General features: G+C 55.6%; 101 protein-coding genes, 1 tRNA gene and 1 riboswitch (2 of these 103 running past the window's edge). Of the genes, 40 read left to right on the top strand and 62 right to left on the bottom strand.

What is annotated here, in order from left to right; translation table 11 throughout:
- From TH4_RS06420 to TH4_RS06385, 8 genes are all read right to left on the bottom strand, one after another.
- Positions 1–1,002 carry the 5' end (the start) of a hypothetical protein gene (locus TH4_RS06420; RefSeq protein ID WP_064780356.1) on the bottom strand. 1,194 nt of this gene lie to the left of the window's left edge, so the window shows 1,002 of its 2,196 coding nt (coding positions 1–1,002); its start codon is at positions 1,000–1,002; its stop codon lies off the left edge, out of view.
- Between the two features lie 61 nt (positions 1,003–1,063).
- Positions 1,064–1,858 (bottom strand): hypothetical protein, encoded by a 795-nt coding sequence (locus tag TH4_RS06415; RefSeq protein ID WP_064780355.1) that lies wholly within the window; start codon positions 1,856–1,858, stop codon positions 1,064–1,066.
- Positions 1,859–1,878: 20 nt separating this feature from the next.
- Entirely contained in the window at positions 1,879–3,144 is a 1,266-nt protein-coding gene (locus TH4_RS06410; protein ID WP_064780354.1) for a glycosyltransferase family 4 protein, read from the bottom strand.
- Positions 3,141–3,986, bottom strand: a complete 846-nt coding sequence (locus TH4_RS06405; protein WP_064780353.1) for a class I SAM-dependent methyltransferase — start codon at positions 3,984–3,986, stop codon at positions 3,141–3,143. The genes TH4_RS06410 and TH4_RS06405 overlap by 4 nt, the downstream gene beginning before the upstream one ends.
- Entirely contained in the window at positions 3,983–6,220 is a 2,238-nt protein-coding gene (locus TH4_RS06400) for a glycosyltransferase family 2 protein (RefSeq protein WP_064780352.1), read from the bottom strand. Before TH4_RS06400 ends, TH4_RS06405 begins: the two co-directional genes overlap by 4 nt.
- 70 nt (positions 6,221–6,290) lie before the next feature.
- The gene (locus TH4_RS06395) at positions 6,291–7,085 is read right to left on the bottom strand and encodes a calcium-binding protein (protein WP_063085941.1); all 795 of its coding nucleotides are present in this window, start codon (positions 7,083–7,085) and stop codon (positions 6,291–6,293) included.
- Between the two features lie 331 nt (positions 7,086–7,416).
- Positions 7,417–8,799 carry an HlyD family type I secretion periplasmic adaptor subunit gene (locus tag TH4_RS06390; protein WP_064780351.1) on the bottom strand — a complete coding sequence of 461 codons (1,383 nt, stop codon included), beginning with the start codon at positions 8,797–8,799 and terminating at the stop codon, positions 7,417–7,419.
- Positions 8,796–10,610, bottom strand: a complete 1,815-nt coding sequence (locus tag TH4_RS06385) for a type I secretion system permease/ATPase (RefSeq protein ID WP_064780350.1) — start codon at positions 10,608–10,610, stop codon at positions 8,796–8,798. Before TH4_RS06385 ends, TH4_RS06390 begins: the two co-directional genes overlap by 4 nt.
- A gap of 328 nt (positions 10,611–10,938) precedes the next feature.
- On the opposite strand from TH4_RS06385, the gene TH4_RS06380 reads away from it, so the two are divergent.
- Positions 10,939–11,439, top strand: a complete 501-nt coding sequence (locus TH4_RS06380) for a MarR family winged helix-turn-helix transcriptional regulator (protein WP_008888987.1) — start codon at positions 10,939–10,941, stop codon at positions 11,437–11,439.
- Positions 11,436–12,641: a glycosyltransferase gene (locus TH4_RS06375; RefSeq protein ID WP_064780349.1), complete on the top strand. Its 1,206-nt coding sequence runs from the start codon at positions 11,436–11,438 to the stop codon at positions 12,639–12,641. The genes TH4_RS06380 and TH4_RS06375 overlap by 4 nt, the downstream gene beginning before the upstream one ends.
- Before the next feature lie 117 nt (positions 12,642–12,758).
- Here the strand turns inward: TH4_RS06375 and TH4_RS06370 are convergent, their stop codons facing one another.
- The 7 genes from TH4_RS06370 to TH4_RS06340 all read right to left on the bottom strand — a co-directional run bounded on the left by TH4_RS06370 (position 12,759) and on the right by TH4_RS06340 (position 21,019).
- The gene (locus TH4_RS06370; RefSeq protein ID WP_064780348.1) at positions 12,759–14,150 is read right to left on the bottom strand and encodes an amidase family protein; all 1,392 of its coding nucleotides are present in this window, start codon (positions 14,148–14,150) and stop codon (positions 12,759–12,761) included.
- A gap of 26 nt (positions 14,151–14,176) precedes the next feature.
- A complete protein-coding gene (locus TH4_RS06365; protein ID WP_064780347.1) occupies positions 14,177–15,082 on the bottom strand; it encodes a 2-hydroxyacid dehydrogenase in 906 nt (301 codons plus the stop codon).
- Complete coding sequence (locus TH4_RS06360; protein WP_064780346.1) at positions 15,079–16,698, bottom strand: ABC transporter ATP-binding protein; 1,620 nt, start codon at positions 16,696–16,698, stop codon at positions 15,079–15,081. Before TH4_RS06360 ends, TH4_RS06365 begins: the two co-directional genes overlap by 4 nt.
- Positions 16,695–17,528 (bottom strand): ABC transporter permease, encoded by an 834-nt coding sequence (locus TH4_RS06355; RefSeq protein ID WP_083996993.1) that lies wholly within the window; start codon positions 17,526–17,528, stop codon positions 16,695–16,697. The genes TH4_RS06360 and TH4_RS06355 overlap by 4 nt, the downstream gene beginning before the upstream one ends.
- Position 17,529: 1 nt before the next feature.
- Entirely contained in the window at positions 17,530–18,507 is a 978-nt protein-coding gene (locus TH4_RS06350; RefSeq protein ID WP_008888981.1) for an ABC transporter permease, read from the bottom strand.
- A 93-nt stretch (positions 18,508–18,600) separates the two neighbouring features.
- Positions 18,601–20,133, bottom strand: a complete 1,533-nt coding sequence (locus TH4_RS06345; RefSeq protein ID WP_245227765.1) for an ABC transporter substrate-binding protein — start codon at positions 20,131–20,133, stop codon at positions 18,601–18,603.
- A 115-nt stretch (positions 20,134–20,248) separates the two neighbouring features.
- Complete coding sequence (locus tag TH4_RS06340; RefSeq protein ID WP_063085955.1) at positions 20,249–21,019, bottom strand: class II aldolase/adducin family protein; 771 nt, start codon at positions 21,017–21,019, stop codon at positions 20,249–20,251.
- Between the two features lie 188 nt (positions 21,020–21,207).
- On the opposite strand from TH4_RS06340, the gene TH4_RS06335 reads away from it, so the two are divergent.
- The 3 genes from TH4_RS06335 to TH4_RS06325 all read left to right on the top strand — a co-directional run bounded on the left by TH4_RS06335 (position 21,208) and on the right by TH4_RS06325 (position 24,437).
- The gene (locus TH4_RS06335; protein ID WP_063085958.1) at positions 21,208–21,912 is read left to right on the top strand and encodes a GntR family transcriptional regulator; all 705 of its coding nucleotides are present in this window, start codon (positions 21,208–21,210) and stop codon (positions 21,910–21,912) included.
- A complete protein-coding gene (locus TH4_RS06330) occupies positions 21,909–22,955 on the top strand; it encodes a histone deacetylase family protein (protein ID WP_064780344.1) in 1,047 nt (348 codons plus the stop codon). Before TH4_RS06335 ends, TH4_RS06330 begins: the two co-directional genes overlap by 4 nt.
- A gap of 102 nt (positions 22,956–23,057) precedes the next feature.
- Complete coding sequence (locus tag TH4_RS06325; protein WP_064780343.1) at positions 23,058–24,437, top strand: aspartate aminotransferase family protein; 1,380 nt, start codon at positions 23,058–23,060, stop codon at positions 24,435–24,437.
- 278 nt (positions 24,438–24,715) lie between these two features.
- Here TH4_RS06325 and TH4_RS06320 read toward each other — a convergent pair whose 3' ends face one another.
- The 8 genes from TH4_RS06320 to mutM form a co-directional block, all read right to left on the bottom strand.
- Positions 24,716–25,312, bottom strand: coding sequence for a hypothetical protein (locus TH4_RS06320; protein ID WP_157097707.1), 597 nt, complete (start codon positions 25,310–25,312; stop codon positions 24,716–24,718).
- A gap of 179 nt (positions 25,313–25,491) precedes the next feature.
- A complete protein-coding gene (gene gyrB, locus TH4_RS06315; protein WP_064780341.1) occupies positions 25,492–27,948 on the bottom strand; it encodes a DNA topoisomerase (ATP-hydrolyzing) subunit B in 2,457 nt (818 codons plus the stop codon).
- Between the two features lie 22 nt (positions 27,949–27,970).
- A complete protein-coding gene (gene recF, locus TH4_RS06310; RefSeq protein WP_064780492.1) occupies positions 27,971–29,128 on the bottom strand; it encodes a DNA replication/repair protein RecF in 1,158 nt (385 codons plus the stop codon).
- A 64-nt stretch (positions 29,129–29,192) separates the two neighbouring features.
- A complete protein-coding gene (gene dnaN / locus TH4_RS06305) occupies positions 29,193–30,311 on the bottom strand; it encodes a DNA polymerase III subunit beta (RefSeq protein WP_008888966.1) in 1,119 nt (372 codons plus the stop codon).
- Between the two features lie 329 nt (positions 30,312–30,640).
- A complete protein-coding gene (gene dnaA / locus TH4_RS06300) occupies positions 30,641–32,206 on the bottom strand; it encodes a chromosomal replication initiator protein DnaA (protein ID WP_083997005.1) in 1,566 nt (521 codons plus the stop codon).
- Positions 32,207–32,595: 389 nt separating this feature from the next.
- A complete protein-coding gene (gene rpsT, locus TH4_RS06295; RefSeq protein ID WP_008888964.1) occupies positions 32,596–32,856 on the bottom strand; it encodes a 30S ribosomal protein S20 in 261 nt (86 codons plus the stop codon).
- Positions 32,857–33,032: 176 nt separating this feature from the next.
- Positions 33,033–33,809, bottom strand: a complete 777-nt coding sequence (locus TH4_RS06290) for an enoyl-CoA hydratase (protein ID WP_063085970.1) — start codon at positions 33,807–33,809, stop codon at positions 33,033–33,035.
- A 186-nt stretch (positions 33,810–33,995) separates the two neighbouring features.
- The gene (gene mutM / locus TH4_RS06285) at positions 33,996–34,835 is read right to left on the bottom strand and encodes a bifunctional DNA-formamidopyrimidine glycosylase/DNA-(apurinic or apyrimidinic site) lyase (protein ID WP_008888962.1); all 840 of its coding nucleotides are present in this window, start codon (positions 34,833–34,835) and stop codon (positions 33,996–33,998) included.
- 175 nt (positions 34,836–35,010) lie between these two features.
- Between mutM and TH4_RS06280 the strand changes: the two genes are divergently transcribed.
- Positions 35,011–35,814, top strand: coding sequence for a TSUP family transporter (locus TH4_RS06280; protein ID WP_064780340.1), 804 nt, complete (start codon positions 35,011–35,013; stop codon positions 35,812–35,814).
- A 67-nt stretch (positions 35,815–35,881) separates the two neighbouring features.
- Here the strand turns inward: TH4_RS06280 and TH4_RS06275 are convergent, their stop codons facing one another.
- The 8 genes from TH4_RS06275 to aroA form a co-directional block, all read right to left on the bottom strand.
- Positions 35,882–37,090: an MFS transporter gene (locus TH4_RS06275; protein WP_064780339.1), complete on the bottom strand. Its 1,209-nt coding sequence runs from the start codon at positions 37,088–37,090 to the stop codon at positions 35,882–35,884.
- Positions 37,091–37,321: 231 nt separating this feature from the next.
- The gene (pyrF, locus tag TH4_RS06270) at positions 37,322–38,044 is read right to left on the bottom strand and encodes an orotidine-5'-phosphate decarboxylase (protein ID WP_064780338.1); all 723 of its coding nucleotides are present in this window, start codon (positions 38,042–38,044) and stop codon (positions 37,322–37,324) included.
- Positions 38,045–38,225: 181 nt separating this feature from the next.
- On the bottom strand, positions 38,226–38,534 hold the full coding sequence (locus TH4_RS06265; protein WP_008888958.1) for a LapA family protein: 309 nt from the start codon (positions 38,532–38,534) through the stop codon (positions 38,226–38,228).
- Between the two features lie 221 nt (positions 38,535–38,755).
- Positions 38,756–39,031, bottom strand: a complete 276-nt coding sequence (gene ihfB, locus TH4_RS06260; RefSeq protein WP_008888957.1) for an integration host factor subunit beta — start codon at positions 39,029–39,031, stop codon at positions 38,756–38,758.
- Positions 39,032–39,102: 71 nt separating this feature from the next.
- A complete protein-coding gene (sppA, locus tag TH4_RS06255) occupies positions 39,103–40,026 on the bottom strand; it encodes a signal peptide peptidase SppA (protein WP_008888956.1) in 924 nt (307 codons plus the stop codon).
- A 356-nt stretch (positions 40,027–40,382) separates the two neighbouring features.
- Positions 40,383–42,086, bottom strand: a complete 1,704-nt coding sequence (gene rpsA, locus TH4_RS06250) for a 30S ribosomal protein S1 (protein ID WP_008888955.1) — start codon at positions 42,084–42,086, stop codon at positions 40,383–40,385.
- A 232-nt stretch (positions 42,087–42,318) separates the two neighbouring features.
- Positions 42,319–42,963, bottom strand: coding sequence for a (d)CMP kinase (cmk, locus tag TH4_RS06245; protein WP_063085978.1), 645 nt, complete (start codon positions 42,961–42,963; stop codon positions 42,319–42,321).
- A gap of 61 nt (positions 42,964–43,024) precedes the next feature.
- Entirely contained in the window at positions 43,025–44,368 is a 1,344-nt protein-coding gene (aroA, locus tag TH4_RS06240; protein WP_064780490.1) for a 3-phosphoshikimate 1-carboxyvinyltransferase, read from the bottom strand.
- Positions 44,369–44,728: 360 nt separating this feature from the next.
- Here aroA and TH4_RS06235 point away from each other — a divergent pair, with 360 nt between their 5' ends.
- The 3 genes from TH4_RS06235 (at position 44,729) to TH4_RS06225 (ending at position 45,756) form a co-directional block, all read left to right on the top strand.
- The gene (locus TH4_RS06235) at positions 44,729–45,034 is read left to right on the top strand and encodes an FYDLN acid domain-containing protein (protein WP_008888952.1); all 306 of its coding nucleotides are present in this window, start codon (positions 44,729–44,731) and stop codon (positions 45,032–45,034) included.
- Between the two features lie 96 nt (positions 45,035–45,130).
- Positions 45,131–45,206: transfer RNA gene (locus TH4_RS06230), tRNA-Ala, on the top strand.
- An 85-nt stretch (positions 45,207–45,291) separates the two neighbouring features.
- Entirely contained in the window at positions 45,292–45,756 is a 465-nt protein-coding gene (locus tag TH4_RS06225; RefSeq protein ID WP_064780337.1) for a YtoQ family protein, read from the top strand.
- Positions 45,757–45,779: 23 nt separating this feature from the next.
- Here the strand turns inward: TH4_RS06225 and TH4_RS06220 are convergent, their stop codons facing one another.
- From TH4_RS06220 to TH4_RS06210, 3 genes are all read right to left on the bottom strand, one after another.
- Positions 45,780–46,949 (bottom strand): pyridoxal phosphate-dependent aminotransferase, encoded by a 1,170-nt coding sequence (locus tag TH4_RS06220; protein WP_064780336.1) that lies wholly within the window; start codon positions 46,947–46,949, stop codon positions 45,780–45,782.
- Positions 46,946–47,644, bottom strand: a complete 699-nt coding sequence (locus TH4_RS06215) for a TetR family transcriptional regulator C-terminal domain-containing protein (protein WP_064780335.1) — start codon at positions 47,642–47,644, stop codon at positions 46,946–46,948. Before TH4_RS06215 ends, TH4_RS06220 begins: the two co-directional genes overlap by 4 nt.
- A 71-nt stretch (positions 47,645–47,715) precedes the next feature.
- Entirely contained in the window at positions 47,716–48,672 is a 957-nt protein-coding gene (locus TH4_RS06210) for an NAD(P)-dependent oxidoreductase (RefSeq protein ID WP_064780334.1), read from the bottom strand.
- A 163-nt stretch (positions 48,673–48,835) separates the two neighbouring features.
- Here TH4_RS06210 and TH4_RS06205 point away from each other — a divergent pair, with 163 nt between their 5' ends.
- The 3 genes from TH4_RS06205 to TH4_RS06195 all read left to right on the top strand — a co-directional run bounded on the left by TH4_RS06205 (position 48,836) and on the right by TH4_RS06195 (position 51,629).
- The gene (locus tag TH4_RS06205; RefSeq protein WP_245227763.1) at positions 48,836–49,624 is read left to right on the top strand and encodes a class II aldolase/adducin family protein; all 789 of its coding nucleotides are present in this window, start codon (positions 48,836–48,838) and stop codon (positions 49,622–49,624) included.
- Positions 49,625–50,236: 612 nt separating this feature from the next.
- On the top strand, positions 50,237–50,455 hold the full coding sequence (locus TH4_RS20620) for a hypothetical protein (protein ID WP_008888946.1): 219 nt from the start codon (positions 50,237–50,239) through the stop codon (positions 50,453–50,455).
- Between the two features lie 268 nt (positions 50,456–50,723).
- Entirely contained in the window at positions 50,724–51,629 is a 906-nt protein-coding gene (locus tag TH4_RS06195) for a 50S ribosomal protein L11 methyltransferase (RefSeq protein ID WP_064780488.1), read from the top strand.
- A gap of 72 nt (positions 51,630–51,701) precedes the next feature.
- Here TH4_RS06195 and TH4_RS06190 read toward each other — a convergent pair whose 3' ends face one another.
- The gene (locus TH4_RS06190; protein ID WP_064780332.1) at positions 51,702–52,676 is read right to left on the bottom strand and encodes a class I SAM-dependent DNA methyltransferase; all 975 of its coding nucleotides are present in this window, start codon (positions 52,674–52,676) and stop codon (positions 51,702–51,704) included.
- 312 nt (positions 52,677–52,988) lie between these two features.
- On the opposite strand from TH4_RS06190, the gene TH4_RS06185 reads away from it, so the two are divergent.
- From TH4_RS06185 to TH4_RS06155, 7 genes are all read left to right on the top strand, one after another.
- Positions 52,989–53,423, top strand: a complete 435-nt coding sequence (locus tag TH4_RS06185; protein WP_063085997.1) for a YeeE/YedE family protein — start codon at positions 52,989–52,991, stop codon at positions 53,421–53,423.
- Positions 53,423–53,848 carry a DUF6691 family protein gene (locus TH4_RS06180; RefSeq protein WP_064780331.1) on the top strand — a complete coding sequence of 142 codons (426 nt, stop codon included), beginning with the start codon at positions 53,423–53,425 and terminating at the stop codon, positions 53,846–53,848. The genes TH4_RS06185 and TH4_RS06180 overlap by 1 nt, the downstream gene beginning before the upstream one ends.
- A gap of 473 nt (positions 53,849–54,321) precedes the next feature.
- Positions 54,322–55,047 carry a type 1 glutamine amidotransferase gene (locus TH4_RS06175; protein ID WP_064780330.1) on the top strand — a complete coding sequence of 242 codons (726 nt, stop codon included), beginning with the start codon at positions 54,322–54,324 and terminating at the stop codon, positions 55,045–55,047.
- Between the two features lie 224 nt (positions 55,048–55,271).
- The gene (locus tag TH4_RS06170; protein WP_064780329.1) at positions 55,272–56,942 is read left to right on the top strand and encodes an adenylate/guanylate cyclase domain-containing protein; all 1,671 of its coding nucleotides are present in this window, start codon (positions 55,272–55,274) and stop codon (positions 56,940–56,942) included.
- A gap of 179 nt (positions 56,943–57,121) precedes the next feature.
- Positions 57,122–57,619 carry an Hsp20 family protein gene (locus TH4_RS06165; protein ID WP_040822570.1) on the top strand — a complete coding sequence of 166 codons (498 nt, stop codon included), beginning with the start codon at positions 57,122–57,124 and terminating at the stop codon, positions 57,617–57,619.
- 16 nt (positions 57,620–57,635) lie between these two features.
- On the top strand, positions 57,636–57,902 hold the full coding sequence (locus TH4_RS06160; RefSeq protein WP_008888938.1) for a DUF1150 family protein: 267 nt from the start codon (positions 57,636–57,638) through the stop codon (positions 57,900–57,902).
- Between the two features lie 18 nt (positions 57,903–57,920).
- Complete coding sequence (locus tag TH4_RS06155) at positions 57,921–58,820, top strand: alpha/beta fold hydrolase (protein ID WP_083996992.1); 900 nt, start codon at positions 57,921–57,923, stop codon at positions 58,818–58,820.
- Positions 58,821–58,842: 22 nt separating this feature from the next.
- Here TH4_RS06155 and TH4_RS06150 read toward each other — a convergent pair whose 3' ends face one another.
- The 8 genes from TH4_RS06150 to cobA all read right to left on the bottom strand — a co-directional run bounded on the left by TH4_RS06150 (position 58,843) and on the right by cobA (position 68,006).
- On the bottom strand, positions 58,843–59,595 hold the full coding sequence (locus tag TH4_RS06150) for an MBL fold metallo-hydrolase (RefSeq protein ID WP_064780328.1): 753 nt from the start codon (positions 59,593–59,595) through the stop codon (positions 58,843–58,845).
- Positions 59,596–59,808: 213 nt separating this feature from the next.
- A complete protein-coding gene (locus TH4_RS06145; RefSeq protein WP_064780327.1) occupies positions 59,809–61,299 on the bottom strand; it encodes a methyl-accepting chemotaxis protein in 1,491 nt (496 codons plus the stop codon).
- Between the two features lie 662 nt (positions 61,300–61,961).
- Entirely contained in the window at positions 61,962–63,437 is a 1,476-nt protein-coding gene (locus TH4_RS06140) for a methyl-accepting chemotaxis protein (RefSeq protein ID WP_064780326.1), read from the bottom strand.
- A 109-nt stretch (positions 63,438–63,546) separates the two neighbouring features.
- Complete coding sequence (locus TH4_RS06135) at positions 63,547–64,011, bottom strand: YcgN family cysteine cluster protein (RefSeq protein ID WP_064780325.1); 465 nt, start codon at positions 64,009–64,011, stop codon at positions 63,547–63,549.
- Between the two features lie 88 nt (positions 64,012–64,099).
- Positions 64,100–65,443: a cobyrinic acid a,c-diamide synthase CobB gene (locus TH4_RS06130; protein WP_064780324.1), complete on the bottom strand. Its 1,344-nt coding sequence runs from the start codon at positions 65,441–65,443 to the stop codon at positions 64,100–64,102.
- A gap of 61 nt (positions 65,444–65,504) precedes the next feature.
- The gene (locus TH4_RS06125) at positions 65,505–66,119 is read right to left on the bottom strand and encodes an SCO family protein (RefSeq protein ID WP_064780323.1); all 615 of its coding nucleotides are present in this window, start codon (positions 66,117–66,119) and stop codon (positions 65,505–65,507) included.
- 143 nt (positions 66,120–66,262) lie between these two features.
- Positions 66,263–67,039 carry a sulfite exporter TauE/SafE family protein gene (locus TH4_RS06120; protein ID WP_064780322.1) on the bottom strand — a complete coding sequence of 259 codons (777 nt, stop codon included), beginning with the start codon at positions 67,037–67,039 and terminating at the stop codon, positions 66,263–66,265.
- 103 nt (positions 67,040–67,142) lie between these two features.
- Positions 67,143–68,006, bottom strand: coding sequence for a uroporphyrinogen-III C-methyltransferase (cobA, locus tag TH4_RS06115; protein WP_064780321.1), 864 nt, complete (start codon positions 68,004–68,006; stop codon positions 67,143–67,145).
- A gap of 226 nt (positions 68,007–68,232) precedes the next feature.
- On the opposite strand from cobA, the gene TH4_RS06110 reads away from it, so the two are divergent.
- On the top strand, positions 68,233–69,351 hold the full coding sequence (locus tag TH4_RS06110; RefSeq protein ID WP_064780320.1) for a cobalt-precorrin-5B (C(1))-methyltransferase: 1,119 nt from the start codon (positions 68,233–68,235) through the stop codon (positions 69,349–69,351).
- 83 nt (positions 69,352–69,434) lie between these two features.
- Positions 69,435–70,220: a cobalt-precorrin-6A reductase gene (locus tag TH4_RS06105; RefSeq protein WP_064780319.1), complete on the top strand. Its 786-nt coding sequence runs from the start codon at positions 69,435–69,437 to the stop codon at positions 70,218–70,220.
- 107 nt (positions 70,221–70,327) lie between these two features.
- Here the strand turns inward: TH4_RS06105 and TH4_RS06100 are convergent, their stop codons facing one another.
- Positions 70,328–71,335, bottom strand: a complete 1,008-nt coding sequence (locus TH4_RS06100) for a complex I NDUFA9 subunit family protein (protein WP_064780318.1) — start codon at positions 71,333–71,335, stop codon at positions 70,328–70,330.
- A gap of 223 nt (positions 71,336–71,558) precedes the next feature.
- Complete coding sequence (locus TH4_RS06095; RefSeq protein WP_064780317.1) at positions 71,559–72,464, bottom strand: SDR family oxidoreductase; 906 nt, start codon at positions 72,462–72,464, stop codon at positions 71,559–71,561.
- 268 nt (positions 72,465–72,732) lie between these two features.
- Between TH4_RS06095 and TH4_RS06085 the strand changes: the two genes are divergently transcribed.
- A complete protein-coding gene (locus tag TH4_RS06085; RefSeq protein ID WP_064780486.1) occupies positions 72,733–73,551 on the top strand; it encodes a tetratricopeptide repeat protein in 819 nt (272 codons plus the stop codon).
- 105 nt (positions 73,552–73,656) lie between these two features.
- Complete coding sequence (locus TH4_RS06080; RefSeq protein WP_064780315.1) at positions 73,657–74,685, top strand: substrate-binding domain-containing protein; 1,029 nt, start codon at positions 73,657–73,659, stop codon at positions 74,683–74,685.
- A 46-nt stretch (positions 74,686–74,731) separates the two neighbouring features.
- On the opposite strand, the gene TH4_RS06075 is transcribed toward TH4_RS06080, so the two are convergent.
- From TH4_RS06075 to cobU, 9 genes are all read right to left on the bottom strand, one after another.
- Positions 74,732–75,544: a class I SAM-dependent methyltransferase gene (locus TH4_RS06075; RefSeq protein WP_064780314.1), complete on the bottom strand. Its 813-nt coding sequence runs from the start codon at positions 75,542–75,544 to the stop codon at positions 74,732–74,734.
- Positions 75,541–76,215 carry a glutathione S-transferase family protein gene (locus tag TH4_RS06070; RefSeq protein WP_064780313.1) on the bottom strand — a complete coding sequence of 225 codons (675 nt, stop codon included), beginning with the start codon at positions 76,213–76,215 and terminating at the stop codon, positions 75,541–75,543. Before TH4_RS06070 ends, TH4_RS06075 begins: the two co-directional genes overlap by 4 nt.
- Positions 76,216–76,433: 218 nt before the next feature.
- Entirely contained in the window at positions 76,434–77,954 is a 1,521-nt protein-coding gene (locus TH4_RS06065) for a cobyric acid synthase (RefSeq protein ID WP_064780312.1), read from the bottom strand.
- Positions 77,955–78,005: 51 nt separating this feature from the next.
- Complete coding sequence (gene cobO, locus TH4_RS06060; protein WP_008888919.1) at positions 78,006–78,632, bottom strand: cob(I)yrinic acid a,c-diamide adenosyltransferase; 627 nt, start codon at positions 78,630–78,632, stop codon at positions 78,006–78,008.
- A gap of 53 nt (positions 78,633–78,685) precedes the next feature.
- Entirely contained in the window at positions 78,686–79,447 is a 762-nt protein-coding gene (locus tag TH4_RS06055) for an endo alpha-1,4 polygalactosaminidase (RefSeq protein WP_064780311.1), read from the bottom strand.
- Between the two features lie 184 nt (positions 79,448–79,631).
- Entirely contained in the window at positions 79,632–80,333 is a 702-nt protein-coding gene (locus tag TH4_RS06050; protein ID WP_064780310.1) for a hypothetical protein, read from the bottom strand.
- 186 nt (positions 80,334–80,519) lie between these two features.
- A complete protein-coding gene (gene cobN / locus TH4_RS06045; protein WP_064780309.1) occupies positions 80,520–84,284 on the bottom strand; it encodes a cobaltochelatase subunit CobN in 3,765 nt (1,254 codons plus the stop codon).
- Positions 84,285–84,382: 98 nt separating this feature from the next.
- Complete coding sequence (gene cobW / locus TH4_RS06040; RefSeq protein ID WP_064780308.1) at positions 84,383–85,423, bottom strand: cobalamin biosynthesis protein CobW; 1,041 nt, start codon at positions 85,421–85,423, stop codon at positions 84,383–84,385.
- Between the two features lie 34 nt (positions 85,424–85,457).
- On the bottom strand, positions 85,458–85,985 hold the full coding sequence (cobU, locus tag TH4_RS06035) for a bifunctional adenosylcobinamide kinase/adenosylcobinamide-phosphate guanylyltransferase (RefSeq protein ID WP_064780307.1): 528 nt from the start codon (positions 85,983–85,985) through the stop codon (positions 85,458–85,460).
- A gap of 58 nt (positions 85,986–86,043) precedes the next feature.
- A riboswitch (cobalamin riboswitch) is annotated at positions 86,044–86,234 on the bottom strand.
- 551 nt (positions 86,235–86,785) lie between these two features.
- Between cobU and TH4_RS06030 the strand changes: the two genes are divergently transcribed.
- On the top strand, positions 86,786–87,424 hold the full coding sequence (locus TH4_RS06030) for a hypothetical protein (protein WP_064780306.1): 639 nt from the start codon (positions 86,786–86,788) through the stop codon (positions 87,422–87,424).
- A 20-nt stretch (positions 87,425–87,444) separates the two neighbouring features.
- Here the strand turns inward: TH4_RS06030 and TH4_RS06025 are convergent, their stop codons facing one another.
- Both TH4_RS06025 and cobS read right to left on the bottom strand, forming a co-directional pair.
- Positions 87,445–88,056: a histidine phosphatase family protein gene (locus TH4_RS06025; protein ID WP_064780305.1), complete on the bottom strand. Its 612-nt coding sequence runs from the start codon at positions 88,054–88,056 to the stop codon at positions 87,445–87,447.
- 31 nt (positions 88,057–88,087) lie between these two features.
- Positions 88,088–88,900: an adenosylcobinamide-GDP ribazoletransferase gene (gene cobS, locus TH4_RS06020; protein WP_245227761.1), complete on the bottom strand. Its 813-nt coding sequence runs from the start codon at positions 88,898–88,900 to the stop codon at positions 88,088–88,090.
- Between the two features lie 209 nt (positions 88,901–89,109).
- Between cobS and cobT the strand changes: the two genes are divergently transcribed.
- A complete protein-coding gene (cobT, locus tag TH4_RS06015; RefSeq protein ID WP_064780304.1) occupies positions 89,110–90,144 on the top strand; it encodes a nicotinate-nucleotide--dimethylbenzimidazole phosphoribosyltransferase in 1,035 nt (344 codons plus the stop codon).
- 48 nt (positions 90,145–90,192) lie between these two features.
- On the opposite strand, the gene TH4_RS06010 is transcribed toward cobT, so the two are convergent.
- Positions 90,193–91,422: an EAL domain-containing protein gene (locus TH4_RS06010; RefSeq protein WP_008888909.1), complete on the bottom strand. Its 1,230-nt coding sequence runs from the start codon at positions 91,420–91,422 to the stop codon at positions 90,193–90,195.
- A 233-nt stretch (positions 91,423–91,655) separates the two neighbouring features.
- On the opposite strand from TH4_RS06010, the gene TH4_RS06005 reads away from it, so the two are divergent.
- Genes TH4_RS06005 through rfaE1 form a run of 3 tightly spaced genes read left to right on the top strand, consistent with a single transcriptional unit; the run spans position 91,656 to position 94,754 of the window.
- Positions 91,656–92,612 carry a UDP-glucuronic acid decarboxylase family protein gene (locus TH4_RS06005; protein WP_064780303.1) on the top strand — a complete coding sequence of 319 codons (957 nt, stop codon included), beginning with the start codon at positions 91,656–91,658 and terminating at the stop codon, positions 92,610–92,612.
- 31 nt (positions 92,613–92,643) lie between these two features.
- The gene (locus tag TH4_RS06000) at positions 92,644–93,228 is read left to right on the top strand and encodes a D-sedoheptulose 7-phosphate isomerase (RefSeq protein ID WP_064780302.1); all 585 of its coding nucleotides are present in this window, start codon (positions 92,644–92,646) and stop codon (positions 93,226–93,228) included.
- Positions 93,229–93,281: 53 nt separating this feature from the next.
- Complete coding sequence (rfaE1, locus tag TH4_RS05995) at positions 93,282–94,754, top strand: D-glycero-beta-D-manno-heptose-7-phosphate kinase (RefSeq protein ID WP_064780301.1); 1,473 nt, start codon at positions 93,282–93,284, stop codon at positions 94,752–94,754.
- On the opposite strand, the gene TH4_RS05990 is transcribed toward rfaE1, so the two are convergent.
- A complete protein-coding gene (locus TH4_RS05990; protein ID WP_064780300.1) occupies positions 94,751–95,386 on the bottom strand; it encodes a nucleotidyltransferase family protein in 636 nt (211 codons plus the stop codon). The genes rfaE1 and TH4_RS05990 overlap by 4 nt on opposite strands.
- Positions 95,383–96,477 (bottom strand): adenosylcobinamide-phosphate synthase CbiB, encoded by a 1,095-nt coding sequence (gene cbiB, locus TH4_RS05985; RefSeq protein ID WP_245227759.1) that lies wholly within the window; start codon positions 96,475–96,477, stop codon positions 95,383–95,385. Before cbiB ends, TH4_RS05990 begins: the two co-directional genes overlap by 4 nt.
- 353 nt (positions 96,478–96,830) lie before the next feature.
- Between cbiB and TH4_RS05980 the strand changes: the two genes are divergently transcribed.
- From TH4_RS05980 to TH4_RS05935, 10 genes are all read left to right on the top strand, one after another.
- The gene (locus TH4_RS05980) at positions 96,831–97,865 is read left to right on the top strand and encodes a sirohydrochlorin chelatase (protein WP_064780299.1); all 1,035 of its coding nucleotides are present in this window, start codon (positions 96,831–96,833) and stop codon (positions 97,863–97,865) included.
- A 33-nt stretch (positions 97,866–97,898) separates the two neighbouring features.
- Positions 97,899–98,582: a precorrin-8X methylmutase gene (locus tag TH4_RS05975; protein WP_064780298.1), complete on the top strand. Its 684-nt coding sequence runs from the start codon at positions 97,899–97,901 to the stop codon at positions 98,580–98,582.
- The gene (locus tag TH4_RS05970) at positions 98,579–99,832 is read left to right on the top strand and encodes a bifunctional cobalt-precorrin-7 (C(5))-methyltransferase/cobalt-precorrin-6B (C(15))-methyltransferase (RefSeq protein ID WP_064780297.1); all 1,254 of its coding nucleotides are present in this window, start codon (positions 98,579–98,581) and stop codon (positions 99,830–99,832) included. Before TH4_RS05975 ends, TH4_RS05970 begins: the two co-directional genes overlap by 4 nt.
- On the top strand, positions 99,829–100,566 hold the full coding sequence (cobI, locus tag TH4_RS05965) for a precorrin-2 C(20)-methyltransferase (RefSeq protein ID WP_064780296.1): 738 nt from the start codon (positions 99,829–99,831) through the stop codon (positions 100,564–100,566). Before TH4_RS05970 ends, cobI begins: the two co-directional genes overlap by 4 nt.
- Positions 100,563–102,527 (top strand): precorrin-3B C(17)-methyltransferase, encoded by a 1,965-nt coding sequence (cobJ, locus tag TH4_RS05960; protein ID WP_342418096.1) that lies wholly within the window; start codon positions 100,563–100,565, stop codon positions 102,525–102,527. Before cobI ends, cobJ begins: the two co-directional genes overlap by 4 nt.
- Complete coding sequence (cobM, locus tag TH4_RS05955) at positions 102,527–103,288, top strand: precorrin-4 C(11)-methyltransferase (RefSeq protein ID WP_064780294.1); 762 nt, start codon at positions 102,527–102,529, stop codon at positions 103,286–103,288. Before cobJ ends, cobM begins: the two co-directional genes overlap by 1 nt.
- 174 nt (positions 103,289–103,462) lie before the next feature.
- On the top strand, positions 103,463–104,866 hold the full coding sequence (locus tag TH4_RS05950) for a circularly permuted type 2 ATP-grasp protein (protein ID WP_008888897.1): 1,404 nt from the start codon (positions 103,463–103,465) through the stop codon (positions 104,864–104,866).
- A gap of 17 nt (positions 104,867–104,883) precedes the next feature.
- Complete coding sequence (locus TH4_RS05945) at positions 104,884–105,831, top strand: alpha-E domain-containing protein (protein ID WP_008888896.1); 948 nt, start codon at positions 104,884–104,886, stop codon at positions 105,829–105,831.
- Position 105,832: 1 nt separating this feature from the next.
- Entirely contained in the window at positions 105,833–106,651 is an 819-nt protein-coding gene (locus TH4_RS05940) for a transglutaminase family protein (RefSeq protein ID WP_064780293.1), read from the top strand.
- A gap of 15 nt (positions 106,652–106,666) precedes the next feature.
- A complete protein-coding gene (locus TH4_RS05935) occupies positions 106,667–107,416 on the top strand; it encodes a proteasome-type protease (protein WP_008888894.1) in 750 nt (249 codons plus the stop codon).
- A gap of 72 nt (positions 107,417–107,488) precedes the next feature.
- Here the strand turns inward: TH4_RS05935 and TH4_RS05930 are convergent, their stop codons facing one another.
- On the bottom strand, positions 107,489–109,975 hold the full coding sequence (locus TH4_RS05930; protein WP_245227757.1) for a plasma-membrane proton-efflux P-type ATPase: 2,487 nt from the start codon (positions 109,973–109,975) through the stop codon (positions 107,489–107,491).
- Between the two features lie 128 nt (positions 109,976–110,103).
- On the opposite strand from TH4_RS05930, the gene TH4_RS05925 reads away from it, so the two are divergent.
- Positions 110,104–110,757 carry a GntR family transcriptional regulator gene (locus TH4_RS05925; RefSeq protein WP_064780291.1) on the top strand — a complete coding sequence of 218 codons (654 nt, stop codon included), beginning with the start codon at positions 110,104–110,106 and terminating at the stop codon, positions 110,755–110,757.
- 563 nt (positions 110,758–111,320) lie between these two features.
- Here TH4_RS05925 and TH4_RS05920 read toward each other — a convergent pair.
- Complete coding sequence (locus TH4_RS05920) at positions 111,321–111,890, bottom strand: CHAP domain-containing protein (protein ID WP_063086066.1); 570 nt, start codon at positions 111,888–111,890, stop codon at positions 111,321–111,323.
- A gap of 60 nt (positions 111,891–111,950) precedes the next feature.
- Entirely contained in the window at positions 111,951–113,201 is a 1,251-nt protein-coding gene (locus TH4_RS05915) for an MFS transporter (RefSeq protein ID WP_245227755.1), read from the bottom strand.
- Positions 113,202–113,568: 367 nt separating this feature from the next.
- Between TH4_RS05915 and TH4_RS05910 the strand changes: the two genes are divergently transcribed.
- Positions 113,569–115,343 carry the 5' portion of an alpha/beta fold hydrolase gene (locus TH4_RS05910; RefSeq protein WP_064780288.1) on the top strand. The gene runs 577 nt beyond the window's last position, so 1,775 of the gene's 2,352 nt are visible here — the first part of the coding sequence; it begins with the start codon at positions 113,569–113,571; the stop codon falls past the right edge of the window.

Raw genomic sequence — 115,343 nt, 5'->3', positions numbered from 1 at the left:
AACCCGCAGTGACACATCCTTGACCGCACGGTCGGGATCAAGCATCCAGCCGGAAATCAACACCCCGCTTCCTTCGATCAGAAGAGAGAAATCGATGCCGATGCGGACCGGGCGATCCAGTTCGGATACCGTGTCGCGGCCATCAAAACGATGTGCGGCCATTTTAAGGGTATGCAGGATTTTTTCCGGTGCGCGCACACGATCAAGGACCGAGCGAATATGGGCCGGGACATAGGGCGGTGCGACCAGAACGCGGTGCTGATACACCTCGATCGAGTACCAGGTGTCGCGGCCGCGGAAGTAAACCCGTTTGAGTTTTTTCGGATTGATCGGCTTATCACCCAGCATCAGGCCGGTTACACCGGATGCCTCGTCGCCCAGGTCATCGCGCTGGAAATCGGCACTGGTCAATTCCGCCAGTATCGGAGAATCCGCCATGGCAATGACGCGGGTGCGTCCGGTGGGGAAGCCGCTTGACCAGCCCTGAATATAAACATCACCTTCTTCGAGCCCGCCGAGTACTTCGATAAAGCCGTTGCTGCGTGCTGCACTTTGCACAAGTGCAGCCACCTTGCTGAGGCGTTTTTTATCGGGGTCGCCTGCCAGCAGGGCTTCGATCAAACCATCAATCACCGTGGCAAAGGCCGGGCCGGATTGATCGGCAACAGAGGACAGAACCGCCTCAATGCGTTGTTGACGATTGTCGATGCGGTATTCACGCGGCTTGCCCGCGCCCCGGAACAGGGCGGTTTTCAAACGACGTGCGGAGACATCCTTCATCGGCAAGAGGGCCACAAAGCCATAGGCATTGTCGGGTTCCGCATCGTGGCGGCGCCATGAAATGATGGATGCCTGGACTTTGGCGTCAGACTGGCTGTTGAGGTAAATGTCAATCGTTGCCGGCAGGGCACTTCCCACCCCGACCATCAAAGCCAGACCTTCATCGACCAAGGCGGCGACGACGGTTCTGCCATCCAGTGGCATTCCATGCTGTTCGGTCATGCCCGGGCCTCCTTGTGTTTACGCGTGTGTTTCAAAGCGAATGGTTGCCGTGCCATGGCGATCACCAGACAAAGGCACCGATTGCCAATCCGGTGGTCACGCCAATCAGGCAGGACAGGATCAGCAACGGGGTTTTGAGATCATTGGTGTGGCGTGCGGTCAGGGCTGAAAGCCGTTCGTCAAAGCCACCGAGTGACTTGTCAAAGCGCACCAGAAAGACTTCGAGTTCATCGACCCGGCTTGAGAGTTCTTCCTGACCGTTTCGCACCAGTTTCACCCCGGCTTCGATGCCGTCATCGGCGGACGCCAGTTCGTCCATGCGTTTGGATGCGCTGACCAGACGTTTGGCGGCTTCGCGCTGACCGTTTTGCAAGATGTGCTGTGCGGCCAGCAGGCGATCCAGACGATCCAGAATTTTGCCAAGCGGCGCGTTCAGCGCCGTGTGGGCTTCCTGTTCGCTTTGGGACGGGATGCGCAGCGTGACTTCTTCCTTGGTGCCGGGCATGACGGCACAGACCGTCAGACTTTCGACACTGGCAACCGCGGCATCGGGCAATTCGACCTCGAATGCGTGTTTTCCATCGCCGATACCGTTGCGGCGCAAATCGACACGTTCGTTTTCAGCGGTTTCGCGCAGCAGGGCATGACCGTTCAGGCGCACAACCACCTCGATCCGGGCATCCGGGCTTTGCGGCGACCAGACCCAGCCATAGAGGCGGTTCTGATCAATGGCATCAACCCGCCCTTCGAGGGTCGGTGCGGTTTGTTCGGCATCTTGCGCACCTGTTGACGCCGGGGTCCGGGTCGAGGTCGGGGGCGGGGTTTCTTCCATCGTCTGTTTTTCGGCAACAGCCATAGTGGCCTCCTTGTTAAACGTCAGGCGGCAACAAAATCAGGGCGAACCATGCGGCGGATCATCGCCAGATATTGCTCGGCAACATCATCAATCCCGGCCGGGGGCCGGACATGGCCCGACAGTTTTTTCCAGAGCTTCGGATTGGTTGCGCAGTCCTTCATGACGCGCGCCAGTTCAGCCGGGTCATCGGGGCGGACATGAATGCCGTCATGGCCATGGCGGACCATTTCGGCCATGCCGCCAATTGAACTGGTGATTACCGGGCGGCCATGCTGGAAGGCTTCCTGAATGACCAGTGGCGCATTTTCCCACCAGATCGACGGCACAACGACCCAGTCGACCCGTGCCATCAGATCGGGAATATCTTCGCGTTGATAGGCGCCGATATGGCTTACCTGCGGGCCGCTTTGTTCGACCAGATCGGCAATGCGACTGGTGAACTGATCGGTCTGATACAGGGCCGCACCATGAATGCGAAGGTTGAAATCGACCGCGTCTGCCGAAAGAATTCGCCCGGCTTCAAGCAGGACATCCGCGCCCTTCCACGGGTTGAGATTGCCGAAATAGCCAAAGACATTGGGCGTGCCGGCAGCCCCGATATCGCGTTTGGGCGCGGCGGGGACAGTCGGGCGACCATTGTTGATCACCGAAATCCTGTCCGGATTGATGCCCCATTCGATATAGCGATTACGAAGGAACTCGCTGGGCGAGATGAAATGATCAACCGCGCGCAGATGGTTGCGCAGATTGACCGCCCGCATCGCATGTTGATCAGGCGTAAAGCCATCAAGCCCGGACAGACGCCCGGTGGCATCGGCCTTGGTATAGCGGGTTTTGGTCCCGCGATGGATCATCAGGCCGTCATTGGGGCAGATCTGATAATAGTCATGCAGGGTCATCACGATCTTGCAGTTCGGCAGAACACGGCGGATCAGCATCGGCAATTCGATGCCCCACAGGACCAGATGATGGATATGCACCACATCCGGTGCCCAACTTTTCAAAAGGCGCGCAAAATCCGGGGCGACCGCATAAAGATCGGTCTGGGACATGTTGAAACGGTCAAAATGCCCGGCCCAGAACAGCATTTCATCGCCGGCATCATTGATCGCCTGAAAACTTGTGCCCGGGCGGCGTTCGCGGTGAACATCGTTGGTCGCCCCGATGAAAAGCGCATCGCATTCCGCACGCTTGTAGGCATGAAACAGATCATGGGCGAAAATTTCAGTCCCGCCTGGATGCAGATCGGGGTGATTATGGGCAAGCACCATTATCCGGGGATTCATGCGGTCCTCCGTGGTTTCTGGGCAATCAGGAAATCCTGGTAATGGGCGGCCGTTTCGCCGCGCCAGGTGCCAAAGCTTTTGGTGTGGATATCGAACCCGGCACCGAGCAGGGCCCCCTCAAGAAACGCATCGTCAAAACCGACGGCCGCCATCGGGTTTTCACCGCGCAGGTGCCAGCACGGCTGACCTTCGGCCTTTTCAAACCCTTTGAGGCGGGCATCACGGCCGGGATTTGACGGGTCGTCATCTTCGCGGATGACAAATGCGGTCAAGAACAGCCGACCGCCCGGGCGCAGCACACGAAAGACCTCGGAACAATAGGTTTCGATTTCGTCTGGCGGCAGGTGGGTCGCCACCGAGATCATTGCGGTGAAATCGAATGTTCCGTCCTGAAAGGGCAGTCGCATGCCGCGCCCGCTGATTTCGCCTTCGGGGTTGTAGAGTTCGTTCTTGATGTCCGAACACTCGAACCGGAAATTAGGATAGGCTGGCGTGATGGCGCGCTTGCACCATTCGATGCCGCCGCGCACCGGATCCATGCCGCGATAGATCGCCTGTTTCGGATTGAGGAACTGTGTCAGGGGGACGGCAATCCGGCCGATGCCACAGCCGATATCAAGAATATCCTCGGTGGTTTTAAGCCCGGCCATGCGAACAAAATGACCAAGGAACTCCGCCCCGATGGCGCGGTAATCGCCATCGCCGACAAAGACGTCTTCTTCGGGCGGAACCGGAAGGAAACGGTTGGAAATGATCTGTTCGCACAACCAGGCAAGATGGGAATCGCTGAAATCGGATGTCAGCGGGGACTGGTGTTCGGACAGTGCAAGAACCTGGCTCATGCCGCTTCTCCGTTGGGGGTTTTTCGCGATCGGTTTTGCGGCACACCGTTGGTGTGAAGATCTTCGAGCGCGTCCGCCCAGCGCGACGCATGCAGCCAGGCGTTATATTCGGCAGCCACCCCGCGCATGTAATCGGCATGGGTCGAGATCGATTTGCGTTCAAAGTGATAGAGGCTGACATCGGGGACGTATTTGATGTCGAAATCGGCCTTGCGAATTTTCAGGCAAAGGTCGCTGTCTTCGTAATCGCCAATGACATAGTCCTCGGTAAAGCCATCGACCGCGTCAAAGGCATCGCGATGGATCATCATGCAGGCACCGGTGACACCGGGGACCGAGCGTTCAATATTGGCATCCCGGAACTGGTCGGGCATGCCTTTGTGATAGTGATAATTGAGCCACTTGCCGCTTTCATTGCGGGCAAAATACATCCCGGCATGCTGGATCGAGCCATCTTCAAACAGAAGTTTTGGCCCGACCACCGCGACCTCATCCGGACCGCCCATTTTTGACGCCATCCCCTGAGCCCAGCCGGGGGTATGGGGAATGACATCGGAATTGAGCATCGCCAGATAATGGCCGTGTGCGTTCTGCGCACCGGCATTACATGCGCGGGCATAGCCGCCATTGCGGGTCATCACGACAAGACGCATCGGAATGCCATAGAGAACATGCAGACCGCGCAACAGATGTTCGCATTCTTCGGCCTGTTCGGGGGAGTCGAGCACAAAGACCAGTTCGCAATATTTCGCGACCCAGTCATCACAGGCAAAGGCACCGATTTGCGCACGCAGGAAGCCAAGAACACGATAAAGCGGCACAATGATCGAGACATCCGGGTCATCGTACGGGGTGCCGATGTCAATCACCCGATCAACCTTGGCTGATGCCATCAGTTTTTGCTGCAGATCGCCAATCACCGGCGCCAGGCAGTTTTCAATAATCTCTGACGTCAGGTGTTGCGGCGGGACGGCGCGCAGGATGCGGGCACGGGCCTCGGCCGGGTCAATCGGCTGGGCGGGGGGGACCATCAGATGCCGGTTGCCCGATTTCAGGCGCATCAGGCTTCTGGGCTGAAGGATCGGTACCGGGCTTTGGATATCCTGATAAAAGCCGACAAAGCCGGTTGCCGGAACTGTCTGGCCATCGTCCTGTACATTGCCCTGATAACGATAAAATCCGTCACCGAATGGATGGGCGATACCGTTGCTATCGAGAAGATCGATGCTGGCAATCATATCGACTGGATCGCGATACCAGCCGCCAATCAAGGTGCCGCGCGCTGTTGTGACCGCAAGGTCGACTTCGCCACTGGGAAGCGATCCGCCACCTGAGACGCGCTGGCTTGAAAGCGGACAGCGGAGCTGGAATTCAATCGCGGCCTTGCTGGATTTCGTATCCGCACGGGCAAGCGACCCGATGATGTATTCGCGCAAATCAGCATCCGATTTGCCCTTGGTTTGCCACCAGCGCGCCAGAGACGGCAGGGTAGAGACATCGGGCAAATGGCGAATGGCGAGGGTGCGCACACCGGTCACGACCATATAGGCCCCGGATGCGGTACTTGGCTGGTCGGCAATCATATAAACCAGTTTCTGCCCGCGCGGCCCGGTCTTGCTGATATGGGGAAGCTGCGTCAAACGCTTGAACCCCGATGGTGCGACGATAAAGACGGCCTCAATATCGTGAAAGGCATCGGGCAAAGCGGTTGCCAGCAGGATCTTTTCACCGGAAAGCTTTGCGACCGCCTTGGCCGGTTTGGGCCGATCGACAATTTCGGCAACCAGTTGAAGAAGGAAACTGTTGTAGCTTTTGGACAGGCGCAGTCGAAACAGGCTGGCCCACATGCCCAGAAGGGTCGAGACCAGCGAAAGCCGCCCGGCAGGCGTCACCCCGTTCAGAAGCGTTGATGCACTGGCAAATTCAAAATCGCCATCGGGATCAATTGTGATCTCGTCCTTGCGGCCCAGCGTTCCGGCCTCGGCCAGAATCGTAATCGGTTCATCCTTGGGGCGGCGGATGACGCGCAACAACCGGGTCCCGCCCCCGTCAAGTGGCAACCGCAATGTGGCCTGCGGTGAAATCGCAGCACCATCAATCGTTTCAAGCCGGGGAACTTCCCACAAACGGGTGGGTGTATCCCAACTTAACAACAACGTATCAGGGTTCAGCAGGCAAACACCGGGCGCTTCGCCGGTCGTCCGCACTGCATCGGACGAGGCAAATTCAAGCATGACAATCTTTCACTCACTTGAAGTTCAGGACGGGTCGCCCGCAGCCGAAGCTGCGGACGCCGCCAACGGATTACTGGACGCTAAAGAAGCTGTCCGGATCGTCCTGTACGTCTTCGGCATCAACATTGTTGAGGGTAATCGAATCCCCATTGCCAAGATCGATGACGGTGTTGGCACCGACCTGCGTTGCACGCGCAGCGACATCATCGGCACTTGCGATGCCGGTGTCGTTGATGTTGCTGCTAATGGAAAGCATGTCTTCGCCAGCCTGGAAGTCGAGTACGACGTCGTTGCCGCCGCCGCCGGAGAAGACAAAGGTGTCTGCACCGGAACCACCAGACATGATGTCATCGCCTGCGCCGCCTTCGAGGACATCATCCCCGGAGCCGCCAAGCATCAGGTCATCACCCTCGCCGCCCTGAAGCACATCGTCTCCAGAACCGCCAAGCATGACATCGTCTCCGCCACCGCCGAGAACGATATCGTCGCCTGCACCGCCGATCAGAACATCATTGCCTGATCCGCCGTCGAGAACGTCATTGTCTGAACCGCCAAGCAGGATGTCGGAATCCGCACCCCCTGACAGAACATCCTCACCGGAGCCACCCATCATCAGGTCGCTGCCGTCGCCCCCGATCAGTGCATCGTCACCCGATCCACCGAACAGGACATCATCACCTTCGCCACCAACGGCAACATCGTCGCCCGATCCGCCGAACAAGACATCATCGCCTTCTTCGCCAAACAGCACGTCATCATTACCTTGTCCGAAGATTGTATCGTCTCCGCCACGTCCGAAAATGACGTCACTGAAACGAGATCCGAGAAGCGCATCATCAAAGGCGCCGCCTTCGAGAGTTGCCATGTAATCCTCCTTCGTGTCCCAACATTAATGACATCGTGGGGATATTTCCCTCACGAGAGGATGGCCGTTCCCTCTGGACGTTCTGAGCCCCGTGGAAACGACCACTCAGAAATCCTATATTTTTTTACTTTGTCAGTGGAGGGTATTGTCGTGGTTTTATTTTGTCAACATTATGACTTAGTTTGATATTCATTACATTTATTGTCTGAATACTAGTTCAATTTTACTTATTATTTGGTTCAAAATTCGATCTATACTTGAAAAGAAAAGGGCCAATCCGGCGAAAAACCGGGAAAGACCCTTAGTTCGACCCACACTTCGTGGGGGAGGATTACTCTTCGCGGAAGGCCTTTTCCATGCTTTGGGTGATAGGATCGATCAGGTAATCGATGGCCTTGCGCGGGGTTTTCAAAACCAGAATGTTGGCTGGCATGCCCGGACGCAGATTGATGTCATCATGTTTTGCCAGTTCGGCCGGATCAATCGCTGCGCGCACGATGTAGTAAGACGCATCGCGCTGTTCATCGACGGTTTGGTCAGCCGCAACATAGCTTACCTCGCCATTCAGGGGGGCCAGTCGACGCTGACTATAGGCGGTCAGGCGAATTTGCGCCTTTGATCCGACCTGGACCGAGTCGATATCCTGTCGGTTGATCCGTGCTTCGATCACCAGTGGTTCGTCTTCGGGGATGATATCCATGATCGGCTCGGCCGGACTGATCACACCGCCGGGGGTTCTGATCTGGATATTGGCAACCGTTCCGGCCTGGGGTGCACGCACTTCGAGACGATCAAGTACGTCCTGACTTGCGCGGATGCGTTGGGTGACATCATTGAGCGCAAGCTGGGCTTCCTGAATTTCAGTTGCGATATCGCTTTGCCATTCCATTTCGATCGAGGCGAGATTGATCTCGGCTTCGGCCTTTTGCTGTTGGGCGGCGGCACGCTGGGCTTTGAATTCGCCCATATCACCGACCAGATCCGACCAGTTATTTTCAATCTCGACCAGTTGGGTGCGGGTGGCAAAGCCCTTTTCGGCCAGTTGGCGAATCCCGGCAAGCTGTTCGGCGACGAGCTTTTCCTGACGTGTGCGGGCCTTGATCTGTGAGACCAGTGCCTCGGCTTCGGCCTCGAACTGTTCGATCTGTTTGGCCTGGGCATCACGTTTGGCGGCATAGACTTCCTTGCGCTTGGCAAACAGGCGCTTTTCATCGCTGAGGATATCGGCGACATAGGCCTCGTCACTGGCGAGAAGTTCCTGCGGGAAGGTGATGTTTTCCTGACCGCGCTGTTCGGCGCGCAATCGGGCAAGCTTGGCCATCAGGCCAAACCGTTCGCCGCGCAACTGACCGAGCTCCGACTCGCTGCGTGTGCCATCAAGAAGGGCAAGGGTCTGGCCCGCGGTGACTTTTTCGCCTTCCTCGACCAGAAGCTGTTTGAGGATGCCGCCCTCATAGTGATTAACGACTTTCTTTTTGGAATCGACAATCACCGAGCCGGTTGCAACAGCAGCACTATCGAGTTCGGCGGTAAAGCCCCAGGTCAGGAACCCGCCAAAGCCCAAAACAATGACGAACAATCCGGCCAGGATCGGCTTGCGCAGGCTTTGGCGCGATGCTTCGCGTTCTTCCGAGAGGATCTGGTGCCAGGCGACTTGCGGTTCCTCGGCCGTGAGTGCCGCGCCGCCGCCTTCGAGATTAATGACACGGGTCATGCCGCACCTCCGTTTTCATGTTTACGCTTTACCGGGGGCAGACTTTTGATGTCGTCGCTTTCATTGGACAGATTGCGAATCACGTCTGTTCGTTCGCCGAACTGTTTGACCCGCCCGTCCTGCATCACCAAAAGCTTGTTGGCATATTGCATGATGCTTTGACGGTGCGCGATCAGCACCACCATTGCACCGGAATCAGCGGCCTGGCGGACAGCACGGATCAGGGACGCTTCGCCCTCGGCATCAAGATTGGCATTGGGTTCATCAAGCACCAGCAGACGCGGCCAGCCATAAAGCGCGCGCGCCAATGCAATGCGCTGTTGCTGCCCACCAGACAGGGTATGTCGGCCGGCACCAATCGGCGTGTCATAGCCCAGCGGCAATCGACCGATCATTTCATGCACGCCGGCTGCACGGGCAGCCTCGATCACCTTGCGCGGGCTTGCGTCGCGCATGCGGCTGATATTTTCGCGGATGGTGCCGTTCAGAAGCGATACCGATTGCGGCAGATAGCCAACCATGTCGCCAAATGATCCGCGCTCCCACAGATAGGCATTGTGGCCGTCAAGATAGACACCGCCTGTCGCAGGCTTTGCCGTGCCAACCAGCAATCTTGAAAGGGTTGATTTACCGGCGGCAGAAGGCCCGACGACACCCAATATATCGCCCGGCGACAGTTCGAAACTGATCCCGCGCAACACCGGCACATTTGATCCCGGTACGGCATAGACCAGATTATCGACAACCAGCGGGCCTTCGGAACGCGGGGTTGGTTTGATTTCGCGTTCGGACTGGCTTTCTTCGAGCATCAATCGAATGCGTTTCCACGATGAAAACGCCCCGACCCATGCCCGCCAGTCGCGGGTGACATTATCAAACGGCAGCAACAGCCGCCCCATGATCACGGTCCCGCCGATCATGGCACCCGGCGTGGTTTCGCCCTGAATGACAAGGTAAGCGCCCATGGCCAGAACAATGATCTGCATGCCGAACCGGGCTGAACGGGTGATGGAATACATGCCCTTGCTGCGCACATTGCCGACATCAAGCAATTCGCTGGCGTGGATTTGTGCCTGGCGCCAGCGCAGGGCGAGGGCTGGCATCATGCCCATTGCCTCGATCACTTCGGCGTTTGAAACCGTCGATCCGATATCGCCGATATTGCGCAGATTGGCGTCGGTTCCTTCCTTGGTGACCTGACGGACCATCACATCACCGAGCAGGCTTAGCCCGATCAGCGTCAGAACCGCCACCAGCCCGGCAATTCCGTAATAGGGATGCAGGGCAAACATCACGAAAAGGAAAATCGGCGACCAGATCGCTTCCAGCGGGGCGGCGATGGTGGTGCCGGTGATGAAGTTGCGCAGATCAGAAAGGTCGCGCAGGACCTGGGTGCCGTGCAGCGATCCTTTTTCAAGCGCCACACGCATGGCCGCCGAAATTGCCGGCAGGTTCAACCGGCGCAAAAGCGACTTTGCCATTTCCTGAAAGACAAGCGCGCGCACGAAATCAAGGATGCCATACAAAATGATCGCACCGACCGCGATCACCAGAAGCAACAGCAGGGTATCGGTGCTTTGACTGTTGATCACGCGGTCATGCACCTGAAGCATGAACAGCGGCACGGTAAGTTGAAGGATATTGATGAAGCCGCTCATGACACCGGCCCATCCAAGCCCGCGCACGAACGTAAAGCGGGCCTCGCGAATGACCGATCTTGCATCAAGTTCGGGCCGGGCTTCCTTCGAATTCGCGGGCGAATTCACAGGCGAATCCACCGGTTTTGCCAGCTTTTTGCGGCGAAATTGCATCGAAAATCATCCAATTAAGCAAAAGTCATAGTTTTTCCGCAATCTAATCACATAGTTGCGATGACAGGATGATCTACAATAAAATTAAATATGTCGATCTCATGTTGATGATTAGACAATGTAAAAACATTAACAATGGAAGTAATTCAAAAATAAAAACACTTTCGAATTACTTCCGAACAACGAGCAAACCTGCGGGAAGAAAGAGGCGTTCGGAAAAATTGTTCAAGAACAACGTCTTGTTATCTTCCCCAATACGAAATTTGTGTCAGGGCAATCGCGCCTTGGCATCAACTCTCGCTTGGGACCAGATAACGGATCGAAACTCATGACCGTCACTCATCTTGAACTGGCAAATACCGTCGAGCGGATCTATCGGCGGTTTGCGGATTTGTTACGGGTAGATCTCATTCGACTCGGAAAGGATGACATCAGCCCGGCGCAAGTGGCGCTGCTTTTTACCATTGGCGAAGATGAACTCTCGGTGCGCGATCTTCTTGATCGCGGCCATTATATGGGTTCAAACGCGTCTTATAATCTTAAACAGCTCGCGGAATCGGGCTATGTCGAACGTCAGGTCATGGCACGGGACAGGCGTTCTGCCCGTTTGAAATTGACCAAAAAGGGCCATGAACTCTGTCAGGCATTGCATGAATTCCACGAAGAATATCACGACGCCCTGACCAACAATCTTGAAGACCAGCAGGAGATGGAAACAGCGCTGCGTACGTTGCGCAGACTGGAAGAATTCTGGACACAGACCCTCAGATACGGGGGTGTTCCCATTAATGGGTCCGTCGCCGTGCAGGAGGCACGAAACAGACGATGAAAATTGTCCTCGTTCATCGTCATGGACCGGGACAGTTTGTACATCTTGCCTGCCATCTGGCCGATGCCGGATGGCAGGTTTCCTTCCTGTGCGAAGCAATGAATGTGCGCCTGCCCGGTATCCGGACACTCCGCCAGCCTGTCACAGCCCCACCGCCGGCCATACCGTTTGCGCAATATCATCAGGATGTGGGACTTAAGGCCGCCAGAACCCTTGAAAGCCATGTGCGCGAAGAAGGCGCACCAGACGTTGTTTACGGCCATATCGGTTGGGGCAGCATGATGTTCGCCCGCGACGTTTTGCCCAAAACACCGCTGATCGGTTATTGCGAACATTATTATCACGCCACCGGGCGCGACGTTGGCTTTGATCCGGATGATGACATCACGCTGGCGAAACGTGCCCAGCTTCGCGTGCGCAATGCCGCCCAACTGACGACACTTGATCAGCTTGATGCCGCGATCAGCCCGACCAAATGGCAGAAATCGGCGTTTCCGGCGGCCTATCACCACAAGATCGGCGTCTGCCATGACGGGATTGATACCCACCGTTGCCAGCCAAATCCAAACGCCAGCCTGACCTTGCCCGATGGGCGGGTCCTTACCGCGCGTGATCAGGTGATTACCTATGTCGCGCGCGATCTTGAACCCTATCGCGGGTTTCCGACCTTTATGCGTGCGGCCGCAAAACTGGCCCAACAAAACCCGGATGCGCAGTTCGTGATCGCCGGGGGTGATGGCGTCAGTTACGGACAGGCGCGCAAGGACGGGCGGACTTGGCGTGACGTGATGATGGCAGAAACGCAGATTGATCCGTCACGCATCCACTTTCTGGGCCAGATCCGCCATGACCAACTGATCCGGATGTACCAGATCAGTTCGTTGCATATTTACCTGACATATCCGTTTGTTTTGTCGTGGTCAGTACTGGAAGCGATGGCGTGCGGGGCGCGTGTGATCGCCTCGGACACCGGGCCGTGCCATGACATGATCCGCGATCGGCAGAACGGATTTCTGACCGATTTCTGGGACAGTGATGCGCTGGCGATGAAGATGGCGTTCTGCCTTGCCCATCGTGACGACCTGACACCCCTTCGTGAACGGGCCCGCAAGACAATCCTTAATCACTTTGACCTTCGACGGTGTCTGGATCGGCAAACGACCCTGATCGAGAATCTGGCGTCTGGCGGAAAAAGCCGATGACGGCATCACATGCCAAAAGCAAAGCCAAAGATGAAACTTACGCCACCTTTGGCTTTTGCATATTCGCTTCAAGCTAAATTAGATAATTACTTAAACAGCACATCAAACGAACAGTAATCACATCGTCATCTGCGGCAGACCAAAGCCCTGTTCAAGCACCTCGCCACCTGTCAGGCAGATGTCTTCGCGCCAGGGAGCGGCGACAAGCTGAACACCCGACGGGACATTGTTTTCGACACCTGAGCAGATCGAGATCGCCGGAAGGCCCAGCAACGGAATGGCGATTTGCGGCAACTGCGCATTCCACAGGCGGGTCAGGGTCGCGGGACCTTCAAGGTCCTCGTCCTTGCGGAACGGCAGTTCGGCCGAAACCGGCATCAGGACAACCGGATAATCTTCAAGGAACGCGCGCCAGTCGCGGATCAGGGCCGAGCGGCGCAGGAAAAGCTTACTAAACGTGTCCTTATCAATCGCGGCGGCGCGATCAGCATAGTGTTCGAGCAGGGCAATTGCGCCCGGATCGTCTTCGGCCCGGGCGGCTTTCAGTTTGGCCTCGTGATCATCCGAAAGCCAAAGGTCAATCTGAAGATCGACGGCCTCGCGAATTTCGGGGATTTCCGGGGTTTCGACTGTCCAGCCTGCGGTGCGGAAAATCTCGGCGGCACGTTCGAGATCGGCCAGGATGCGCGGATCGGTATCAATCCCGCCGGGATGGGTGACAAGGGCGACACGCTTGGCAAAATCGGGGCCGCGAAGCGGCATCGGCACACTCCAGGGATCATCGGGGGAATAGCCCGCCATGCCTTCAAGCCCGAGCCTGAGATCATCAACCCTACGTGCCAGCGGTCCTGATACCGCCATCAATTGCGCGCCAATCGGACGATCACCGCCGGTCTGGTTGAACATCGGAATGCGTCCATGGGTCGGGCGCAATCCCTGAATGCCGCAGGCATAGGCCGGGTAGCGCACCGAGCCCGCGATATCCGTGCCATGGCCGATATGCCCCAATCCGGCCGATGTGGCCGCACCCGCACCGCCGGAGGATCCACCCGGTGTCAGGGCCGGGTTATGGGGATTAAGCGTCGTGCCATGCACCTTGTTGGAGGTAAACCAGCGATAGGAAAAGGCCGGTGTGTTGGTGCGGCCAATCACAATCGCGCCCTTGCGGCGCATGTTGCGTAAAAACGGGCTGTCTTGGGTTGCGATCAGATCGGCGGCCAAGGTCGTGCCATTGGTTGTGGCGTATCCCGCCTGATCGGAGATGACCTTGATCGTGACCGGGACGCCCGCCAATGGACCAACCGCGTCCCCAGCCTCGATGCGGGCATCAAGCAGCTCTGCCTCTTGCATGGCGTCATCTGCGCAATCCTGAACGATGGCGTTGATGGCCGGGTTGACCCGCGCCACACGATCAAGGGTCTCGCGAATGACCGTGGTGGCGCGCATTTCCCGGCTTTTGATGCGGCGGGCCAATTCGCGGGCAGACAGGGAATTCGGATCGCTGGTCATGTGGGGCGCTACCTTATGGGTTTGGGTTAAGCTGTCATCGGCTCGGACTGAAGCTGGTTCCGGCGGATGGACAGAACGGTCGCCTTTGGTTCGCAAATACTGGCGACATGCGGGGTGACGAAAACCTTGGGATGGTGCCAAAGCGGATGTCCGGCCGGCAGAGGTTCGGTTTCAAACACATCGAGCGACGCACCCGACAAATGCCCACGATCAAGGGCATCAACAAGGGCGGTTTCATCGACCTGCCCGCCCCGGCCCAGATGGATCAGGGCGGCACCCTTTGGCAGTTTTGCGAGATTTTCTGCGCCCAAAAGTCCCTTGGTCTGATCAGTGAGCGGCAGCACATTGATCAGAATGTCGCTTTGGGCCAGAAAGTCTTCAAACGCGCCATCGATATAATGCGTTACCCCGTCTTCGGGTGGCTTTGGCGCGGATCGGGAATAGCTTGCGACCGGGTAGCCCAAGGCCACCAATGCCCTTGCCACCGCGCGCCCCATCAGACCAAAGCCCAGAACACCAATGCGCCGTGCACGGGGTGATAACCCGGTCAGTTGGCGTTCCCAGTGCGCGATTTTCTGATTGGCAAGAAGATTGCCCATATTGCGATGGTGCCAAAGCACATGGAAGGTGGCGAAACCGGCCATTTGCAGGGCCTGATCCGGATCTTCTACCCGATGGATCGGCACACCCGGCGGCAAGGACGGGCATGCCATGATGGCATCAATGCCGGCCCCCACCGAATAGATCGCGCGCAAATTCGGGTAGCGCGTAAAGGCGTCCGGTGCCGGGACAAAGGTGACCATGAAACTGACGTCTTCGGGCCGGTCGATCTCGCCGGGCAGGCGCAGGTCCAGTTCGGGTGCCAGGGCATCGAAATGCGGGCCGTAAATGCCCCGTAAATCGACTTTGCTACAAGACAGAACGCCAATCATGCTGGCACTTCTTCGGTTTGGGCCCAGTCCGCACCGGGCACGGCGGCGAGAAGTTGACGGGTATATTCCTGTTTGGGTGACAGGAAGATTTCATCAACCCGACCAATTTCAACCAGTTTGCCCTTTTGCATCACCGCAATGCGATCGCACAGCTGTGCGGCAACCCGCAAATCATGGGTGATGAACAGGATCGACAAAGACAGGCGTTCGCGCAAATCGCGCAACAGATCCAGCACCTGTGCCTGGATCGACACATCAAGTGCAGACACAGCTTCATCGGCAATGATCAGTTCGGGTTCCATTGCAAGTGCGCGGGCAATCCCGATGCGTTGACGTTGCCCACCGGAAAATTCGTGCGGATAGCGCATGGCGGCATCAGGGCCCAGACCAACGATTTCGAGCAGTTCCTTTGCCTTGGCCTGGGCCTTTTCCTTGGGAACGCCGCGATTGATCGGGCCATCTGTCAGGGCGCTCATGATCCGTTGGCGCGGATTAAGCGACGCATAGGGATCCTGAAAAACCATCTGCACCTTGTTGCGCTGACGACGGAGTTCTTCCTCTGTCAGTGCGGCAAGATCAACACCACCAACCATGACGTGGCCGCCATCGGGTGTCACCAGCCGAACTGCTGTTCGGCCCAATGTCGACTTGCCCGAACCGGACTCGCCCACCAGACCAAGCACCTCGCCGCGCGAAACGGTCAGCGAGACATCATCGACCGCATGAACTTCACGTACGGGCTTGAACAATCCACCGCCCGTCCGGAAAGTTTTTCGTAGGTTTTTAATTTCAAGCGCAGGGGTGTCGCTTAACTCGCGCGCCTCCGGAAGTTTTCCGGTTGGAATGGCATCGAGCAGACGTTTGGTGTAGTCGTGCTGCGGATTATCAAGAACCGATGCTGCATCACCGCGTTCGACGACCTTGCCTTCGCGCATGACAATCACCTGATCGGCGATTTCGGCAACCACCCCAAAATCATGGGTGATGAACATCACCGCCATGCCACGCTTTTTGCGCAGATCGAGAATAAGTTTCAGGATCTGTGCCTGGGTGGTGACATCAAGGGCGGTTGTCGGCTCATCGGCGATCAGGAGTTTGGGCTCCAACGCCAATGCCATGGCAATCATCGCGCGCTGGCGTTGACCACCGGAAAGCTGGAACGGATAGGCGCGGATGATTTTTTCCGGATCGGGAAGCCCGACTTCGCGGACAAGGTCCAATGCGCGTTTGCGGCGTTCGGACTGGGTATAAAGGCCGTGTGCGGCGAACACCTCGGAAATCTGATCACCGATACGCATCAACGGGTTGAGTGCGGTCATCGGTTCCTGAAAGATCATGGCGATCTGGGCGCCGCGCAGGGCCTGCTTTTCAACTTCCGGCAGGCGCAAGACATCGCGGGCTTCGAACATGGCCCGGCCTGATTTGACCTCTACCCCCTGGGGCAGAAGCCCCATCAGGGCATTGGCCGTCATTGACTTGCCAGAGCCGGATTCACCCACCACGCAAAGGATCTGTCCCTTGTCGATGTCGAAGCTGACATTTTCGACCGCGAAGGGGCGGTCTGCACCCTCAGGCAGGCCGATTGTCAGCCGTTCAATTGTCAGTGTCGCACTCATGCTTTGCCCTTTCGCGACAGATGCGGATTGAAGGCATCATTGAGCCCCTCACCGATCAGGTTGAGCGCCAAAACGGTGATCACGATGGCAATGCCGGGGAAGAAGCTGAGCCACCAGCTGGTGCGGATGACGGTGCGGGCAGCGCCAATCATATAGCCCCATGACATCGAATTGGGATCACCAAGCCCCAGGAACGAGAGCGAGCTTTCAAGCAGGATCGCGGTGGCGACCATCAGCGACGCCATGACAATGATCGGGGATACCGTGTTTGGCAGCACCTGCTGGATCAGGATGCGCGGTTTTGAAAGACCGGCCAGACGGGCCGCATCAACGAATTCACGCGTGCGCACCGACATGACCTCGGCGCGGACAAGACGGGCGACGGGCGGCCAACTGACGATGGCAATCGCAATGGTGATGGAGGTCAAGGTCGGTTCAAAAATCGCCACCAGCACGATGGCCAGCGCGAAGTTCGGGATGGTCTGGAAAAACTCGGTGAAGCGCATCGCGCCTTCATCGACATAACCGCCATAGAACCCGGCCAACGCGCCCAACGGCACACCGATCAGCAAGGCAACCACGGTCGAAACCAGCCCGACCAGAAGGGAAACCCGCGCGCCATAGGCCAGCTGTGCGGCAACGTTGCGGCCCAGCGTATCCGTACCCAGGGGCAAACCATCAACGGCAAAAGGTGCGAGGAACGGACGTTGAACCATTTGCCAAGGCCCATCAGAGAAGATCAAGGGGGCGATCATGGCGATGACGATCACGGAGAGCAGCAAGACGACACCGATCATGGCGCCCATATTGCTTCTGAAACGTTTCCACATGTCAGCTACGGGCTCCGATACGGGGATCGACAATGCGATAAACAATGTCGGTCACGATGTTGAACAAAATGACCATGGCAGCCGAGACAAGGAACACGCCCAAAATCGTGTTGTAGTCACGTGCAGCCAAGCTTTCGAACATCAGGCGTCCAATACCCGGCCAGGCAAAGACCGTTTCGGTCAGAACCGCCCCGCCGACAAGTTGACCCGCCTGCAACCCGGCCAGGGTCACCACCGGCAAGATGGCGTTGCGCAGAATGTGACGGCGGCGGATGACCGCATCCGACAGGCCCTTGGCCTTGGCGGTTTTGACGAAATCAAGCTGCGAGACTTCAAGCATGGATGCACGCGCCATGCGCATATAGACCGCGGTAAAGAACAGCCCCAGTGTCAGCGCCGGCAGGATCAGGTGGCTGCCAATATCAAGGACGCGTTCCAGACCGGTATAGTTCGCCCCGACAGTTTCATAGCCAAAGCCCGGCAGCCATCCAAACCATACGGAAAAGACCAGAACCGCCATAAGGGCCAGCCAATATAGCGGGGTCGCGTAGAATAAAAGCGCCATCGTGGTCAGGACTGTGTCAGACGGTTTGCCAACGCGTGCGGCGGCGGCAACCCCAAAGGCAATGCCCAAAACCAGCGAGACGACAAAGGCCGTTAATGTCAGCAGCAAGGTTGCCGGCAACCGATCGGCAATGAGTTCGGCCACAGGCGCGCCCTGGCGGAAGGAATAGCCAAGATCAAGTTGCACAATACCGGCGACATATTTGCCAAGCTGGACATAAAGCGGTTGATCGAGGCCAAAGCGTTCGCGCAGCTGTTCGATCATCTGCTCGTCAGCGGCACCGGCTTCACCGGCCAGCACGACAGCCGGGTCGCCCGGCGCGGCATGGATGAGGAAAAAGTTCAGAATCGCAATGGCCAACAAGGTCAAAATAGCCTTGGATAGCCGCGACACCACGACAGCGAATATGGTCATAGGTCCCCGTAGCATCCCGTATTTGAAATCCCGCCTGAACGCGGGCAATCAGGAAAAGAAGGGGGCAGACCGGCAATCGGTCCGCCCGCAATGTTACTTCTTGATCCAGGCGTTACGTGGACCGTCATTGATACCGATGGCCGTGGTCACCAGATCGTTGACGTTGCAACGGTAGATCGTCGGGAAGGTCAGTTCCTGCATCCAGGCGACCGGAACGTCATCGACGATTTCCTTCTGGATTTCGGCATAGGCTGCTTCGCGTTCTTCGGGTGTTACCATCGTCGCAGCAGCGGCCCATTTTTCATCGAGTGCCAGGTTTTCATAGCCTTCGACGTTGTTCCACGGGCTACCTTTTTTGATGCGATCGGCGGTATAGTTGCGCGAAACACCAAGGGCCGGATCACCGTACTGATAGAGATAGGTGAAGGCCATGTCGTAATCCCACTGGGAGGTTTTTTCGTTCCACCCAGCGACATCAGAGCTGTCGATTTCGGCATTGATGCCAACTTCGCTGAGATTCTGACGGACGGCCTCGGCCCAGCGTTGCCAGGTTTCACCATATGGCAGCGGCAGGATGCGGACAGGTTCGCCGTCATAGCCCATCTCGGCCAGAAGTTCCTTGGCCTTGTCCGGGTTGTGATCATAAATGGTCACGTCATCGGAATAGAAATTGGTGCTCGACGCAATCGGACCGGTCGCAACTTTACCAAAGCCGTTCCAAACCACGTCGCGCATGAATTCACGATCCATGGCGTACATGACAGCCTGACGGAACTTCTCGTTGGCGGTCGGACCTTCGCGGTTGTTAAGCCACATCCATGCCAGCGGTGCGAGGAATTCCCAGCCCTTTTCGGTGACACAAACACCATCCATTTCGGCCAGACGCGGGATATCCCAGTTTTCAACCGAACCGCCCGGCAGAACATCAACCTCGCCGGTTTCAAACGCCACCGCACGGGCCGCAGCATCCGGGATCACACGGTAAAAGACTTCGTCCAGATACGGCAGGCCATCAACATAGTAGTCCTCGTTCTTAACAAGGTGGATGTGGCTGCCCTTGACCCATTCCTTGAACTTGAACGGACCGGTGCCAATCGGGGTGGCGTTCGCCGGGTTGTTGGCAAAGTCGGTGCCTTCATAGATGTGCTTGGGCACGATCGGCATGGTGCCGTTTTCAAAGGCGTTGATAAACGGACCAAACGGTTCTTTCAGTTTGAAGACAACCGTCATCGGATCCGGGGCGGTGATGCTTTTGACATAGGCCAGCGACGCACGCAGACGCGCATGGGTTTCACGCAGGAAAACATCGGCGGAAAAGACAACGTCATCGGCGGTGAAATCTTCGCCGTCATGCCATTTGACACCTTCATTAAGCTTGAAGGTGTAGGTCAGACCGTCGTCGGAGATTTCCCAGCTTTTGGCAAGGCTCGGCATCGGGGTCAGGTCGCTGTCATAGCGCAGCAGGCTTTCATAGATATCGCCTGCAACCAGCTGGGTCGGGCCATTCTGCACGAGGCCCAGCATCAGTCCCGGTGGTTCGGGCTGAACAACGATATCAAGCCGACCGCCAGCTTCCTGTGCCGCCACTGGCGAGGCCAGGGCGGCGGCGATGAGAAAAGTAGTCACCTTTAAATATTTCATAGCATTCCCTGATTGTGTTTTGCATTTAGGTTCTTGTTTTTATTGGTGTTACGCACGTTTTGTTTAACCGAAGGCCACAGGCGTGACCCAGATGCACAGGTTACCCGAGGTAACCCGGGGCGCTGGCATCAAGCCGGCGCAGTTGGGCGGCCCATTCCGGGTCTGGTTTGCCCTTTTGTTCATAAGAATCGTACATCGACTGGTATTGGGATGCGGTGTGCTCGGCAACGTCATGGCCCAGCACAACCGGCGTCAGGCCCATTCCCAGCGCTGCAACTTGCGCCTTGCAGGACCGTTCAAGGTTCAAGGCCAGCTTGACCGCCTCGGCCACCGAGCGACCCAAAAGCAACGTGCCGTGATTGCGCAGCAACATCACCGATTTGTCGCCGAGATCGGCAACGATGCGGGCGCGTTCCTCAAGATTAAGCGCAATGCCTTCGTAGTCGTGGAAGGCAATCCGGTCGTAAAACTGTGCCGACCACTGATTGAGCGGCAGCAATCCTTCCTGATTTGATGACACCGCCACACCCGCCACCGTGTGGGTATGGAGCACACAAACCGCATCGTGACGCGCCATATGAACCGCCGAATGGATGGTAAAACCTGCGGCATTCACCCCCGCACCATAGGGGTCGTCAATCACGGCACCGGTTTCATCGACGGTTACCAGATTGGCCGCAGTGACTTCGTCAAACCGCAGGCCGAACGGATTAAGCAGAAAGCGTTGCTCACCCCCGGGTCCGGATGGGAGCCGTGCGGAAATATGGGTGTAGATGCCGTCATCCATGCCCTCGAGCGCGATCAACCGATAGGCCGCAGCCAGATCGCGGCGGATTTCGGATATCGATTGATCACTCATAGCATCGCGCATTAATGCCGCCCTTTCGTTATGTCGCTTTTTTGATTGCTTCAAGGCTGCGGGATGATCCCGGCGCAGTCAAGTAAATTGTCGACAATCTACAATTCGTTGCCTAGACTGACCGGAGTCATGCATCTTTCTTTGGCGTCTGTTGCGGGCTTAATTCAAAGAATTCAAATCCACCTTCTGCGGGCTTACATATGACACAGACACAGCCGTCCTCCGGCTTCCAACAGATTGATCGTGAAGGGCTCGTGCAGCGGGTTGCCAAGTTGTTGAGCAAAGCAATCGTCAGCGGAAAGCTTGCACCGGGTGCGCGGTTATCCGAATCGGTCGTCGCCCGCGAACTGGGGGTCAGCCGGGCACCGGTCCGTGAAGCGGCAAGGTTGCTTGAAAGTTCGGGACTGGTGAGGTCCGAGCCGAACCGGGGATTTTTCGTGCGTCAGGTTTCGATAAAGGCGCTCAATGATCTGTATGAGTTGCGACTGGCGATTGAGACGGCCGTGGTCGAACGTCTGGTGCAGAACTGGAACGACGAGATCGAGGAAGCCCTGAGCGCACAGGTGGCCGAACTTCACCGGGTTGCCACCGAAGAGGCCGATATTTTCACCCAAGTCGAAGCCGACATGCAGTTTCACCGGCTGATGTGTACTGGCAGTGACAACCCGAAATTCCTGCAGGTGTTCGAACAGGTCGCCATAGAAACCGAGTTCAGCATCATGCTGATCGGGCAGCTGTATGACGATCCGACCCGCATTGCAGAAACCCACGAACCGATTCTTGAAGCCCTGCGGGCACGTGATGCCACCAAGGCCGTTTCGGCCATCCGCTACCACATTTCGGAGGCGCAACGCATCGTGATCGATCAGTTCCGCCTTCTGGAAGAAGGCAAAACGTCGACATGAAATGCTTCTATGCCCCCGAAACCGAAACACATGATCCGATCTTTCGCCTGACCTATGGCAAGATCCAGCGCAATGCCGAACAGGCCGAACGCGCCAAGCTTTTGCTGGCTGGTCTTGATGCGCTTTCCCTGTCGGTAACCGAACCCGGACGCACCCCGATGGCAGCCCTTGAGACCGTTCATACCAAGCGGTTTTTAAAGTTCCTCGAAACCGCCTGGGATGAATGGCAAAAACAGCCCGATGCTGGCCCGGAAGTCGTCCCCAACGTCTTTCCGCGTGCCGCAACATCATCCTATCCGCACACCATTCTGGCCAAAGCGGGCTGGCATATGGGCGATACATCTGCGCCGATTGGCCAGCATAGCTGGCAGGCTGCCTTGCGCGCCGCCGATTGCGCCATTGCCGCAACCGATGCCGTGCTGGCGGGGGATGACAAGGCCTATGCGCTGTGTCGGCCGGCGGGCCATCACACCAGTGCCGAGATTGCAGCAGGCCATTGCCTTTTGAACAATGCCGCGATTGCGGCCGCACGCCTGCGCACCGCACATGATCGCGTGGCGATATTTGATATCGATGTCCATCATGGCAATGGCACGCAGGATATCTTTTATGATCGAAACGATGTCCTGACCGCCTCCATCCATGCTGACCCCACGGACTATTACCCGTTCTTTACCGGCTTTGCCTATGAGACCGGATCGGGTGATGGCGAAGGATATAACCTTAATCTGCCCCTGCCTCGCACCACCACAGATGCAGCATGGCTTGCCGCAATCGATACTGCCCTTGACCGTATTGCCGACTTCAATCCCGGTGCGCTGGTTCTCAGCCTTGGGCTTGATACCCACGAGGATGATCCGTTGCTTGGCATGAAAGTCAGTTGGGACGGACTGCGCCGTGCCGGTGAAAAAATTGCTGCGGCGGGCTATCCGACGGTTATTGTGCAAGAGGGTGGATATCTGACACCATCGCTGACCACGTCGCTGACATCTTTTCTTTCGGGTTATCTGGGCGCAAAAATACCCGCACTTGAGAGAAACTGACCCGCATCAGCCACCAATGGCGGGTTTGATCGCAACCGCATATACTGCAGAACAAAATGGCCGCCCCATATCAGGGCCTCATCATCAGAACGGGAGTTTCACATGAACCATCGGCCGAATTCGCTCCACATGTCCGACATCGCGCATTCGATGCATCCATACACCAATATGCGACTGCACGAAGAAAAGGGCCCGATGATCATGGCCGAGGGCAATGGCGCCCGCGTCACCGACAGCGAAGGCAAGGAATATATCGAAGGTCTTGCCGGGCTTTGGTCAGTTGCGGTCGGTTTTTCCGAAACCCGTCTGGCCGATGCCGCCTATGCGCAGCTTAAACGCCTGCCCTATTACCACAGCTTTGCCCACAAGGCGCACGAGCCGTCGATCCGTCTGGCCGAAAAGCTGGTGGAAATGACGCCCGAAGGCCTGAACCGCGTGTTCTTTACCAATTCCGGGTCAGAAGCCAACGACACCGTCGTCAAGATGGCCTGGTTCCTTAATAACGGTTTGGGTCGCCCGGAAAAGAAGAAGTTCCTGTCGCGCACCAAGGCCTATCACGGGATTACGATTGCCTCGGGCTCGCTGACGGGGCTTGCCGGCAACCAGAAGGACTTCGACCTTCCGGCCATTCCGGTGACGCATCTGAGCTGCCCGCATTTCTGGCGTTATGGCGAAGAGGGCGAGACCGAGACCGAATTCACCGCGCGCCTTTTGAAGGAACTTGAAGACACCATCATCGCCGAAGGCCCGGAAACCATTGCGGCCTTTATCGGTGAACCGGTGATGGGTGCGGGCGGTGTGATGACGCCGCCGGAAGGCTACTGGCCAGGTGTGGTGGAAATCTGCCACAAGTACGACATTCTGGTCGTTTCCGACGAGGTCATTAACGGTTTCGGTCGGACTGGTGCGCGTTTTGGCTGTGAAAAATATGGCTTCACGCCGGACATTCTGGTGACTTCCAAACAGCTGACCTCATCCTACATGCCGCTTGCGGCGATTGTGGTGAATGACAAGGTCTATAACGCCATTGCCGACAACACCGCCAAACTTGGCAATTTCGGCCACGGCTTCACCGGCACCGGACATCCGGTTGCCTGTGCGGTTGGTCTGGAAAACCTCAATATCATCGAAGAACGCGATTTGATGGGAAATGCCAAACGTCTGGAGCCGATGTTCCAGGATGGCTTGCGCGCCTTTGCCGATCATCCGTTGATCGGTGAAATTCGCGGTGTTGGCCTGATTGCCGGCCTTGAGATGGCAGACAAGAAAACCAAACAGCCGTTTGGCAAACCCGGCACGGTTGCCGCCAAGGTCGTGGCCCTTGCCGCCGAGGAAGGGCTCATTTGCCGAAATGTCTATGACACGGTGGCACTCTGCCCGCCGCTGATCGTGACCGAGGATGATGTGCGCGAAATCCACGCCCGCCTCGGCCGTGCCCTTGACCGGGCGCTTGAGTGGGCGAAGTCCGAAGGGATGCTTTAACAGATTAAGCGCTGTAGACGCCTAACCCGGTGCCTGCGGAGCGCCAGAGAAAAGCCGGAGATGGGGATAGTCCGCATCTCCGGCTTTTTGAGTTTGGCGTTAAATTACAATAACGCTAACGCCTATATGTGGGGCTGGCCAAGTTGAGCGCATTCAACTAGACCCAGTCCTGGCAGGCTTCGATAATGGCGCCAATTAGGATGGAGAAAACGTCCTCCGCCTCGCCCACTACCTGAGCATGGGAACCTATCCCCTTGCTGTCGACTGCTTAGAAGGCTTCACCATGATGGCCTTAATAGGCCTTGAGACCATGCAATTAAAAGCAAACGAACCTGCAGACACAATGAAAAGAACAGTAAGTTTGAAAACCACTCATAAAATCCAACAAAAAATACTAAAGCAGATAAAATAGAAATACTCAGAATTGAAACTCTAGATCTTAAAAAAACATCATATTTCTTATATCTATTGAAATACTCTGCCATTCTTTTACTGCACTTATTGTCACACGCCACCATCATATTAGAAAAAAATGACACCATGTAATCCGCGTAATAAAAATCGTAATGATTCTTGAAAGAAAGATAAGTTGTTATGATTACATAACAAAAGGCCAAAATATAAGATATGAAATTCAACCTTTGAAACATCATCTCTCTCAAACCCTCATCACGATATCTTAGCATCGGATATAGCGCATACTTAAATATACGATGCTCTCCTGTACTAATATCCACCGTCATCGTCATCCCAAGCAGGCAAGGCGCTTCAAGTCTTCGCGCTTTCAAAGTTTGTTGCGCTTGCCCGCCATTGGCAATGGTAAACTCGACCCTGCCTCTCATATGCAACGGCACCCGGTCATACAATGAACTCAAACCCGTCTCGGCCTTGCACTTGAGCGGGCGCTTGAGTGCGCCTAACCCGAAGGGATGCTCTGATCTGAAAATCGCCGCGCAAAATTAGCACGCGAGGCGCACCAAAGAAAAAGCCGGAGATGGGTTTTCCCATCTCCGGCTTTGTTTTTCTTGGCGTGATCTTACAACGTCACGGTCGCTTATACGTCGAGGTTTGCGACCTTGAGCGCGTTCGACTGAATGAAGTCGCGGCGGGGTTCGACGACGTCGCCCATGAGGGTCGAGAAGACCTCCTCGGCCTCGTCGGCGTGGGCCACCTTGACTTGCAGGAGCGAACGAACGTTCGGGTCGAGCGTGGTTTCCCAAAGCTGATCCGGGTTCATTTCGCCAAGGCCCTTGTAACGCTGGACCGAAATGCCGCGGCGGCCATATTCCATCACCGCATTGACCAGATCGACCGGACCGTTGATTTTCCAGGTCTTGTCCTTGGCAACGAATTCCGCGCCCTTTTCAAACAGTTCGCGCAGTTCACCAAGGATACCGGCAATCGCGCGGGCCTCGGCCGAGCGCAGGATGTTGCCATCAATCACGTGGCGCTGTTCAACGCCGCGCAGCATCCGCCAGAGCACAATTTCATCGAGCGGTGCTTCGCCGTGCCAGCCGCGATCATAGTCTTCTTCAAGGGTATCAAGATGTTTGGCCAGCGTTTCGGCCGCCTCAAGGCGTTTGCCATCATCATCAAGCAAAGCCGGGTTCAGCGCACCGGCAAGGGTTGCTTGTTCGAGCACAGAAATCGGAAGCTTGATCGACAGCGGCTCCAGGAAGCCCTTGGCCTTACGCGCCAGTTCGACCACACGCACCAGATCCGGGCCGGCAAGCTGTTGCCCACCGGAAAGGGTAAGCACGGCTTCTTCGGTGCCCTGTGCGGTCAAGTATTGCTCCATCTCGCGGTCGTCCTTGAGATACTGGACCGAGTTGCCGCGTTTGGCGCGATAGAGCGGCGGCTGAGCGATATAGAGATAGCCGCGTTCGATCAGTTCAGGCATCTGACGATAGAAGAAGGTCAGAAGCAGGGTTCGGATATGCGCACCATCGACGTCGGCGTCAGTCATGATGATGATTTTGTGGTAGCGGGCCTTTTCGATATTGAAGTCATCACGACCAATACCGGTGCCCATGGCGGTAATCAGGGTACCGATTTCCTGACTTGAGAGCATCTTGTCAAAGCGCGCGCGTTCGACGTTGAGGATCTTACCGCGCAGCGGCAGGATCGCCTGGAAACCACGTTCGCGGCCCTGTTTGGCCGAACCACCTGCGGAATCACCCTCCACGATGAACAGTTCGGCTTTGGACGCATCGCGTTCCTGACAGTCAGCCAATTTGCCCGGCAGGGACGAGATATCAAGCGCGCCCTTGCGGCGGGTCAGTTCACGTGCCTTACGGGCCGCTTCACGGGCAGATGCCGCTTCGACTACCTTGGAGACGATCTTGCGCGCATCCTGCGGATGTTCTTCAAGCCACTGGGCAAGCTTGTCATTGACGATGTTTTCAACGACTGGGCGGACTTCGGACGAGACCAGCTTGTCCTTGGTCTGGGACGAGAATTTCGGGTCCGGAACCTTGACCGAAATCACGCAAGACAGACCTTCACGGGCATCATCACCGGAAAGGGCGACCTTTTCCTTTTTGGCGATGCCGCTTTCCTGGGCGTAGTTGTTGATCTGACGGGTCAGAGCAGCACGGAAACCGGCCATATGCGTCCCGCCATCACGCTGCGGGATGTTGTTCGTAAAGCACAGCGTGGTTTCGTGGTAGCTGTCATTCCATTGCAGGGCGACTTCGACGGTGATGCCGTCTTTTTCGCCTTCGATGCAAATGGCTTCTTCGATCTGACGCGCCTTGTTGCGGTCAAGATATTCGACAAAGGCGCGAATACCGCCTTCATAATGCAGTTTCATTTCGGTCGGTTCGCCACTGCGCTCATCACGCAGCGTCAGGATCACGCCAGAGTTCAGGAAGGCCAGTTCGCGCAGGCGGTGTTCCAACGTCGGCAAGTCGAAATCGGTCATGGTGAAGATTTCGGCATCCGGATAGAAGGTCACTTCGGTCCCCGAAAGCGGCGTGCCATCCGCGGTCAGCGGTGCATCACCGACAACCTCAAGCGGCTTGATCGCGTCACCACCGGAAAACTCCATGTAGTGTTCTTTGCCGTTGCGCCACACGCGGAGCTTGAGCAGCGTCGACAGCGCGTTCACCACCGACACGCCCACGCCGTGCAGACCACCGGAAACCTTGTAGGAGTTCTGGTCGAATTTACCGCCGGCATGCAGCTGGGTCATGATGACCTCGGCGGCGGAAACGCCTTCTTCCTTGTGCATGTCGGTCGGAATGCCACGGCCGTTATCGCGGATGGTGGCAGAACCATCACCGTTAAGCTGTACCCAGACGGTATCGCAGTGACCAGCCAAGGCTTCGTCGATTGCGTTATCGACGACTTCGTAGATCATATGGTGCAAACCGGTACCGTCATCGGTATCGCCGATATACATGCCCGGACGTTTGCGCACAGCTTCAAGGCCCTTAAGAACCTTGATCGATTCTGCGCCATACTCCTGCGACTGTTCACCAGTGTTCGGCGTTTCGGTTTCGTTGGTCATAGGGTCAGAACCTCGGCATTCACTAAGTGGTTTCAAGGGTCAGTGTGGCATCTTCCACGCGGAAGAATTGCGCACGACCGTCCAAACCTTCAAACAGCGCCCGGTCCGTGCCTGTCATCCAGGCCTGGACGCCAAGCGCCACGATTTCATCAAACAAGTGGCTGCGGCGTTCTGCATCGAGATGCGCAACCACTTCATCAAGCAACAAGAGCGGGCCAGCCCCGCGTGCCTTTGTCTGCAGGCGGGTATTGGCCATAATGATCGACAGCAACAACGCCTTTTGTTCCCCGGTGGAACATTGATCCGCCGACTGGCCCTTTGCATCGTGCCAGACCAGCAGATCACTGCGTTGCGGGCCGACCACCGCCCCGCCATAGGTCGCATCACGTGAACGTCCGTCGCGCAATGCGGCCCGCATTTTATCTTCGACCTCGACTGCTGGCAGGTTTTCCAGCCAGTCTTCAAGGTCCCCGGTCAGCGCAAGACGGGCGGCCGGAAATGGTCCGATGGCCATGGTCCCGGCACGACGCAGCCGTTCGAGCAATTCTGCACGTGCGACCGCAACCGCAATGCCATGGCGCACCATCGAATCCTCGATCGAGGTCAGCCATTTATCGTCAGCCTTGCCTTCCTTAAGCAGCTTTGCGCGTGAGCGCAGCGAATGCTCGTAGGCGGCAACGCGGCTGCTGTGATCGGGATCAAGGCCATATACCAGCCGATCCAGAAAGCGCCTGCGGGCCGACGGACCATCCAGGAACAAACGATCCATTTGCGGCGTCAGCCAAACCGCAGCACAGACCCGACCCAGGGCAGCCTGCCCACGCTGGGCCTGTCCATCGATGCGGACCGCACGGCGTTCGCGCCCCTGTTCAAGGGCGGCCGGATCAAGACCGGTGCCCAATTGAAACGCCCCGTCCGGCGTATCGACATCTGCCGCAACGGCCCAGGCCCGAAGTGCGCCGTTATCGGCTGGCGGGGTGCTTCGGGCGATTTCGCCCAGCTTGGCCCGGCGCAATCCACCGCCCGGTGCCAGAAGCGAAACAGCCTCAAGCAGGTTGGTCTTGCCCGCCCCGTTTGGCCCCGTCAGCACGACCGGCGAGCTGTCGAGCGACAGGCGCAGGCCTTCGTAACAGCGAAACTCGCTGAGCTGGATGCGGGAAACAGCAAGACGGCTTGTCATCGACACCCCGTCTTTTGGCATGAGGTTATTGGCAAGAGCAGCCACAGCTTGATCGTACTAACCGTCAAACACGCATCGGCATCAGAACGTACAATGCCGAAAGGTCGTCGGTGTCACGCAGGATGGTCGGGCTGGATCCGTCCGACATCAGAAGGTTCAGGGTGTCGCCCTTTACCTGCTTGGCGATGTCGAGCAGATAGCGCGAGTTAAAGCCGATTTCGATATCCTCGGCATCATAGTTGATTTCAAGTTCCTCGGACGCGGTGCCGTGTTCGGGGCTGGAGGCCGAAAGAGTCAGGGTATTGCCCGACAGAACAACCTTTACCGCACGCGATTTTTCAATCGAGATCGCCGATACACGGTCGACCGCATCGGCGAACGCCTTGCATTCGATATCAAGGGTCTTGTCATTGCCCGACGGGATCACGCGTTCGTAATCCGGGAAGGTACCGTCAATCAGCTTGGAGGTCAGAACCGCATCGCCAAAGCCAAAGCGGATTTTGGTATCAGACAGCGCGATATCGACGGCTTCGCCGGTTTCCTCGATCAGTTTGCGCAGCTCACCAACGGTTTTGCGCGGCACGATGACGCCCGGCATGTTTTCCGCACCATCGGGCAGCGGCGCTTCTACGCGCGCCAGACGGTGACCATCGGTTGCAACCGCGCGCAGGATCTTGGTGCCTTCGGCGTCGGTGGCATGGAAATAAATACCGTTGAGGTAGTAACGGGTTTCCTCCGTCGAGATCGCGAACTCGGCACGATCAATCAGGCCGCGCAGTTCGGCGGCAGCCAGACCGAAGCTGACCGGAAGGTCGCCACCCGACATTACCGGGAAATCATCAACCGGCAGAACGGCAAGATTGAACTTCGAACGACCGGCAGAAAGGGTCAGGCGGCCTGCACCCGGCTCAAGCGAGATTTGCACCTGGGAGCCTTCGGGCAGCTTGCGCACGATTTCATAGAGGGTATGGGCAGGGGTCGTGGTCGCGCCCGGTTCGGACACCTCAGCCGTCGTGGTTTCGATGACTTCGAGGTCCATATCGGTCGCGGTCAGCGCAAGACGATCATTCTCTGCCCGGAGCAAAATATTGGACAGAATCGGAATGGTGTTACGTCGTTCAACAACGCTTTGAACATGGGTCAGCGATTTCAACAGCGCCGCGCGTTCGATGGTCAGCTTCATGCCCGTCCTATCCGTCTGTCAGTATTCGTTTAACAAATTGATTTTTAATCGGTTTTCTTACCTGACCCACACCCTTTCGGGTGCGGAAATCGCATTATAACATGCTGGCTTGGAAATCGAAGGATTTTTACGGCCTAAACCCAAGCAAATAAAAGGAGTCGGCGGACAAAAATACGCCCCGCACGCGCAAAGCGGCGCAAACCGTGCGACTCGCAGTTTCGACGATAAAATTGCAGCTAAAAATCCAGCTGATTCAAAAACAAAATCCGCCGGAAAACACGGCGGATTTCATCATGAACAGCAACATTTCGATACGCTTTTACGCGCAATCAGCTTTCGAGCATCCGACGCAGCAGATCGATATCTTCGCACAATGACGGATCGGTTCCGTGCAGTTCTTCGATCTTGCGCACGGCATGCATCACCGTGGTGTGGTCACGACCGCCAAACTTGCGACCGATTTCCGGCAGCGAGTGGGTGGTGAGCTGCTTGGACAGATACATTGCCACCTGACGCGGACGGGCGACCGCACGGGCACGGCGGGCGGAATGCATGTCGGACACCTTGATGTTGAAATGCTCGGCCACGCGTTTCTGGATTTCCTCGATCGAAACCCGGCGCTCGGAAGCGCGCAGAACGTCGTGGAGGATGTCCTGAACCATTTCCAGCCCGATCTCGCGACCGACCAGCTGGGAATGAGCAATCACGCGGTTAAGCGCGCCTTCGAGCTCACGCACGTTGGCGGTGATCTTGTGGGCAAGGAATTCCATGACCCGCTGGGGCAGTTCGACACCCTGACGTTCAGCCTTGGCCTCCAGGATGCCCAGACGGAGCTCGTAGGTGGTGGCGTGAATATCGGCAACAAGGCCAGAGCCCAGACGCGAACGCAGGCGTTCTTCGATATCTTCCAGATCGGATGGCGATTTATCCGCAGACACAATGATCTGACGGCCCTGATCGACCAGCGCGTTGAAGGTGTGGAAGAATTCTTCCTGGGTCGAATCCTTGCCCGAGATGAACTGGACATCATCCACCATCAGCACATCGACCGAGCGGAACTGGTCCTTGAAATCGACCGTGTTCTTGTCGCGCAGCGCCCGAATAAAGCGATACATGAATTTTTCGGCCGAGAGGTAGATCACCGTGCGGTGCGGCTGGGTGCGGCGGATATGCCAGGCAATCGCGTGCATCAGGTGGGTTTTACCAAGACCAACGCCACCATAGAGGAACAGCGGGTTGAACGGCACCGATTCGGCCTCTGCCAGACGGCGGGCGGCGGCATATGCGAACTCGTTTGGCTTGCCCAGCACGAAGTTATCAAAGGTGTAGCGCGGATCCAGTGCAGCCGAGATGCCATCATCAGACATACTGGCAATCGCAGTGCGGCCCGATCCGTTTGACTGGGACGGCGCACTGACCACGGTGTTGTTTTCCGGGGAATGGCTTGGGGAATGGCCTGAGGACTGGGAAGTGCGCGCGGATTTGGTGCGCGCGGTCGTGGCGTTTGCCGATGTCGACTTGGTCGAAGAAGAACCCGAAGCAGACGCATCGTTCTGCGCAGTCGCGCCCGAAACGATATTGATTTCAACGAAATGCACATCGGAATCTTCGGCGTGCCAGAAATTCTGGATACGGTCGAGATAGTGCTGCGTCACCCAGTCACGCATGGCACGAGTCGGTGCACCCAAACGGGCCACGCCGGCTTCTACGGCCATCAGGGCAACGGGCTCCAGCCAGTAACGATAGGCTGTTGCGCCAAATTCGGCGCGCAGCTTTTCGCGTACGACTTGCCAGGTTGCCACTGCGTGATCATCAAGTGCTGCGTGCTGGTCACCCGCAATCCCCCCGTTGGATTGCCCAAGTGCCGATTGTGTGTCCCTCACGGCGTGCTGCACTGTAAGAACCTTTCCCCGATATCCCGATTTCACCACCACAAAGACCGCAAAAGACAAAACGATACTGTGTCGCGTTGATCACCGCAGTGACCAACACGTTGGCCTTCCACAAAATCAGGAAGTGTACTCGCGCCTTTTGTTTTTAGTTCTTCGTCACTGGTCGCTTTGCGCGGCCTGCGAAGTTCAAACACTGTACTGATGTGACCCACATCAGGCAAGGCGATCTTTAACAGAACGTTAAAAGGATTTCGCAACCAAAACGGCCCTTGTTTTCTGCGGTTTCTTGCACCCGCGCAACCAAGGAACAAAAGGTGATTCTGCGAAATCCGGGCAGCGAAAAGGCCGCACCCGAGGTGCGGCCTTCGACTCGCCATCCCGTAAGGGATAAATTAAAGCGCTTTGATACGCGCGGTCAGGCGCGAAACCTTGCGAGCAACGGTGTTCTTGTGCAGAACACCAAGCTGTGCGCCACGCGCCATTTCCGGCTCAGCGATTTTCATCGCAGCCAGAGCAGCATCTTTATCGCCAGTGTTCAGCGCAGCCTCGACCTTCTTAACGAAGGTACGAATGCGACCGATACGTGCACCATTAACTTCTGCACGTGCGGCGTTGCGGCGAATGCGCTTCTTGGCCGATTTATGGTGAGCCATTGCGAACCTGTCTCTTCAAACAAATGTTACGTAATTCGGAGCGCGGCTTATAGCTCTGTCCGAAACCCTCGTCAACCCCCGATGCCGCCAATTTCTGCGGCTTCGGACTCTTTTGCGCCGCAAGGCAGATATGCAGGCATGGAATCAGAGGTCAACTTGCCCTGATCACCCCGCAATCAGCGGTGCTTGAACGCGGGCTTACGTTTCTCGCCAAAGGCTTTCATGCCTTCGGCGCGATCTTCGAGTGCGAAGGTCGAATGGAATTCGCGACGTTCGAACATCAGGCCCTCGGTCAGGGTCATCTCATAGGCCTTGTTGACCGATTCCTTGACCTTCATCGATACCGGGCCCGAGAAGGAGGCGATCTTTTCGGCCAGTTGCATGGCTTCATCGAGCAGCGAGTCGGCCGGAACGATTCGCGCGACCAGTCCGGCACGCTCGGCTTCCTCGGCATCCATCATGCGCCCGGTCAGGCACATTTCCATCGCCTTGGCCTTGCCAACTGCACGGGTCAGACGCTGTGTCCCGCCCGCACCGGGAATGGTGCCGATGGTGATTTCCGGCTGACCGAACTTGGCGGTGTCGGCGGCAATCATGATGTCGCACATCATCGCCATTTCACAGCCACCGCCCAGTGCGAATCCGGCGACCGCTGCAATGGTCGGCTTGCGGCAGCTTGCAACCCGGGTCCAGCCCTTGGTGATGAAGTCGTTCTTATAGACATCCATATAGTCGTAATCGGCCATTTCCTTGATGTCGGCACCGGCGGCAAAGGCCCGTTCCGACCCGGTAATGACGATGGCGCGGATGTCTTCATCGGATTCGAAATCATCAAGGGCAGCACCGATATCCTTGATCAGCGCGTCACAAAGCGCATTGAGCGCCTTGGGACGGTTCAGCGTGATCAGGCCGACATTGCCCTTTTTCTCGGCGATGATGTTTTCATAAGACATGCAAGTGATCCTTTTATCGCTGTTCGGCCCGCGGGACTCCGGGGTGTGAGTCGCTGTGGGGTTATCGGGCCGATTCGCCTGAAACCATAATTTGATACTGTTTTACCGATTTTGATCCCGGGCCGCAACCGAACCTGTTATCGGCGCCATACCTTCCCCGACTTTCAGAGACGGGTACAGTCCATCTTATTTCTGGCAGGTTGGGCAGAAGAAGGTCGACCGGCCGGCCTGAACAATACGCGCGATGGTGCTATCGCAGCCATCGGCGATGCAGGTTTCGCCCTCGCGGCCATAGACGCGGAAATTGTGCTGGAAATAGCCAAGCTCGCCATTGCTTTGGCGGTAGTCCTTAAGGCTTGAGCCACCGGCAGCAATCGCATCTTCAAGCACCAGACGGATTTCACGATACAGCCGTTCGATCTCGCCGGGTTTTAGATCCTTTGCCAGACGGTCCGGTGCGATGCCCGATCGAAATAGGGCTTCGCAGACATAGATATTGCCAAGACCAGCCACCAGTTTCTGATCCAGTAATACGGTCTTGATCGGACTTGCCCGTTTGGCGATTCCCGCTGCCAGAACATCGGCATTAAATGCATTGCCAAGTGGTTCAGGCCCGATACCGGCCAGCATTTTGTGACTGGCGACCTCGTCGCCCGCGATCAGGGTAATGACACCGAAGCGCCGCGGATCGTTGAACCGCACCACAGCCCCATCGGCCATGACGAAATCGACATGGTCATGCTTGCCCGCTTCGGGCACCTCGACAGTCGGATCATTGTGAATGGTCATGCGACCAGACATGCCAAGATGGATCAGCAGCACCTGCCCGTCATCAAGGTAGCCCAGAATGTATTTTGCCCGCCGGGTCAGCTGATTGATGGTGCGCCCGGCCATGCGATCAACAAAACCCTCCGGGAAGGGAAAGCGCAGGTTCGCACGTCGCTGTACCACATGATTGACCACCCGTCCTTCCATGACGGGTGTCAGACCACGGGTGACTGTTTCGACCTCTGGCAATTCGGGCATATCTGGAACTCATATAAACAAGGGTGTGTGACTTTTAGACTACGGCTTGCGCGCAATTCAACGACTGAAATCGATCCCACTGGACGCGTGCCCGCAAAGCCATATGATGTGCGCTGTTTTGACAGACCGCATCGGCCCCAGTTGTGCGTCCGCGCCCCAATTTGAAAGCGACCAGATGGAATTTGGTTTTGATCTTTTAATGATCCTGTTTGCGGTTGCCACCCTTGCCGGTTTTGTCGATGCGATTGCGGGCGGCGGCGGGTTGATTACCATCCCGGCCCTGTTGTGGGCGGGTGTCACCCCGGCCCAGGCATTGGCGACCAACAAGTTGCAAGGCAGTTTTGGCAGTTTCAGTGCGTCGCTTAATTTCATTCGCAAGGGGCATGTTGATCCGCGCGATATGGTCTTGGCGATTGTCCTGACCTTTGCCGGATCGGCGCTCGGCACGGTTCTGGTGCAAATGCTCGATCCCGGTATTCTGATGACCATCCTGCCGGGGCTTTTGATCCTGATTGCGCTTTATTTCCTGTTTTCGCCGCGTGTGGGTGACATTGACGCCCATCAGATGATTGGCAAAGCCACCTTTGCCTTTACCGCCGGGTTTGGCATCGGGTTTTATGACGGCTTCTTTGGGCCGGGCACCGGATCGTTCTTTTCCATCGCCTTTGTCGCCCTGCTCGGCTTCAACATGACCAAGGCCACGGCCCATACCAAGGTTCTGAATTTCACCTCGAACTTTGCATCCTTGGTGATGTTTATCGCCGGGGGTGAGGTTGTCTGGATTGTTGGCGGGGTGATGGCCGTTGGTGCATTGATCGGGGCACAGATCGGATCACATATGGTGATGAAGGTCGGTGCACGTTTGGTAAGGCCGCTTCTGGTCGTCACATCAATCGCAATATCGATCAAGCTGATCATTGATCAGTATGGGACCACCATCAGCCAAAGCTGGGATCAGATCCGCCACTGGGTAAGCTGAGCTCGACCATTTATCGACCGGACAAAGAAAAACCCGTCAAGCTTCAGGCTGACGGGTTTTGTTTTACTCAGGCGCTGGCGCCGTTTTCGACAAGGACTTCGTCGCGGCGATCAAGCAAATGGCTCCAGACCGTTGCCAACAGGGCCAGAACGGCAATCGCCGCCCCCAACCACGGGATATGCTGATAGGAAACGCCCTGGGTAATGGCGATACCGCCAAACCATGCGCCCGCCGCATTGCCAAGGTTAAAGGCACCCTGATTGAGAGTGGAGGCAAGGTTGGGCGCATCGGATGCCTCGTTCACCACACGCATCTGAAGCGGGGACACCAATGCAAAGGCCACCACGCCCCACAACATCACGGTTGCGACTGCCGGAATGACCGATGTCAGCGTTTCGGTAAACAGGGCAAGAATCGCAATCAGCAAAGCAAAAGCCATGATGATGGCGGGCATCAACCGCCAGTCCCCCAAACGCCCACCGATATAGTTGCCGACAGTCAAGCCAACCCCGAACAGCAGCAACACATAGGTTACCTGTCGCGGGGTAATGCCGGTGATTTCCTGAAGCATCGGGGTGATATAGGTAAAGACGCTGAACAAGCTAGCCGAGGCCAGAACCGAAATCAGCATCGCCAGCAGAACCTGTTTTTTGCCAAGGGACTTGGCTTCAAGCCAGAGACTGCCGGTCGATGCGGCAATCTGGCGCGGCAGGGCAACATAAAGCGCGCTGGCGGCAACAACACCGATTGCCAACACTGCCCAGAAGGTCGAACGCCAGCCAAGTTCCTGACCAAGGGCCGTGCCAAACGGCACGCCCAGCACATTGGCCAGCGTCAGACCGGAAAACATAAGGGCAATCGCCTGAACCCGTTTATGCGGCGCGACAAGGTTTGATGCGACAACAGCGCCCAGCCCAAAGAACGCACCATGGCAGAACGCAGTAACCACACGGGCCGCCATCAAAAGCCAGTAATCAGGGGCAATCGCACACAGGAAGTTGCCGAGAATGAAGATCGAAATCAGCAGCAACAAGGCCCGCCGGCGGTCCATGCGCGCGGTGGCAATCGCCAAAAACGGCGCGCCAAAAGTCACACCAAGGGCATAGCCCGTTACCAGCAGCCCGGCATCGGGAATGCTCACACCAAGATCAAGCGCCACATCGGGCAGAAGGCCCATGATGACAAACTCGGTGGTGCCGATCCCGAATGACGCAAGGGCGAGGGCCAGAATCGGCAGATTCCCGAAAGATCCGGGGCGGGTGACGGTATCTGTCATGTCAGAATATCCAGATCAACTTTGGCGCAGGTGACGCGGGGGGCGCGGGTGACGCGGCCAACGTTTTGTGCAACTGCGAGATATGCATCATGCAGCAAATTTTGAAACGATTCAATTCTGAGATAATGCGGTGAACAAATCCATCGCGAAATTTGCATGGCAGCCTGTCTTGCCCGGATTACGGCAAGGCACAGGCATGATGCAGCACAGGCAGAGATTGAGGATCGTGGATCAGGAAAGTTCGTCGACGATTTTTTGCGCCGCAGCAACCGGATCTTCGGCCTTGGTGATCGGGCGACCAATCACCAGAACGTCACTTCCCATGGCGACGGCATCGGCCGGGGTAACGATGCGTTTCTGATCGTCACTTGCCGCCCAGCTTGGGCGAATACCCGGTGTGATCAGTTTGAAGTCCGGGCCCAAGGCCTTGCGCACCGGCGTGATTTCCTGTGCAGAACAGACAACACCATCCAGACCCGCCTTTTGGGTCAGCTCCGCCAACTTGACCACGCGATCTTCAATCGGGCCCTTTAGGCCGACATCATCGAGATCACCCTGGTCCATGCTGGTCAGGATGGTTACGGCAATCACCCACGGTACGTCGACGCCAGCCTTGTCGGCGGCTTCGCGCGCCGCATCACCGGCACGTTTCATCATCTCCAAACCACCGGCGGCATGGACATTGACGATCCTGACACCCAGTGGTGTCACAGCGCGAATGGCCCCGGCCACCGTGTTGGGGATATCGTGATATTTGACATCAAGGAAGATCGGCATGCCGGTTTTGGCAACCGCCCTGACCCCTTGTGGCCCGTGGGCCGCGAAGAATTCCTTGCCAAGTTTGGCCCCGCCGATAACACCCGACAGCTTCGATGCCAGATTGATCGCGTGATCAAGATCGGTGGTATCAATCGCGCAATAGATGCGGTCTTTGGCGGCAAGGGTCTGGGTCATGGGGTCCTCCGGCGGGCTGGAATTGGGTCATGGCCCAGCTTTTCGCAGCAAATTTCATAGCGGACCGGACATGGCTTAGCCGATTTGGCCCCAAAGGCCAATGTCAAATCGGCTTTCGGACAGACATTGACGCCATGCGGCAAAAAGCAAAAGGGCCCCGAAACGGAGCCCTTTGACTTGATCAGCTTTGGCCGATGGCCTTTTGATCGGTATTTGGGGTGGATGGCGTGGTGTCATCCGTCTTGATGCGCTTGAGTTCGCTATCCATGCGCCGTGCGGCACGGCGATGCTTGCCTTGCAGCAACCATTCAAAGGCAAAGCCGATCCCAAGTCCGATCAACAACGCAACCATGATCGGCAGGAAAAGCGGCAGGTCGATTTCAAACGGCAAGGGCCAAAGCGAAATCGTGACCAATGCCCGGTTGGAAACTGCAAACACCGCAATCAATACGGCAAGCGGGATGGAAATAATCCAGTACAGGAAGCGCATTACCTAGCTCCTTGTGCCGGTGGCTGTCCCATCCCGAAAACGGGATGGTTCAAAACCCGGCAGCAGGTCTCGTTTGATCAATGTTCTGATCAGTATGGGGCAAGAACCGGACAAAAGCCATGGCAACAGTCACACAGTTTTTGTGTGTTGCATGCTGGTCGTATCGGGCGGGCTGCGGGTGGCGCAGGCCCGATTGCCGGTCAAAACAAATCAGGCAGGAATCAGTTCAAACGTTCGCGAAGCTGTTTGCCGGTTTTGAAATAGGGAACCTTTTTCTCACCGACAGGAACCGCATCCCCGGTACGAGGGTTACGGCCGACGCGGGCCTCGCGCTGTTTTACGGAAAATGCGCCAAAGCCGCGAAGCTCGACCCGGTCGCCGCGCGCAAGCGCGTCTGTGATCTCGTCAAAGATCGTGGCGACAATCCGCTCAACGTCGCGCTGATAGAGATGCGGGTTCATCTCCGCAAGGCGGGCAATCAATTCAGATTTTGTCATTTCCAGGCCCCATCCTGTTGGTGCTGACAGTCTCACTCAACCACGGATTAGATTATGTCTTAAAGAAGCTCTCACTCAGGTTGCCAGACCGTCAGCAAACCGTCAAGTTTAAGCCCCTCAGATGACAGCACTTTTCCAAGGCTTCCCTCAAGAACAGCACTCATCAAATCGTCTTCCGGGTATTCGATTTCAAGCGGCACTACCTGTGCATCCGTCGTGATACCGGCTTCCTCTTCGAGCCAGCGCAAGGCTTCACGACGGCCTCCAATTTCATCAATCAATCCGTTGGCAACGGCCTGCTGTCCGGTATAGACGCGGCCATCGGCAAGAGTCGTAACTGTTTCGACCGACATATCGCGGCGGGTCGCAACCATTTCAACAAACACGTCAAACATGTCTGAAATCAGGCCCTGCATGGCCGATTTTGCAACATCATCAACAGGTTCGAACGGATTGGGTGCAGCTTTCAGCGGACCGCTTTTTACCGTCAGCGGTTCAACACCAAGCTTTTCAAGCGTTCCATTGAAATTCATCGACTGGAAAATCACCCCGATCGAGCCGGTGATTGTCCCACGGCGGGCAATGATGTGGTCGGCGGCAATCGCGGTCATGTAACCGCCGGACGCCGCAACAGTCCCCATCTCGGCAACGATTGGCCGGGTTTCGCCGATACGGCGCAGCGCCTCAAACAGCGTTTCGCCACCAACCATGGTGCCACCCGGGCTGTTGATATGGACAATCACACCGACAACGTCGCTGTCTTCTTCAATCGCGCTCAGCGCATCAAGGAGATAGGGATCTTCAGTGATCACACCTTCGATGGTGACTTCAACAATGCGCGGACCCAGTCCGCCCAGAACACTGTCCTTTACACCGGTGCCAGACAAGCCGATCACGATCACCGCGATCACGGCAATCACCGCCACCACACGCCAGCGAAAGATGGATTTTTTCAAGCGGCGTCGATCCAGCAGGATATCGGCATCAAGTGCCATCGGCGTGTCCGTTTCCAATTGTTCAATCAAATACTTAGACGAGTGTGATCGCTCAAACCCGTCTCTTCAAATGGTTTTTATCGACCCGGAAGGCAAGAACAAAAAGCGTTTAAAATCAAAATTTTCGCGAAAAATGCCGATATCGGCAGAGTCGGGCTAAAATTCAGCCGCAAAAAGCAGATGATATACAATTTGGCGCCCTTTACAGGCCACCGGGCATTGGGCGGATATATCGGCCATCCACCGTGCATCAACTTGCCAGATCTAGAATCCGGACAAAAGAAAACGGGCCGCGCAGTGCGCGACCCGTCTTTTCGTTCTGCAAGACTGCAGAGCGTATTTCGTCGGAGGGTGGCTTATTCGCCGCCTTCCTGTTTCTTGCGCAGAGCTTCGCCAAGGATGTCGCCGAGCGATGCGCCGCTGTCTGCCGAACCGTAATCCGCCATTGCTTTCTTCTCGTCAGCAACTTCAAGAGCTTTGACAGAGAGGGAAACCTTGCGGGTTTTGGAGTCGATTGCAGTAACGCGTGCGTCGACTTTTTCACCAACTGCAAAGCGTTCCGGACGCTGTTCAGAACGCTCACGCGCCAGCTCAGCTTTACGGATGAAGCCTTTGAGTTCGGTGTCGCCAACCGAAACCTCGATGCCACCGTCGTTAACTTCGGTAACTTCACAGGTTACAGCGTCGCCACGTTTGATGCCGACAACGGCGTCTTTGAACGGATCACCAGACAGCTGTTTGATGCCGAGCGAGATGCGTTCTTTTTCAACGTCAACGTCAAGAACCTTGGCTTTGACGATGTCGCCTTTTTTGTATTCTTTGATGACTTCTTCACCAGCGCGGTCCCATGACAGGTCCGAGAGGTGAGCCATACCGTCGATACCGCCCATGAGGCCAATGAACAGACCGAATTCGGTGATGTTCTTGACTTCGCCTTCGATCTCGGACTCGACCGGATGAGCTGCCAGGAAGGCATCCCACGGGTTCGAGGTGCACTGCTTGAGACCAAGCGAGATACGGCGTTTCTGGGCATCGACGTCGAGCACCATGACTTCGACTTCCTGCGAGGTCGAAACGATTTTGCCCGGGTGGATGTTTTTCTTGGTCCAGGACATTTCGGAAACGTGGACCAGGCCTTCGACACCAGCTTCGAGTTCGACGAATGCGCCGTAATCGGTGATGTTGGTGACACGACCTTCGAATTTCGAACCGACCGGGTATTTGGCTTCGACACCTTCCCACGGATCAGCTTCAAGCTGCTTCATGCCAAGCGAGATACGCTGGGTTTCGCTGTTGAAGCGGATAACCTGGACTTTAACAGTCTGGCCGATCTGGAGCGCTTCGGACGGATGGTTGATACGTTTCCAAGCAATGTCGGTAACGTGCAGCAGGCCATCAACGCCACCGAGATCGACGAACGCGCCGTAATCGGTGATGTTTTTGACGACGCCGTCAAGGATCTGACCTTCCTGAAGGTTCTGGATCAGTTCAGCACGCTGTTCTGCACGGGTTTCTTCGAGAACGGCACGACGCGAAACAACGATGTTGCCGCGCGAACGATCCATTTTCAGGATCTGGAACGGCTGCGGGTTGTTCATCAGCGGGGTGACGTCACGAACCGGACGGATATCAACCTGGGAACCCGGAAGGAACGCAACTGCGCCCGACAGGTCAACGGTGAAGCCGCCTTTAACACGACCAAAGATGGTGCCGTCGACGCGTTTGCCTTCGGAGAACTGTTTTTCCAGTTCAACCCAAGCTTCTTCGCGGCGCGCTTTTTCGCGCGACAGGACGATCAGGCCATCCTTGTTTTCATAGCGGTCGACATAAACATCAACGGTATCGCCAATGTTTACTTCGCCTGCGCCAAATTCTTTAAGCGGAACGCGGCCTTCGGATTTCAGGCCGACATCGACGATGGCATCATCGTCAGTTTTTTTAACGACCGAACCGGTCATTACGCGGCCAACAAAACCTTCGTCTTCAGAACCAAGGGTTTCAGCCAGCAGGGCGGCAAAATCTTCGCCAGTCGAGAATTGTGCTTCTTCAGCGGTGGTCATAAACCAGACTTCCTTTCGAGTATCGTCACTATATTCTGGCCAACCGGTTGTGTCCGGTGGTCTTTGCCGCAAAATCGCGGCGATTTGTCATTCAGTGTTCAAACCCGAACGCATGTGAAGGCGAACCTTCCATACACGAAAAGGTGAACGCACAAGTCGTTCACCTTAGGAACAGGCCAAAGGACCGGTACCTCGGGATCGTTCAACGCCTGACGGTTAAAACGCCTTCTGATCAGTCATCCGCACCCATATGGGTATGGATATGTGCCATGACGGCATCGAACACTGCGTTGGCATTCAGACGGTCCGTATCAATATGGATTGCGTCATCTGCCATCTTGAGCGGTGCGACATCGCGAGCACTGTCTCGGGCATCCCGTTCTTCAAGCTCTTTAAGAACGCGCTCGTATATAGCAGCGGGATTTTTTTCCTGCAACTGTTTGAACCGACGGTTTGCACGTTCTTCGACACTGGCTGTCAGATAAAACTTGATCGGTGCTTCCGGACAGACGACCGTTCCGATGTCACGACCATCCAATACGGCACCACGTTTGCCGCCCGGCGGGGTGGTGGCAAGGGTTCGCTGAAAATCAAGCAACACCTCGCGAACCCTTGGAATCGCTGCAACTTTTGAGGCAGCGGTCCCGACTTCCTCGCTGCGAAGGGCCTCACCTTCGAGATCGGACGCACTCAGATTTTCGGCTGCGGCCACGGCGGCGGCTTCATCAGCAGGGTCGCCATTTTCGGCCAGAACTTTCGCACCGGTGGCACGATACAGCAGGCCGGTATCGAGATAGGCATAGTCCATTGCTTCTGCGACTCGACGTGCCAAGGTACCCTTGCCGGACGCGGCCGGCCCATCAATGGCGATGATCATATGCGTCTCTCCCTGTTTATATATCTGGCTTGGTATTGCTTTATATATTGGGGTGGATAGATCAGGAATGCAGCGCAAATTTTGCGCCCATATCGCCCATCAGTTTTTCAAAGTTCGGGAAGCTCGTGGCAATCGGGTTGGCATCATCGACCGCAACCGGCTTTTCCGCACCAAGACCCAGAACCAGGAACGACATCGCGATACGATGATCAAGATGGGTTTCCACCATGCCACCGCCCGGCACCACACCGCCAGTGACAATCAGATCATCGCCTTCAATCCGGTGAATGACGCCATTGGCTTCAAGACCAGCCGCCACCGCCGCCAAACGATCCGATTCCTTCACCCGCAGTTCCTCAAGATCACACATGCGCGTTTCACCCTCGGCATAGGCCGCAGCCACAGCCAGAACCGGGTATTCATCGATCATGGATGGGGCGCGTTCGGCCGGGACAACAATGCCCTTGAGGCGGTTCTTGCCGGTTACAACCAGATCGCCGATGGTTTCACCGGCTTCTTCGCGCTCGTTGGTGATCGTGATGTCACCGCCCATTTCAATCAGGGTGGTGATCAGGCCGGTGCGCAGCAGGTTCAGGCAGACATCACGAATGGTGACGTGGGAATCCGGATTGATCAGGGCCGCCACCATCGGGAAGGCAGCCGAGCTCGGATCGGTCGGAACCACAATATCCGCAGCCTTCATTTCGACCGGGCCGGTCAGGCTGACGGTGCGGCCGCCATCGTCATTGACCTTCACATCGACCTCAACCCCGAAGTGGCGCAGCATGCGTTCAGTATGATCGCGCGACGGTTTGGGTTCGATCACGGTGGTGGTGCCCGTTGTGTTCAACCCGGCCAGCATCACCGCCGACTTCACCTGGGCAGATGCCATCGGCAGGGTATAGGTCACCGGTTTGGCTTCGTCGGTGCCAATCACCGCCATCGGCGGACGACCGCGATCACGGGTAATGAATTGTGCGCCAAATTCGGACAACGGATCAGCAACACGGCCCATCGGACGTTTGCACAGCGACGCGTCGCCGGTGAAGAACGTCGTGATCGGATGGGTGGCAACGATGCCCGCCATCAGGCGAATACCGGTGCCGGCGTTGCCCATATCAATCACGCTATCGGGTTCACGAAGGGCACCGACGCCAACACCTGTGACATGCCAGGTGCCATCTTCGTCGCGGGTGACAGTGGCGCCAAGTTTGCGCATGGCGTCCGCCGTTGCCAGAACGTCTTCGCCTTCCAAAAGGCCGGTAACCTTGGTTGTACCGATTGCCAGACCACCAAACATCAGGGAGCGATGAGAAATAGACTTGTCACCCGGAACCCGGATATCGCCCGAAAGCGGCCCGGCCTTGGCCGAGGAAAGCGGACGTTTGGTTTGCGAAGAACTCATGGGCTCGTACCTGCCAGTCACTGTTTTATCATCAACAAAAGGCTGATTGAAAAAGCGCTGCGCTGCGGCCATGTTTTCAGGCGCGCGCGGGCCTTTCAATCAGGGGACCAATGCTCTAGCACAAGCGGTTAGCAGGCACCAGTATCGAACCCGAAATTCGGTGTAGGAAATTGCACGAATGTGCGGCAGATTTGTCCCATCGCCTTGCCAAAGGGAAAAACGCGCAATTTCCTTTTGACAAGGTGCTCGCAAGATGGCAATTGGGCCTCTCGGACAAGACGCTGTGCGTAGCCTTGCTGCGCTTTTGCGACACAAAGTCTTTTTCTTAATTGATAACGGTAATTAAGAGGATTTGCCGTAATGTCAGCACGCGGTAAGAAACGTCACTGCCTCGCCTGTGGTACCAAGTATTACGACCTGAACCGTACCCCGGTTGTCTGCCCGAAATGCAAAACGCCGGACGGGGTAACAAAGGTCAAGAAATCCGCGGTTGCAAAACCGGCTCCGGAAGAAGACGAAGACGTCGATGACGTCACCGATCTTGACGATGATGTCGATACCGATATCGACGATGATATTCTCGAAGATGCTTCTGATCTTGGCGAAGATGATGATGATCTTGGCGAAGTCTATGAGCATGTCGAATCAGACGACGACGATCGCTAAGAAATTTTGAAAAAGGGTCTTGCCAACATTTGGCGAACCTTCTAAATATGCGCCGCGCCGCAGAGCCTGCCATGCAGACTGCGTCGCGGACAAAGTGGGGCCGTAGCTCAGTTGGGAGAGCGCTACAATGGCATTGTAGAGGTCGTCAGTTCGATCCTGATCGGCTCCACCATTCAAAACCCGTTGCCTTTGGCGACGGGTTTTGTCGTTTTAGGGTCTGACATACCCCATCATAACGACCATCAAGGGAGAGAAAGATGAGCAAAGTCTGGACCGTCTATTTATCGGGCGAAATTCACAGCGACTGGCGCGAACGTATCGAGGCAGGCGTGAGAGAATCAGGCCTTCCGGTTGAACTGGTTGCCCCGATTACCGTGCATGAAGATTCTGATGATTGCGGCGTTGCCGTTTTCGGTGCTGAAGAAAACAAGTTCTGGCATGACCGCAAGGGCGCGCAGCTGAACGCCATGCGCACCAAGACCTTGCTGTCACAGTCCGACCTTGCCGTTATTCGCTTTGGTGAGAAATACAAGCAGTGGAACGCTGCCTTTGATGCCGGCTATGCTGCCGCCCTTGGCATTCCCTATATCACCCTGCACCCGGCAGAGCATGATCACGCGCTTAAGGAAGTCGATGGTGCGGCCAATGGTGTGGCCCGCGAACCCGAACAGGTGGTTGCAGCACTGGCCTATATCATCCGTGGTGATATGCCCAAGGCGTAAGCCAAAACATTTACAACCGGGCCTTATGCCGATTTCTCGGCAAAGGCCCGGATGCGTTTGATGGCTTCGCGGAGTTCGTCGTCGGAGACCGTGAGTGCGACACGGATCAGGTTCTTGGCGTTTTCGCCAAAGGATGCGCCGGGCATGACGGCGACGTTTTGATCGTCCAAAAGCGCCCAGGCGAATTCTTCGCCGTTCATGCCGGTGGCTCCGACATCAATCATGGCAAACATGCCACCGGATACCTTGCCCGGTTTAAGCACATCGCATCCGGCAAGTTCGGTTTCGATCATGTCAACGCGCGCCGCATAGCTTTTGCACATGCGCGCGGCCGTATCGAAATTGCCACGCAGGGCGACCTCGGTCGCATCGGCTATGAAGGGCTGATTGCCAAACAAGATGGTTTCGGAAATCGGCAGGACTTTAGTGCAGAGTTCTTCGGGGCCAACGGCCCAGCCGCTGCGAAAGCCGGTGGCAGCAAAGGTTTTCGAGATCGAGGAAGTGACGATGGTGCGGTCACGCAGCTCTTCGATTTCGAGCGGGGAGGCAAAGGTGCCTTCGAACACCAGATCCTCATAGACCTCGTCACAGACAATCCACAGATCATGTTCGATGGCGATCTTGCCCAGTTCGACCAGTGTTGCGCGATCCAGCAGCGCGCCGGACGGATTGTGCGGCGTATTGAGCAGCAACACACGGCTGTCCTTGGTGATGGCGGCGCGCAGGTCACCCGGCTGCATGATAAAGCCGTGCTCAATCGATAACGGGACGGATTGCAGTTCAGCCCCCGATGCCCGGATTACCCCGGCATAGGTCGCGTAATAGGGATCACCAACCAGCACGCCCTGCCCGGCATCCACCAGCGCCGTCATGACGGTATAAAGGGCAGTCTGCGTGCCCGGGAAACACAGGATGTTTTCCGGCGTAACATCCGGCCAGACAAGTTTGTATTTTTCCACCAGCGCATCAAGCAACCCGACCTCACCCCGACCATTGGAATAATGCGTGCGGCCGCGCCGCATGGAGGCCTCGCACGCGTCAATCAGGGCCGGATTGACGGGAATGTCGGGCTCGCCAATTGTCAGCTCGATGATTTTGGCACCTTGGGCCTCGCGATCACGGGCGGTGTTGTGGACGGCCCACTTTGCCCCACCCAGTTCGGCAAGACGGTCGGTAATCTTGGCATATCTCATGACGGCTTACTTTGTTGCTCGGGGTGTGTCTGGTGGCGTGCCGATTGAAGGGCAATATCAGGTGCGGACAACGCACCGGTGGGCAATTCAAGCAGGCGTTCGGCGGCGCCGGTAATCAGATCCGGCAGGATATCCTGCGCATACAAGCCGGAATTCAGCGCCCCTTCCATCCAAAGCCCATCAATCAGGCCATTGAGTGCAATCGCATGGTTGCGGCAAATCGCCACACTGTGCGGGCAGCCATGATCAATCAGGACAGGCTCGATCAGGGTTTCCAGCACATTGAGAAACTCGCGATAGCCATCACGATGAATTTCGGCAAAGTCCGGATCGTGGCGCACTCGGCCGATGAAGGTCGCCCAAAGCGAGACGGTTTGTTCGTCCATGTTGGGCTTGGTCAGATTGGCGCGCAGGAAGCTTGCCAGTTTGGCCTCTGGTGTGCCTTCGGTCGCACGTGCGCTTTCACTGGCCTGTGCCGTCAGCTGGCCGACCAGATAGGCATAGGCATTGCGGATCATGTCATCCTTGCTGCCGAAATAATGGCGCACCAGCCCGACCGTCACCCCGGCTTCTTCAGTGATCCGGCGCACCGATGCCCCATGCAGCCCGTCGCGGGCAATGCAGGTTAGCGTCGCCTCGATCAAACTACGACGGCGGACATCAAGCGACAGACGTTGAAATGTTTTTCGGCTCATTGTTATACAATTGAATAATGTTGATCGGGTTTCAAGCGTGCAATCGAGTGTGGGTATGTTGAGCGGATCGCTCAGTAGCCCTGACCACGGCTGACAGCAAGGCTGAGCGGTTTGCCTGCATGCAGTTCACGGGCTGATTGCAGGGCTTGTTCGGCAACAATGCTTGGCGTTGTATCACTGGCGATATGCGGGGTGATGCGCAGGCGCGGATCGGCCCAGAACGGATGGCCTGACGGCAACGGTTCGGCGCGAAACACATCAAGGGTCGCGCCACTGAGCTGCCCACGATCAAGAGCGTCAACAAAGTCATCCTCGGCCATATGTTCACCGCGTCCCATCTGGATCAGCCAGGCACCCTTGGCCAGCTTTGAAAACAGCGCCGCATTAAGGATATTCTCGGTCTTGGCCGTCAGGGGCAGGACATTGATCACCACATCCTGACCGGCCACCGATTGCAGAACCGAGTCGTCACCAGTGAAATAGCGCACACCTTCGACCGGATCCGCTGGATCACGGCGGCAGGCAACCGAAACACTAAATCCACAGGCAGCCAAGGCTTTGACAACAGATGCCCCCATGGAGCCATGGCCAAGCACGGCGACCTTGAGATCGCGCGGTGGCCGGATCGCAGGCGGGACCCATTCGGCGCTGGCCTGACTTTGCTGCATACTGGCAAAGCCGCGTTCGATATGAACCACTTCATGCACCGCATAACCCGCCATCAGGTCCGCCTGATTGGGGTCGCGAACACGACAGATCGCGACGTCATCGCTCAAGCCCGGATGTTTCAGCAAGGCATCGACGCCGGCCCCGACCGACATCGCCATTTCAATATTGGGATAGGGCGAAAACGCTGCCGGGCCAGGCAGCCAGCACACCGCAAAACGGATAAGATCGGGGTTGGTGACTTCATCGGGGTTAAGCAGGCGGACATCGGGCGCCGCATCACCAAAATCAAGCGAATAATAGCTTTTGAGATCCATCCCATCGCTGAGAAGAACACCGTAAATCGGTTCCGCCACCACCATCAGTCAAAGCCCCTTACATCATCTTCTTTTGCGCTGCTGATCCCTGTTGGCGCACCTGATTTGCACGCACCATACCAAGAAAATTTGCGCTTTGGTTTCATCCTCAGTTAAACAAGTGTATATCAAAGAGTAAAGCCGTTTGATCAGATCAATGGAGGTCGGCATGCATATCGCGACACAGAAAGACGCCGAGACCAGCGTCATGAGTGATCCACAAATCAGCGACAGCGAAAAGCAGTGCCGCATCGAACTTGCCGCCTGTTACCGGCTGGCGGCGCATTACAAAATGACCGACACGATCTATACCCACATTTCGGCCCGCGTTCCCGGTGAACCGGGGCATTTTCTGATCAATCCATATGGGCTGATGTGGGAGGAAATTACCGCCTCTTCGCTGGTGAAAATCGATGTCGACGGCAACAAGGTTGCGGACAGCCCCTATCGGGTGAACCCGGCAGGTTTTACCATCCACAGTGCCGTACATATCGGGCGCCATGATGCCGCATGGGTGATGCATACCCACACACGGTCGGGATTTGCCGTTTCCTGCCTTGAAGAAGGTCTGATGCCGCTTAATCAGATCGCCCTGCAGTATTATGGCCAGATCGGCTATCACGATTATGAGGGCATCGCGCTTGATCTTGAGGAACGCGAAAGAATCGTTGAAGCGCTTGGCGCCAACATCGCGCTGATCCTGCGCAATCATGGTCTTTTGACCGTGGAGGCAACTGCCGGACAGATGTTTTCAAACATGTTTTATCTGAACCGGGCGTGCGAGATTCAGGAATCTACCCTGGCGATGGGAAGACCCCTTCGGAAGATTGATGATGCGGTGATAAAACGCGTTTCCGAACAGTTCAGCCAGATGGCCTATGACGACGGTGATGTTGCCCTGGAGTGGGACGCACAAATGCGCCTTGCCGACCGTCTGGACCCCGGTTTCCGCGATTAGGACATGACGCCGGAAGCGCGCATTCCGCCCCTTCGCAAGCGCGGTAAATACTTGCTGGTTTTCATGTTTCTGGACCCATCCTCCAACCCGTCCATATGCTTGGGCGGGAAAGAGAGACATTTGTGATTAAAATTTAATCTGTTCGACCAATTGCGTAAAAAATAATCAAATCCTTCCTTGACACCCACCCATCGACTGCTACGATTGAATTCAACAAGGTCGGGCCGGAGAATTTTCCGGTGTGTTTTGGTCGGGGTTCGGAGAAAGCCACTTTGATGGCGCACCCAATCCCAACGCATTGAAAATCATAACTTGTGCTGATGCGCGACAGTCGCGATGCGAAACGAGTTTGATGACCAAAACGGGTTGATTGCAAAAGTTGACCCTTATGACCGCCCAGCTGACAGAACGGGTCTTTGGATCGGGCCTTCTGTCATTCCGATGATGCCACCGCGTGGTGGCTTGATGCTGGGATCGCGCAAAGGTCGAGAGTGTTTCTATCAGGTTGCCCGCAGATCTTGTCGGGCATCGGGAACACGTCATGCTGCGGCATCCTTAACCGTCCCCGGCGGTGTGCCGAAGCTCCTGCTTGCCAGACAAGGAGAAGACGACATGCAAGTATCGAACACAATTGATTGCAACGGTTTGTCTCCGGCACCAACCCTTCTGCGGATCATGCAGGCGTTGGTGGGCCGTGAAGACAGCACATCCCCACTCAATGTTCTGGTCGGTGCGGACTGCAATTGTGAAAGTCTGGCAGTTTCGCTTGGCCCGCTTGCCCAAGACGTTCAGTTGGCCAGCGACGCAAAACAGTTTGCCGCCGTAAACTGAGGGGCGCTTTTGCCCTGCCCATGCCGGTGCCATTGCCGGCAATCTTCCCGTCCATGATGCCTGTATGGCGTCACGTCGCGCTCACCTGACCGCGTCAAGAATAAGATAAAACGCTGCGCATCGGCACTGGCTTGTCGATCCCGGTACCGTTTATGCAGGCTTGTAGCGCCAACACCATCCGGTTGCCTTGTCTCCGGATCATATGGCGCTTTTTGCCATGCCTGCGGGGTCCCGCGACCGGCTGATGCGCAAGAAAACAGGAAGCACTATGCTAGAAGAGAGCAGCGAGACATCCAGCCCATACGCCAGTGATCCCGAAACACCAGGTTTTGCCTTTGATCCCGATGATCCCTGGACACAAACATTCCAGGAAGGCCTGGCGCGCGCTGATCTGAAAGACAAAACCGTTTACGAGGTCGGTGTTGGTACTGGCATCAATGTCGCCTTTATCTTGCAAAGCTGCGGCGCCAGACGCGTTTACGGCAGCGACCTTGATCCCCGCCTTGTCGTTCTGGCAGAGCGCAACATCAAAATCCTCTCCCCCGAACATGCCAAACATTTCAAACCGGTCCATGGCAGTGTCAGCCTTGTCGATACCGATGAGGCACGCGAAAAAATTGCCAAGACCGATGTAGTGATTGCCTGCATCCCACAGGTGGGCGAGCCCAGTGATGAACGCCTGACGGCCTTTCGCGAAGCCCAGTCCATCGAACTGGCCGAAGGGGCCGGTGACGAGGCCGAAGACCATATCGCGCATTATTATCCCTGGAGCCTGTTTGACCAGTACCCCTACAACTCGGTCGGGCTTGGCCTGAACGAGGCGCTTATGCGCCGTATTCGCGAACACGCACCAAAGGCCGAACTGGTGATGAATTTTGGTTGCCGCATTGGCACCGAGATTATTTGCGAATGCTTTGAAGCCAACGGCTACAAACCCGAAAAAATCGCATCAAAGATCGTTCTGCAACATTCAGGAACGGATATTTCGTTTTTCGTGTCACTGGAAAAGGCGCTGAACGGGACCGAATATGAAAAGCAGCTTGTCTGCAAATTCTATGGTGACCCGGAAGGCAAGCGGCCGCTGTCGGCCACCAAGGCCCAGGAAATGATCAATGATGATCCGAATGTGCCGCTTTATCACGAGGTGGCGGTCATTCGCGGCACGCCGATCTAGAGCAATGCCAAACAAAAAATACCCCGCAGCCACAGGCTACGGGGTGTTTTGCATTAAGCATTTCACAGCAGCTCAGTGAAGGGTTTGACCCGATGCCTGATCGGGATCGCCCGGAATGATCAGATCGCCCGCCATCAGCGCCAATGCATCACTTGCACGCGCGACGATGACCCGACCTTCGACCGGGTTGCCCTTTTCCTGACGCAGAACACCCAAAGTGTCTGAAAGAACGTTAAAGCCACATTCGACCAGCCATTCGCTGATCGCGCGCTGATGATGGCGGAAGCGTTGCCCGGGACCGAGATCGAACGGGAAGTTATCACCATGCTCGAGCGTGAATACCAGCAACCCGCCGGGCTTCATCCGGTCATGGGCAGCACGCAGGGCCGGCACCAGATCGCCAAGATAGTTCAGAACGTCCGCCGCGATGACAACGCTGTAATCCGTTCCGATATCGGCGGGCATATCGGTGATATCGCCAGCGACAAGGGTGCGATAAAGCCCCTTGGCGCGTGCGCGGTTGATCATGCGCGGCGACAGGTCGATGCCATCAATCGCATCAACATGACCAGCGAACACTTCGCCCACAAGCCCGGTACCACAGCCAAGATCAAGCACATCCATCGGACGCAACATTTCCGGTAGATGAGTCCGGATGGCTTCAAACAAAAGTTCCGGTCCGCGATAGGCTAAACGATCCCGCAGGCTGATCTCAAACCGTGGGGCATAATCGTCAAACAGAGCCCGCACATAATCGGGCGGCAAGCGATCACGAAGGGCAGCCGCACCAAGCAATGTCAGGCGGACCTCTGCCCCCATGCGGTCCTTGGGATCAAGCATCAGATACTGACGGAAAGCCTCAACGGCGTTTTCGGTTTCACCGGCACGTTCATAGATGTCGCCCAGCGTAAAATGGGCTTCGTCCCAGTCACTATCAGCGGCCAATGCGGCACGCGCCACGTCAATCGCAGCGGTGTAGTCACCCTGTGATACCAGCGCCAATGCGACATCAAGACGCCGACTGGCGGACAGACGATCTTTGCTCATGCATGAAATCCGAAAAGGGGGGGGTTTGGGCAACACGCCGAAACCACAACCAAAGATACTGCTATATCTTCCTATTTTCGGTGTTTTGCAAGATAGATAAAATAATGAAAAATCAATTGCTTATCTGTTTTGTGGAATCGGACACCAATGCAAACAGTATCTTGACCGATAGTTGGGCGCATCCGGGTAGGTCTGCTTCGTTTTTAGCAACAGTTTCTACAAAGAAATTTGGCACAAATTTCCACTGACCCATTGATAAAATCAATTAATTATAATACATTAATATAAATTCTGATTTTGATGGATTGAATGATGGAAAACTTCACTCCGATTTCCGCCCTGATTGGCGGTGGACTTATTGGTCTGGCCTCTGGCCTTTATCTTTTGCTCAATGGGAGAATTGCCGGGATCAGCGGCATTCTTGGCGGTTTGTTGACCCCGACCAAGGGTGGTTCTGCTGTTTTTGAGCGACTGGCCTTTATCATCGGGCTGGTTGTCGGTCCGTTCATCCTGATGAACGCAACCGAGATCGAAGCCCAGAGTGTCGTGACAAGCTCATTACCGGTCATCATCGTTGCCGGTCTTCTGGTTGGTCTTGGCACCACGATTGGTAGTGGTTGCACCAGTGGTCATGGCATTTGCGGCCTGTCGCGGTTCTCGCTGCGATCGCTGGTTGCGACCCTGTCATTTATGGCAGCGGGCTTTGTCACGGTTCTTGTCACCCGCCATCTGATGGGAGGCATGTAATGCGGATAATTGTTTCCCTGATTTGCGGCACGATTTTCGGCTTTGGCCTTTACATTTCGGGCATGATCGACCCGCAAAAGGTTTTGGGTTTTCTTGATATCTGGGCGATTGCCGATGGGGGTTGGGATCCGAGTCTTGCGTTCGTCATGGGCGGTGGACTGGCGGTTGCCATTCCGATCTTCCAATTTGCAAAGAACCGGACCGAGGCGGTCTGTGGCGGCGAGATGAGCCTGCCGACCAACCGTGCCATCACCACCAAACTGGTTGTTGGCGGCCTGTTATTTGGTACCGGTTGGGGACTGGTTGGGTATTGCCCGGGTCCGGCCCTTAGTGCACTGGCGTTCGGCCATACCGATACGATTATTTTTGTGGTCGCGATGATTGCCGGCATGGGCGGTGCCCGTGCCATCGGTCTCAACAAATAAACCCGGCCAAAGACTGAACCCGATAATCTGCGGCCGGTTTGATCCCCCAGACACTTGCCGCAGGTTTTGCAACCGCCCGTGCTTTACGCCGGGCGGTTTCGCATTTCCGGTCAAAATTTGACTAAAATCTCGCAGCACCGGGCTTGTCTTTGGCGTTAAAATCCCATAACTCAGCTAAGGGTCAAAACTCATTCACATGACCGGCCCGGCAACTGATATGAGAGAAAAAGCTAGGAAAATGCCGCAGAGCGGGGTGATCCCCGGTCAAGGGATTTGACGCAGAGGCTTTCTCCCATATCAGTTGTCCTTAGGATCACCCGGATTTGCACGGGCTATTTTGTCGCAAAATCTTGAAAGATGCATATCTTCCTATGATTTTGCTCCGCATATCCGCACAAATCCGGGCGACCGGGGCGATCATGTGAATGAGTTTTGACCCTTAGCGCCACATTGACGACCACAGAGGTTTTTGCATGAAGATCGGCATTCTTGAGACCGGATTCGCCCCAGAAGAACTTCGCGACGATTTCGCCTCCTATCCCGGCATGCTCGAAAAGCTGCTTGGCGACGTTGATCCGAGTCTGGAGTTCGAAACCTGGACCGTTCTGGAAGACGTTTTTCCGGACTCAATCCGCGATGCCGATGGCTGGGTGATCATGGGGTCCAAACATGGCGTTTATGAAAACTTGCCGTGGATGATCCGCCTGCAGGACTTCCTGCGCGATGCGGTTTCCGCCGGTCAGCCGGTCTTTGGTATCTGTTTCGGTCATCAGATCCTGGCAACAGCACTTGGCGGCAAGGTCATCAAGTCCGACAAGGGTTGGGGTGTGGGCGTACATCAATACGCGGTTGATGCGCGCAACAGCGACTGGCTGTCTGACAGCCCGGCAAAGATCCGGATCAATGCTTTCCATCAGGATCAGGTGGTTGAGCCACCAAAGGGTGCGACTGTCTGGGCAAGTTCCGACTTCTGCCCCTATGCCGGTTTGCAATATGGCGATAATGCAGCCTCGATCCAGCCGCATCCGGAGTTCATGAAACCATACGAGACCGCCCTTTTGCAGGCCCGTTATGACCTGATCCCCGATGATGTGCATGAAGCTGCCATGAAGTCACTTGAGACGCCGATCACGAGTGTCGATTTCGCGCGCTCGCTCGTGAAGTTCATGACACGAAAGCGTATCAAGTCCGCGGCCTAAGGCCGCAGATCATACCGACATCACGCACCGAATCACAAAAAGCCACCGGAAATCCCGGTGGCTTTTTTCGTGCCTGAAGATGCAAAACACTTTATCAACCAAAGGTGTTGCATGATCCTGTTCAACCATGGACGCAGCAAAATGATGTGATCGACCGCAGAATGTCGACGTTCAAGTTTGGACCACCGAGAGACCGCGCAAATGAAGAATAGGCACCCGAAGCGATGATCCAGAATCTGCGGCTGTATTCCGGCCTGACCATGTTTGCCTATGTGCTGACGCATTTGCTGAACCATACGGCAGGCATCGTTTCACCGGAACTGATGGAAAAGGCCGGGGAATACACCACGGAACTCTGGCAGTTTCCACCGCTTGAGATCCTGTTGGTGTTGTCACTGATAACGCACTTTTTGTTGGCAACCGCACGCCTGACCAGCCGCCGCACCCTGCGCCTGCGCAAATCGGAATGGGCACAGATGATCCTTGGTCTGTGCATTCCGTTCCTTCTGTTTAGACACATCATCGCGACCCGGGTTATTGATCTGGGCTTTGATGTTGATTCACCGTTTGAGCGCGTTCTTCTGGATCTGGCCGTGTTCATTCCGCATCAGGGCATCTTGCAGGCGATCACGGTGATTGTTGTCTGGGCGCATGGCTGCATCGGCATTCATTTCTGGCTGCGGGTTAAACCGTTCTATCCGAAATGGCGCAATACGCTTGGCACGCTGGCAATTCTGATCCCGACACTTTCTCTTGCCGGTTACTCAGCCGCGGCGGCCGAGGTGATCCGCCGCGCAGAGGAAGGCGGACGCAAATATGTGTTTGGGGTGATTGATGCCGCCAATGTCAATCAGGACGCCATCACCTTCTATGAAAACGCCATTTTGCCCTTCACGATCCTGAGCATCGCCCTTGCGCTGGCACCTTTTGGTGTGCGCCAGATCCGCCAGACCTTTGATCGGGTCAAGCGCGGACCGATGTTAAGCCTGCCCAACGGGCGTTTCGTGCGTGTACCGCCCGGTGCCACAGCGCTTGAGGCGCTGCGCGATGCCGGTGTTCCGATGGCATCGGTTTGCGGCGGGCACGGGCGCTGCACGACGTGCAGGATCCATTGTGGATCAGGCAGTGATCACCTTGCCCCTCCCGGCGATATCGAGGCTGCGGCACTCAAAAGCATTCAGGCGCCCAAGGGCATGCGCCTTGCCTGTCAGATCAGACCGCATAATGATCTGGCGGTCGCACCACTTTTGCCGCCGAACGCCACCGCGCGTGACGGACGACGTCCCGGCGGACTTTCGGGCAGTGAAAGGCAAGTTGTTTGTATCTTTATCGACTTGCGCGATTCGACCAAGCTTGGTGAAAGCAAGATGCCCTATGACGTGCTTTTCATCCTCAACCAGTTCTTTGCCGAGATGACCGAGGCATTGCGTGGCACAGGTGGTTATTACGCCCAGTTTACCGGCGATGGCCTGATGGCGCTTTATGGCCATGAAAGTGACGATACCGAGCGCACCATCCTTCAGGCCTTTGAGGGAGCCGCCGAGATGCTGCGCCGGATCGAAGGCCTTAACCTGCATCTTAAATCGGAGCTTCCCCATGCGTTGCGCATCGGAATTGGCATCCATATGGGCAAGGCCATCGTTGGCGAAATGGGCCCGCCCGGCCGCGAAAACATCAGTGCAATCGGCGATACGATCAACACGACCGCCCGCCTTGAAGCCCAGACCAAGGGGCATGGCGTGCCGTTGGTGATTTCCAAGACGCTGTTTGATCACGGGCCGATACCCTTGCCGGAAAACGCCGTGATGCACGAGGTTGCGCTGCGCGGCAAGGATCAGTCGGTTGCCTATTATGCGCTTGAAACGATGCCAGATCTGACACAAACCAAGAATTAGTCGATGTCTTATGTCTGTGCCGCAGGCAAGGCTTGACTATTGGCGGGAAAACCACATTTATTTGAATATATGAAACGTTCGGTGCCGAATGCCTCGGGTCGAACAATTAGATGCCCGAAACGCAGGATGCGTGGGATCTGAAAACAACCACACTCGCTCTGATGGAGGAGGTGCTGCAAATGTCACGAATTTCAATGTTCAACAGCCCGTTGCTTTTGGGTTTTGACCAGATCGAACGCGTTCTTGATCAGGTCTCGAAAACCAAGGCCGAGGGCTATCCGCCCTATAACATCGAACAGATTGGTGAAAACAAACTGCGAATCACTGTCGCAGTTGCCGGATTTGCCGAGGAAGACCTGTCGGTAACCACTGAAGACAACCAGCTGATCATTCGCGGCAAACATACCGACGATGACAGCGAACGTGTTTATATCCATCGTGGCATTGCGTCACGACAGTTCCAGCGCTCCTTCGTCCTTGCCGAAGGCATCGAAGTCGTCGGTGCCCATCTGGATAATGGTCTGCTGCATGTTGACCTGAACAGACCCTTGCCGGAACCGGTCGTTCGTGAAATCGCGATTGGCTCGAACAAGAAAAAAGCTGTGCCGTCAAAAACCATCGACATGAATGTCGAGGACGAGGATAGCAATGCTGATCAAATAGACGGCAAAGCCTAACCAAGGAGTGGTTCAAATGACAAATCGAACAAATAACCACGATACCGAAAGCGATCAGCGGATCGGCCAGGATACCGGTCTTCTGTCAAACGGTGACTTCGCCCTGTTGGGTATTCATGATTTTGCCTATGTGCGTCCGGTTCCCAACACAGAGAACGACAGTGACGAACTGGTCTATGGCGTCTTCACCGCCGACGGTACCCATATCGCGTCGTTCGAAAACCATGCCGTCGCGGATGCAGCCATCCGCCAGCACGACATGGAGCCACGCGCGGTTCACTAAGTCGCCTACAATGCTAAGATGCTTTTGAAGTACCCGGCCCGCCGGGTACTTTTTTTCAGTTCATTCGGAGGTTTGACCAAGTTGACCGACACGTCGAACGAGAAAGCATCGAAAACACTGTCAGAGCTGCATAACTGGCGCCTGATCCGCAATGCTCGCGGGCGCGCGGATGCCCCTTTGATGGTGCTGTCGCACGGGTTCGGGACCGATCATCGTAGTTGGCGACTGTTGTTGCCAGACCTTCTCAAACATTACGATATCGGGGTGTATGACCTTGCAGGGGCAGGCCCGAACAGCAGGGCAACATTCGAAGACGGAAGACATACATCCATTACCGCTTTTGCCGATGATCTGATAGCGATCCTTGATGAACAAGGCATTTCATCTGCAAAAATACTGACGCATTCCGTGAGCGGTATGGTTGCCTTGATCGCGGCCTGCGAACGCCCCGAGATATTTGATCATATTTCCATGATTGCGCCTTCACCACGCTATCTCAATGAAGGTGACTATCACGGCGGTTTCTCGCAAAATGATCTTGATGGTCTTTTTGGCGCAATGGAAGCAGGTTACGAAGATTGGGCAAACGGGTTTGCCCCGGTGATTGTCGGCGACGAATTTCCTCTGTTCGTTCGTGAATTTGCGTCCGGCCTTCTGGCCATGCCAACCCAAACCGCACTAAAGATAGCACGGTTCATTTTTCAGTCTGACTTCCGCGATATCCTGCCAAAAATTACTATCCCAACCACAATCATTCAACCCGCACGAGATCCTGCCGTACCGCTGGAAGTTGGTCATTATTTGAATGCTAAACTTGCCAACAGCACGTTACACATCATCGATTCATACGGGCACCTGCCACAACTTACAGCGCCCTATGAGGTGCTTTATTGCCTGAAGGAAAGCATGCCCGAATAAATAAGGTGCTCTCAGATATGGTCTAGCGGATTTCGATGACTTCGCCGGGTGCGGCGATGCGGACCTGCTCGTTCCCACGCAGCATCTGGGCCATTTCCGCACGCACATTGCGTTTGATGTGATAAAGCCAGAATCGCGCGCCGGGCATGTCGGATGCCAGTTTCAAAACCGTTTCCAGATCACAATGGGAGGCATGTTGCGGATCATGCTTGATCAGATAGGTTTCCTGAAACACCAGATCCGCACCCGTAAACAGGGCGGCGGTTTCTGCTGTTACATTGCCATCACCGGAATAGGCAAACCCCTTGTCCGCGTAGCGCAACAGGATCGAGTGATTCTGCACACTGTGATCGGACCGCGCGAAACGGCATTCAAACGGACCAATTGAATTTGTCTCGGCAATCGAATGCCAGATGATGGTAAACGGCCAGGCTGATCCAAGTCCGGTAAAGCCGAGCTCCATCAGTTTTTCAAGATGCGTGCGCAATTGCGGGCTGCACAGAATGCGCAACGGCTTTGAACGGCCATCATCGCGCCAGTTCAGCATGACCGGCACAAGACCGAAAACATGATCGGGATGCATGTGGGTGAAATAGATCGCATCAATCGCATCCGGATCGGGAAACTTGGCCATCAGCCGCCCGGCCGCCGTTGCCCCGCAATCGATCAAGAGGCGAAAGTCGCCCGCAGACACCACGACCGACGAATTTTCAAAGTTCGGATCGAAGGCCTCGCCCACACCAAGAACATCAATGCGCAGATGATCGCTGTTCATTCCTTATCGCCCCGTATTTCCCCTGCAAGCCCGGAGTATATCAGCTCCAAGTGCCTCAAGCCGACATTCTTGTGACTTCCCCTTGCTTAAGGCAAGTGGTACCCCGCAGGATAGCTTGATCATCTTCAAACTGTCATATTCCATGACAAAAGGGCGGAGCCTTACGGCTCCGCCCTTTCAATGGCAGCTTTCGATCGAAGAATTCGGCCTTGATTAGCGCGTCAGCACTTCGGCCGCTTCGCGCGTGCGCTGTACGGAGGACGCGACCGTATCGGTCGTCGTGCGAATGGCGGCAAGGTTATCTGACATGTTTTCGACAGACCGGGCCATGTCGCGCACGCTGGTGCTGACATTTTCGGTAACCGCCGTTTGCTCTGTCACCGCCGAAGAGATGTTGGTGACATCGTTACGGACAGTTTCAACCGAACCACGGATGGTCTCCAAAGCACCGGCGACCTCGGCGGAAATTTCCTGAATACCGGTAATTTCCTGGGTGATGTCTTCGGTGGCACGTGCCGCCTGATTGGCAAGGTTCTTGACCTCGTTGGCAACAACGGCAAACCCTTTGCCAGCTTCACCTGCACGGGCACTTTCAATCGTCGCGTTCAGCGCCAACAGGTTGATCTGCCCGGCAATATTGCGAATGACTTCAACGATATTGCCCATCTCGTCAACCACGCCTGTCATGCGCTGGGTCATTTCGTTGGCGGTGTTGGTCTGCTCATAGGCGCGCTCGGTTGCGCCCTGTGACTGGGCCATGCTTTGGGAAATCTCGGCAATCGAGGCTGCCATCTGTTCGGTGCTGGCCGCAACGTTACGGGTCAGTTCCATCGTATTGGTCGACGCATCAACGCTTTGAACCGTGCGCGTGTTAAGCTCGGTGATATTGTTGTCGATCTCGGTAAAGTTACCGTCGATCATTTTTTTAAGGTCGATCAGAAGCTTGGTTTTTTCGGTGATATCGGTGGCAAACTTGATCACCTTGATCGGTTTGCCAACAGCATCAAGAACCGGGTTATAGGTTGCTTCGATCCAGACTTGCTTGCCGTTCTTACCCACACGGGCGAACTGACCGGCCTGGAATTTTCCCTGGTTCAGGCTTTGCCAAAACGCCCGGTACTCTGACGAATTTTTCTGATCTTCCGGCAAGAACATGCTGTGATGCTTGCCCTTGATTTCATCTAGGCTGTAGCCCAGCACAGACAGGAAGTTTTCATTGGCGGTCAGAATCGCGCCATCCAGATTGAACTCAATCACCGCCTGCGAGGTGCTGATCGCATCAAACACGCTTTGCAGCAACGCACGTTCGTTGCGACGTTCGGTGATGTCGGTCGCAAACTTCACGACTTTGGTTACATTGCCCTTCGCGTCGAGGATCGGGTTGTATGTGGCTTCAAGCCAAATCAACGATCCGTCACGACGTTTGCGCGGGAAGGCCCCGGTCAGAAACTCGCCTGACGCCAGTCTCTTCCAGAAATTTTTGTAATCTGCCGAACTGATGAGCTCTTCGGGGACAAACAAAGAGTGATGTTTGCCGACAAGATCGCTGGCCTTGTAGCCCATCGTCTTTTCGAAGTTTTCATTCAGCGAGAGGATCTTGCCTTCCGCGTTGAATTCGATGCGTGCCATTGAGCGACCGAGCGCAGCGGTGACTTGTTGTTCATTACGCGCCTCGGACTCACCCTTAAAAAATCCAATACCCACTTTTATACCCTTTGCGTAAACGGGTTTATCCCGTTAATTCCCGTCAGCCTCGCGGGGTTATTGACCGTTTGGTCGTAATTATGAACGCGTGAACCAGTCTCTCATACACATGCATGATCAAACCTAGTCCTAAGTGCGTTCACTTCTCATGCGAGAGGATACGGTAAGATCTTCAACACAGATCATTCCCGGTTTTCAAACGGCTTGCATTTGATGAGTCAGTTGTTCGGAATTTCTTGCAGTTTTTCAAACTTTGCATCGGGTACGCTAGGCTCTCAGCCATACCGGCCGAAGTTTGAAATATCTCTGCCTTTGAATAATTGATCCCACTTTGAACATATGATCATTCATACCCAACCATATACTTTTGGCTGAGGCAAGACAAATTGTTTATTCGCCCTGAGTAAAACAACTTTGGATAATAAATTCTGGTAGAAACGCGGGAATGATTTTAAAATTAAACTTGTAATACAATGTACTATTACAATTATTAGAATTTAAAGATTTTCGCAGGCGCCATCGGAACGTCACATCCCTTTCACCAAAATATTTTTGCTATCGAATGATTCCAACCCTTTGGTATAGCTACAACAAAGGGTCATATTCGCCCATTTCGTGTGCACGACGGCAGGTCAGGAAGCTTTCAACCAATTTTAATCTCGTTATTTGGCAAGAACAGATGCAGCTTCGCGGGTCTTTTTAACTGAATCAGCCACGCGGGATGTTGAAATCCGAATGGTTTCCAGATTACTGGTCAATCCTTCCACGGAAGACGCCATGATGCGCATATTATTGGTCACACCGTTAGTGACGGCACTTTGCTCTTCGACGGCGGACGAAATACTGGTTACGCCGTCACGTACCGTTTGAACCGCCCTTTGAATGGTTTCAAGCGCACCGACAACCTCGCCTGAAATGGCCTGAATACCTGAAATCTCCTCGGATATATCCTCTGTCGCCTTGGCAGCTTGGTTGGCGAGGTTTTTGACCTCATTGGCAACAACGGCAAAACCTTTGCCCGCATCACCTGCGCGCGCACTTTCAATTGTTGCATTCAGTGCCAGCAAATTGATCTGACCAGCGATATTGCGGATGACTTCAACAATATTTCCCATGGCATCAACAACCTGCGCCATGCGCTGGGTTGAATCATTGGCCGTAACCGTTTCGGCAAAAGCCCGTTCAGTCTCTGAGCGCGACTGGCTCATGCTTTGTGAAATCTCAGCGATGGAAGCCGCCATCTGTTCGGCACTGGCAGAGACTGTCTGGACCGTGTTTGATGTTTCTTCAGACATGGAAACACTCTGGTCTGCGGAACTGTTGAGCTCACCCAGGTTGCCGTCGATTTCGCTGAAGTTCGTATCGATGATCTTTTTCAGATCCAGCAAAAGCTTGGTTTGTGCGGTAATGTCGGTTGCAAACTTCACGACCTTGAACGGGCGCCCCACCGGATCAAGAACCGGATTGTAGGAAGCGGAGATCCATACTTCCTTGCCGCCTTTGCCCACGCGTTTAAACTCGCCGGAATTGAATTCACCGGCATTAAGGGCTTTCCAAAAATCCTTGTATTCTTTGGAGTCCCGGTAAGAAGGTTCGACAAAAATGCTGTGATGCTTACCTTTAATTTCGTCAAGCGTGTAGCCCATCACATCCAAAAACATCTGGTTTGCGGAAATAATGGTGCCATCAAGCTCAAACTCGATCGTCGCCTGTGATTTCTCGATGGCGCGAAAAACACTTTGCCACATTGCCCGCTCGACACGACGCTCTGTGATGTCAGAAGCGAGTTTGACGACTTTCTTGGGTTTGCCATTGCGATCGAGAACTGGGTTGTAGCTTGCTTCAAGCCAAATCATCTGGCCGTTTTTTTTCCTTCTGGCCATTGCGCCAGAAACGAACTTGCCAGAACGAAGCTCTTCCCAAAACGCTTCATATTCTGCCTTGTTAAAATCCGACGGCATAAACATACGGTGATGCTGGCCTACAATCTCATCAAGCTCATATCCCATCGTCTCTAGAAAGTTCTCATTGGCCCTGACGATGGTCCCGTCCATGTTGAACTCAATAACAGCCATAGACCGATTCAATGCCTCGTAAATCTGGGCTTTTTCTTTATCACCAGCATTGCTGCCAAACATCACTGCCCCCTGAACCTTTCAACCTATGATTTCATTCAGGTGGTAAAGCGGGATGTTTATTGCAAGGAAGGTTGCTGATCTCTGTGGCGTAATTATCCACAGTTCACAATCAGGCAGGCCACTTCACGATGTAGCGTGTCAAATCAGGATGGGCTTCGTCTTCGGGGATGGCCATGCCGCGCACGGACATGCCTGCCATAATGGCCGAGTCTGCGACACCTGTCTTAAGCGGATGCCAGTCGGGTAGTGGTTTTCCCTCTGCCATCAGGCGATAGGCACATGTGGATGGCATCCAGGACAGGGTTTCGACATTTTCCTTGGAAAGCTGCACACAATCGGGGACATGCTGGGTCCGGTTGGGATAGTCCTTGCAGCGGCACGTATGACAATCAAGCAGGCGACAAGCGACCGAGGTGTAATAGACAAAATCGTCTTCTTCGTCTTGCAGCTTATGCAGGCAACATTTGCCACAGCCGTCACAAAGGGATTCCCATTCCGCTTGCGTCATTTCAGCAAGAGTCTTGGTTTCCCAGAATGGTTCAGGTGGCAATGCGACGCGGTCTTTATTATCCATGATCTCTCTCAGTCGGGCCGTCATTGAGACATAACATAGTCTAACCCGCACGTAATCCCCGTCGCATTCAAGTCTGACAACGGGTTGATCAACTCTCTGCGATCATGTGGAAGAAGGAGCCAAAAACACTTCCATCCACCAGACCGGCAGGACCAAGATCAAAACCCGTCGCCGTTTTCATCCGGCATAACGGCATGCCGTCTTCAGACAATGTGGTCGCATAGTGAAATTCATGACCACGCAGCTTCATGCCTGCCGGACCAAACGGGGTCGGAATGCCCAGCTGTGCCTCACGGTAGCCAAGATGCAGCCTGCGGCTGGCAAAGCTGGTTTCAAGTGGCAACAGACCAAGCATTTCGTAGCGCGTACCACTGGTATCAACAAGGCCGTTGCCAAGGGTCATGTAGCCGCCGCATTCGCCGTAAATCAAGATGTTTCGTTGGGCCGCATCGTGCATTCCGGCCCTGAAAACCCTGGCTGCGGCCAGGGTTTTGGCATGCAGTTCCGGATAGCCGCCGGGCAGATAGATGGCATCACAATCCGGGTTCGGGGCCTCGTTCGCCAATGGCGAGAAAAAGGAAATTTTCGTCCCCGCCGCACGCCAGCCATCCAGAAGATGGGGGTAGCTAAACGCAAAGGCCGCATCACGCGCCACCGCAACATGACGGCCAAGCGGGGCAATTACAGCTGTGGTCGACGTAACCTTTGCAGATTTTTTGGTTTTCTCGGCCTTTCCGGCCTTTTCACCCACCAGTGCGATCAAGGCATCCAGATCGACATCTTGACTGATGATATCGGCGGCACGATCGAGAAAACTATCAAGCTCGGCATGTTCGCCTGCCTGCACCAGACCGAGATGACGTTCCGGCAGGATCAGGTCTTCGCTGCGCCTAACCGCGCCAAGCACTGGAAGATCCGGCAGATGTTTGGCACAGGCATCGACAATCATTTGCTTGTGGCGGTCACTGCCCACCCGATTAAGGATCACACCGGCAACATTGATGTCATCACGGAACTTGGCAAACCCGGAAATCACCGCGGCCGCAGAAGCCGACTGGCCTTTCACATCGACCACAAGAACAATCGGCCACCCGGCAAGGGCGGCAAGATCGGCGGTCGATCCATCACCGTTGGCGGCACCATCGAACAAGCCCATGACGCCTTCGCACATCAAAAAGGCCTTGCCCTCCGTGTGACCGCGGGCCAGACCGTTGATCTGGTCTGGCGTCATTGCCCATGGATCAAGATTGATGCAGGTATCGCGACAGGCAGCTGCCTGAAAGGCGGGGTCGATATAATCCGGCCCGGTTTTGGCCGCGGCAATTTTATGGCCCTTGCGGGTCAGCGCGCGCAGAAGCGCCAATGTAATGACGGTCTTGCCACTGTTTGACGCGGGGGCCGCAATCACGATCCCCGGAATGGTGTCAGGCATTTTGGGCTGTTCTCCGAGCCGAATTTATTTGCCATGATCATGGCATTACGCGCCGGAATAATCAGCCGTTGTTTTTGACCGCCTCGGTCACGCCCTTTACCATGTCTTCCGGGCTGGTGCCGTAATTGAAGTGGCGGACGAATTTGCCTTCGCGATCCATCAGATACACGAAGGACGAATGGTCCATCAGATAGGTATCGGTATCTTCAGGCTCACCTTCCGGGATCGCTTTCGCGTAGTATACACGAAACGCCTTGGCCGCCGCCGTTGTCTGTTCAACGGTGCCAGTCAATCCAACCATCCGATCATGGAAATAGGGAACATATTCGGCAACCGCTTCGACCGTATCGCGTTCGGGGTCGACCGTGAAAAAGACGGGTGTGATTTCATCTGCGATGTCCTGGGGCATCATATCAAGTGCTGTTCCCATGACCTGCAATTCGGTCGGGCAAACATCCGGGCAGAAGGTATAGCCGAAATAGGTCAGCATGTATTTGCCCTTGAAGTCATCCTGAGTGACAGTTTCGCCATCCTGATTGACAAGTGTGAAGGGACCGCCAATCGACGCCGTACCGGACGAATTGGTTTCCGTGCCCATCATCATCAGACGATAGGTCAGGCCGATACCAAGAACCAGGGCAATACCCAGAATTGCCAGAAGCGTCTTTTTGCTCACGCGTCCACCCTCATCTCTTTGCCGGTTACGGACAACCGATCTTTGTGTGCCACAAACTGACGGGGCACTATAAATACCCTACACATTCTTGCAAGGTCAGCACCTGTGGGAAAGCTCACACTTGATCATGCTGCCCGACCCCATCAGCCCAATGTCGTTGCTGCCAAGGCAAACAGGATCAGGCCATTAATAATCATGAGTCCACGGCCCACTGGCACCATCAGGGCCCGAAAACGCTGTGCAGCATATTGGCCAACAAAGCCTGTGACAAACAGCATCGGCACCGTGCCAAGGCCAAAGACCAGCATCACCGCCCCACCATTAAGCGCCGCACCGGTGGCGGCTGCCATCACAAGCGCGCCATAAACCAGACCACAGGGAATAAAGCCCAGCATCACGCCCAGCAAATAACCCCGCCAGCCATAGGGGGCCTGGAAAAGCCCACGCGCATGATTGCCAACCAGCTTGTTCCACCACCGCGTTTCCCCGGTCGATGGCAACAAACCGCCAAGATGGGGCATCAGGCCCAGAATGCCGAACAGAAGGAAAAACACACCGGCCGCAATCAGCAAGACCGGCCCGATCCACCAGACACGGGTGAGCGCACTGATGCTGTCGGTGAAATAGCCGGCCAGCACGCCCAGCAAGCAATATGTCGACAAACGCCCGAACTGATAGGGTAGCAAGGCGGCACCGGTGAGACGGCGAAACTCGCTCATTTTCTCGACCGGGATCTGTTCCATCCGGCTGGTGACCTGACTGATCACGAACGGGCCGCACATGCCGACACAGTGGGTCGCACTGCCCACCAGTCCCGCCACCAACGCAGTCAGAAGTACCCCGCCATCCGTGCGCACGATATCAACACATTGCGCCCAACCACTTTCAAGGATGCGTATCAATACCTGCTGTTCGTCCATGATCCATCCGGGTCAAAACATTTGCGAGCGATTGTACAATCGCGCGTCCCACCGGCAACGATATATATCAATCTGTTGCCACCTTTTCGGACGGGATCGAAGTTCAGTTTTTGAGGGGATCTGCCGGTGCGGTGACCAGATCAAGCACCTGTTCGAACGGCACATGGCGCACCGCGGTCACATCGTCCTGCGGCGAAAGCCAGTTCAGACGATCCCGCAGGCCGACAACCTTGCCCAGAATGCACACCGCAGGCGGCTCAACACCTTCGCGTTCGACATCATCAGCCGCCTTTTCAAGGGTGGTGATCAGAATACCCTGTCCCGGTGTGGTCGCCTGACTGATCACGGCAAGCGGTTCATCCGCAGCCCGACCGTTTGACATCAGTTCCGACGAAATCCGGCGCAGATGTTTCATCGCCATATACATGACAAGAACCGGTGCACCTTTGGCGAGTGCTGTCCAGTTGATGTTGTCTGGCACCTCGCCACTGGATCCGTGGCCGGTGACAAAGGTCACCGACGAATTGCAATCACGATGCGTGGTTGGAATACCGGCATAAGCCGCACCGGCAATCCCGGCGGTAATGCCCGGCACCACCCGGAATGGCACATTGTGATCAACAAGGGTCATGCCTTCTTCGCCGCCGCGTCCGAACACGAACGGATCACCGCCCTTAAGGCGCAAAACGCGCAGGCCCTGTTTGGCCAGTTCAACCAGTTGCAGGGAAATATCGGTTTGTTTCGAAGATGGACGGCCACCGCGCTTGCCCGCATAGATGCGTTTGGCATCGGGACGCAAAAGGTTCAAAATCCGTTCATCGACCAGCGCGTCAAAGACAACAACATCGGCCTGTTGCATGGCGTTGACGGCATGCAGCGTCAGAAGACCGGGATCACCAGGTCCCGCCCCAACAAGCCATACCCAACCCGGTTCAAAAACCGGAAAATCAACACCAAGGTTCGTCATCGCGCGATACTTCTACTTAAATGAAATGCAGCCATCTGTGCAGGACCGCATCAAGAGGATATGTTAAACAGCAATCAAACGATACGCACAACATATTTCCGATATTTTTTCGTATAACTTTTTAAATCACATAAATATTGATGTTTAATTGAATTTCCCAATCGGATCTCATCCCCGCCCTCAATAGCGAAAACACCGACAGGATTAACAGGAAAAAAACCGACTGATGGCAAGAAAACCGGAAGGACCACTGCGCAAGGGATGGACGACGGGGGCCTGTGCCACCGCCGCAACCCGTGCCGCGTGGCAGGCATTGCTGTCCGGCGATTTTCCCGATCCGGTCACCATTACCCTGCCTGGCGGGGAAACGCCGTCCTTTAAGTTGATCAAGGCGGAAAAGGGCGATGGCTGGGCGCGCGCCAGCGTGATCAAGGATGCCGGGGATGATCCCGATGTCACCCACGGGGCAGAAATCATATCGACGGTGCGCGTCGGCAAACCCGGAGGCGGCATCACATTCCATGCCGGTGACGGGGTTGGCACGATTACCAAGCCGGGCCTGCCATTACCGCCGGGTGAACCCGCGATCAATCCCAAGCCGCGCGAAATGATGGTCGGACAGATCGAAGCACTTTGCGACCAGTATGGCGCAAGCCCCGATGTCGAGATCGAGATTTCCATTCCCGGGGGTGCCGAGATTGCCACCAAAACGTGGAATGGGCGATTGGGCATTATCGGCGGGTTGTCCGTTCTGGGCACGACGGGGATTGTTATCCCGTTTAGCTGTTCGGCGTGGATCCATTCGATCCATCGCGGGATTGACGTCGCGCGTGCGACCGGGCGCGAACATGTTGCCAGCGCAACCGGCAAAACGTCCGAGGCGGCCATTCGCGCGTTCTATGGCCTGCCCGAAGAAGCCATTCTTGATATGGGCGACTTTGTTGGCGGGATGTTGAAGTATCTTCGCAAAAACCCGATTGCCTTTGTCAGCATCGCCGGTGGCTTTGCCAAACTGGTCAAGCTTGCCCAAGGCCACCTCGATTTGCATTCAAGCCGATCACAGGTCGATTTTGATCGACTGGCAGGAACGATTGCAGCGTGTGGCGGGGATGAAACGCTGCAAGACCAGTGTCGCACGGCCAATACCGCCAAACAGGTTCTGGAACTTTGTCAGGCGGCGGACGTTAAGATTGAAGATGCTATTGCCCGTCAGGCCTGCGAATCCGCACGCGCCACATTGGACGGCGCATCGGCCGTTGAAGTCGTTATTACCGACCGCAACGGCACCATCATTGCCCGCCACGGGATTGGCGAATTTGATCAATTCCGACCGGTGGCATCGTAAGCAGCAGTTCGTTACTCTGTTCCCGTGACTGCACGACAATCAGGCCACCCAAGGTCATAAAGCAACAACAAGGTTCTTTGCCCATGTCCCTCTCCCGCCCTGCCGAACGTCCAAAACGCATCCTTATTTTTGGCGGGACCGGAGACGCAAATCGCATTGCAGAGGACTTGATGCATGAATTTGGCCGGGATGTTCGTTTGCAACTCTCGCTCGCCGGGCGCACCAGCGCGCCGAGCCTTCCTGATGGGGTTCCTGTTCGCATCGGCGGTTTTGGCGGGCCGGAGGGCATCATCACCCATCTCAAAAATGAACAGATTGATCTGGTGATTGACGCCACCCACCCCTATGCCACCGAGATTTCACACAATATCGCCAAGGCCTGCCATGCCGTGGCAATGCCTTGTATTCAATATCACCGTCCGGCCTGGGAGCAGACCGAAGATGACAACTGGATCATGGTAAAATCGATTGAAGAAGCGGCCAGAATCCTGCCCGAAGTTGGCAATCGCGCGCTAATCGCAAGCGGTGCCAAGAACCTTCATGCCTTTGAAGGGCTTGAAAAAACATGGTTGCTTGTCCGCACTGTTGATGCCCCGCGTGATCCGTTTGATCTGGAATTTGGTGAATGGCTGTTTGCGCGCGGCCCGTTCAGTGTTGAAAGCGAGACCGAGCTTCTTGAACGCAACGAAATCGATGTGATCGTCAGCAAGAACAGCGGCGGTGATGCGACCTTTGCCAAGATCGAAGCCGCACGGAACCTAGGCATTCCGGTGATCATGATTGAACGCCCGGGCGGGGAGCCGGTCATTCAGGCCCCGTCACGTTCCGAAATCATCGATACCGTTCGTGAGACCCTTAAGAAGGTTTGACGGCCCTGTGCAACGCGGCCGATATCCTTGGCGCCTTCGAGACAAGAAAAAACCCAGCCAAAAGTTTGGCGGGGTTTTCTTTTTGATCGCCTGATCAGCCGTGCGCCTTAAACGAAACGGCGGAACTCACCGGATTTACGCGGCGGGCAGAACCGTTTGAGGTATGACGGCGCAATTGCTTCGAGGCTGTTGGGCGTAATGCCAAGTTCGGCAAAACCGTCCGCACCTTCGGAAACGACGTTATCGGTCTTGAGCAAACGCACCTGATCCGGGGTCAGCGGCGGGACCGGCAAGAACTGCAGGAAGAATGCCTTGATCGACGCCAGCCAGAACGGAACCGGCATCAGAATGGCGCGCTGACGGGTAATGCGCAGCATGTCCTGCAAAAGCGCCATGAAGGAATAGGTTTCCGGCCCACCAAGTTCATAGGTTTTGCCAGCCGATTTACCTTCGGTGAGTGCGGTGACAAAGGCATCGGCAACATCGCCAACATAGACCGGCTGGAATTTCGGACCGCCTTCGCCGTGCAGATCTACCTTGCCTTCACCCAGATCAACTTTCGGAAGGCCCGGTGCGCCAACAACCGGCAGCATCGGCGAGAAACGCGCCATGGTGGCAAACTTGTTCAGGAAGTTATCATTCGGGCCAAAAATCACCGACGGGCGGAAGATCACCGCATCCGGGAACACTTCGCGCACGGCCTTTTCACCGGCCAGCTTTGACGTCGCATAGTTGGCAGAGGTGTTTTTATCCACACCCAGTGCCGACATATGCAAAAGCGTCTTTACACCGGCTGCCTTGGCTTCCTCGGCAATGCGTTTGGCGGCCTTGACGTGGATATTGAGAAAATTCTTGCTGCCGCGTTCATAGAGAATGCCAAGCAGGTTGATCACCGCTTCGGAACCCTCGAGCGCGCCCTTGATGCTGTCTTCGTCGCGCACATCGCAATGGACCGGCACGACCTGCCCCAGATTGCCCATCGGTTTGAGTTTTTTGACGCGTTCAAAGCTTCTGGTCGGGACGCGAACGATAAAATCACGCTCCAGCAGACGCTTGACGATATGACGTCCGACAAATCCGGTGCCGCCAAAAACGGTTACGATACGACGATCCATGCTTGCTCTCTCCTTGCCGGTCGGGACTATGCGGACGATGCCCGCATCAGATGCCCGTGCTCGGTGGCCTTGGGGTCCGGAACGCCAAGACGATCCGGTCCGAAACTGATCCTGTGGAAAATCATATGGTGCCTGAACATACGGTGTCCAAACAGACGACAATATGATTTTCCGCAGGCTCTTGGGTTATATACGACCCGCTATTGTGGTCAACAATGCGGTTTTATGAAACGTTTTCGTCTCTGCCCTGCAATTTGGCCAGTATTTCATCATGCAGGGCCAGCAAACCGGCCCGATAATCCGGATAGCGCAGCTTAACACCCAATTCCTGTTTGATCCGCGCATTTGAAACGCGTTTATTGTCTTCATAGAAACTGGCAGCCATCGGGCTTAGCTTTGCAGTAGCAAAATCCTGTTCGGGTGGTGGATCGATACCCAGCAAACCGCAGGCATGGGCAATCACATCCTGCGGCGGGGCCGCATCATCATCACAGACATTATAGGCCGCCCCGCAATTGGGCTGTTTGATGGATGCCAGAACCGTCTGGGCGATGTCATCAACATGGATGCGCGAAAAGACCTGACCGGGTTTGACGATCCGGCGTGCGCGACCTGACCGGACAGTTTCAAGCGCATTGCGACCGGGGCCATAAATGCCCGCCAGTCGGAAGCTTTGCACACACAGATCATGACGACGGCCAAGATCAAACCATGCCTTTTCAGCCGCCACGCGTCTGCGCCCGCGCTTGCCACTTGGCAAAAGATCATCATCCTCGGTGACTTCGGCACCATCCCGATCACCGTAAACCCCGGTGGTCGACAAATAGCCAATCCATGTGCCCGCGGGCAGTGCCGCAAGATCACTGCCATGATGATGGATCACCGGATCGCCCATCCCGCCGGGCGGGGCAGATGAAAGGACATGCGTCACGCCTTCAAGCGCGCTGGCGATATCGGCAATCGGTTGACCATCGGAAAAAATGAAGGGTTCGATGCCTTCAGATTTCAGCTGTTCGGCCTTGTCCGCGCTTCGCGTGGTTCCGGCAATTTTCCAACCTTCTGCCTTAAGCTCGCGGGCAACAAGGTGGGCGGAAAATCCCAATCCGAAACAGAACAGCTTATTGGTCATCAAGGCACCTTTTGTGACGGCAAATTCGTGTGAAGGGCACAGTAACGGCCTTGCCACACACAAACAAAGTCTTTTGGCAAAACCTTTTGGACCATGATTTGTTCCCGCAAACTGTGGCTTTCGGGAACAACAATCATCTTGTTGCCGTTTTCATGGTGTGAGACTTCACGAATATGCGTTTTCAGATATGCGCATTCAGCCATGGTGGATTGATCATGTGATCTTCTATGGTGACTGCCAGAAACTTTGCCAAAGACGGAGCTTTTTCATGTCACGACTTTTCGCGACCTCGTTCCTAGCGCGCGCCACAGGCTTGCTGTGTCTGGCGGGGTTTGTCGGCATCTATGGCGCGGGATTGCCTTCCGCCATGGCCCAGACCGAAAGCAACGGTGGCATGACACAGGAAGAAAGCCAGCAATATCGTGACTGCATCAAGTTGGCCCAACTCAAACCCGAAGACGGATTTGAAAGCGCGATTGCCTGGCGCGATCTGGGCGGTGGGGAGCCAGCCCGCCACTGTGTTGCCGTCGCACTGATATCGCTTGGCAAATATGAAGAAGCCGCCACCCGTCTTGACGCACTTGCCAAGGACAGCACGGCCGGACCGGGTGTCGTTGCCGGAATGCTGGCCCAGGCAGGCCAAGCCTGGATGATGGCCGATAACCTTGAATTCGCCTGGCGCGATCAGAGCCGCGCGCTTGAACTGGTGCCCAACAACCCGCAGCTTTGGGTCGATCGTGCAATGGCACTTGGCCTTGCCGGGCAGTATTGGGAGGCGATTGACGACCTCAATGCCGCCCTTGATCTTCAACCCGGTCATACCGAGGCGCTGATTTACAGGGCATCGGCCTGGCGACTGCTTGAAAGTTACGATTTGGCAATGACTGACATCGAACAAGTTCTGAACCGGGAACCTCAGAATGTTCAGGCACTTTTCGAACGCGGCAAGCTCCATCAGATTGCCGGTGATAACGATCTTGCACGGCAGGACTGGCTAACTGTCATAGAACTTTCAAATGGAACCCCTGTTGCTGACGCGGCAAAAGCGAATATAGAGAAGATGGATGTTCGCACCGAATCGAACTGACGGGGACCGTCAGTTTAGAAAACAGGTTCACGGTGACCGATTTCCTTGTATATGACCGGTAGAACCATTTGCCGGACCATCGCCGGATACGTTTTGGGGGACGAAATGCGTCGCACGTTTGCCTTGGCTACTCTTGCTGCATCGATGGCACTTCTGACATCACATGCCGCAGAGGCCCGCGATCAGATCAGGATTGTCGGATCTTCGACGATCTTTCCGCTGACCACCAAGGTCGCCGAACATTTCGCCAAAACCACCGGCGCACCCGCCCCGGTGGTTGAAAGCACCGGTTCAGGCGGCGGCTTCAAGCTGTTTTGTGGCGGCATTGGTGCAGAGTTCCCGGATATCGTTGATGCATCGCGCCCGATCACCGGGTCGGAAACCGCAATTTGCGCGGCAAACTCTGTCCGCGACATCAGCGAAATCAAGATCGGCTATGATGGTATTGTCATGCTGGGCTCGCGCGAAGCACCGGGCATGGAACTTACCGCCCGCCAGCTTTATCTCGCCCTTGCGCGGACCGTTCCGGTCAAGGGCGCAAGTGTGCCAAACCCGCATGAAAAATGGTCTGATATCGATCCCAGCCTGCCGGACCTTAAAATCCGGGTTTATGGCCCGCCGCCGACTTCGGGTACGCGCGATCTGATGGGGCAGCTGTTGCTTGATCAGGGTTGTGCAACATTTTCTGACATCGCAAGCCTTGAGGCAACCGATCCTGACAGCTTCCGCCTGCTGTGCCGGACCCTTCGCGAAGATGGTGCCTATATCGAAGCCGGTGAGAATGACCGCCTTGTCATCAGCAAGCTTGAAAAAGACCCGACGTCTTATGGCGTGATGGGCTTTAACAATCTGGAGCGCAACCGCGAACGTCTTCAAGGTGTTCCAATCAACGGCATTGAGCCGGATTACGAAACCATCCTTGATGGCAGCTATCCGGCATCGCGTGCGCTTTATCTGTACGTCAAGGATGACCATCAACAGCTCGTCCAGAGCCTGGGTGACTTTATCTCGACCTATGTCTCGGAAGCTGTGATCGGTGAAGAAGGCCTTCTGGCAGATAACGGCCTTGTGCCGCTGACCAATGAGGAACGCGCCGAAACCATGACCAGTGCCGCGAAATTCGCCAGTAACTGAGCAGCTGACGGATAAACACCAATAGACGCAATTGAGCGGCCGGGCATCAGTCCGGCCGTTTTGCCATCCAGACCTGATTGCTGGCATATTTCGGGGGATTGCCCTGGAAATCCGAAAATTCCGATATCGAAACGAAACCGGATAGCTCCAACATCAACCGCATTTCATTGCGATGAACCCAGCGCAGATGATGCCAGCAATCCTCGCGCGTAATCACATCGCCCTGATCGTTGATTTCTTCAAACCGCCAATGTTCGCTGAACTTCTGGGTCAGGGGGTCATTGGTGCGTTCCATCGCCGTGATGCGAAGCCGACTGCCCGGCTGCCCGACGCCTTCTGGCATCGGAAAGATCGGCAGTTCGACGTGCTCCGGGTCACCTTCTGGCAGGCAATAACGCAAATCCGGATCCATCAGATCCAGGGCGATCGCCCCGCCGGGTTTCAGATGGGCAAAGGCCCGTTCAAGGACGCGACGCTGATCAGTGGCTTCGGTGACTTCCTGAAGCCCGCGAAACGGGATGATCACCAGATCAAACTGCCGCCCCAGATCAAAGTCGCACATATTGCCAAGATGCCATGTCAGATCGGGATAATTGGCGCGTGCCTGACCCAGCATGGCGGGCGACAGATCAATGCCTTCGATCGCGACACCAAGTTTGGCAATCGCGGCACTGATCCGGCCCGTGCCGCAGCCCAGTTCAAGCACGCCATTTTCATGCGCAAGGCTGGTCGCCAGACGCGTATAAAAGGGAATGGGGTCTTCAAAAATCTTGCGATCAAGATCAGCGCGAAGATCGTAACTGGCAGTATTTAAACCGCCCTCAGGGTAGAATTCATCAGATATGGATGAATCCTTCATTCAAAATCCAATTCCGCGTAATGACTTGATGGCGGGAAACTTGCCTGCCGATCCGCCAGAATATCGCGCATGGCAGGGCGGCTTTTGATCCGCATGTACCAGTCCTTGGCGCGTGGATGTTTCGACCAGTTGATGTCGCCCATATAGTCGATCACGGATACCTGTGCAGCAGCCGCCAGATCGGCCATGGTCAGATGATCACCGGCAAGCCAGTTCCGACGTTCAAACAACCAGCCGATATAATCCATGTGGTAGGCGCCATTGGTGCGCCCGGCACGCAGGACCTTGGTATCGGGGGTACCGGTCGAGAAGAAGCGTTTCAGCAGCTTCTCACCCAACAGATGGTCGGTGACCTCGCGATTGAATTTGCCATCAAACCACGCGACAAGGCGGCGGATTTCAGCACGTTCCTTGGGATCGGATCCAAACAGTTTCGGCTCGTCCTCGTACACCTCGTCGAGATACTCGCAGATGACGCTGGAGTCACACAGCACCGTCCCGTCTTCTTCCCTAAGCACAGGCACTTCACCGGCCGGATTAAGCAGCAGGAAATCGTCACGCCGTTCCCATACCGGTTCAGCCGTGAGTTCGAAGTCGAGCTTTTTCTCGGCCAGGACCAGACGGACCTTGCGCGAAAAAGGTGAAAGCCAAAAATGATATAACTGACGCATGAGCGTGAAGATACCCGACCAAGATGAACGTTTCGCAAAGACCCGGCATGGGGCGCAAACATTCCATAAACCGCAACGAAGCCGGTTCGTTTCCAACCCGGAACTGCAAGATATCTCAAACCATGCAACGCGCGCGAAGTAAAGACCTTCGAGTGCGTGAAAGTGTAATTTTGCTATACGTAACGGGAATGTCTGACAGAAAGCTTAAATGCGCCCTGTCACGCCCGGCTTTTTGCCAGTTCCAGCATGCCATCCAGATCAAGGCAGGCTTCAAGATGATCGGCCAGTTCATCAAGGGCAGCATCAACACTGGCCTCAAAATGCGTCATTTTGTGTGCCTCGTCCGATCGCAAGGCCGCCAGAAAGGCATGACGGAAATCATCACTGCCAAACAGCCCATGCAGATAACACCCCATAACCTGCCCATCGCTACTGATCGCGCCATCCACCACACCATTCAGATCAAGCCAGCTTCGCGCCCGATCCGGGCCATCGGTCCGGCCCATATGGATTTCATAACCATCGACGGGTATTCCGGCAGCAAGAACAGAGTGATCGCCAACCGTCAGCCCGGTTGTTTTGCGCAGCGTCTTGTCGCCCGCCATGACGGTTTCAACATCAAGCAAACCAAGACCAGGCTCGCTTCCCGGCGCGCCTTCAACACCGTCCGGGTCATGGACCATACGGCCCAGCATCTGATACCCGCCGCAAATGCCAATCACTTGGCCACCCCGCCTCTGATGGGCCAGAATATCGATATCCCAGCCCTGATCTTTGACGAACCGAAGGTCTGCCATGGTCGATTTTGATCCCGGCAGCAGCACCAGATCACAATCCCCCGGGATCACTTGCCCCGGTTTGATCACCAGCAATTCAACATCATCTTCCGCCGCCAGCGGATCAAGATCATCAAAATTGGCAATACGGGGCAGATGCGGCACCGCGATGCGCAGAACTGCGCCCGCGCCATCGGCGGCCTTTCGGTGATATTTCCCGGCCTTTTCAAGCGCAACACCGTCTTCGGCAGGCAACTTATAGGCATTTTCCCAGTACGTTGCGATACCGTAACTTTTAAGGCCGCAGCGCTCATGAATGATGCCGGTGGCGGGTTCAAACAGCGACACATCACCACGAAACTTGTTGATCACATAGCCCTTAAGCCAGCGGCGGTCATCCTCGGACAACAGCGCATGCGTGCCCACGATCGAGGCAATCACACCGCCACGATCAATATCGCCGACCAGAATGACCGGAACGCCCACCGCCTCGGCAAAGCCCATATTGGCAATGTCAGATGCCCGCAAATTGACCTCGGCCGGGGACCCGGCACCTTCGATCAGGACAAGATCGGCATCACTTGCCATGATCTCGAAACTTTCAACCACCTTGGGCAGCAGATCACGTTTAAGGCGATAATAATCACGTGCCTTGGCGCTGGTCAGGACCTTGCCCTGCACCACGACCTGCGCCCCAATGTCGCTTTGCGGTTTGAGCAAGACCGGGTTCATATGAACTGTGGTCGCAACGCCCGCTGCACGTGCCTGAAGCGCCTGCGCGCGACCGATTTCGCCGCCATCATCGGTAACAGCGGCATTGTTTGACATGTTTTGCGGTTTGAACGGACGCACCCGAAGGCCACGACGCGCATAGGCACGGCACAATCCAGCGACCAACAAGGATTTCCCGACATCGGAACCGGTACCTTGCAACATCAGGGCGGGGACGGATTGCTTACTCATTCCGGTTTCAAAACTTTCTTGCAAGTGATCCGCTAAACGATCAAGGCCGGATCAGAATTCGACACCGATCTGTGCCTTGATGCCCTGTTCACGGAACGGGTGTTTGACCATGGTCATTTCCGTGACCAGATCGGCCGCCTCGATCAAGGTATCCGGGGCATTGCGCCCGGTCAGCACGATATGCTGATCAGGCAGTTTGTTGGCGAGTGCTTCAAGCACATCTTCAAGCGGCAGGAAATCATAGCGCAGAACGATGTTGATCTCATCGAGGATCACCATCGAATAGCTCGGATCGCGCAGCATTTCCAATGCCTTGTTCCAGGCTTCACGCGCCAGGGCGACATCCTGTGCCCGGTTCTGGGTTTCCCAGGTAAAGCCCGCCCCCATGGCGTGAAATTCACAAAGATCGGGGAATTTTTTAAGAAGCTTTGCCTCGCCAGTTTCCCAGCCACCCTTGATGAACTGAACAACGCCGACTTTCATATCATGGCCGACACAGCGCATCGCCATGCCAAAGGCCGAGGAAGACTTGCCCTTGCCCTTGCCGGTATGAACAATGATCAGGCCCTTTTTATCAATCTTCTGGGCCATCATCTTGTCGCGCGCGGCCTTGATTTTCTTCATTTTTTCATCATGGCGCGCATTGATATCGACGTCTGGCTGGCTTTTGTCGGTCATTGTTTCTTCCCTTTGAAATGCCGGCCCAGAATGCGGCGAAAGTCCTACCGGGATCAAGGGCAGTTTTGCGGAGTTTGATCAAGATCCAAATGGGCGATCACACCCTGAAATCCGTGCTGCTTCGCCGCCGGGCAAAAGGCATTGGCATCGGCCCCTTCGTCAAGATATTCGACGACGAAAACCGGCTTATTTTGAGAGACATAAATATCAAACTCATGCATGAAGCCAAATCGGTAGGCCGATTCCAACAGGGCGAAATCCATCTGGTCAACAAGATCGGGCACAAGATCGGCAACATTTTTCTGCCCGATTGCAAGACCGCGCTTATGAGCCTCTGTGATCAGCCAGTTCACATATCGCAGCTGATCATCGCGCGTGATGTCAAAACCGGTTGGTTTACTGCTTTGATCGGCTTCATAGGCATCAATGTTATCAGGCTCGACCGCCAGAAACCCCTTGTCACGGCAAAGATCAAGACGGGCCGAAATCACATTGGCAAAAAGCTCAAACCGGCTGATATCAAGCCAGTTTTCCCCATCCCACCCCCAATAGGGCGCGCCGATGACATCTTGCGGAAACGCCTTCGCATCATCCCGCCAATCTTCGAAAGCCCCGACATTGATATAACAAATCGGATAATGCCCGGCCGCGCGCCAAGCCGCGACCTGATCGGCGGACACATCAAAAAGATCGGCCCCGACAATGCGGATGGCGTCATCGACATCAAGCGTGCCTTGAAGCTGCCAGTGAAACGGACCGTTTGGGACGGGTGCCCATTCTTTTGTGGTATCCGCCTGTGCAGTTTGCCTATGCAATAGCAGGCCGAGGAGAATGCCTGCCCACAGACAAAAGGATTTGGGAATTGAGTTCTTCACGCGATGCATCTGCCCTGAAGTGTTGGGCAGTGAGTTTGCCCGCGCAAGCAAACCAAGACAATCCCGCAAACAAAAAGCGCGGTCCCAATGACCGCGCTTTTATCTAATCTTAGTTGGCCTAACTTTACCAATTGGCGCTTTGGCCTGTTGTCAGGCCAAGGTCACTGGTCACCAGATCCGCCCATTTATCGGGTTCGCGCATGTCGATATTGCGCAGTTCCGGGCGGCGCATCCGGGCTTTGTTAAACAATTGCAGGCGATCACCGGGCGACATACGGCGCAAGCGGTCCAAGGCCTTGCGCACGGCTTCGTTGCGCGCGCCGGCCGGGCTTTGGAAGCTTTTCTCGACCACCTCAAGGCGTTTTTCCAGCCAGTCGCGGCTGATCGCGACCTGTTCGATCAGGGTTTTGAGTTCACGCACCACCGGGAAGTGATCCAGACGCAGATGGGCAACCGCAACGGCCGTCCGCCAGACCTGACGTTCGACCCCTTGCAGGTAGCGCCAATAAATCTTCACCTTGGCATTGATTTCAAACTTGGTTTGGTCCGGACCCGGAAGATGATGGGCAAGCTCTGTCATGCCGGCATGGAATTCATCAAACGTTACCGGCCGATGCACGCCGTTGAAACGTTCACGGACATCCAGAACTGCGCGAATGGCACCGCGTGCCGGGCGATAGCGCCCGCTGCCGTGCAAATCTGCACGCAACCAGTCTGGCATGTCGAAATCAGAAAGCAGGGAGTTGACGATATCTGCATGCCTGTCATGGGCAGGCATTGGAGTTTGCAGATAATCTGGCAAACGAACGTTGGTCTTGATATCCATCGCGGCCTCCGATCTGTTCAATCAACCTGCTTCCCATGCAGGCGATCCGATAGGGGTGCCCCGTCCCTCACAACTTATTAACAGTTGGTTAATTGAGATATGGTGCGAAAACGTAACGTTTCAACTGCCCGGTTTGTTCCGATGGTAAAATTCCCGTGATTCCAATAACAAGCAACAGTTGACGCGTTAGCGTCCCAGATCGACGGAAACACTGTTGCGACGCGGCTGCCACAGCCCACGTTCAATCGCCTCATTCAGGCGGTCCTTGATGTCCTGCAACGCATCGGGATTGTGATCAGCGATAAACTCGCGCACCTCGGCATCGCCGAGATACGCATCATAGACCAGATCAAAGTGATGATCGGCAACGCAGCGCGCGGTGGCCGCGAAGGCAAACAGATAATCGACTGTTGCCGCCATTTCGAACGCGCCCTTGTAGCCATGGCGCATCACACCCTTGATCCATTTGGGGTTCACGACACGCGCCCGAACGACACGGGCAATTTCCTCCTCCAGGGTGCGGATTTTCGGGCTTTCCGGGCGGGAATGATCACTGTGATAAACTGTGGGCTGTTTGCCCGACAGACTGCGCACAGCAGATGTCATTCCGCCTTCGAACTGATAATAGTCATCGGAATCCAGCAAATCATGTTCACGGTTGTCCTGATTGTGGACAATCGCATCGACCTTGGCGAGGCGGGTTTCAAACAGATCGCGTGCCGCCGTGCCCTCGGCGCCATTGCCATAAGCATAACTGCCCCAGGCAAGGTAGGCATCAGCAAGATCGTCTTCGTCTTCCCAGAGTTTTTCGTCAATCATCGCCTGCAAACCGGCCCCATAGGCACCGGGTTTGGAGCCAAACACCCGGAAGCCAGCTTGTCTGGCCGCCTGATCCTGATCCATTCCTTTGGCGCGAAGTTTTTCGGTTTCGGCCCTTATCCGCACGGCAATCGGATTGAGATCATCCGGCTCATCGGTTTGCCCGGCCACCGCCCTTACCGCACTGTCAAACAGGTCAATCAGGCCGGGAAAGGCATCGCGGAAGAAGCCAGAAATGCGCAAGGTGACGTCAACACGCGGTCGGCCCAGAACCGATGCCGGCATAATCTCAAAGCCAGTCACCCGGCGTGACGCACTATCCCAGGTCGGGCGCACCCCCATCAGGGCCAATGCCTGTGCGATATCATCACCGCCGGTGCGCATGTTGCTGGTGCCCCAGACAGACAAGCCAAGCGCGCTTGGCCATTCGCCGTGATCCTGCACATGACGTTCCAGCAATAGCTCAGCCGACTTCCACCCCAACTGCCAGGCGGCTGGCGTCGGGACAGTACGGGTATCAACCGAATAGAAATTTCTGCCAGTTGGCAAAACATCCGGGCGCCCGCGGGTCGGGGCACCGGACGGGCCAGGTTCGACGAACTTCCCGGCAAGGCCACGCAAAAGGCCTTCGATCTCGGCCGGGCCACACCCGACAACGGCCGGCCGAATAGTCGTTTCGATATCAGAAATAACATCACAGACGGCCGACCACGCCGGATCAGCCTTCACCGTTCCGTTGACCAGATCACGTGCCAAAAGCTCGATCCGTTCCACGGTATCGCCGGTGGTACGCCATGGCCCGATATCTTCACCGTCATAATGCGCGAGAATTTCGGGCTTGGCCCCCGGCCAGAATTCGGCAAAGGCACAATCAAGCGGATCAAACGCCGAATCATCTAGGATATCCTTGGCAATCGCGCGATGCAGGGATGCCTTGGGCCCACTGTCCGACCCTCGCGGCAGGCGTGCCAGTGCGACCAGAAGATCGGTCAGAAATTCACCCTCAGGCGCTTTGCCATAAATATGCAGACCATCACGGATCTGAAGTTCCTTGAGCTCGCACAGATAGTTATCAAGCTTGGCCAGTGCGCTTTCTTCGTCCTCGCCCGCCTCAATGCCACAATCACGGTCAAGGCCGATGCGGATCGCCAGTTCTAGGATGTCTCGTTTCAGGATCACAAGGCGGCGCGGGTCAACCGCAGCCGCATCGTAATATTCATCGACCAGCGCTTCGAGATCCTTAAGCGGGCCATAGCTTTCTGCACGAGTCAAAGGCGGAGTCAGGTGATCCAGGATCACCGCCTGTGCCCGGCGCTTGGCCTGTGTGCCTTCGCCCGGATCATTGACGATGAAGGGATAGAAATGCGGGGTCGGGCCGAATACCGCCTCGGGGAAACAATCCTCGGACAGGGCCAGTGACTTGCCCGGCAGCCATTCCATATTGCCATGCTTGCCAAAATGAATGATGGCATCGACGCCAAAGACATGGCGCAGCCAGATATAAAAGGCGAAATAGTTGTGCGGCGGCACCAGATCGGGCGAGTGATAGCTTTCAAGCGGATCAATGTTATAGCCACGCGCGGGCTGCAACCCGATCACCACATTGCCAAGCGGCAGGATAGAAAGGGCAAAGGAATCCTGACCCGCCAGATAGAACGGATCGTTCGTCGGGTCGCCCCAGGCCTCAATTACCTGATCCCGGATGGCAGGTGGCAGAACATCAAACGCCTTTTGATAGTCCGTGCGAGACAAGGTCACGCGAATTTCGCGATCAGCAAGGGATTTGAAATCGTTGGTCGGCCCGGCCTTGATCGCAGCAATCAAGGCGTCGCCATCTTTTGGCAGACCCTTTACGTCATATCCTTCGCCCTGCATGGCGAGGAGTGTTTCGATCATGCCGGCTGGCGTATCAAGCCCGACCCCGTTGCCAAGGCGGGCATCCTTGTTGGGATAGTTCGCCATGACCATCGCCACCTTGCGCGAGGCTGTATCAGATTTGCGCAAGCGTACCCAGTTGGTGGCAAGTTCGGCGGTAAAGGCCACGCGATCACGGACCGGTATGTATTTCACCAGATCAATCTGGGTCAGGTCATCCTTGCCAGCCGATCCCTTGAACGACACAGCACGTGAAAGGATACGGCCATCGACTTCGGGCAGGGCGACATTCATCGCAATATCGCGCGCGGCCAGACCATTGACACCTTCGCGCCAGGCTTCTTCGCCACCGCCCGACAGTACCACCTGAAAGACCGGGGCATCGACCGCGTCAAACGGACCATTTTTTCGTTCTGAACCCGGAACAGATATCGCAAACCCGGTGGTATTCAGGATCAAATCAGCGTTGGTTTCCGCCAACCAGTCCTCAACCAATGCCGCTGCCAACGGATCCTTGAGACTGGCAACAAAAATCGGCAATGGATTCAGATCATTGGCACAAAGTTCCTCAACCAGCGCGTCAATAACATCGAGGTTGGCGGCCTGCACCAGAGACCGATAGAAGACAATCGGGGTAACCGGTTGATTTTCAATCCAGTTAACCCGGATTTCATCAAGGCTTGCCTGCGCCTTGCCGGGCCAATAGCCCCCGGCCTTGACCAACGGGGCTGCCGGTGACCAGTTCCAGTTCAGGTTTGAATTTAACTTTTCGTATATAAGGCGAAGTAAATTCTCGGAATTTTGCGGTCCGCCTTCGATCAGGTAGCGCCAGATATTCTGATATTCGCGCCCCTTGACGGTCGAAAGCGTCAGAAGCTCTGCATCGGGTTGATCATCACCGGGCAACAGGACCAATGGAATGTCCTTGGTACGTGCAAGCGCAACCAACTGTTCGATGCCATAATCCCAATAACCGCGCCCGCCTAGAATGCGCACGATGATAAATTTGGCATCGGAAAGTACATCGTCGATATAAAGATCGACCGACATGTTGTGGCCAAGCTGCAGCAAACTTGCCAGACGCAGTGACGGGGTTTCGTCGCCAAATGCATCGACCAGCCGCGCTTGCGCCCCGGCAAGGCAGGCCAGCTCAGACTCGGCCGCAGACAGGATCACCACGTCGCCTGGTTGCTGTCCAAGGTCGACGGCCTCACTGCCATCTGTGACCATTCCGGGCTGTGCTGCCAATAGATGCATCGCGCGATCCGTATCCTTGTGCGTTTGGTCTTCAAACAGGCTGAAACCGGACGATTTTTAGCATCCGGTTTCAGGTGGCTTGATCAGATTCACTTGGATCAGGCGGCCTTGATGGCAGCCTCGATCGCGGCGCGATCCAGACCATGCAGGCCAATCACCACCAATTCCGACCGGCGGGTTTCGCCATCGGCCCACGGACGGTCGAAATAGCGCTGAAAACGTTCACCAACCCCCTGAACCACGTGGCGCATCGGCTTGCCCGGCACATTCAGGAAACCCTTGATGCGCAACACGTCAAACTGACGCACGACATCAATCAGGCGCTTTTCAAGGTTGGCCGGATCGCTGATCGCGTCAAGCGATACGACAAAGCTATCGAAATCATCATGGTCATGTTCGTGACCATCGTCATGATGGCTTGGGCGGCTATCAAGGTCATCTTCGGCTGCTGCCCCTAGACCAAGCAGGATGGCATTTTCAACCCGGGAATGTTCGGTCGCGATAATCTTGACTGACGGCTTTTTCAGCTCCGCGCGGATATCGGCTTCGACCTTGCTGCGTTCTGCATCGGTCAGAAGGTCGGTCTTGTTCAGAACCACCATGTCGGCACAATGAAGTTGTTCTTCGAACAGTTCTTCAAGCGGGCTTTCATGATCAAGATTTTCGTCTGCTTCGCGCTGCGCCTGTACAGCGTGATGGTCATGGGCAAACAGCCCATCACGCAGGGCAGCGCCATCAAGAACCGCCACAACACCATCAACGGTCACACGCGACCGGACTTCTGGCCAGTTGAACGCCTTTACCAGCGGTTTTGGCAGCGCCAAGCCAGATGTTTCGATAACGATATGATCAGGCGGTGTATCACGATCAATCAGGCCCTGGATGGTTGGCAGGAAGTCATCGGCCACGGTGCAGCAGATGCAACCATTGGCCAGTTCAACAACGTCATCTTCTTCGCAGCCTTCAATGCCACAGCCATTGATGATACCGCGATCCACACCCAGATCGCCAAATTCATTGATGATCAGCGCGATGCGTTTGCCATTGGCATTTTCCAGCATATTGCGGATCATGGTTGTCTTGCCAGCGCCCAGAAAACCGGTAATGACGGTTGCCGGGATTTTGCCCAATTGTGCCATTTCTGAAATCCTTAAAATTCAATAATTTATGTTGCTATTTGACCGGCATCGGAATGCCGGCCACCACAAGGGTGACTTTTTCTGCAATCTCGGCAATGCGTTGATGCAGACGTCCGGCGTGATCGCGAAAGGCCCGCGCCATCGCATTTTCCGGCACGATGCCAAAGCCAACCTCGTTTGAGACAAACAGCACCGGCACAACAAGGGTCGGCACCAGATCGCAAAGAGCTGCGATCTCGGCATCAATGTCCCGGTCTTCAAGCATCAGATTGGTCAGCCACAAGGTCAGACAATCAACAAGAACGGGCTTGCCGCCTGTGACATTACAGGTCTGCAGCGCCGAACAAAGTTCGAGCGGTTCCTCGAGTGTCTGCCAGAGATCACCGCGTGATTGTTTGTGAAGATCTATGCGGTTGGCCATTTCGTCATCCCAGGCTCGCCCGGTTGCGATATATGTGCCACCGCCCGCCTGATTGATGATGTTTTCGGCAAACCGGCTTTTGCCGGATCGCGCCCCGCCAAGGATCAGATGCGTCCCGCCAGGGGGTAAAGTCTGGGTCATCCCGTTTCTTCCTCGCCATGGCCTCCCACCGAGGCCCGATTGCGTCGTCACCTTCCTTCGAATAGTGACACCTTCGGCAGGTTTCCTGGCTGCGGGCATGAAAGCGATCCGCCTTCCCGGTTTCCCGGTGGCTGGTCTGGCGCGTTGGCACCGACCCGGATCTCCCAACCCGATACAGTTGCGGGGGCAGCATCGGCCTTGCACCGATTTCCCATCACCGAACGATGCGCCGAACCTAGCAGGTTTGCCAAAAATGCCAAAGGTCATTCTCGGCACTTAACCCTTCGTTACCACCCCACCCTAATCGGAAGGTCAGTATTTGTAAGAATTGTCTGCTTGAGAGGTCATACCATTTCAGCCAACATCAAGCCGTTGCGCTGGAACTAGGGTCAGGACCTATTAATTTGGTTTGAATGGTTAAACAGATTTGCGCGGATACGCGGAGTAAAACCGCAGGAAGATATTTATCTTTCAAGGTTTTACGACAAAGTAGCCCGTGCAAATCCGATTAATCCGAAGGACAGACGTTATATTTGCAAACTCCAGCGTCAAATCCCTTGTGCGGGATACCAACCCGCCCGGCGGGCTTTTCCTTGGATTTCGCAAATATAACGTCTGCCATTCAAATCAAATTAATAGGCCCTGACCCTAAAGACGGAACAATCCGCAATCTGGCGAAAACCCGGGAAGTAGAAACATCACCCGGCTGGCTGCAGGAAATACTGCAACGAAACTCTTGGGGTAATCTGGATTTTTCAAGACCAATGGCAATACGTTCTCACCTATCCAAAATCCGACAGATGAACGCGCCAACCTGGACCACATCGTCTCGCAAAGACATGTGGCTGGGATTGCTGGACCGTCTGAACAGTCCTGATCGGTCGTTTCAGGACTTTCTTGAACAGCACGCAACCGATGGCGAGATCACTCTGGCACGGCGCGATGTGCGTGACATCTTTGCCGAGGATGCCTCAAAGGGTGTAATCGCAACCATCATCTGGTCCCATGAACGTGGCATTCGCGTCAATGCGCTGTCGTTGCTTGTGCGCGATATGCCGACCCTTGTGACCCTGATGTCGATCTCGGATTTCGGACAGGACGAGTTGAACGAGCTGCTTTCCCAACCGGGCATTTCTGTTCCGACTGCCAGCAAGATGTTGTCTGCCTGCGGCAAGACTTATTGCGCAATGCCGGCTGCCATCATTGATGACACCATCATTCAGGTAATCGAAAACGCATCCTTTGCCAGTGATTTCCCGAATGTCGCCAAATTGCGAAGCAAATCACGCAGCCGCCCGGTGCCCTATTATCAGGCCTATCTGCGCGATGTTTTCGACATCTGCGAAAAACATGATCTGAACCCGGATATGGTTGACCGCTATCTGGCAGAACACGCGCTTGATGACATGGCATCCGATATCGAGCTGGCCTCTGCCTGACGGAACACGCCTTAAGCTCCTTAAAAGCGCTGATTGACAGCGGTCACGCGCCAGCCCGGTTCGTCGACACCGTCGATATATTCAAGCGTGGTCAGACCCAACGTGTCGATATGAAATGCCAATGCGGCTTCAAGGGACAAACCCAGTGCGTTGGCAAGCATGGCACGCACTGTGCCGCCATGAACGACAGCGACAATGTCGCGCCCGGCCCAATCCGCACTTAGCCGACCCAAAACCGGACCAACACGGGCAACCACATCGGCAAAGCTTTCACCCTTTGGGGGGTGTTGGCGGGCGAAGTCGGTCCAGAACCGTGTTGTTTCCCCCTTGGGCAAATCATTCCAGTTCTGCAATTCCCAATCACCAAAATGCTGTTCGGCAAAGCCGCTTTCAGCCTGCGGCGCTATGTCTTTATCCATGAAGGCCTGCAGACTGCGCGCCGTATCATGCGTACGTGACAGATGGCTGGTCACCCAGACGGCATCACCCGGCAGTTGTTTGGCAAGGGCAGCCAGTGCCTTTTCATCGGAAAGGTCGGCAGGCATGTCACTTTGGCCATAGACCAGCCGTTTCGGATTTTGGACCGGCGCGTGACGCACTAGCCACCAGCGGGTTGTTTTCAAACTGCTCACGGCATTCCTTGTTGTTGCTGTGCTGGTTAATCTAAAGGACGGCAATAAACGCGATACCAACAAACAGTTCGGTCACGATCTGGGTTGCCCCCAAGACATCCCCTGTCTGGCCACCGATCTGCCATTTTGCTACCGCCGCAACAATACCCACCGCCAAAAGTCCGCCCATGAAAATGGCTAACGTCGCAAATAGACCCGATAAGACGAGCGACAGGATTAAAGCAAGGCCAACACCCAAACCGACCATCATCACACTTGGCGTTCCGGCCCCCTTGCCCAAACCATCGGCGCGCGCCGGAGGCAGGATATGCATCACGACTGGCATTGCCGCCCGTGATGTTATTGCCATCACCAGAAACAGGATCGCTGCCTGCCCGGCATCGCCCGCCGCAGAAAGTAAAATCAGACGCAGGCCAAAACACAGGATCAGGGCAACAACGCCATATGTACCGATCTGGCTGTCGCGCATGATTTCAAGCTTGCGCGCGCGCTCAAACCCGCCGCCAAACCCGTCGGCACAATCTGCGATGCCATCTTCATGCATTGATCCGGTCAACAAAACCATGCCTGCTGAGGCGATAATCGCAAAAATCAGAATGTTGGCTGTCAGGGAATAGACCAGCATCGCCGGCAGCATGGCAAAACCAGCCAGAAGCAGACCAACCAACGGCCAAGACCAGACCGATCTTGCAATCACTTCAGCGCGGAAATCATCGATACCCTTGACCGGAACGCGGCTAAGCAACGCCAGGGCGCGCCAGAAATCGGAAATACGCGAAACCTCGACGGAGGCATCTGTCGCTGTGTCCGGGCTGGGTTTGTCAGATGAATCCGAGCTTTGCATATTTGTTTCGTTTTGGTTATGATCTTTGGATAGCATAAATTTCCGATTTTCAAACTGGCAATCTGTTGCACCCGGGCATAGTGTCAGGGCCTAGTTTGGCCCTACTTCCTGAACCGCCTTGCACAATTGGTTTCCGAGCCTAATCCTTACCACCCCGGAAGCCAAGCGGAACACTAGTTAGGCACCTTTGTCGCCAGCCGGAGACCAAAATGTTCAACCCGAAACATCCGCCCCAAAATCTTGAGGAAATTCGTGCGCTTCTCGCCGAACTTCCCGAAGTCGATCAGGAAGCGCAGGCCGCCGTGGCCCAGCGCGAACCGACATTGACCAAGCCTGCCGGATCGCTCGGACGGCTTGAGGATTTCAGCCTTTGGCTGGCAGGATGGCAAGCAACATCACGCCCACGCATGTCGCGGCCGCGCGTTACCGTCTTTGCCGGCAGTCACGGTGTCGTTGCGCAGGGCGTTTCGGCCTTCCCGGCCAGCGTGAACCAGCAGATGGTGGAAAACTTCATCAATGGCGGGGCCGCGATCAACCAGATTTGCAAGTCTGTCGATGCCGAACTCCGCGTCATGGAAGTCGCCCTTGAAATCCCGACCAACGACTTTTCCCATGAACCGGCCATGGACGACGAAGGCTGTGCCGAGGCGATGGCCTTTGGCATGAGTGCAATTGAAAAGGGTCTGGATCTTTTTGTGCCTGGCGAAATGGGCATTGGCAACACGACTTCGGCGGCGGCAATTTCCCATGCACTTTATGGCGGGAATGCTGCGGACTGGACCGGCCGGGGAACCGGGATTGATGACACTACCCTTGACCGCAAGACGCGCGTTGTAGGTGATGCCATCATCCTGCATAAAAACCAGATGCATGACGGATTGGATGTTCTGCGCTGTGTTGGCGGACGCGAAATTGCTGCTATGGCCGGTGCCATCATTGCAGCGCGCTTTGCGCGGGTTCCGATATTGCTTGATGGGTATGTATCCTGTGCGGCGGCCGCTGTTCTGGCTGCGATGCGCGCCGATGCACTCGATCATTGTCTGGTCGGTCATGTATCGGCAGAACCGGGACATGCGCGGTTGATTGAGAAACTTGGCAAGGAAGCACTGATCAATTTCGGCATGCGCCTTGGCGAAGGATCGGGTGCAGCACTTGCCATCCCGCTTTTGCGCGCCGCCGCAGAATGCCACACCGGCATGGCGACCTTTGAAAAAGCCGGGATTGATGGCAAGGAAAAGGCCTGATCCTTAGCCTTACACAAGTGAACACCCAATAGCGTCAGCAATCTGGCGCTATTTTTTTGTCCGTTCGTTCATCAGATGCTCGACATGGCGGCCCTGGAACATGGTGATATTGATCGAATGACCAAACTTGATGGCGCGTTCGTCATCGCAACGGCACAAAATAACGCGGGTATCACCGGACTCCGCCACAGCGGCGCGCATGGCTTCGCGATGCTCTTCATCCATGTTTTCCATTTCCGGATCCCACAGCATCTTGATCATATCAACGCCAAGCTTGTTGCGGTTGATATAGGGCAGCGACAGATAGCTGATGCCATCGATACAGATGCGATAGCCGCGATCACGACAGAAGTCGCGCGCAAAGAAGAATGCCCCAAGGTCGGCAAAGATATCGATCTTCTGAAGCTCAAGCACGATTGTCCCGCGCTGCCCGGCCTTGACGTTACTATCGAACGTCAGGAAGTCCGGCGACAACAGTGTCGAGACGTTCAAATTGATGCTGACTGACCCGGTCACTGATGCATCGTTCGATCGGGTCAGAAGCGACAACATGCGCCGATCCAGAATTTCAGTCAGATGCTGAAACAGCCAGCGGTTCGAGAGAACATTGACATCGGGCAGCAGCGTGTCCTGCAAATCCTTGATCGAGATGAACAATTCATGGAAAACCGGCGTCGGGTTCGCATCACCCACCACGGCACAAATCGCCTGTCGCCGCATCAGGTTGGACAGATCCGCACGCCGAAGCGATTCATCGATGCGTCCCAAGATCTTCGGGGTCAGCGGCGCACGATCATCACTGAGTTCCGGATGGTCATTGTGGCGCTCGGCTGCCTTGCTGACGATTTTGGGTCGATTGGCGTTGGCGCGCACCAGCAACTGTGTCAGATGCAGAAATTCTTTATATTGCTGCCCGACATCGAAATAGTCGGTAAAGGTCGCGGGCGCGCCGCTTTCATCCTTGCCATCACTGATCAATGGATCGTCGTTGAACAGGAATTTCAGCCGGAAAATGACGGCATTCACCTCGTCCATCTCTGCGGCATCAAAGATGAAAATCAGATCCTGGTTGGACAGGGTAAAAATACGCCCGGTGACTTCCGGTACGATTTCTTCAAACGCCGTAATCGCCGTGCGGATGTGATGGTCACGCCGGTTAAACGGCAGCAATTTGGAAAAATGCACATGAATCGCACCAACGCCGTCCTTGCGCCGCTCAAGGCGCCGCACATAGTCAACGAGGAAGGCTTCGGGCGATGGAAGTGAACTATCAGACATAAATGCAATGACCAGAGAATTGTTTCGACGGAATCACAGCCGCTAATCTGCCCGAACCACGATAACGCCGGTGCATTAACAGGTTATGTATTTAGCATTCATGCATGTTGAAACCAAACCCGAATATTGGGGAATTTCAGACACGTCCAAGAAAAGATAAGTCGTAGCTTTCCGCCAACCAAGCTGCTAGTTTCAGGCCGTTTTGATATCAGAGTAATAAGGTCAGAGACGATATGTGGCGACGCAAGCGCGTTTTGGTAACCGGTGGCGCAGGTTTTCTTGGTTCTCATTTGTGCGAACGCCTGCTTGAAGAAGGCAATGACGTTCTGTGCGTCGACAATTTTTTCACCGGCACCAAGGACAACATTGTCCATCTTCTCGATAAACCGCATTTCGAGCTGATGCGCCACGATGTGACCTTCCCGCTCTATCTTGAAGTCGACGAGATTTACAACCTTGCGTGCCCGGCATCACCGATCCATTACCAGCACGATCCGGTCCAGACGACCAAAACCAGTGTGCATGGTGCGATCAATATGCTGGGTCTCGCCAAACGCGTTGGTGCCAAGATTTTCCAAGCTTCGACCAGCGAAGTTTATGGTGATCCGGAAGTCCATCCGCAGACCGAAGATTACCGCGGCAATGTCAATCCGATCGGCCCGCGCGCCTGTTATGACGAAGGCAAGCGCTGTGCTGAAACGCTTTTCTTTGATTACCACCGCCAGCACGGTCTGGATATCAAGGTCGCCCGTATCTTCAACACCTATGGCCCACGCATGCATCCGCAGGACGGCCGTGTGGTATCGAACTTCATCATCCAGGCGCTGCATGGCGAAGACATCACCATTTATGGCGACGGCCAGCAAACCCGATCTTTCTGCTTCTATACTGACCTGATCGAGGGTTTTGTTCGCCTGATGGCAACCGACAAAACGGTTACCGGGCCGATGAACCTTGGCAACCCATATGAGATCACCATTCGTGAGTTGGCCGAGCGCGTCATTGAGATGACCGGCTCCAAATCAAAGCTGATCTTCAAAGACCTTCCGGCCGATGACCCGTTGCAGCGCAAGCCCGACATTACCTTTGCCCGAAACACACTTGATGGCTGGGAACCGACTGTAAGCCTTGAAGATGGCCTCGGTTCGACAATTGAGTATTTCCGCAATCTGATTGCGAAACACGGCTAATACGACGACTTCTTTTGGATTTGGACGCGTGATGGATATCAAAGCCTTTTTCGATGCAGAGTTTGACGAGCATCTTGATCTGGTCAACAAGACCCGTGAAGCAACCCGCGATGCCTTTATCGAACTGGTCGAGATTTGCACCGACGCCCTTAACGACGGCAATAAATTGCTGTTTTTCGGCAATGGCGGGTCGGCCGCGGACGCGCAGCATATCGCAACCGAATTCACGGTCCGCTATATCAATGACCGTCGCGCGCTTCCGGCGATTGCACTGACCACCGACAGCTCGGCCTTGACCGCGATCGGTAACGATTTTGGGTTTGATCACCTGTTTTCGCGCCAGATCGAGGCGCTTGGCAATCCGGATGACGTTGCGATTGGCATCTCGACATCCGGCAACAGCAAGAACGTCAATCTTGGTTTGGCCAAGGCCAAGGAAATGGGCCTGATTGCGACCGGCTGGACTGGCAAGACCGGTGGTGACATGGTTGATCTTTGTGATCCACTGATGATCGTACCGAGCAACACCACCGCCCGCATCCAGGAAATGCATATCCAGATTGGCCAGATGCTGGTCGGTGCGCTTGAACATACGCTTGGCCTGACGAAAAAATAACCGGCGGGCTGCAAAGCCGCCTGAATACTCAGACAGAACAAAGAATTGCGACCATGACCGATCTTAGCCATCTGGCCCGACAGGTTGAACAACTGACCGATGCCAAAGTCCTTTGCATTGGCGATGTGATGCTTGACCGGTTTGTTTATGGTTCGGTTACCCGCATCTCGCCCGAGGCGCCCATTCCCGTCATTCGGGTTGAACGCGAAAGCGCCATGCTTGGGGGTGCTGGTAACGTCACGCGCAACGCAACAGCCCTTGGCGCATCGGTTCAGTTCCTGTCGCTTGTTGGCGATGATCTGCCCGGCCGCGAAGTCATGGAATATGTCGCCGCTGACAAGGGTGTTGAGCCCTATATCCAGACAGAGCGTAACCGCCCGACGACAATCAAAACCCGCTATATCGCGGGCGGGCAGCAGTTGTTGCGATCTGACAATGAAACCACCAGCGCCATTGCACCAGCATCGATTAGCAATCTTTCGACACTCGCAGGTCAGCTGGCAGGGGATGTTGCAGCGATCATTCTGTCTGACTATGGCAAGGGTGTCTTGCATGCCGATGTCGTTGCAGCCGCAATCAAGGCAGCACACGCAGCCGGAAAGCCCGTCATCGTCGACCCAAAAGGCAATGATTACAGCATCTATCGTGGGGCCACGGTGGTGACGCCGAACCGCGCAGAGGCCGAAGCAGCAACCGGCATTGCCATAAACAGCGACGAAGATGCCATCGCCGCCGCGACCAAGATCATCAGCGAATGCGGTATCGAGAATATCCTACTTACCCGCAGTCAGGATGGCATGACGCTTGTCACCAAGGATGGCGAGGCTTTGCATCTGCCAACCGAAGCCCGCGAAGTCTTTGACGTTTCGGGTGCCGGTGACACGGTCGTTGCCTGCCTCGCATCCGCCGTTGCAGCGGGATCCAGCCTAGCTGACGCTGCACGCATTGCCAATGTTGCCGCCGGGATCGTGGTTGGCAAGATCGGCACGGCAGTTGTTTATCCAGACGAACTGATTTCCACCTTGCATCATCATGATCTGATGATCGGTGAGGCCAAACTGATGCCGCTTGATCGCATGGTCGATCGCGCAGAACGCTGGCGGCGTAAGGGATACACTGTCGGTTTTACCAATGGCTGTTTTGATCTGTTGCATCCGGGCCACCTCAGCCTGCTCAAACAGGCACGGGCAAATTGCGACCGCCTGATTGTCGGGCTGAATTCCGATGCGTCTGTCAAACGCCTTAAGGGCGAAGCCCGCCCGGTCCAGTCCGAGGCCGCACGTGCAGCCGTGTTAGGATCGCTTGAAACCGTCAGTGGTGTGGTGATTTTTGGCGAAGACACCCCGATTGAACTGATCAAGGCGATCAAACCGGACATTCTGGTCAAGGGTGCGGATTACACCATCGACAAGGTAGTCGGGGCCGAAATTGTCCATGGCTATGGCGGCAAGGTGGTTCTGGCCAATCTTGAAGATGGCTTTTCCACCACATCGACCATCGCCCGGATGAACAAGGGCAACGATTAATCGTTCTGCCCCAAATCGCACTCTTCTGGCCACGGTGAGATGATCAGATCCGGCCAGATTGTTTGCCACCGGGCAACCTTGGTCTCATAGACCGTTTTTACCGGCAAAACCGTGTTCGGGATCACCCGACCTTCCATGACAGCAGCAAGGCCAAACGGCGCATATATGCGATAGGCATCGATACCGTCTTTGCCCGCATCCTTGCGCACGCCAATGGCAGTTGTCTGATAGGCAAAGCGGTCAATGCCATCACTGGCAGCAGTCACAGTACCGTAGGGCACACCGAATTTTTCCGGATACCAGATCGGCACACGCGCCTGATTGCGGATTTCAACGGAAACCGGGATATCGGCAAGCAGTTCAGTGCCTTGGGCAATCACATGATCTTCCGCCTGCCATGACGTATCGGGATCGAAATAAAAAAGATCATAATCGGCAATTTCGGAACCCGGGGCTTGATTGGCCTTGATGTTCCAGATCGTCTGCGCAAGGCATCCGGCGGTCAGCCACCAGTCTTTGATCCCGAAGGCTGAAAACCGGTCGAGAATGATTTGGTTGGCGCGGTTTTGCAGGATGCCTTCAAGGAACTCGCAGCCCAACGGAATATCATTGGCACGCTGCCCGGCACTCATAGCCCGACCCAAAGAACTTTAAGAACAATCGGCCATGCCGCATTGATCAGGCATGAGGTCGTGAAAAGTCTCAGCGCGCGGTCGATATCAACAGCGGTCAGATCGGAACGACCGTTGCCAATATAAGGATCATCAACCATTTCACTGCCATACTGGCGCGGCCCGGCAAGGGCGATTTCAAGCGCGCCAGCGAAGGCTGCTTCCTGCCAACCGGCATTGGGCGATTTGTGCTTTTTCGCATCCGACACCATGGTCTGCCAGGCAGCTTTGCCACTTGTTTTCTTACCGATTACGGCGGCAAGGCAAATCACACCGCCAGCAATCCGTGCGGGGATAAAGTTCGCCACATCGTCAAGTCGCGCGGCGAACCTGCCGAAATAAAGATAGCGTTCGTTGCGATGACCAATCATCGAATCAAGTGTGTTGATCGCCTTGTAGGCACAAATGCCAATCGGCCCGCCAACTACATACCAGAACAGTGGGGCGACCACCCCGTCAGAAAAGTTTTCAGCACAGCTTTCGATGGCTGCCCGGCTGACGCCTGCTTCATCAAGCGTTTCGGGGTTGCGCCCGACGATCATCGAAACTGCCTTGCGGCCACCAGCGATGCCCTCTTTCTTAAGCGCGTTTGAAACGGCCTTTACGTGTTGATAAAGGCCTTTTTGAGCAATCAGAACCGCCACCAAAAGGACTTCGGGCGCTCTGAAAACGTCGCCAAGTGATGAGACAAACTGCACAGCACCACCGAAAGCCGCGGCGACCACAATCACCATCAGACTGGTCATAGCACCGCGCAAAAGGCGGTCCGGGTTACTGCGATCTGTGCGGTTCAGGCGCTTTTCGAACCACGCAATCAGATTGCCAATCCACACCACCGGGTGCCCGATCCGGCTAAACAGCCACGGGAAGTCACCAAACACCGCATCCAGCAGCAGTGCCAGCACCAGCATTGAAAAAAGCGGCCCGAAAAACGCAGGTTCCGGGATCAGAAAATCGGTGAATGTCGGTTCCATCGCGGCAATGTGCGCGGTGATCGCCAACCCGTCAATCAGAATGACATGGTGAATGCGCGAACCAAATTGATACCGCACAATTTGCCATCGGGTTTTCGCTTTGATAAAGAAATTTCATACGAATTTATATTTTATCATAACTTATGTTGGTCAATCCTGTTTGCCCGGCAGTGCGTAACGCAAAACACCGCAACCTGATCACCCGCCAGAACCGAAGGACAGAGCCCGCCCACAACATATTCGATACCAGACCATAACCGGCCCACAATAAGTAGTATTTTCATCACCCAAGCCCCTTGTGCACCCTGTTGGCGTAGCTGCCGCTTGCATTCCGCAAGCCAATCGGTGAAAACGGGGGTGGCATCGGGTACCGCATGGCAACAATGTCATGTGAAGAACACCATCAAAGAGAGACAAAGGAGCAGCCTTTTATGTCCCCCAAAGGCGCAGTAATGATTTGCGGTCATGGTTCGCGCGACGAACGCGCGGTTTCACAGTTCAACGCCATGGTTGAAGCTATGAAACAGACCCATCTGGCCGACTACGATGTCGAAAGCGGCTTTCTCGAATTTGCCCACCCGATCCTGCGTGATGGTTTTGAAAAGCTCAAAGCCATGGGCCACAAGAAAATCTACGCCCTTCCAGGTATGCTGTTTGCCGCCGGTCACGTCAAAAACGACCTGCCGAGCGAAGTGAACAATTTCGCCCATGAAAATCCAGATATTGAAGTGCTTTTCGGTCGCGATCTTGCCATTGATCCCAAGCTTTTGATGGCGGCAAAGGAACGTATCGAAGAAGCCCTTGCAGGTGCTGATGACAGCGTAGATCGCAAAGACACCCTGTTGATGGTGGTCGGGCGCGGCACCAATGACCCGGACGCCAATTCCAATGTCTATAAGGTTGCCCGTATGCTTCAGGAAGGCATGGGCTTTGGCCGTACCGAAATCAGCTATTCCGGTGTTGCCCATCCGCGCGTCAATGCGGGCCTGCGCGAAGCGATGAAACTGGGATACAAGCGTGTTGTCGTCTTCCCGTATTTCCTGTTTGCCGGCATTCTGATTGACCGCATCTATAGCCATACTGATGAAGTCGCGGCGGAATTTGGTGACGTTGAATTCATCAAGGCAGGTTACCTAAAGGACCACCCGATGGTTCTTGAAAGCTTTGCCGAACGTCTGACCGAAATTGATACCGGCGACAACAATATGAACTGCCAGCTTTGCAAGTATCGTGAGCAGATCATTGGCTATGAAGGCGATGTCGGCACCCCACAGGTCGGTCACCATCACCATGTGATGGGCATTGGCACCGATGGACACAGCCATGATCATGGCCATCACCACCATGGTCACGGCCACGGGCATCACCACAACCATGATCACGGTCATAGCCATGGCCACAGCCATGATCACGGGCACAGCCATTCCCATGATCACGACGACGCGAAGAAATCGACCGGTTCCTGACCGGTCGACCCCCATCCTCTGAAAGGCGCGGCAATGTTTGACTATCTGCGTGACCCGCAGGAAATCTATGCCAAAAGCTTTGCCACCATTGAGGCCGAGGCGAACCTTGCGCGCTTTTCAGACGCTGAGCGGCCGGTTGCCATTCGTATCATTCATGCCTGCGGCATGGTCGAAATGGCCGATCAGATCGCCTTTGGCGGTAATGTGGTGAATGCTGCCACAGCGGCATTAAGTCGCGGAAAACCAATCCTGTGTGATGCGGAAATGGTGCGTCATGGCATCATTTCCCGGCTTCTGCCCAGTCAGAACCCGGTTCTTTGCACGCTCAATGATGGCAATACGCACGATCTTGCCGCCCGAATGGAAACCACGCGATCAGCCGCCGCAGTTGAAGCCTGGGCAGATCATATCGAAGGCGCAATAATTGCCATCGGCAATGCGCCAACCGCCCTTTTCCATTTGCTTGAAGCGATCCATGACGGACGGTTGAATAAACCAGCAGCCATTGTCGGCATGCCGGTCGGCTTTGTTGGGGCAACTGAAAGCAAGGATGCGTTGATTGAACATGCCAATGGCATTCCCTTTGTCACGCTGCGCGGTCGATTTGGCGGCAGTGCGGTAGCAGCCGCCACTATCAATGCCTTGGCGCGTCTGGCGCGCGAAGATGAAACGACACCCGATGGAACCTTTGACCGCAAATCCGGGGGTGCATCATGAACGAACAGGCACCGATCAAGGGACGGATCACGGTTATTGGCATTGGCGAAGATGGCTATGAAGGCCTTTCACCAATGGCGCGCAGCATCCTTGAAAATGCCAGCGTCATTTTTGGCGGTACACGCCATATCGCCATGCTGCCCGGCTCCAACACCGCAACCCAGAACAAATGGATCACACCGTTTGAAGCCAACCTGCCGCTGATCGAAGATTGCCTTGATCAGAACCCGGTCGTGCTGGCCAGCGGCGATCCGATGTATTTTGGGGTTGGCAACACGCTGATTAAATATTTCGGACCCGAACCAATATATGCAATCCCGGCGCCATCAAGCATTTCTCTGGCCGCCTCCAGGCTCGGCTGGCCACTGGCCGAGTGTGATGTGATTACGCTGCATGGCCGCGATCCGGAAACATTGCGTGCCCATCTGCGCCCGCATGGCAAACTGATCGCACTAAGTGCTGATGGCTCGACCCCGGCCCTTGTCGCCGTCATGCTGTGCGAGGCAGGTTTTGATCAAAGCCGCATGTCGGTTTGCGAGCGGCTTGGCGGCCCGGAAGAGCGCATTACCACACAAACCGCGCGCACCTGGCAATCAACCGCCACCTCGATGCCCGATATCAAATCGGTCGATCCGCTTAATCTGATCATGATCGATCTTGAAGCCGGGCCCAAAGCGACACCGCTGCCCAAGGGACCGGGACTGCCTGATGATGCCTTTATCCATGATGGCATGATCACCAAATCGGAAATCCGCGCCCAGACGCTGGCGTCGCTGGCGCCGTTTGATGGCGGTGTTTTGTGGGATCTGGGGGCCGGGTGCGGGTCGATTTCGATTGAATGGAAACGCATGGGCGGGCTGGCTGTTGCGATTGAACGCGACGGCGAACGCTGCGCGATGATCAAGAAGAACGCCATTCGCCTTGGCGTTCCGACCCTTGCGATTGAACAGAAATCCATTGAAGAAGCACTGAGTTTCGCCGATCGCCTGCCCAGGCCCGATGCGATTTTCATCGGCGGGGGCATCACGATTGATGGGTTGCTTGAAAGCTGCTGGGATCTGTTGCCGCCGCACGGGCGACTGGTCGCCAACACGGTGACGCTTGAAGGCGAAGAAAAATTATTACGGTTTTACAATAAAAACGGTGGCAGCTTGTCGCGCCTGTCGATTTCACGACTGGTGCCACGCGGCAGCTTCAAGGGCTGGAGCAACCTCGCCCCGGTCACCCATTACCTCGGAGTAAAAGCATGAGTGCGGAATTTCCCGCAAGCGATAACCTTCCGGTTGCCGGAACGGCCTATGGTCTTGGCATTGGACCGGGCGAGCCTGATCTGATCACGCTTAAGGCCTATAACATCCTGCAAAAGGCCGATGTGATCGCGTATCCCGCGCTTGAAGACGGCGTCAGCCTGGCGCGTCAGATCGTTGATCCACACATCCCCGAAGGCCGGATTGAAATCGCCATTCGCATCGAAATGGGCAAGCCGGCCGATCCGATCTATGACGCGGCTGCCATCGAAATCGGCAAGCATCTGGCAGATGGCAAAACCGTTGCAGTTCTGTGCGAGGGTGACCCGTTCTTTTACGGCAGCTTCATGTATCTTTTTGGCCGTTTGGCCGAGGCCGGCCACCCGGTCAAAACCGTTCCCGGTGTCAGTTCTATGATGGCCTGTGCCGCCCAGCTTGGCGCACCACTGGCCGCGAAAAACGACGTGTTGCAAGTCATCCCGGGACCGCTTGATGCCGACCGCCTGCGCGAACAGCTGGCCAAAACCGATGCGGCCGCCATCATCAAGCTTGGTCGTCATTTCGCCAAGGTTCGCGGTGTGATCAACGAACTCGGCCTGACAGACCGGGCGCGTTATATCGAACGCGCCACGCTTGAAACCCAAAAAATGGTCCCGCTGGGCGAACTGCCCGCCGACGCCAAGGCACCGTATTTTTCCATGATCCTGATCCACCGTCGCGGAGACGCATGGCGATGACCGCCCGGAACACCCAGAATAAAACCGCATTGCCGACCGCACCAATTGCCCCGATTGCGGTCATCTGCCTGACACAGCGCGCCCTTCCGACCGCACGTAAAATTGCATCCAGCCTGCAGGGTGCATCGGTGCATGGCCTGCGCACCCGCGTTTCGGTCAAGGATGTTGATGTCGCCTTCGATGACACTATTGCGCATCTGCAACAAACCTTTTCATCCGATCACGTCATCATTGGCGTCTGTGCATCAGGCATTCTGATCCGCGCACTCGCACCGCTTTTGGCGGGTAAATGGCAGGACGCCGCCGTGCTTGCCGTTGATGAAGCCGGTGATAACTTCATCCCGCTTTTGGGGGGGCATCATGGCGGGAACCGACTGGCGCGCGATCTGGTTGATCGTCTTGGGGGCAATGCCGCCATCACCACGCCGGGCGATGCGATGCTGGGTCTTGCGCTTGATGAGCCGCCAGTTGGCTGGACGCTTGGCACGCCCGAAACGGTCAAACCCGCTACTGCGGCCCTTTTGGCTGGTGCCTCTGCCCGGATTGAGGTTGAGGCAGGCTCGGCCGCGTGGTTGACCAATAGTGCTATTGCCCAGTCCGAGGATGGTAGCATCCTGATCACCGCCACCGCGCGCGAAGGTGCCAATGAAGATGCGATCAGCGATGGGGCCGAAACCGCAATCACCTATCACCCGCCTGTCCTGGCACTTGGTGTCGGCTGTGAGCGCGGCTGCCCGGCCGATGATCTGTATGATCTGGTGATGGAAACACTGGCTGGTCAGTGCCTGAGCCCGAAGGCCATTGCCTGTGTCACCTCGATCGATCTGAAGGCCGATGAGGCCGCAGTCCATGAGCTGGCCCAACGTCTGGGCGTTCCGGCCCGGTTCTTTGATGCCCAAACCCTTGAGGCCGAGGCAGACCGTCTGGTAACACCATCAGACGTCGTGTTTGCTGAAACCGGCTGCCATGGTGTCGCTGAAGGTGCGGCACTGGCGACGGTCGGTCCGAACGGCAAGCTGATTGTTCCCAAACACAAAACCAAGAAGTCCACCTGCGCCGTCGCCCTGTCACAAGATGACATCATCCCCGAGAAAGTCGGCACTGCGCAGGGCAGGCTTTCGATTGTTGGCATCGGTCCGGGCCAGATCGGCTGGCGCAGCCCGGAGGCCACCGCCCTGATCGGTCGCGCAACCGATATCGTTGGCTATCAGATGTATCTTGATCTGCTTGGCCCGCTGATTGACGGCAAGGATTGCCATCATTCCGATCTTGGCGCCGAAGAAGCCCGTGCGCGCCACGCGCTTGAACTGGCCGCGACCGGAAAGGACGTTGCACTTATCGGGTCAGGGGATGCCGGCATCTACGCGCTGGCAACGCTGGTGTTTGAGTTGTTGGATCGTGAAGATCGCGCGGATTGGAACCGGGTCGCGGTTCAGGTATCACCTGGTATTTCCGCGCTTCAGGCGGCGGCATCACGCATCGGCGCGCCACTGGGCCATGATTTCTGTGCGATTTCGCTTTCTGACCTTTTGACACCGCGCGAAGACATCCTGCGCCGCCTGAAATCCGCGGCCGAAGGTGATTTCGTGATTGCGTTCTATAACCCGGTTTCCAAACGCCGCCGCGATCTTTTGGCCAAAGCGCGTGATATCCTGCTTGAACACCGCAACGAAGACACACCGGTGGTTCTGGGTCGTCAACTTGGTCGACCGGATGAGGAAATCACAGTCGTTCCACTTTCGAAACTAGAAGTCGACATGGTCGATATGCTGACCACGGTTCTGGTCGGATCCAGCAACAGCCGCCATATTACCCGCGGCGAAAACGAATGGGTTTATACCCCTCGCGGCTACGCCAAAAAGGGCCCGGATGCGGCAAAGGCCCCAGTTCTGAGCACATCTTTTCACAGCAGCACTGACACTTCCAAAAACGACACTTCCAAGAAAGGCGGGGCAGAATAATGACTGTTCATTTTATTGGCGCCGGTCCCGGCGCCCCGGACCTGATCACCGTGCGCGGCCTGCGCCTGATCGAAAAATGCCCGGTCTGCCTTTATGCCGGATCGCTGGTGCCCGAAGAAATCGTGACTGCGGCCCCCGAAGGCGCACATGTGGTCGATACAGCGCCCATGAACCTTGATGAAATCATGGCCGAAATCGAAGCCGCCCACGCCAAGGGACAGGATGTTGCCCGCGTGCATTCCGGTGATCCGTCAATCTATGGCGCAATTGCCGAACAGATCCGCCGTCTGGATGATTTGGGCATTCCCTATGACATCACGCCGGGCGTGTCGGCCTATGCCGCGACGGCTGCGGAAATTGGCGCGGAACTGACCCTGCCCGATATTTCACAGACCGTGATCCTGACCCGAACCGCCATGCGGTCGTCCGGCATGCCAGACGGCGAGAGCCTCGCGGAACTTGGCAAATCGCGTGCGACGCTGGCGGTGCATCTGTCGATTAACAATCTGGCCAATGTAGTACGTGATCTGACCCCGCATTACGGCGAAGACTGCCCGGTTGTGATTGCCTATCGCGTGACCTGGCCCGACCAGCAATTCATTTTTGGCACCCTCGGCGATATCCGGGCCAAGGTCAAAGGCAGTGGCATCACGCGCACGGCACTGATCATGGTCGGTGAGGTTTTCGGTCGGAAAGATTTTACCGACTCTAGACTTTATGCCGCTGATCACACGCATGTTCTGCGCCCGGCAAAAGTATGATCTGATCGGGCGGACTTCATGTCCGCCCGTTTTTTGTACAAACCCTCTGATCAGCAAGTTTATTTTTTCGGCAGAACAGCAATTTGCTGAAAAATATGTCATTTCAACTGTGAACATCCTTGACCGCCCCCTGCCCGGCACCCTTTAATCAAAGGGAAATAAAGGGGAGAATGCATGTTCAACGAGATGAGTGTTGACGACCAAATTCGCGAACCTTATCGCGCCTTGGTTGACTGGATGGAAGCAAGCGGCCCCGAGGTTCTCGAACAAAAGCGCCTTGAAGCTGAAACGCTGTTCCGCAAAATCGGCATTACATTTGCTGTTTACGGCGAGGGCGGAGATCCCGAGCGGCTTATTCCCTTTGATCTGATTCCCCGTATCTTTACATCACAGGAATGGCGCAAACTTGATCGTGGCGTCAAACAGCGTGCCCGGGCCCTGAACGCGTTTCTTTATGACGTTTACCATAATGCCGAAATCATCAAGGCCGGTATCGTCCCGGCCGATCTGGTGTTTCGCAACGATGCGTTCGAACCGGCCGTAATCGGCATTGATCCACCGCGCAATGTCTATAGCCACATTGTCGGTGTCGATATCGTGCGCACCGGTCCTGACGATTTTTATGTTCTCGAAGACAACTGCCGCACGCCATCTGGCGTGTCCTACATGCTTGAGAACCGCGAAATCATGATGCGCATGTTCCCCGATCTGTTCAAAAGCCTTCGGATTGAGCCGGTCGAAAGCTATCCGGACATGTTGCTGAAAACGCTTAAAAGCATCGCACCGCGCAAATGCGACCGCGACCCCAATATCGTCGTCCTGACGCCGGGTGCAATGAACAGTGCCTATTATGAACATTCCTTCCTTGCCGATCAGATGGGTGTCGAACTGGTCGAAGGTCAGGATTTGTTTGTTCATGAAGACCGGGTCTTTATGCGCACCACACGCGGGCCGGCCCAGGTTGATGTGATTTATCGCCGCATTGATGACGCCTATATCGATCCGCTGTGCTTCAGACCGGACTCGGTTCTGGGCATTCCGGGGCTTATGAATGTCTATCGGTCCGGCGGGGTGGCAATCTGTTCGGCACCGGGTGCCGGTGTTGCTGATGACAAGGCGGTTTATACCTATGTGCCGGATATGATCCGTTTCTATCTTGGGCAGGAGCCGATCCTTAATAACGTACCTACATGGAAATGCGGCAAGCCGGATGATCTGAAATACGTTCTCGAACATCTGGGTGAGCTGGTGGTCAAGGAAGTCCACGGGTCAGGTGGCTATGGCATGCTGGTCGGTCCGGCATCGACCAAGGAAGAACAGGCGGCCTACGCCAAACGGATCGAAGCCGATCCCGGTGATTTCATCGCCCAACCGACCCTGTCGCTTTCAGCCTGCCCGACCTTCGTTGAAAGCGGCGTTGCGCCGCGTCATGTCGATTTCCGGCCCTTCTGCCTTGTTGGAGATGATGTGCGCCTGACACCGGGCGGTTTGACCCGTGTGGCGCTGCGGGAAGGCTCACTTGTCGTGAACTCGTCGCAGGGCGGCGGGGTCAAGGACACCTGGATCATGAGCGATTAAAAGGAAAGGGTTGAGAGATGCTTAGTCGTACCGCCGAAAACCTTTTCTGGTTGTCGAGATATGTTGAGAGGGCCGAAAACATGGCCCGCCTGATGGAAATGGGCTATCGCATGGCCCTGATGCCGGCCGCGGCAAGCGGTAACCGGTCGGAATGGGAATCGGTCCTTTCTGCATCCGGATGTGCCGCGGGATATGATCCCGATGCGCCGCTACGCCAGGAAGAGGTCGCCAATTTCCTGATCTTTAACCGCGACAACCACTCATCGATCATCAATTGCTTTGAGTATGCGCGCGCCAATGCACGCGCCATGCGTACCGCCATTACCGCAGAAATGTGGGAGGCGCTGAATAATGCCCTGATGGAACTGCGGCGCCCGTCGATGCACAATCTGGCGAAGAACGAGTTGCCGGAATTCATCGACTGGGTCAAAAAACAGGGCGCGCTATTCAGGGGGGCCACCGATTCCACGATTTTGCGCAATGACGGTTATGACTTTATCCGTCTTGGCACCTTTATCGAACGCGCGGACAACACCGCACGGCTTCTGGACGTCAAATATTATGTCCTTCTGCCGGAAACCAGCATGGTCGGCGATGGTGTCGATAACTATCAATGGACAACGGTTTTGCGTGCGGCATCGTCGCTCCGCGCGTTCCACTGGGTCTATCGTGATGATTATTCACCACATCGCATCGCGCATTTCCTGATCCTTAATCCCTTCAGTCCGCGATCACTTGCGCATTGTTCCGAACAGATTACCCAGCATCTTGAAAGGCTTGCCCGCCACTATGGTCAACGCCACAGCGTTCATCGCCAAGCGGTCGAGATGTATTCATTGCTGACGCAAAGTGACATGGACGAGATCTTCTCAGGCGGGTTGCACGAATTCCTGACCGACTTCCAGGGACGCAACCGTATCCTGTCGCTTGCCATTGCTGACGCATATCATTTCGGGGGGCAGTAAGATGCGCTTGACCGTGGAACACAAGACCCATTACCGCTATGAGTATCCAGCCTATCACGCCGTGCAGAGCCTCAAACTGACGCCTGCCGAATTCGAAGGCCAAAAGATCCTGAGATGGTCGATCACAGCCGAAGGCTGTAACATCGGTGCGGAATTTACCGATGGCAACGGTGATATCATCAGCACCCTGACGTCAAACGGTCCGGTCGAGGCGATTGAAATCGTCGTCACCGGCGAGGTCGAAACCACTGATACCGCAGGCGTTTTGCGCGGCCACAAGGAACGCGCCTTTCCGGCCGTATTCCTGCGCACGACGCCCATGACCAAATCCAGTGCCGCCATTCGCAAGCTTGCCGACAAGGTCGCAAAGAAAAACAAAGACGGCACGGTGTTGGAACTTGCGCACGGTCTTGCCGCGGCGGTCGCCGATGCCATTGAATATGCGCCGGGTACAACCCATGTGCACACAACGGCTGCCGATGCGATTGCTGATGGTAAAGGTGTTTGCCAGGATCATGCCCACGTTCTGATCTCGGCGGCACGCCATCTTGGCATTCCGGCCCGCTATGTATCGGGATATCTGTTTGCCGATCATGAAGGCAAACCGCATGAGGCATCCCATGCATGGGCGGAGTTGCATCTGCCAGAGTTCGGCTGGGTCGGGTTTGATCCGGCCAACAAGTGCTGTCCGACGGATAGTTATATCCGGCTTGGATCAGGACTTGATGGTCAGGTCGCCACCCCGATCCGGGGCGTACATACTGGTGGCGGAAACGAAGATTTGGATGTAACAGTCGTCATTGCGCAGTCACAACAATAGTCGGACTACAAAAAGATGACCTACTGTGTCGGGTTGATGCTGAACGAAGGGTTGGTTTTCCTTTCGGACACGCGGACCAATGCGGGCCTTGATAACATTTCACGTTATCGCAAAATGTTCACCTGGGAAGTCCCCGGGGAACGCGCGATTGTCGCACTTTCAGCCGGAAACCTTGCCATTACCCAAGCGGTGATGAGCACCTTGCACGAGGCCATCGACGATCCCGAAACCGAGCCGGGCAACTGCATCCTGAGCGCACCAAGCATGTTCCGCGTCGCCGAACTGGTTGGCGAAGCCATGCAGAAGGTACAGCTGAAATACCACGACACTCTTGAACAGCATCATGAAAGCAGCGCTGCCTCGATCATGATTGGCGGTCAGCGCAAGGGCGGCGACCAACGTCTGTTTCTGGTCTATGCCGCGGGTAATTTCATCGAAGCCACATCCGATACGCCATACCTTCAGATTGGCGAACACAAATACGGCAAGCCGATCCTTGATCGTGTGATCACGCCCGATACGCCGATCCAGGACGGGGTCAAAGCGGTATTGCTGTCGATGGATTCAACGCTGCGCTCCAACCTGTCAGTTGGTATGCCGCTTGATCTGGCTGTTTTGCCTGATGATGCTTGCAAATTTTCTGAGATCCGCCGTATCGAGGCCGAAGACAGGGGCTTCCGCGCACTATCTGACGCTTGGTCGAATGCGCTTCGCGATGCCTTTGCCGATATGCCCGACGAACATTGCGATATCGCCGCAGAATAAGCACGATAAACACCAACACCCAAAGCCGGGCCGAATAAATGGTCCGGCTTTTTGTTTACTGATGCCGTGATCTTATCGGTGGCGATGAAGCGATCCTTCAACCCGGGCCAGATGGCTGTGATGACTGTGATGGCGGTGGGTTAAAAGCCGATAGACCCAAACCTTGATGCAGCCCGCCACCACAAACCAGCACAGCGCATATCCCCAAACCACCAGCGCGTGATACCAGCCAATCGGTGGCACAAACCAGCCATAAATAGCCGCCAGCGTGCCAATGATCTGGGTGATCTCGGTTGCCAGAAACAGCTTCATGCTGGGATAGGGTTTCTGCCAGAAGAACCCTTTGTGCCGGGTCAGATAAATCGTCAGATGCCCCGCCACCAGAAGTTTGAGGAACACCAGTGTCTGGACTTCTTCCGGTGGCAAATGCAGCCAGGTTTCCGACACCCAAAGCAAGGCAAAGGATGATGTCACCCCGATAGCCCCCAACAGGGATGCCATGGTGAGCGTATTGCCCATATTCCATCGCACCGGGTGTTCGGCAACCTCGGCATTGTCGTAAGCAATCATCATGATCGGGAAGTCATTGAGCAACGCCAGCAACACGATCATCACCGCCGTAACCGGATAGAAATCAAACACCAGAATTGAAATCGTCATGAACAACAAAACCCGGATCGTCTCGGAAATCCGGAAAGTGGCGTAGCTGCCCATGCGTTCGAAAATACGCCGTGATTCTTCAATTGCGCTGGTAATCACCGAAATGCCCGGCGCAGTCAGAACAAGATCGGCCGCCGCACGCGCCGCATCGGTGGCATTTGAAACCGCAATGCCAATATCGGCCTGTTTCAGGGCCGGGGCATCATTCACCCCGTCGCCGGTCATGCCAACAATATGGCCGCGATCCTGAAACTGGCGAACAATCGCGTATTTATGTTCAGGAAAGACGCGTGCAAAACCATCTGCCTGCTCGATCATTACCTGATCAAGTGCCTGATTGTTGCGATCAAACACCGCATCGGCGGGCAGGATGTTTTGTCCCAATCCAAGCTGGCCGGCGACTTCTCGGCCAATCGCCTCGTGATCGCCGGTGATCATCCGGATATCAACACCCTTGTTGCGCAGTTCCGCAATGGTTGATGCCGCGTCTTCACGCGGCGGATCAAACAGCGGCAGCAACCCCAGAAACTGCCAATTGCCGTCTTGGTCAGTTCGGGCAACACCAAGCGCACGGTATCCGTGCTCTGCCATGGTTTTGATCGCATCCATCACCGCACGGTAAGCCGCGACACTTTCGATATCCGATATCTCGTCCTCACACAGCAAAGCCAGAACCGCCTGCGGCGCCCCCTTGGCAACCATGATGGTCTGGCCATCATGCGCAACATCCGCCTCGGCCCGTTTGCGTATCGGATCAAACTGCCGGAAACTGGTGATATCGTAGCCATCAAGCTTTGCGCGATTGCCAAGGATCGCAAAGACCGCGCTATCAATCGGGTCGTGGCTGTCGGCCTCTGATGCCAGTGCGGCAGTACGGATCAGATCGCTTTCATCCTTGGCATCAATCAGGACCGGGGTTCCGACGGTTAAATGGTTTTGCGTCAAAGTCCCGGTCTTGTCAGAACACAGGATATCCATCCCGGCCAGTTCCTCGATTGAGACGAGCCTTGATACAATCGCCTTCATCCGCGCCAGTTTTTCGGCCCCGACCGCCAGTGTCACCGAAAGAACAGCTGGCAAGGCCACCGGAATCGCCGCCACCGCCAGGATCAAGGCAAACAGCAAGGTTTCCATCAACGGATCACCACGATGCAGGGCCACGGTCATGATCAACGCAATCAGGCCCAGCGTGATCAGGATCAGGAAATTGCCAATACGCAGAACCGCGCGCTGAAAATGCGATTGTTTGCCGGCACCTTTGACCAGACTTGCCGTCCGGCCAAGATAGGTCGCCATGCCGGTCGCCGTGACCATTGCGGTCATCTGCCCCTGACGCGCGATGGCGCCGGAAAAGACCTCGTCCCCGATTTTCTTATCAATCGCCAGCGACTCACCGGTCAGCGCCGACTGATCAACCCGCAAATAGTCGCCCGCCAACAGTTTGGCATCGGCGGGAATGATATCGCCAAGCTTGATGCGGATAATGTCACCCGGCACCAGTTCACGGGCCGGAAGATCCGACCAAGCACCATCGCGCAACACGCGTGCATCCGGCGCAAGGCGCTGTTTGAGCGCAGCAATGGCGTTGTCCGCCTTGAATTCCTGCCAGAAGCCGACTCCGGCATTGAGCAAAAGCATCACGATGATAATCGCAAAGTCCGACCAATGCTGAACCACAGCCGAAAGGATGGCGGCAACTTCGATCATCCACGGGATCGGCCCCCAAAAGAACGATAGAAGCTTTTTAAGCGCGCTGGTTTGATCATCCTTCAGGCGATTTTCGCCGAACTTCTCAGTCCGCCGGCCTACCTCGTCCTGTCCAAGCCCGGTTTTCGGATCTGTCTCAAGCAGGGACGGGTCAATCTGGGGGTTATCGCGTTTGGCAGTCTGTTCCATCATGATGACACCCTCTGTGCCGCTATTGGCAATGTGGGGAACTGCAATGTTTCTAGAGTATATTGCAGCGCATAACATTGTTGCACATCAATCAGGTCGACAAATCAGGTGTCACAAATTATCTATAAAACATGGCAAAGAGCACCACAGACACCACGGTCGCGGGTCGCATTACCCGGGCGCTGGCGGAACGGATCGTTTCGGGCGAATTCGCACCGGGCATGAAACTGCGTCAGGACCACTTTGCCGAGGAATTTGGCGCAAGTCACGTTCCGGTGCGTGAAGCGTTTCGTCGGCTGGAGGCGCAAGGCCTTGCGGTCAGTGAACCAAGGCGTGGTGTCCGGGTTGCCAGCTTTGATGTTGCCGAGGTACGCGAAGTCGCCGAAATGCGGGCGTCCCTCGAAGTTCTGGCACTTCGCCAAGCTGCCCCGCATTTGACACCTGAAATCCTTGATGTGGCAGAGGCCCATAACCGCGCAGGCGAAAATGCCACTGATGTCCATGGCTGGGAACAGGCCAACAGGGCGTTTCACCGTGTCATCCTGGAACCTTGCGGCATGCCGCGCTTGCTTGCGACGATTGATGATCTGCATGCCGCCAGTGCACGATTTTTATTTTCGGGCTTTCGCATGGAATGGGAAGCCCCGACCGATCAGGACCACCGCGCGATCCTTGCCGCGCTCAGAAGCAATCAGATTGATGTTGCTGCCGCCACCCTTGCGCGGCATGTGAAATGGATCGGCAATAAATCCGGCAAAACAGTACGCCCGCACACCCCTGCCTGACGACACTTCCCCGAGATCAAATTTTCTCCGTGCCTACCTGGTTTCCGGCCCCAAAGGGACGGAACGACGCGCGAATGCGCCGATTCAGGACGACACGCACAGAAGATGCTCGTCACGGCCATCCCTATCGTGCTCACGCCAAAATTTTATAGATAATATTTATTGTTTAAAATCAAATTATTAGATTATATGGACGTAGATTCAGTGATAAATCGCACCTTCCCGTCGATTTTGCAGTTGATTTCGGCACTCGATCCCGGCGTAATTATCATAGAGAACGTCATTTTATAGATAATTTGGATTCAAGGCGTGCCAGAAGGGATCAGTGATTGCCTGCCATGCTGGTAATCAGTATCGAAACGGATGCTCGAAATCGCCTCGCACCGTGATCCTGTTCTGCCAGAAAGGCGTTTTCGGCAAGCCTTGTAGGGTTCAACCCCCGAACCCGTGCCGCCCGCACGGGTTTAATTGGCGAAGCTCTCTATCCGTGGGGGCTTCGCCACTTTTCTTTCGTGATGTCGGGAGAGTTTTTGGCGCCAGCGGCGCGCCGAAGGTGCATTGGCTTAGTTCGCCTCGGCAGTCTCGCGCGGCTGATAGATAAAGCCGTGGGCTGGATACATGCTGCCGAATGTGCCAAGCGTGTTCATCATCCGCACTTCGGACCAGTCATTGTTGGGGGATACATCAACAACCGGCTGGCGATAATGCACCTTGCCACGGGTGCGCGAATCGCTGCCCCAATTGGCATGGTTTACAAGGATCTTGCGGCTATCAAGGATGGCTGAAACCACGGCTACGTGGCCCAGTTTCAGGCGCGATGTCTTGCGAAGCGCAAGAACGGCACCGATTTGCGGGCGGTTACCGCGCTGGAAGTTCTTCTGCCCGGCCTGCGCCCACCATGTCCAGGCATCGCCATAAATCTCGATACCGGATACTTCGCGGGCATAGGGCACGCATTGCAGGAACTTGTTGGTCGGGGCGAAACTGTTCAGGCGTGAGGACGGCAGATTGACACTGGCAAGGGTCTGGACGGTGTCACTTGGCATCGGGCCGGACGCACGTGGTGCCGAATTACCAGTGCTAAAACACGCCGAAAGCAACAAACACAGTCCGACAATACCAAGCAAACGCATCTGGAAATCCCCGATCCTCTCACAATGAGCCACCATAGGTCGGCAGGCCTTAACAATCCTTTACCGCAATGCACCCGAACGCGCCAGCGCCCCGATGCGATAAAGCCGCCAAAGCCCGACACAGGCCGCACACAGGATCAAAACGCCAGAACCACGCGCCGTATATTGAATATCACCGGCCTCGGAAATCGCGCCAAGAAGCGTCCCGCCCAGCGCCATGCCACCAAAACTGGTCGCACTCCAGAAACTCATCACCCGACCCCGCAAGCGATTATCAACCGTCAGCTGCAAGGCCGTTTGTGATCCCACCCCAACAAGGGTTAAACCACCGCCCGTCAGGGCGACCAACGGCACGGCAAGCTCGTACCACGGCGCAAAACCAAGGCCGGTCATGCCGACGGCGGCGGCAAACGCCCCAAGGATAGTCACCCTTTGATACGCAATGGCATCTGATGAAATCCGCGACAGGATAAAGGTCGATGTCACCGCCCCGATTCCCGCACTTGATGCCAGCATGCCAAGGCCCGTGACCCCGCGATCGTAAACAGCCTCGGCAAAAACCGGCATCAGTTCAACCATGCCGGTCGCGACCAGCGAGACAAAGCAGGACAGCGCCAGAACCGATCGAATCATCGGGTGATTGAGCGCATAATTTGACCCGTCGACAAGCGATGTCCAGATACGGCGGCTTTTGGCATCGGGCGCGCGTTCCATGTGAATGGTCACCACCGAAATGACAAACACCATCGGAAGATAACTGATCGCATTGATCATAAAGGCCGCCCCTGTGCCCCAGGTGGCAATCACCACCCCACCAACCGCAGGCCCGACCAGACGTGAGATATTGAAATTCATCGCCGCATATGCGACCGCGCGGTTCATGAAGGCACGCGGCACAATCACCGGCACCAGCGACAGACGAATGGGCGTCATCGCACTGCCAAGAATTCCCATCGATCCGGCAAGTGCCACCATCCACGGCAACGTCATCATGTCAGCATAGGACAGCCCCATCAAAAGGAACGATACCGCAGCCTGCCCAAGATTAAGCAGCATGGCCGTACGCCGCAAATCGACCCGATCGGCCATCACGCCGAAAATTGGCCCAAGGAAAAAGGCCGGGGCAAAATTAAGCGCGGCAATCACCCCGGTCCAGAGGGCCGATCCGGTCAAAGACCATGCCAGCCAAGACATGGCGATTTTCTGGATCCACAATCCTTGCGTCGTGATGCATTGCCCAACAAGAAACAGCACGAAATTCCGATCGGAAAAAATCGATCTTTGTCCGCCATCCTGATCAGAGGTGAGCACAGAATCAGGATTGTTTTGGTCCGAGCCTTTGGATGGATCTGGGGCAGGGTCGGGAACGGGCACAAGGCCTCCAATCATGGGTGGGCGATCACAAACCGGGGTTGCGGTCATCATATTGGTGGCAGAGGATATGACCGGCCCGGATTTGATGGAAACCAGCGGGCAGACTAGCACGCCGATCTTTCATTATACGAAAGACCTGCCGTTCTGACACCAATTCGTGACAAATCGAAGATTGCACGCCTTCCAAAACCGGGGATTGCAACACATATCTATCTTAACCGACACCTTATAAAAAACTGATAAAATCGTCCAAGAAACCAACGCTTTATACTGGGTTAGACCTCCGGCCGGGATATTTCCACGCATGGTTCAGACATTCCGCGATATCGAACGTGAAAAGTTCGCCATCAATCCGAAGACCTGCGAATGGACCCTTCGCGCGATGACGGCTTTGCGGGCCAATATCGACATCAATATCAAGATGCACGGCCCGCGCGACCATTTGTCGCAGGGCGACATTTTCATGTTCAATCACTTCGCCCGGTTTGAAACCTTTATCCCGCAATACCTGATCGCGCTCGAAACCGGGGTCTATTGCCGGTCGATCGCATCGGGCGAGTTTTTTGTCCAGGACAATACCTTTTCACGCTATCTCCGGGCGCTTGGCGGGGTTCCCAATAACTATGAACGCCTGTTGCCGTTTCTGGCCGAGGAAGTCCTGCGTGGCGGCAAGGTCGTTGTCTTTCCCGAGGGCGGCATGGTCAAGGATCGCCGGGTTCTGACCGACATACGGCCACATCCCAAACGCCCTGATTACAGCGTCTATTCCAGATCGGCAGATACCAGACGCGCCCACCATACCGGTGCGGCGTTGCTTGGGCTTTGCATTGATGGCTTCAAGATCGGCTTATCAACCCTGATTGATCGGGGTAAAACCGACGAACTCAACCGTTGGGCCGACCTTCTGGAACGCAGTGAAGATGACCTTCGCACAAGCCTTGCAAAGCCCACCTTGATGTTTCCGGCCAACATTACCTTCCATCCGCTGCGCGTTGATCAGAACCTTTTGGCACGCGCAGCTGACATGTTTACCGGCGGGCTCAGCCCCAAAATGGCCGAGGAAATGATCATCGAAGGCAACCTGATGTTCAAGAAGACCGATATGGACATCCGGTTGGGCGATCCGGTCAATCCGCGCGATCAGTTTAATTGGCTGGACCGCAGGCTGCTTGCCAAGCGGGTTGAGCAGGCCAGTTGCATTGATGATCTGTTCAAGCCGGCCAAGACCCTTGAAAAGATCACCGAACGCGTCCCGCAATTTGCCATCACCCGGCATATCAAGCCGCTGCGCGATCATTGTATGTCGGTGATGTATTCCAATCTGACGATCAATGTCAGCCACCTGGCATCGCGCCTGATCATGATGTGGCTTGAGGATGGCGTAACCGAAGTTGATATAAGCCATTTCGACAGAACACTTTACCTGGCGATCAAGAACATCCAGCAGGCCGAAAACGTCCATTTGCATCGCGGCATGCGCAATCCGGCGGACTATGTCGGTATCTTTGAGCTCAATTGTCCGCAAATCCGGTTCTTCATCGACAGTGCGGTTCAGCTTGGCCTGATTGAACGTCGCGATCAGAAATACTGTTTTCTGCCAAAATTACAGGCGGAGGCGACGTTTGATCAGATCCGCATGGACAACCCGATCATGGTCTATGCCAACGAAATGGCCCCGATCCATGCCGCGTGGCAGGCCCTTGAACGCGCGCGGATCGAGGTCGACCACCTGAGCCCGACCGATATTGCCCATCGCCGTTTTGATGATGAAATTCTGGCTTGGCAGTGGAACCACACCAAGTTCCAGAAACCGAAATATGACGCAATCAACGCCCAGGAAACCGCAACGGCTGACAGCCGCCCCTATTTGCTACTGCCCAACGGACAAAAGCAGTTTACCTGTGGCGTGTTGCTTGTGCATGGCTTTTTGGCATCCCCGGCGGAGCTTCGCGAACTGGGCGAAAAATTTGCTGCCATGGGCCACGCGGTGATGGGGGTTCGTCTTGCCGGGCATGGTACATCCCCCCATGAGTTGCAAAAACGCAAATGGACCGATTGGCTGGCATCGGTCCGGCGCGG

Origin of the sequence: Thalassospira tepidiphila MCCC 1A03514 (assembly GCF_001662875.1) — a bacterium.
GTDB classification, from domain to species: domain Bacteria; phylum Pseudomonadota; class Alphaproteobacteria; order Rhodospirillales; family Thalassospiraceae; genus Thalassospira; species Thalassospira tepidiphila.
Note: the sequence above shows the minus strand (reverse complement) of the source record. Positions and strands in the feature narration are given on the sequence as shown.

Coding starts and splice junctions, on each gene's coding strand:
- TH4_RS06415 (WP_064780355.1), bottom strand. CDS start 1,858: ATGGCTGTTGCCGAAAAACAGACGATGGAAGAAACCCCGCCCCCGACC.
- TH4_RS06410 (WP_064780354.1), bottom strand. CDS start 3,144: ATGAATCCCCGGATAATGGTGCTTGCCCATAATCACCCCGATCTGCAT.
- TH4_RS06405 (WP_064780353.1), bottom strand. CDS start 3,986: ATGAGCCAGGTTCTTGCACTGTCCGAACACCAGTCCCCGCTGACATCC.
- TH4_RS06400 (WP_064780352.1), bottom strand. CDS start 6,220: ATGCTTGAATTTGCCTCGTCCGATGCAGTGCGGACGACCGGCGAAGCG.
- TH4_RS06395 (WP_063085941.1), bottom strand. CDS start 7,085: ATGGCAACTCTCGAAGGCGGCGCCTTTGATGATGCGCTTCTCGGATCT.
- TH4_RS06390 (WP_064780351.1), bottom strand. CDS start 8,799: ATGACCCGTGTCATTAATCTCGAAGGCGGCGGCGCGGCACTCACGGCC.
- TH4_RS06385 (WP_064780350.1), bottom strand. CDS start 10,610: ATGCAATTTCGCCGCAAAAAGCTGGCAAAACCGGTGGATTCGCCTGTG.
- TH4_RS06380 (WP_008888987.1), top strand. CDS start 10,939: ATGACCGTCACTCATCTTGAACTGGCAAATACCGTCGAGCGGATCTAT.
- TH4_RS06375 (WP_064780349.1), top strand. CDS start 11,436: ATGAAAATTGTCCTCGTTCATCGTCATGGACCGGGACAGTTTGTACAT.
- TH4_RS06370 (WP_064780348.1), bottom strand. CDS start 14,150: ATGACCAGCGATCCGAATTCCCTGTCTGCCCGCGAATTGGCCCGCCGC.
- TH4_RS06365 (WP_064780347.1), bottom strand. CDS start 15,082: ATGATTGGCGTTCTGTCTTGTAGCAAAGTCGATTTACGGGGCATTTAC.
- TH4_RS06360 (WP_064780346.1), bottom strand. CDS start 16,698: ATGAGTGCGACACTGACAATTGAACGGCTGACAATCGGCCTGCCTGAG.
- TH4_RS06355 (WP_083996993.1), bottom strand. CDS start 17,528: ATGTGGAAACGTTTCAGAAGCAATATGGGCGCCATGATCGGTGTCGTC.
- TH4_RS06350 (WP_008888981.1), bottom strand. CDS start 18,507: ATGACCATATTCGCTGTCGTGGTGTCGCGGCTATCCAAGGCTATTTTG.
- TH4_RS06340 (WP_063085955.1), bottom strand. CDS start 21,019: ATGCGCGATGCTATGAGTGATCAATCGATATCCGAAATCCGCCGCGAT.
- TH4_RS06335 (WP_063085958.1), top strand. CDS start 21,208: ATGACACAGACACAGCCGTCCTCCGGCTTCCAACAGATTGATCGTGAA.
- TH4_RS06330 (WP_064780344.1), top strand. CDS start 21,909: ATGAAATGCTTCTATGCCCCCGAAACCGAAACACATGATCCGATCTTT.
- TH4_RS06325 (WP_064780343.1), top strand. CDS start 23,058: ATGAACCATCGGCCGAATTCGCTCCACATGTCCGACATCGCGCATTCG.
- gyrB (WP_064780341.1), bottom strand. CDS start 27,948: ATGACCAACGAAACCGAAACGCCGAACACTGGTGAACAGTCGCAGGAG.
- recF (WP_064780492.1), bottom strand. CDS start 29,128: ATGACAAGCCGTCTTGCTGTTTCCCGCATCCAGCTCAGCGAGTTTCGC.
- dnaN (WP_008888966.1), bottom strand. CDS start 30,311: ATGAAGCTGACCATCGAACGCGCGGCGCTGTTGAAATCGCTGACCCAT.
- rpsT (WP_008888964.1), bottom strand. CDS start 32,856: ATGGCTCACCATAAATCGGCCAAGAAGCGCATTCGCCGCAACGCCGCA.
- TH4_RS06290 (WP_063085970.1), bottom strand. CDS start 33,809: ATGTCTTATGAAAACATCATCGCCGAGAAAAAGGGCAATGTCGGCCTG.
- mutM (WP_008888962.1), bottom strand. CDS start 34,835: ATGCCCGAATTGCCAGAGGTCGAAACAGTCACCCGTGGTCTGACACCC.
- TH4_RS06280 (WP_064780340.1), top strand. CDS start 35,011: ATGGAATTTGGTTTTGATCTTTTAATGATCCTGTTTGCGGTTGCCACC.
- TH4_RS06275 (WP_064780339.1), bottom strand. CDS start 37,090: ATGACAGATACCGTCACCCGCCCCGGATCTTTCGGGAATCTGCCGATT.
- pyrF (WP_064780338.1), bottom strand. CDS start 38,044: ATGACCCAGACCCTTGCCGCCAAAGACCGCATCTATTGCGCGATTGAT.
- TH4_RS06265 (WP_008888958.1), bottom strand. CDS start 38,534: ATGCGCTTCCTGTACTGGATTATTTCCATCCCGCTTGCCGTATTGATT.
- ihfB (WP_008888957.1), bottom strand. CDS start 39,031: ATGACAAAATCTGAATTGATTGCCCGCCTTGCGGAGATGAACCCGCAT.
- sppA (WP_008888956.1), bottom strand. CDS start 40,026: ATGGCACTTGATGCCGATATCCTGCTGGATCGACGCCGCTTGAAAAAA.
- rpsA (WP_008888955.1), bottom strand. CDS start 42,086: ATGACCACCGCTGAAGAAGCACAATTCTCGACTGGCGAAGATTTTGCC.
- cmk (WP_063085978.1), bottom strand. CDS start 42,963: ATGATCATCGCCATTGATGGGCCGGCCGCGTCCGGCAAGGGTACCTTG.
- aroA (WP_064780490.1), bottom strand. CDS start 44,368: ATGAGTTCTTCGCAAACCAAACGTCCGCTTTCCTCGGCCAAGGCCGGG.
- TH4_RS06235 (WP_008888952.1), top strand. CDS start 44,729: ATGTCAGCACGCGGTAAGAAACGTCACTGCCTCGCCTGTGGTACCAAG.
- TH4_RS06225 (WP_064780337.1), top strand. CDS start 45,292: ATGAGCAAAGTCTGGACCGTCTATTTATCGGGCGAAATTCACAGCGAC.
- TH4_RS06220 (WP_064780336.1), bottom strand. CDS start 46,949: ATGAGATATGCCAAGATTACCGACCGTCTTGCCGAACTGGGTGGGGCA.
- TH4_RS06215 (WP_064780335.1), bottom strand. CDS start 47,644: ATGAGCCGAAAAACATTTCAACGTCTGTCGCTTGATGTCCGCCGTCGT.
- TH4_RS06210 (WP_064780334.1), bottom strand. CDS start 48,672: ATGGTGGTGGCGGAACCGATTTACGGTGTTCTTCTCAGCGATGGGATG.
- TH4_RS06205 (WP_245227763.1), top strand. CDS start 48,836: ATGCATATCGCGACACAGAAAGACGCCGAGACCAGCGTCATGAGTGAT.
- TH4_RS20620 (WP_008888946.1), top strand. CDS start 50,237: ATGCAAGTATCGAACACAATTGATTGCAACGGTTTGTCTCCGGCACCA.
- TH4_RS06195 (WP_064780488.1), top strand. CDS start 50,724: ATGCTAGAAGAGAGCAGCGAGACATCCAGCCCATACGCCAGTGATCCC.
- TH4_RS06190 (WP_064780332.1), bottom strand. CDS start 52,676: ATGAGCAAAGATCGTCTGTCCGCCAGTCGGCGTCTTGATGTCGCATTG.
- TH4_RS06185 (WP_063085997.1), top strand. CDS start 52,989: ATGGAAAACTTCACTCCGATTTCCGCCCTGATTGGCGGTGGACTTATT.
- TH4_RS06180 (WP_064780331.1), top strand. CDS start 53,423: ATGCGGATAATTGTTTCCCTGATTTGCGGCACGATTTTCGGCTTTGGC.
- TH4_RS06175 (WP_064780330.1), top strand. CDS start 54,322: ATGAAGATCGGCATTCTTGAGACCGGATTCGCCCCAGAAGAACTTCGC.
- TH4_RS06170 (WP_064780329.1), top strand. CDS start 55,272: ATGATCCAGAATCTGCGGCTGTATTCCGGCCTGACCATGTTTGCCTAT.
- TH4_RS06165 (WP_040822570.1), top strand. CDS start 57,122: ATGTCACGAATTTCAATGTTCAACAGCCCGTTGCTTTTGGGTTTTGAC.
- TH4_RS06160 (WP_008888938.1), top strand. CDS start 57,636: ATGACAAATCGAACAAATAACCACGATACCGAAAGCGATCAGCGGATC.
- TH4_RS06155 (WP_083996992.1), top strand. CDS start 57,921: ATGCTTTTGAAGTACCCGGCCCGCCGGGTACTTTTTTTCAGTTCATTC.
- TH4_RS06150 (WP_064780328.1), bottom strand. CDS start 59,595: ATGAACAGCGATCATCTGCGCATTGATGTTCTTGGTGTGGGCGAGGCC.
- TH4_RS06140 (WP_064780326.1), bottom strand. CDS start 63,437: ATGTTTGGCAGCAATGCTGGTGATAAAGAAAAAGCCCAGATTTACGAG.
- TH4_RS06135 (WP_064780325.1), bottom strand. CDS start 64,011: ATGGATAATAAAGACCGCGTCGCATTGCCACCTGAACCATTCTGGGAA.
- TH4_RS06130 (WP_064780324.1), bottom strand. CDS start 65,443: ATGCCTGACACCATTCCGGGGATCGTGATTGCGGCCCCCGCGTCAAAC.
- TH4_RS06120 (WP_064780322.1), bottom strand. CDS start 67,039: ATGGACGAACAGCAGGTATTGATACGCATCCTTGAAAGTGGTTGGGCG.
- cobA (WP_064780321.1), bottom strand. CDS start 68,006: ATGACGAACCTTGGTGTTGATTTTCCGGTTTTTGAACCGGGTTGGGTA.
- TH4_RS06110 (WP_064780320.1), top strand. CDS start 68,233: ATGGCAAGAAAACCGGAAGGACCACTGCGCAAGGGATGGACGACGGGG.
- TH4_RS06105 (WP_064780319.1), top strand. CDS start 69,435: ATGTCCCTCTCCCGCCCTGCCGAACGTCCAAAACGCATCCTTATTTTT.
- TH4_RS06100 (WP_064780318.1), bottom strand. CDS start 71,335: ATGGATCGTCGTATCGTAACCGTTTTTGGCGGCACCGGATTTGTCGGA.
- TH4_RS06095 (WP_064780317.1), bottom strand. CDS start 72,464: ATGACCAATAAGCTGTTCTGTTTCGGATTGGGATTTTCCGCCCACCTT.
- TH4_RS06085 (WP_064780486.1), top strand. CDS start 72,733: ATGTCACGACTTTTCGCGACCTCGTTCCTAGCGCGCGCCACAGGCTTG.
- TH4_RS06080 (WP_064780315.1), top strand. CDS start 73,657: ATGCGTCGCACGTTTGCCTTGGCTACTCTTGCTGCATCGATGGCACTT.
- TH4_RS06075 (WP_064780314.1), bottom strand. CDS start 75,544: ATGAAGGATTCATCCATATCTGATGAATTCTACCCTGAGGGCGGTTTA.
- TH4_RS06070 (WP_064780313.1), bottom strand. CDS start 76,215: ATGCGTCAGTTATATCATTTTTGGCTTTCACCTTTTTCGCGCAAGGTC.
- TH4_RS06065 (WP_064780312.1), bottom strand. CDS start 77,954: ATGAGTAAGCAATCCGTCCCCGCCCTGATGTTGCAAGGTACCGGTTCC.
- cobO (WP_008888919.1), bottom strand. CDS start 78,632: ATGACCGACAAAAGCCAGCCAGACGTCGATATCAATGCGCGCCATGAT.
- TH4_RS06050 (WP_064780310.1), bottom strand. CDS start 80,333: ATGGATATCAAGACCAACGTTCGTTTGCCAGATTATCTGCAAACTCCA.
- cobN (WP_064780309.1), bottom strand. CDS start 84,284: ATGCATCTATTGGCAGCACAGCCCGGAATGGTCACAGATGGCAGTGAG.
- cobW (WP_064780308.1), bottom strand. CDS start 85,423: ATGGCACAATTGGGCAAAATCCCGGCAACCGTCATTACCGGTTTTCTG.
- cobU (WP_064780307.1), bottom strand. CDS start 85,985: ATGACCCAGACTTTACCCCCTGGCGGGACGCATCTGATCCTTGGCGGG.
- TH4_RS06030 (WP_064780306.1), top strand. CDS start 86,786: ATGAACGCGCCAACCTGGACCACATCGTCTCGCAAAGACATGTGGCTG.
- cobS (WP_245227761.1), bottom strand. CDS start 88,900: ATGCAAAGCTCGGATTCATCTGACAAACCCAGCCCGGACACAGCGACA.
- cobT (WP_064780304.1), top strand. CDS start 89,110: ATGTTCAACCCGAAACATCCGCCCCAAAATCTTGAGGAAATTCGTGCG.
- TH4_RS06010 (WP_008888909.1), bottom strand. CDS start 91,422: ATGTCTGATAGTTCACTTCCATCGCCCGAAGCCTTCCTCGTTGACTAT.
- TH4_RS06005 (WP_064780303.1), top strand. CDS start 91,656: ATGTGGCGACGCAAGCGCGTTTTGGTAACCGGTGGCGCAGGTTTTCTT.
- TH4_RS06000 (WP_064780302.1), top strand. CDS start 92,644: ATGGATATCAAAGCCTTTTTCGATGCAGAGTTTGACGAGCATCTTGAT.
- rfaE1 (WP_064780301.1), top strand. CDS start 93,282: ATGACCGATCTTAGCCATCTGGCCCGACAGGTTGAACAACTGACCGAT.
- TH4_RS05990 (WP_064780300.1), bottom strand. CDS start 95,386: ATGAGTGCCGGGCAGCGTGCCAATGATATTCCGTTGGGCTGCGAGTTC.
- TH4_RS05980 (WP_064780299.1), top strand. CDS start 96,831: ATGTCCCCCAAAGGCGCAGTAATGATTTGCGGTCATGGTTCGCGCGAC.
- TH4_RS05975 (WP_064780298.1), top strand. CDS start 97,899: ATGTTTGACTATCTGCGTGACCCGCAGGAAATCTATGCCAAAAGCTTT.
- TH4_RS05970 (WP_064780297.1), top strand. CDS start 98,579: ATGAACGAACAGGCACCGATCAAGGGACGGATCACGGTTATTGGCATT.
- cobI (WP_064780296.1), top strand. CDS start 99,829: ATGAGTGCGGAATTTCCCGCAAGCGATAACCTTCCGGTTGCCGGAACG.
- cobJ (WP_342418096.1), top strand. CDS start 100,563: ATGACCGCCCGGAACACCCAGAATAAAACCGCATTGCCGACCGCACCA.
- cobM (WP_064780294.1), top strand. CDS start 102,527: ATGACTGTTCATTTTATTGGCGCCGGTCCCGGCGCCCCGGACCTGATC.
- TH4_RS05950 (WP_008888897.1), top strand. CDS start 103,463: ATGTTCAACGAGATGAGTGTTGACGACCAAATTCGCGAACCTTATCGC.
- TH4_RS05945 (WP_008888896.1), top strand. CDS start 104,884: ATGCTTAGTCGTACCGCCGAAAACCTTTTCTGGTTGTCGAGATATGTT.
- TH4_RS05940 (WP_064780293.1), top strand. CDS start 105,833: ATGCGCTTGACCGTGGAACACAAGACCCATTACCGCTATGAGTATCCA.
- TH4_RS05935 (WP_008888894.1), top strand. CDS start 106,667: ATGACCTACTGTGTCGGGTTGATGCTGAACGAAGGGTTGGTTTTCCTT.
- TH4_RS05930 (WP_245227757.1), bottom strand. CDS start 109,975: ATGATGGAACAGACTGCCAAACGCGATAACCCCCAGATTGACCCGTCC.
- TH4_RS05925 (WP_064780291.1), top strand. CDS start 110,104: ATGGCAAAGAGCACCACAGACACCACGGTCGCGGGTCGCATTACCCGG.
- TH4_RS05920 (WP_063086066.1), bottom strand. CDS start 111,890: ATGCGTTTGCTTGGTATTGTCGGACTGTGTTTGTTGCTTTCGGCGTGT.